We start from the raw sequence: 115,343 nt of genomic DNA on the forward strand, positions 1-115,343 counted from the left end.
GGGGGAGATGTTTTACGCGGATCCCTCACAGCACACCTTCGTGTCGTTTATTTCCAAATACTTGGGGCACACCGTGGGTCACTTTACCGGCTGGACGTACTGGATCGGGCTGGTCTTCGTCTGCATGGCGGAGTTAACGGCGATTGCGGGGTATGTTCAATATTGGTTTCCCAAGTTACCGGCTTGGATCATTGAACTCGGCTTTTTAGCCATCTTAATGGGCGTTAATTTAATCGCGGCGCGACTGTTTGGTGAAACCGAGTTCTGGTTTGCGATGATTAAAATTTTTGCGATTCTGGCGATGATTGCCACGGGGATCTTTATGGTGTTGGTTGATTTCAAAACGCCGTTGGGTCACGCTAGCTTTAATAATATTTTTCACAATTTCACCTTGGCGCCTAAGGGTGGGTACAACTTTATCTCGGCATTTCCGATGGATTTCTTCGCCTTTTTAGGGATTGAATTTATTAGCATTACCGTTGGGGAAGCCAAGAATCCGCGAACGATTATCAAGAAGGCCGTCAACGAGACCATTATGCGGATCCTGCTGTTTTACATTTGCTCACTGGGAATCATCATGTGCATCATTCCGTGGACGTCGTTGAGCGCCAGCAGCAGTCCCTTCGTTCAAGTGTTTGATCTAGCTGGGTTTCCAGCGGCGGCTTCGGTGATCAACTTTGTTGTGTTGACGTCAGCGGCTAGTTCGATCAATAGCGGGATCTTTTCTGCGGGTCGGCATTTTTACCAAATCGCAACCGAGGTTGACCCCGATAGTTTAATGGGGCGAACCTTTGGTAAGATTTCCGGTAATGGCGTGCCCGCCGCAGCCATCTTACTTTCAGCAGGCTGCATGTTGATCACGCCACTGTTGAGTTTAACGGCAACGTTGGCATCGGCATTTTCGTTTATCGTGAGTGTTTGTTGCGACATGTATCTGATTGTTTATAGTTTAGCGATGGTGGCACATCGGCGTTATCGGGTCTCAGATGACTTCTTACCGGATGGGTTTAAGATGCCGTTTTATAAAGTTACGAACACCGCTACAATTGCCTTTTTCGTCGTCATCTTTATCAGCCTATTCTTCATTCCGCAGGATGCGATTGCGGCAACGGGGGCAATCTGCTGGACGCTATTGTTTGGGGTCGTGAACTGGTGGCACGGCCGGAAAACGAGTCGGGCGCGGTCAGTTGAGTAAGATGTTACATTGAAAATAAATAAAGGCACTGCTGCCGTAGCACCTCAAAGTGAGGGTGACGGTTGCAGTGCCTTTATTGTGTGTCTAATTATCCTGTTCGGCTTGCAGATCATTAAGCCGATACACCTTTGCCGGACGTCCGGGACGTTTACTGCTGGAGGTGCCGACTAACGAAAAGACGTTGCGGTGGTTCTTCTTAAAGTTCGAGTTATCGATTTCGTCGACGCTGATTTGTTGAAAGTCGGCGAAGATGTGACGGGCTTCCTTTAACGTAAACGTGTCACCCAAAATCAAGAGAATGTTGGGTTGGTAATCCAGTTTATTGCGAATTCGGTCACAAGCCACTTTTAAGATCCAGTCATGGTCAAAGGCCAGAGTCAGTTTAGGCTTGGCTTTTCGCGTTGCTAATTGCTGGTAGTAGGCGGATTGTGAGTTGACGGTGGTTGCGGTAAAGTGGAATTTACCATTTTCAAAGTCATATTGATGGTCGGGGGTATGCAACGTAAACCAGCGGGCATCAACGGCCCCGTACCCCGCCGTTAGTGGTGGCATCTCAGGCAAGAAGGTCATGTAAGCTAGTGAGAGGGTGCGTTGTCCTGGGGTGCGATTCGGGTGGGTGAACGTGGCAAGCTGTTCAGTGTGAAAGCCAGCCAGTTTGAGACCAATCTTTTCTTGAACCAACCGTAATGCCGCAGCGTCGGCACTTTCCGTCTCCCGCATCGTGGTTTCGGGGAGTGCCCAAAAATCTTCGAATGGCGCATTTGCGCGTCGAACGAGCAGGAGATTGACGCATTGTAGGTCGCGGTCGAAGCTCCAAATTAAGTTAGTAATGGTAATTGCGGGTGACATTGACATGGCAAGGATCCTTTCTGGTACGCGTTGCTAGTGAAGCAACCTTCAAGTCTTAATTGTAAGGTATTTGACGGTAAAATGCAGTAAGATTGACGGTTAAAACCAGTTTTCATGAAAAAATATTTCGCTGCTATGAAAGCGGATTCACAAAATGTGATCAGGTGTGCTATCATAGACTTGTAACCAATTACACGAGCTGGCGCCGAAAAACTTGCGATGCCAATTGTTGGAGACGCAGGTCCGCCAGTCCTGAACTGAATGGAGGAAATCACTGATGACAAAGATTTTTGGAAGTCCATCAACTTATGTCCAAGGAAGTGGCGCGTTATTCGACAGCGCTGATGCTCTGAAAAAACTCGGTTCAAAGCCAGTCTTAATGGCTGACGCAACGGTTTACAAGATTATTGGGAAAGACTTTTTAGACTATCTCAAGCAACAGAAGTTTGACGTGCGCAAGGTGACCTTTAAGGGGGAAGCCTCGGAGGAAGAAATCAACCGAATTACCGAAATCGGTAAGGACTTTGGGACTGATTTCATTATTGGTCTTGGCGGTGGGAAGACGCTGGATTCAGCAAAAGCAATTGCTGATAACCTCGGCTTGCCAGTTGCCATTTTGCCAAGTTTGGCCTCAACTGATGCCCCTTGCTCACGGTTATCAGTGATTTATACCCCAAGTGGTGCGTTTTCAAAATACCGCTTCTACAGCAAGAACCCCGACCTCGTGTTGATCGATACCCAACTGGTTGCCAATGCGCCAGTTCGGCTGTTGGCTTCGGGGATCGCCGATGCTTTAGCAACCAACGTTGAAGCTCAGGCTGTTGCCAAGGGTGATGGTCAAACCATGTTAGGCGGCAAGCAAACCTTAGTTGGGAACGCAATTGCCGAAAAATGTGAAGAAACTGAATTTGACTACGCCTTACAAGCCATTGATGCGGCTCGCGTTCACGCCGTTACTCCAGCGTTGGAAAAAATTATTGAAGCCAACACCTTAATGAGTGGAGTTGGGTTTGAAAGTGGCGGTTTATCAGGCGCCCACGCCATTCATAATGGCTTGACGGCCTTGCCTGATGAAGCTCTTCACGAAAAGACCCACGGTGAAAAGGTAGCCTTTGGGACCTTGACCCAACTCTTCTTGGAAGGCCGCGACACCGATGAAATCAACGAATATCTGGAACTCTACTTGGCCTTGGATTTACCAACGACCTTTGCAGATTTAGGTATCGCTGACGTCACTGATGAAGCCCTTTTGACGGTTGGTGAAGTCGCTACGGCGGATGCCGACACGATGTCAGAAATGCCATTTGACGTCACCCCAGCTGACGTTGCTGCTGCCATGAAGGGTGCGGATGCTTACAGCCGTTCTTGTCAAGGGTTGGCATAAGCGCTTTGCTGGATTGAAATTAAATTGATTTTTGGGATGGTAACTGCGAAGTCGTGGTTGCCATTTTTTGCTGTCGTTTGGGTCCAGAGTAAGAGTTGGGTGTTGGCTGTTTGTCATCGCTTCGCTCGCCAAAGACGCATGAAAACTGGCGCCCTCAGGCTACAAAATTCGGCGCCGCTTAAACTGTTATTTCTAGGGTTCCTGAAGTTGTAAGAACCCGTCAACCATACGCTTTCTGGCTACCACGCCGAATAGTGCTGCGCGAGACTGAGAGCTGCATGCAAGGCAACATCGGTAAATCCGCCCGGGCGCCTTCACCGATGTTGCCTTGCACACCTCTCTCAACCCGTCTCGCTCCGCACACTACTTTAAGCGATTGTGCATGAAATCATCGCATTCACAAATAATATGCTAAAATAGGGAAAACTTGCAGTGCCAGTCTACCGGCATTGCATTGGGAGGGATTATCATTCAAAGTCGAAGTCGTGCCTTTCATATCAGTATTTTGGCACTTTTTTTTGCGATTGTAATTATTCAAAACGTCATTCCGTTGTTAGGGTACATTCCGGTTGGGCCATTTAGTATTGCGATTATTCAGATTACGGTCATTATTGCAGCAGTTATCCTCGGTCCCCGTGATGGGATGCTTGTGGGATTGACTTGGGGGCTGATCAATTGGATTCGGGCGTTTGCCTGGCCAACTAGTCCAATTGCGATTTACGTGTTGGTTAATCCACTAGTTTCGGTATTGCCACGGTTGTTAATTGGTTTGATCAGTGGTTGGTTGTTTTTGAAACTCGTTAAGGGGCGGCCAACTGACGCTAAGGTTTGGCAACTCTCGCTAACTGGCGTCGTTGGCGCGTTGGTCAATACGGTGTTGGTGCTTGGTTTTATGGCAATCCTTTACTACATGGGGATGTTGCCTTTGGATAAATTAAACGTTGATGCCATCATGCCGTATTTGTTAGGGATTATGGGAACTAATGGGATTCCAGAAGCCATTTTATCCGGGGTGTTAGTGCCATTAATTGCTAAACCACTGCTTCGATTTGTAAAATGATAATTTAATTAGACAAGTTGCAGACCGGTAGCCGGCATTTTTCATTCATGCTATACTGAAGGTTCTAAGAAAGAACGCGGAGGAAAACAATATGAAGATTGTGGTATTAGCGGGTGGACGCAGCACGGAACGTAACGTGTCCCTGTCTTCAAGCGCCAAGGTCGCTAACGCACTACGGCGAAAGGGTTACGAAGTTGCTTTAGTCGACTTGTTTTTAGGATTACCGGCGGCGGACGAACAGCAGTTAGCAGCGTTGTTTACCAGTGACGAACAGGCCATCGACCTCAACATTAGTGATGAGATCATGACGGATGACGTGATCAACGCGTTGCGGCCAGATGGTACAACGCAACTCTTTGGCCCAAACGTCTTGAAGATTGCGGCCATGGCCGACATCGTTTGGATCGGGTTACACGGTGGCGATGGCGAAAACGGTAAGGTTCAAGCAGTGTTGGACTTAAATAACATTGCTTACACGGGTAGCGGGCCATTGGCTTCCGGCCTTGCGATGGACAAGAGTCTGTCAAAGCAAGTGATGTTGTATAACGGCATCCAGACGGCGCGGTTTATCAACTTAACGAAGTCAACGGCGGCTGATTTTGAGTTGCCATTTGACTTCCCAGTGGTGGTTAAACCGGCCAATGGTGGTTCAAGCGTGGGCATGTACATTGCGCACGATGATGCCGAACTTCAAAAGGATTTACAAGCCAGCTTTGAATTTGACGATGATGTGGTCATTGAAGAGTACATCAAGGGTCGTGAATTCTCAATGGCGGTGGTCAACGGGACGGCGTTGCCAGCAATCGAGATCATCGTTAACGATGGTTGGTACGATTTCGAACACAAGTTTGTGACTGGGAACACCACGAAGTTCCAGACACCACCTGAGATTCCGGACGAGGTTCACGATGAGATGAAGCGCATCGCGATTCAAACCTTTAACGCCTTGGGTCTTCAGAACTACGGTCGAATCGACTTCTTCTGGAACACTGATGGCTTGTACGTGATTGAAGCGAACTCGTTGCCTGGGATGACCCCGTTGTCATTGATGCCGCAAGAGGCTGATGCTGCGGGTATCGCATACGATGATTTGTGTGATTCAATCGTGCAAGGACAATTAAAAAACTTAGGTCTGAAGTAAGTTAACTTAAAAAAAATCCCCTGAAGCCATATTGGCATTCAGGGGAATTTTTTAGGTTCAGGCAATCGTTTGGCCCTCAATCGTTACTCGGTTTCGACCGCGTTGTTTGGATAAATACAAATTTTTATCGGCCGCTTTATAGATGTCATGGTAGTGATAGTGTTCGTCACGGCTATTAGCAGCGCCAATCGAGGTCGTTACCGCTAAATCAAATTCGGTTAACTTCTGAGCAGCAAGCTGTTGACGAAAATGGGCTGCAATCCGCATCGCATAAGTCGGGTCCGTGCAGTCTTCGTTGACGATCACGCCGAATTCTTCGCCGCCCAAACGATAGGCGGTCGCGGTAAAGGGGGCGTTTGCCGTACAATCATGTAGCGTTTCAGCAACCGTCTGTAAAACGAGATTGCCGGTTGGGTGGCCGTAGGTATCGTTGACGTGCTTAAAGAGGTCTAAATCAAGCTCGTACACGGCATATGGGGTGTGATCAGTCTGGTAATTCGTGAAGGCGACTTGCAGGTCGTGATCAAACTGACTGAAATTCTTGAGTTTGGTGAGGCCGTCCGTAGTGGCTTTGCGAACAAGCTTGCGGTTAGTGGCCAATGATTGGTCAAGCGTCTGGTTATATTCGATTCCCGTGATGCTTAGGATAACGAGGGCCGTGATTTGGCGTAACCAAAAGTAAGCATCAGTATCAACAGTATCCATTGACGCGATTAAGCCAATCGTGACCGTTGCAAATAGCGTCAACGTGCTGTACAAGCGATAACGCCGTTGAAGCAGCCACTGGCGCCAAATGTTAGTCAGTAAAATAATGGCCGCAAAACCAGCGTAACTGAGCCAAAGAATCGGTGTGCTGTCAGCTGAGTAAAGGACGACGTAACACAACATCAGCCCAACTTCGATGACACCTTGCCAGCGGATACCCAAGCGAACGTTAAGCAGGAACATGACGATAATCAGCATGTTTAAGAACGTCCAGTGGAGACCGAAGCCGTTTGGCGCTAAATATGTATGGATCCACGATTCGCCGAAGAGGTAGGCTAAAAACGGCTTTAAGGATGGGCCGGATAGCAACGAGTTTGGCATTCCGTTGTTCATCTAGCCAAAAAAGAAATGAAATTGCGCCACCAAGGACGATCATGTTGGTCAACAGGGAAAGTCCGAATGATAGAAATATCTGTAATGGCGTCATGGTAGGGGAAAGGCCTCCTTTCTATGTCGGTCGATTAAATTGGAATCAACCTATCTTAACAAATATTCAAGTGGTTGACGATACTTATTTCAGGCTTTTCAGTGAATCTTGCGAGAATTTTGAAATGGGTCAACCATAAGGGGCACAACCGGTGGGTATCCGCATCGGTATCGGGAAAAGTGGTGGTTTAAATCGGATTTAGGGTTGAGTAGTGACATGGCAATCAATACGTCAGAATCAGAAAAAATGATCCCAACAATCCCCGTATCAGTAGACTTTTCCCTTGACAAATTGACTGAAATCAAGTAATGTACGTTAAGTTTAAGACCGGTCTTACTCTGTAAGATTGGGTCTGCTTTTGGCGATTTGACCAAAGGCGCGCATAATGATTGGGAGATGAAGTCATTGAAAATTGGCGATCAAGTTTCATTTAAATTAGAAGGACAAACGTTTGAAGGGTTTATTGATAAGGAATACCAAAACTCATTCATGATCACGTTTAAGAGTGACGATGCTGAGATCGTTGATAAGTATCACGATCGGGTGATCATCAACAAGAAGCAAGTGAAACTGATCAAGGCCGCTCCCGAAACGGAAACGACTGAAGACGATGAACAAGCCGATTAAGGGTTTGAATTAGGTTGAATAGTGGTTCTCTGAATGCCTGGGATTGGCGTTTGGGGGGCTTTTTTGTGGGGTTATTTATTTTTATTGGCGTTTATGGCGGGTGTGAGGCTTGTGCGTGGTTTGAGTGTTGGCTGTTTGTCGTCGTTTCGCTTGCCAAAGGTGCGTTGAAAAACGCTCATTCAGGCTACAAAATTCGGCGTCACTTAAACTGTTATTTCCAGGGTTCCTGAAGTTGTAAGAACTTGTCAACCACGCGCTTTCTGGCCACCACGCCGAATAGCCAGATAGGCTTCTGACTTCGTCGAGTCGTGCTGCGTGAGGCAAAAGGGTTGCCAGTTAGAGTGTGGTATTAGTCTGGGCAATTGGGTGAGTAGCGGGTGGCGGCGTTTGTTTCGGCTCGGTGTCAGCTGCTGCTTTCCGCAGTTATGTGATATTGAGAAGTTTGGCCGCAATTATTCGTTCTGGCGACCACGCCGAAACGTGTTTTGTGAGGCAAAAGGTTGCACCTAAGGGGCGATAAGCCAAACTACCCAAAACCGGTAGTTTAACTTATCGCCCCTTAGGCTCCACCTTCTGAACGCCTCACAAAACACCTAAAATGTAAGCCCTTTCTATTGAAATTTCATTTATCACCCGATATAATAAATCTGTAAGGTAATAGGAATTTTTCTAAACTAGGGATAGTGCTGGTTGGTCATCGATTAGTGACTGAGCAGTTTAATGTTGTGAGGGGGGATATCATGTTAAGTATCGGGATGTCGGTCTTGTCGCTCTCGCGGTTTCAGTTTGCGATGACGACCGTCTTTCACTTTTTCTTCGTGCCATTTTCAATTGGGTTAGCATTTATTGTGGCAGTGATGGAGACACTTTACGTTGTTAAACGTGACGAGACCTATCGGCGGATGAGTCAATTTTGGGGTAAGATTTTTCTGTATAGTTTTGCCGTTGGGGTCGTCACTGGGATCATTCAGGAATTTCAATTTGGGATGAACTGGTCGGAGTATTCCCGGTTTATGGGGGATATTTTCGGTGCGCCGCTGGCCATTGAAGCGCTGGCAGCGTTCTTCTTGGAATCCACGTTTATTGGTCTCTGGATGTTTACCTGGGACCGGTTTAAACCGGGGATCCACGCGCTGTTCATCTGGTTGGTCGCATTTGGGTCAACCTTGTCAGCCGTTTGGATTCTAGCGGCCAATAGTTTTATGCAAAATCCGGTGGGCTTCGCCATCAACACCAAGACGGGGCGGGTCGTTATGACCGATTTTGCTCAAGTTGTCACCAACCCGCAGTTGTGGTTGGAATTCCCACACGTGATTATGGGGGCGGGCGTTACCGCGTCCTTCGTGATTGCAGGAGCCTCGGCTTGGCGGTTATTGAAGAAAGATCACGAATCATTTTACCGAAAGTCGTTGAACGTGGCCTTGGTGATTGGCTTGATTGCCAGTTTAGGCTCAGTCGCAGCCGGGGACGTTCAAACCCGTTACCTGATTCAAAACCAGCCCATGAAGTTTGCGGCAATGGAAGGGCTGTACAAAAATTCCACGCAAAAAGGGGACTGGGCAGTTGTTTCAACGTTTGATACTCAGAATCATCAGACAAAATCAAGCATTGAAGTGCCCTACGTCCTTAATATTTTAAGCTATCATAAATTATCCGGAACGGTGAAGGGTCAAAATGCCGTTAATCGTGAATTACATGCGACTTACGATAAGAAGTTCGGGAAAGATATGAACTACTACGTGCCAACGAAGACCCTGTTTTGGAGTTTCCGGATCATGGCCGTTTCAGGTGGGCTGTTCATCCTGTTAGCACTTGTGGGGCTGTTCTTTAACCGGAAGAAGGCGGCAACCATTATGCGGCAACGCTGGTTCCTAGTCATTCTTGGATTAGCCATGTGGTTACCATTCATCGTGAACACGACGGGGTGGTTCGTCACTGAATTTGGGCGTTACCCGTGGGTTGTTTACGGCTTACTTACAATTGCGGATGCGGTCTCGCCAACATCAACGGTGGGTTCACTGCTGTTCACGAATATCGTGTACTTTGCGTTGTTCGCTGGCCTAGGACTTGTGATGATCATCTTGTCACACCGGGTGTTGAAAGCCGGACCGGATAACGTTGACGTTTCGGGTTATACCAGCGAGTCCCATGAGCCGCACGTGACGGATCCATTTGGAACGGAGGCGTTTAACCATGACTAATTTGCAGTTACTGTGGTTCTTGCTTATCGGGGTGCTGTTTAGCGGCTTCTTCTTCCTAGAAGGCTTCGATTTCGGCATCGGCATGGCCGTTCGCTTCTTCGGTCGAAATACCGCGGAACGCGACACGATCATTCAAACGATTGGCCCCCACTGGGATGGTAACGAAGTTTGGTTGATTACCGCGGGTGGTGCGATGTTTGCCTCATTTCCAATGTGGTATGCGTCCCTGTTTTCGGGCTACTACATCATCCTGTTCTTAATCTTAGTTGCCCTGATTTTTCGGGGCGTCTCGTTTGAATTTCGGGCGAACATGCAGACCAGTCGGTGGCGTCAGTTCTGGGAATGGGCGGCAACGCTTGGCAGCTTCTGTGCGGCCTTCTTGTTTGGCATGATGTTTACCAGCATGATTCAGGGCGTACCGATGGATGCCGATGGCAATATTTTCGGTAACTTCGGCACCTACGTGAACCTGTTTTCCATTGTTGGTGGCGTGGCGGTGAGCCTGATGTGTTTGATTCACGGCTTGAACTTTCTGCAATTGAAGACCAGCGGCTCACTACGAGATCGGGCGCAGAAGTGGAATAAAGTGCTCTACCCAGTTTTGATCGTAGGGGAAGTCGTGTTTGTTGGGTTGCTCTACATGACCACCGACTTCTTTGCGACAAAAGCCACTAGTACTTGGGCGATTCTAATCGTGTTGGTCATCTTGACGCTAGTTGCTTGGTGGGGTGTTTCGAAAGCTCATAACTGGACGGCTTTTCTCGCCAGTGGGTTATCGTTGATCAGCGTGGTTGTCCTGATTTTTAACGGCCTGTTTCCACGGGTCATGATTGCCACGAATAGTGCGCACTCGATTTTGATCAAGGATGCCTCCAGTTCACCTTACACGTTGCATCTCATGACCATTATTGCCTTTTCGATTTTACCAATCGTGTTGGTCTACTTCATCTGGAGTTACTGGGTCTTTTATAAACGGTTAAAATCACCGGAGATCGGTGAAATCTGAACGTACTGAGGCGTTTTGAACAAGCGGGCGCGGGGCCAAAGCGCGATGCCCCATGTCCGCTTGTTTTATTGATTGTTGAGAAAGTAGGGGTTGGAGATGTTTGATAAACGGTTATTTCAATTACCTGGCATCAAAAGTCGAATCGCGATCTTATTGGTTTTAATCGCATTTCAAGCCGTGATGATCGTTGGTCAGGCGCGGGCTTTAGCAATTGCGGTTGTTAACTTATGGCAGTTGCGGGCGTTAAATTCGATTGTGGTACCAACGCTGAGCTTTAGCGGTTGCTTCTTAGTTCGCCACTTACTCACGGTGGCTCAAAACCGAGTCTTTTTCCCGTTCGTTGAACAAACCAGCGGTGAACTCAGAACCCAATTAATGGCCCAAATTTTTCGGCTGGGTCCCAGCGTTGTTGCCAAAAGTGGGACTGGCAACATTGTGACGATGGCGTTAGAGGGCATCGACCAAGTTCAAACGTACCTCATGTTAGTCATTATTAAAGTGTTGGACCTTGGCATCACGCCCTGGGTTATTTTGGGCTACATTGCCTGGTTACAGTGGCAGCAGGCTGCTTTTTTACTGCTAATTTATCCGGTTATTATTTTATTCATGGTGATTCTCGGTCTGGCCGCCAAAAGTAAGGCCGACCGGCAGTATGCAGGCTATCAGCGGCTGTCAAATAACTTTGTGGATACTTTACGTGGCCTGGGCACCTTGAAACAGCTCGGGCTTTCCCGCAAGTACGCTGGCAACGTTTACCAAGTAAGTGAAGACTACCGAAAAGAAACGATGTCCACGTTGCGGGTTGCGATGACGTCAACGTTTGCGCTGGATTTTTTCACTACTCTGTCAGTGGCCGTGGTGGCGGTCTTCTTAGGTTTTGATTTGTTGGCTGGGCGAACGACGTTACTCCCGGCATTAACGATTTTAACGCTGGCCCCAGACTACTTTTTGCCGATTCGCAACTTCGCCAGTGATTACCACGCAACGCTGAATGGTAAAAATGCTTGGCAAGCGGTTAACGATGTTTTGGCGATGCCAACGGTAACGGATCAAGAGGTGCTCACGACTGGCCACATTCAGTCGAAGACTGAGTTGCGGTTTGAGCACGTGAATGCTACTTATCCGGGGACTTCAACGCCAACTTTGAAGGATCTTAACTTTGACATTCATGGGCCACAACGCATCGGCATTATTGGCACTTCCGGATCTGGAAAATCAACGTTGCTCAACGTCCTCGGTGGCTTTTTATCGCCAGATGAACCTGGCCACATCACGTTAAACGGGGAATCGTTGCCGCATTTAACGCAAACCAAGTGGCAGCAAAACTGCTATTACGTGCCACAGAAACCGTATCTATTTCGAGAAACCGTGGCGCAAAACGTGGCCTTTTACCAACCAACTGCTTCATTAGATGCCATCCAACGTGCCTGTGAGCAAGCAGGGTTGACCGATTGGTTAGCCACGTTACCAGATGGCCTGCAAACGGTGATCGGCGAAGGCGCGCGGGGGGTGAGTGGCGGACAGGCGCAACGAATCGCGTTGGCGCGGGCTTTGCTGGATGATCAGCGGCAGGTGCTGTTATTTGACGAACCCACGGCTCACCTCGATATTGAAACTGAAGCGGCGCTAAAACAGGATATGTTGCCGTTAATGGCCAACCGGTTAGTGTTCTTTGCGACCCACCGGCTACACTGGTTAAACCAGATGGACTGGGTACTGGTGTTGGAAAATGGCGAACTCAAGGAACAGGGCACCCCAGCTGAGCTTAGTCAGCGAGACGGGGCTTACAGTCGCTTAGTTGCAGAAATGAGGGATGACGATGTTCGGGTTTAAGGAAACTTTTGCACACGATACGTGGGTCACGCCGTATCTGCGCCGTTACAAATGGTTGTTGACGCTGGTTTTGTTCTTAGGATTGATGACGTTCCTGTCGGCGGGGGCGTTGATGTTTAACTCTGGGTTCTTGATCAGTTCAGCGGCCCGACAACCGTTCTCGGTGATCGTGATCTACGTGCCGGTGGTTTTGGCACGGGGATTCGGGATTGCCCGTCCCGTCTTCCGGTATGCCGAGCGTTTGACCAGTCATAACTGGGTGTTACGCATTGTTTCGGACTTTCGGCGGCGGTTGTACCAGGCTGTTGAACGGACTGCTGTGACGATCAAACAAACCCATCAGACGGGGGATTTACTCAGTTTATTGGCGGATGATATTGACCACATCGAAAATCTTTATTTGCGCACGGTATTCCCAATGGTGATTGGCTGGTTGCTTTACCTCGTGATCGTGATTGGCGTGGGCGTTTTCAGTTGGCCAGTGGCCTTATTATTAGCACTCCTACTGGGACTGATTGTGATCGTCATGCCGCTGATTTCGGTTGCGTTTAACGGCGCCCGGGAATTTCGGCAAAAACAGCTACAGGGACAGTTTTATACGCAGTTGACTGATGAAGTTTTAGGGTTGACTGATTGGGTGATTTCAGGGCGCTATACCGATTTTATGGCACATCAGCGCATGGCCATTGATGAGATTGCGCAGCTTCGACGCCGAGACCACTATTTTCAATGGTGGCGGGGGCTGGCCGTTCAAGTTATCTTTTTAGCTGCAGTGGTGACACTATTAGTTTGGTCCGGGACGGCATTTACCGCAACGAAAGCTTCGGCGAACTGGGTCGTGGCCTTTGCGTTGGCGTTGTTTCCAGTGATCGAACCGTTCCTTGAAATGAGTCAGGGGGCCAGTGAGTGGCCGGTTTACCGGCAATCCATTACGCGGGTGAATCAATTATCCGAGTCAGCGAGTCAATCTGAGACGGCGGCGCAACAGACGTTAACGGCCCCCGTTACGGCACTCCGCGTTGACCACGTACAATACACGTATCCAGGGGCAGAAACGCCGGTTTTAAAGGATATATCGCTGACGGTTAAGCGGGGTGAGAAATTGGCGCTGTTGGGGCCAAGTGGAACTGGGAAGAGCACTTTATTGAAACTGTTAGTCGGCGATGCGCAACCGACTCAGGGCACCATTACCCTAAACGGGGTCACCATGAGTCAGCTACAAACTCAACGCGCCAGCTTGTTTGGGGTGCTGGATCAGCAACCGTACTTGTTTGACACCACGGTGATGAATAACGTTCGGTTGGGCAACTTGCAAGCAACGGATGAGGAAGTCAAGGCGGCGATTGCGGCCGTGGGATTGGAACCGTTGATTACCTCGCTGCCGCAGGGTTATGACACGCTGGTTCAAGAAGCCGGGAATCGGTTTTCCGGCGGTGAGCGGCAACGGTTATCGCTGGCCCGGATTCTATTACAGGATGCGCCGATCATCATTTTAGATGAACCCACGGTGAGTTTGGATCCAATTACTGAAAAACACCTGTTGAATACAGTGTTTAGCGTGTTAGCAGATAAAACGATCATCTGGGTCACCCATCACTTGGCGGGTATCAAGCACGTTGACCAAGTCCGCTTTTTGGAAAATGGTCAGTTTGATATGCAAGGGACACCGGTTGAGCTTTACCGAACCGAAGCCCGGTTCCGCCGGTTATACGAGTTGGATCAGGGGTTGGATGTGACCTCAACGGACTAGGGGAACATTGCATTTTTAACGCCTAATCGTTACACTAAATAAGCAAACTTGGACCGTGTCAGGACTGCAAGCTGACACGGTCTTGTTAGATTTTTGATTGGAGGTTCGGCAATGTCGATTCAAGTGTTTTTAGAATTAGTGGAAGCAAAGGCGAAAATTGCGTCCGTGTTTCCCTTTTTTATGGGCCTGTACATTGCGAGTTACGTGTACGGCGTTGTAAACTGGCCGCTAGCGCTTACTTTTTTTGTGGCAATGCTCTTATTTAATATGGCGGTTGATGCGCACGATAATTATTCAGATTACCGCCACGCGACCAAGGAAGCGTCAACTTGGAAGCAACAGACTAACATCATCGGGGTCAATCACCTCTCAATGACGCTAATTCGCAATTTGATTATTTTATTGGCTGGTAGTGCTACGGTGCTAGGCCTGATTTTAGTGTTTGAAACCGGTTGGCCACTATTAGTGATGGGCGTGTTTTGTTTTGCAGTAGGGTATTTTTACGCGGCTGGGCCACGGCCAATTTCAACGACGCCGTTTGGGGAAGTCTTCTCAGGCCTCACGATGGGGTTCGTTATCACCTTGATTTCGGTCTACTTAAACATTCAGGCGGTGTTCACGATTGGCATCGGCGGTTTTTTACGGATCTTGTTGGCCTCTGGGATTGCGGTGTTTGCCATTAGTAACATTATGCTGGCGAACAATTTGTGCGATGCCGAAGAAGATAAACTCCTGAATCGTAAGACCATCGTCTACTACTTTGGCAAACCAGCGATGCTCAAGGTGCTGAGCGGGTGCTACGTTGCCGGTTACGTTTGCCTAGTGCTAAGCGTTTTTTGGCACAGTTTGCCTTACATGAGTCTCTTGGTGTTAGGCAGCATCCCACTGGTATTGAAAAACACCCGCCGATTCCAAGCTAAACAAGTCAAAAAAGAAACCTTTCGCTACATCGTGAAAAATGCCATTATTCTGGCGGTGTTTTGCATCGTCTTTATCGGGATCGGTACGCTACTAAACTGGTAGCTTGGTTAAAATTATCTCGATTTTAGCGATTCTTTTGGTTATACCCATTGAAAAGGCCGTTTTGTTTCGGGTACACTAAGGGTACAGTTAATCATCGGATGCTTGGACTTAATTAGGAGGAACTTATTCATGAAGTTACTAGAAGACCGGATCAAACGCGACGGAACCGTATTACCTGGTGAAGTGTTAAAAGTGGATAACTTTTTAAACCATCAAGTTGACCCACAATTGATGTACGAACTGGGTGGCGAGTTTAAGCGCCTCTTTGCGGATGAAGGCGTGACGCGGATCTTAACGGTGGAATCATCTGGGATCGCACCAGCGATGATGGCTGGTCTCCAGATGAACGTGCCCGTGGTATTTGCCCGGAAACACCGCTCATTAACGTTGACGGATAACCTTTATACCGCAACGGTTTACTCATACACCAAGCAAGTGAACAACGATATCAGTATCGACAAACGCTTCATTAAGCCAGACGATAAGGTTTTGATTATTGATGATTTCTTAGCAAACGGCCAAGCGGTTCAAGGCTTGTTGGAAATCGCTAAGGCAGCGAACGTCTCAGTTGCCGGGGTTGGGGTCGTTATCGAAAAACGGTTCCAAAAGGGCCACCAAATGGTCTTAGATCAAGGCATTCACCTGGAAGCATTAGCTAGTATCGCATCATTATCTGATGACGGCGTGACCTTCGCCAGCGACAACGATTAAAACGTGACGCTGACCCCGCTGTTGTCCTGAAATGGAGGGGGTACTGTGGGAACATTAGTGTTAATTTTTACCGTTAACTTTGTGTACATTACGTTAAATACGATTCGATTTATGCTGACGATGAAGGGCTATCGCAATCTGGCACCGTTGATCAGCATGGTCGAAATCACGATTTATGTGGTTGGCCTATCGCTGGTTTTAAACCGCCTAGATAATATCTGGAACATCATCGCCTATGCCTTAGGGTACGGTGTTGGCGTTCGAGTGGGCATCTGGGTTGAAGATAAGCTAGCGTTAGGGTATATTATGGCCACAGTCATCTTACCCAACACCGATAGTCCGTTACCGCAGATCCTGCGCAATAATGGTTTTGGGGTCACGCAATCTCGGGCGGAAGGCTTAGAAGGCGAGCGACTCGTCTTAGATATTTTGACGCCCCGTAATCAGGAGCGGCGACTTTATGCGTTAGTGAACGAGGCTGATGCGAAGGCGTTCGTGATTACGTACGAACCCAAATATATATCTGGCGGTTTTTGGGTCAAACGGGTCCGCAATCACCGCCAGAAGTGATTGAAATCCTAAGTTTTCGTAAAAGGCCTAGTGGTTTTCGGTAATATCGTTATAATCAAATTAGAGATAAAAACTGAATTAAGTAAGAAGGTAGTGAACGAATTTGGACAATCATGTTTTGTATCCAGGAGGCACCATCGGGGTTATTGGTAATAGCAGCAATGGCTCGATGATCGTCGCAGCTGCGCGGCAAGCAGGCTTTAACGTTGGTGCATACGGCGCAGACGAGACGAGTGAAATGCTACAATTAGCAGATTTTCGCATCGTTGGCGAACTGTCAGACCGCGAACGTTTAGAGGACTTTGCACAACGTTGTGATCTCGTCACTTACGATTCGGAACATCTTAGCCCGGCCGTTTTAGACGTTTTAGCTGACAAAACGGTGCTACCACAGGGATATGACTTACAAATGGTGATGCAAGATCGGTTGCTGGAACGCGCGTTTTATGAACAATTGAACGTTAACATCCCACCGTATGCCACCATCGTTAGCCTTGATGACATTTACCAATCGATTAACTCAATCGGCTACCCTGCCGTGTTGAAGCCGATTCAAAAGGATCTGCCCCACGGTGAAGAATTGCTGATCAAGACCCAAACGGACATTGCGCAGGCGGCTGGCTTGATGGACTGGGGGACTTACATCCTTGAATCAACGGTCAGCTACGCCCGGGAACTGGCGGTAACGGTCGCTCGGACACGTGATGGGGAAGCAACGCTATTTCCCGCCGTGCAGATCGAACGTCAAGATGGTCAGTTGAAGTGGGCTTACTTACCGGCTCAAATCGAACCCGATGTTCAAAGTGAATTGGATCGAATCTGTAACGAAATCGTGGCGAACGTGACCTACGTTGGCGTGTTTGAAGTTGACTTCATGCTGACGGCAAACAACGCGATCTACGTCAAGCAAATCGTACCAACCTTTGGCGAAGTCGGTCGGATCTTTGACCGAGCAACTTCGACCACGCAGTTTGAACAGCATTTACGCGCAATTGCCGGGTTGCCATTAAGTGACGTTGAGATCCTACGGCCAACCGTATTAGCAGCCTTCAAGAAGCGCCAACTCAATGCGATTCGGACGCAGTGGGTCATTAAGAAGAACTGGCATTTTTCTTATTACCAGCGGTATCAACAAACTACCAACGATGATGACCTTGTCGGCCACGTTTTGGTTCAGGGCGACGATGTTAACAAATTGCTCGAACAACTCGATGATACTGAAATCTGGTCAACACCGGCTTCAACGGATGAATCAGCTGAATAATTGACGCTTAGCTAGTGTTGTGAACGAAGCATCCATATTGTGGGTGCTTTTTTCGTTGTGGTCTGGGTTGGGTGCGATTTGGTTGTCGGCTGTTTGTCATCGCTTCGCTCGCCAAAGCCGCATAAAAGGCGGTACGCTCAGGCTACAAAATTCGGCGACACTTAAACTGATATTTCCAGGGTTCCTGAAGTTATAGAAACTTGTCAACCACGAGCTTTTTGGCTACCGCGCCGAATAGCCAGATAGGCTTCTGACTTCGTCGAGTCGTGCTGCGCGAGACTGAGAGCTGCATGCAAGGCAACATCGGTAAAACCGCCAGGCCCGGGCGCCTTCACCGATGTTGCCTTGCACACTGCTCTCAACCCGTCTCGCTCCGCACACTGTAATGATAATTTTTAGAAAAGCCCCAACAAAGTAGTTGATTTACACCCCAGAATAAGGGAAAATTTAAATGATGCGAAATAAGCGGATTAACGAATAGAGAGGATTGGATTAGGCGTGGCAGAACAGAGTTCACTATTAGCTAAATTAAATGATAAGCAACGAGAAGCCGTGGCGTACACGGAAGGGCCACTACTGATTATGGCGGGGGCCGGTAGTGGGAAGACCCGGGTACTGACTCACCGAATCGCCTACTTAATTGAAAAAGGCGTGATGCCTTGGCACGTGTTAGCCATCACCTTTACCAATAAGGCAGCTCGTGAGATGCGTGAACGGATCGTGAACTTACTGGGACCATCAGGTAACGATGTATGGGCATCGACTTTCCATGCGTTGTGTGTGCGGATCCTCCGGCGCTATGCTGATCGATTGGGGTATAACAAAGCCTTCACAATTGCTGATACCAGCGACCAACGGACGTTGATGAAGCGGGTACTTTCGGAATTGAACGTTGATCCGAAAAAGTTTGACCCACGCGCAATTTTATCGGCGATCTCAAACGCCAAAAACGAATTAAAAACGCCGGCACAACTGGCGCAAGAAGCTGGGTCGTTATTTGAAGAGATTACGGCGAAGGCCTATGCTGCCTACCAAAAGGCACTGCAACAAAACCAAGCCATGGACTTTGATGATCTCATCATGTTGACGATTCGGCTGTTTAAGGAAAATGCAGACGTCTTGGAAAACTATCAAGATAAGTTCCAGTACATTCACGTGGATGAATACCAAGATACCAACGATGCTCAGTATACGTTGGTCAACTTACTGGCTCAGAAGAACCAAAACCTGTGTGTTGTCGGGGATGCTGACCAAAGTATTTACGGTTGGCGTGGGGCCAATATGGAAAACATCATGAACTTTGAACGGGATTATCCGGATGCCCACGTCACGATGTTGGAACAAAATTACCGGTCAACCAAAACCATTTTGGATGCCGCTAACGAAGTCATTCAAAACAACGATAATCGGCGGGATAAGAACCTTTGGACCGATAATGGTCAGGGTGAGCCGATCAGTTACTACCGTGGCCAAAGTGAAAATGACGAATCCCGTTACGTGGTCTCATCAATTCAGCGATTAATGCGCGAAAAGCACTATACTTACGGCGACTTTGCAATTCTGTACCGAACCAACGCGCAGTCCCGGGTAATGGAAGAAACGCTGGTTAAAGCTAACGTGCCTTACACGATCGTTGGTGGTCACAAGTTCTACGACCGAAAAGAAATCAAGGACTTACTGGCCTACTTAACATTGGTGGCCAATTCGGCTGATGCCATTAGTTTGGAACGGGTGATCAACGAACCTAAGCGGGGGATTGGTTCCGGTAGTTTAGACAAATTACGCCAGTTTGCCAACGAGAATGGCTGGACCGAACTTGAAGCCGCGATGAACGTTGAATTGGCTGGGAACATTACTAGCCGCGCTCGAGGGGCCATCGGCGATTTTGGGATGACCATCAAACGGTTGCAGGAATACGCCAAGGACAGTACGGTGACGGATTTAACCAACCAAATTTTAGAAGTTTCTGGCTATAAAAAGGCGCTCCAAGTGAACCAAAGTTTGGAATCTGAAACTCGACTTGAAAACATTGAAGAATTCTTGTCCGTGACGAAGAAGTTTGACGATGGGTTTGATGAAGAAGCCAGTGAATCTGGTAGCCGAATCGTTGATTTCTTAGCGGATCTGGCGCTTGTGTCTGATCAAGATGACGTGGAAGAACAACCGGCTCAAGTCACGTTGATGACGTTGCATGCAGCGAAGGGGTTGGAATTCCCAGTGGTCTTCTTGATTGGTCTTGAAGAAGGGATTTTCCCACTTAGTCGGGCAGCGGCTGAAAACGATGAATTGGAAGAAGAACGGCGGTTAGCTTACGTGGGCATCACCCGGGCCAAGCAAAAGTTATTCTTGACCAACGCGTTCTCCCGGATGCTGTATGGTCGCACGCAACGCAACCCAGAATCGCGGTTTATTGATGAGATTCAACCAGAATTGTTGCACAGTGAAAATCGGGTTGATCCAGGTACGCAACGGTCATCAGTGCAAACGCCATTTGATCGGCGGACGGCTTCGGCCACGGCGACGACTTATCAACGACCAACTCGCGCAACTCGTTCAAGCAGTTCAGCAGTCAGTCAAGGGACTGGCGCAGACAAACAGGTTTGGCATTCTGGTGATAAAGTGACCCACAAGAAGTGGGGTGTCGGGACCGTGGTGAAGATTTCTGGCACCGGTGAGGACACTGAATTAGACATTGCGTTCCCACAAGAGGGCGTGAAGCGGTTATTAGCCGCCTTTGCGCCAATCACACGGGTCAACAAGTAACGGAGGTGAGCGTCAATCATGGCAGATTCAATTGAAACGTTAACGAAGGCTGAGGCTGAAGCGTTAGCTACCGAATTACGACCGAAACTCCGCCAATGGGGTGAGGCGTATTATACGAGCGACGCACCAACGGTTGAGGACTCGGTCTATGATCAGCAGTACGCACAGCTAGTAGCAATCGAAGAGAAGTATCCGGATTTGATCACCCCAGATTCACCAACCCAAAACGTTGGTGGGGCGATTTCGACTGACTTTTCAAAAGTGGCCCATGACATTCCGATGCTTTCTTTGGGGGACGTGTTCTCTAAAGAAGAGTTGATGGACTTTATTGACCACATTACCGAAAATGAAACTGGCGATTATAACTGTGAACTGAAAATCGATGGTCTAGCGATTTCGTTGCAGTATGAAGACGGCGTCCTGGTTCAGGGATCAACACGGGGGAACGGCCTAATTGGCGAAGATATTACCGCGAATTTGAAGACGATTCCATCGATTCCAACGAAACTGACACGACCATTGACGATCGAAGTTCGGGGCGAATGTTACATGCCTAAGCAGTCGTTTCTAGATTTAAATGCCAAACGAGAGGCTGAGGGAAAACCGGTATTTGCCAACCCTCGAAACGCCGCTGCTGGGAGCTTACGGCAGCTAGATACCCGAGTTACCGCCGAACGGAAATTAAGTACCTTTATGTATAACGTGGCGGATTATGAACCATTAACGTCACGGACCCAGAGCGGGATGCTTGACGAACTGGCTGAACTTGGGTTCACAACGAATCCAACGTATCGCGTGGTGAAAGATGAAGCTGACGTGGACGCGTTCATTGACTACTATACACAGCGACGTGATGATTTGGCTTACGGCATCGATGGTATCGTGGTCAAAGTCAATTCGTTACCGATTCAACGGCAAATGGGGGCCACGGTCAAGGTACCGCGCTGGGCAATTGCCTACAAGTTCCCGCCGGAAGAAGCGGCAACCATCGTCCGTGATATTGAATGGACGGTTGGCCGGACGGGGGTTGTGACCCCAACGGCCATCATGGATCCGGTGCAACTTGCTGGAACCACGGTTTCACGAGCCTCGCTGCACAACCCAGATTACTTGCAGGAAAAGGATATTCGGTTGGGTGACACCGTCATGTTGCATAAGGCTGGCGATATCATTCCAGAAATTTCGAACTATTTACCAGCTAAACGGCCAGCGGATAGCGTTGCGTATGTGATCCCAACGCATTGTCCATCTTGTGGGGCGGAACTGGTGCATTTAGATGACGAAGTTGCCCTGCGATGCATCAATCCGCGTTGTCCAGCACAATTGGCCGAACAGATGACCCACTTTGCGTCTCGAAACGCCATGAACATTGACGGTCTCGGACCACGGATCATTGGGCAGTTATTTGATAAAGCCTACGTGACCGATGTGGCCGACTTATACAAACTGACCTTCGACCAACTGGTGACGTTAGACAAGTTTGGTGAGAAATCCGCTAATAATTTATTAAATGCACTCGATAACAGTCGCAATAATTCGCTGGAACGCTTATTATTTGGATTAGGGATCCGGCATGTCGGCAATAAGGCTGCTAAGTTGATTGCGGCTCAGTTCAAGACGATGACAGCGATTATGGCAGCCCAGCAGGATGAGATTGCGGCAATTGACTCCGTTGGCGAGACGATTGCTGACAGTTTAGTCACGTATTTTGGCAACGTTGAGGTTCAGCAATTGATTCAAGAATTAGTTGATCAAGGCGTTAACATGACCTATACGTCTGCACCGGCCGAAGAAGTGCCAACGACAGGCTTCTTTGCGGGCAAGCGGGTCGTGTTAACGGGTAAATTGACCACGATGACCCGACCAGACGCTGCGGCTTGGTTAGAATCACAGGGCGCAACGGTGACGGGCAGTGTATCGAAGAAAACTGATTTGGTCATTGCAGGAACGGATGCGGGTAGTAAACTCACTAAGGCGGAATCATTAAACGTGCCAGTTTGGGATGAAGCCCAGTTCGCGGCCGAAATGGCGGATCCAAAAGCGTCAGAAAATGGAGGAAAGATTGGCAATGAGACGAGTTAAAGCACTAATTGCAGTGGCCGTGTGTGGCTTATTTTTGAGTGCTTGTGGTAACCTAGGGAGTTCTTCAGGTACCTCAACGAGTACAACTTCAGGCAAGGGTACCCAATTAACCGGGGAAGCCTCTTCGGGCGAGTATCAAGGGGTCATTAAAAACGGTAAGTACGTGACCAGTAAGTCACGGGGCGTTAACGTCTCCCAAAACGATAATCAGTACAACTTAAAGAGTTTTGAAAGTGGCTTATTGGACGTGTCCAAGAAGGTCTTTTCAACGAACAAATACGTCTTCCAAGAAGGCCAATACCTGTCAACCAACACGGTTCAAAACTGGTTGAACCGGAAGTCAAAGTCGAATCCAACCGGCTTGAACCCCGTCAACAACGGTAAGCTGGGTGCAACGACGCGGAATCCAATGTACTTGCAACAGATGGAAGAACAGGATTTCATGAAGGAAAGCGGTAAGAAATTGACTCTTTCTGGCGTCACGGTTGGGTTAGGGTTGAATTCGATTGACTACTACGAAAAGAAGAGTTACGGGGCAACTTACGAAACCCATATTAGTAACGCAACGATCAAGCGCGAAGGGGCTAAAATTGCCAACCAAGTGCTCGCACGGATGCGTAAGAAGCCAGCATTGAAGAACGTGCCGATCACCATTGCGCTATACAAACAAGCGGCTAATGATAGCTTGATTGGTGGGACATTCTTTGCCTACTCCGTCAACAAGGCGGGAACGACGAAGGTTAGCTCGTGGAAGTCCGTTAACCAGAAGAACTACGTTTACCCAACGACGTCATCGAGCGCCAAAACGGGTAACTCAAACGATGCCAGCGCCTTTGATAACTTCAAGACGCAAATCGAAAACTTCTTCCCGAACTTGAGTGGGGTCACCGCTCAAGCCCAATACACGGACAAGCAGTTATCAGGCATGAACGTCAGCATCACGACGCAGTTCTACAGCCAAACGGAAATTATCAGCTTCACGCAGTATCTCCAACAAGCAGCGCAAAAGTACCTCCCATCAGGCGCACCAATTGACATTACGGTGAAGTCGGCGGATGGTATTCAGAGCTTCTTGAGTCGGGATAGTGGGGCGAAGAAGTTTACGGCGCATGTGTTTAATTCGTATTAGAGCGTAAAACGAAGCGGTTAAAGCGCGGCGTATAAGGCGTCCCCTGCAATACCACCCGGTTTTGGGGTGGTATTGCAGGGGACGCCTTATACATAGCGCTTTGCTTCGGTTTACGCGTTTCGGCGCGGTGGCCAGAAAGTGAGCAGCTGACAAACTTCAGTCAGGTGACGAAACCCCAAGAAAAATTAGTCCATACTGAGCCGAAACAAACGTAGTAGCAATGAGCGTGGCCAGTTGCACTCAGAAAAAGTGCACAGCATGCCAGACACCTTACGAGCAACGCTTTGCTTCGGTTGACGCTTTGGGGCGTCGCCAATTGCACTCGAATAACCTGCGAGCAAGACCGAGCACCTAACGTGTAAGATATTGTCTCGAATCGTCACTTACGATTAAGCAACAGACAGTTAAAATGCGCCAATCAATCATTTCCAACCACCACCAAACCACCCAAACTGAAACCGCTCTTACCAAAAACACCAACAATTTATATTCTTCAATCTCCAGACTTGTGTTAAAATAATTTCTGTGTAGCGTTAAAATTAACGAATAACGCAGAAAACTTGTGAAAGAGGGAAACTTGATGGCTAGCCGAATTGATCAAGAACAAGTCCAACACGTAGCATCGTTGGCAAAGCTCGATTTAAACGCCGACCAGTTGGCGTATTTTACGACCCAATTGGATGACATTATCGGGTTATTTGAAACCTTAAGTGAAGTTGATACGGAAGGGGTCGAACCTACTTCTAGTGTGAGCGACCAAATTAACGTCATGCGTGAAGACGTTGCCGACAACTGGGGTCAACGTGACGCCTTGTTGGCAAACGCACCAGAAGCCGAAAACGGCTATATTAAAGTGCCTGCAATTATTGATGAAAGTGAGGGTGAGTAGACCCGATGAACTACTTTGGACAAGATTTGACGACGTTGCATGATGACCTCGTCAACAAGAAAATCACCGTCACTGACTTAGTGAAGGCCACTTTTGATAACATCGATGCAACTGACCCTGAAGTGAACGCCTTCTTGAACTTGAACCGAGAAGCTGCGTTAGCGAAAGCAGCTGAATTAGATGAAAAGGGAATCGATGCTGATAACGTCTTATCAGGGATTCCATTGGCAATTAAGGACAACATCGTCACTAAAGGCTTGACCACAACGGCCGCTTCCAAGATGTTGGAAAACTTTGTGCCAGTTTACGACGCAACGGTGATGCAACGCTTGAACGCCAAGGACGTCATCAACGTTGGGAAGACCAACATGGATGAATTTGCCATGGGTGGCTCAACTGAAAACTCAGCCTTTAAGATCACTAAGAACGCTTGGGATCACGAAGTCGTTCCTGGTGGGTCATCAGGTGGTTCTGCTGCGGCAGTTGCTGCTGGTGAAGTTGTGGCCGCTTTGGGTTCTGATACCGGTGGTTCGATTCGCCAACCCGCTTCATTTAACGGGATCGTTGGGATGAAGCCAACTTACGGCCGAATCTCACGTTGGGGCTTGATTGCCTTTGGTTCAAGTTTGGATGAAATTGGCCCAATGACTCGGACCGTTAAGGATAACGCCATTTTACTTTCAGCAATCGCAGGGCATGACGAACGTGATTTAACCACGTCAACTAAGGATGTGCCTGATTTTGCTGCGGAATTAAACGATCAAACCAGCGTTAAGGGCATGAAGATCGGTTTGCCAAAGGAATTCCTTGGCGAAGGGGTCGACCAAGACGTGAAGGATGCCATTTTGGCAGCCGCTGACAAATACCGCGAATTAGGCGCTACGGTGGACGAAGTTTCCTTGCCACATAACAAGTACGGTGTGGCAGCCTACTACATCATCGCCAGTTCCGAAGCCTCATCTAACCTCCAACGGTTCGATGGGATTCGTTACGGCCACCGGGCCCAAGACGTAAAGAACTTGGAAGACGTTTACGTGAAGTCACGGACTGAAGGTTTCGGCGATGAAGTTAAGCGTCGGATCATGTTGGGGACGTTCTCCCTTTCAGCTGGGTTCTACGATGCCTACTTCAAGAAGGCTGCCCAAGTACGGACGTTGATCATTAACGACTTCAAGGCCGTTTTGAAGGATCACGACTTCATCATGGGACCAGTTGCCCCAACGCCAGCCTACAAGATTGGCGAGGAAGTTTCTGATCCAATGACGATGTACATGAACGATATTTTAACCATCCCAGTTAACCTTGCCGGTTTACCAGGGATGTCAATTCCTGCTGGTTTCTCAAACGGGTTACCTGTTGGGATGCAATTGATCGGTCGGCCATTCGATGAAAGCACGCTTTACAAGGCGGGTTACGTCTTCGAACAAGCCACTGATTTTCATAACCAAACACCAAACCAAGGGGGCCAAAACTAATGAACTTTATCACAACCATTGGGCTTGAAGTCCACGTTGAATTAAAGACGAACTCTAAGATCTTTAGTCCATCCCCCGTTGAATTTGGGGACGATCCTAACGCTAACACCAACGTCATTGACTGGGGCTATCCTGGGGTCTTACCAGCAACCAACAAGGGCGTTGTTAAGAGCGGTATCATGGCTGCGTTAGCCTTACACGCCAGCGTTGAACCACACACGCACTTTGACCGGAAGAACTACTTCTACCCGGATAACCCAAAGGCGTACCAAATTTCACAATCCGACAAACCATTGGCACACGATGGCTGGATCGAAATTGACGTTGACGGCGAAAAGAAGAAGATTGGGATCGCTGAGATGCATATCGAAGAAGATGCCGGGAAGAACACCCACGAACGTGACTATTCCTACGTGGATTTGAACCGTCAAGGCACGCCATTGATCGAAATCGTGTCGAAGCCTGAAATCGCCTCACCAGACGAAGCCTACGCTTACCTAGAAGCTTTGCGTCAACGGATTCAATTTACTGGGATCTCCGACGTGAAGATGGAAGAAGGCTCGATGCGGGTCGACGTTAACATTTCGATCCGTCCAGCCGGCCAAAAGGAATACGGGACTAAGACTGAGTTGAAGAACTTGAACTCCTTCAACTACGTTCGTAAGGGCTTGGCCTTTGAAGAACAACGTCAACAACGCGTCTTGATGTCTGGCGGCGAGATTCAACAAGAAACCCGTCGTTTTGATGAAACGACCGGCCAAACGATCTTGATGCGGGTCAAGGAAGGCTCTGACGATTACCGTTACTTCCCAGAACCTGACTTGCCAGCCTTGAACATTTCTGATGACTGGATCAACGAAATTGGGAGCGAAATGCCAGAAATGCCTGGTGATCGTCGCAAGCGTTACATCAACGAGCTTGGCTTGAGTGATTACGATGCCATGGTCTTGACGCAAACCAAGGAAATGTCTGACTTCTTCGATGCTACTGTGAAGTTGGGTGCGGATGCCAAATCAGCCGCTAACTACTTGCAAGGGGACGTTAACGCGTTCTTGAACGACAAGCATGCTGACTTGCAAGACACTGACCTGACGCCTGAAAACTTGGCTGGCATGATCAACTTGATCACTGACGGCACGATTTCAAGCAAGATGGCCAAGAAAGTCTTCAAGGCAATCACTGAAGGTAAGGAACCAAAGGCCTTCGTTGAAGAAAAGGGCTTGGTTCAATTATCAGATCCCGCGCAATTACAACCAATCATCGATGACATCTTAGCCAACAACGCGCAATCTGTTGAAGACTTTAACAATGGGAAAGACCGGGCCGTTGGGTTCTTAGTGGGTCAGATCATGAAGCAAACCCACGGGAAAGCTAACCCGAAAGTCGTTAACCAATTGTTGATGGCTTCCCTTAAGAAGTAAAATTTTTCGGAACAAATACTGGAGGAAACGCTTATGCGTAAACGGGCGCGGGTGATTTATAATCCTTCTTCTGGCCGTGAAGCCTTAAAGAAGGATTTGATCGATATCTTAGGTGTCTATGAACAGGCTGGTTATGAAACAAGCGCGTACGCGACAACGCCAGCGCCTAACTCTGCACGTGACGAAGCGGAGCGTGTAGCCCGCGACGGTTTTGACCTCGTCGTTGCGGCGGGCGGCGATGGCACCATTAACGAAGTCGTTAACGGGTTAGCCGGGTTGAAGAGACGGCCGATGATGGCCATTATTCCGGCCGGCACCACTAACGACTACGCGCGAGCCTTGAAGATCCCACGTGAGGATCCCTTGGCAGCTGCCAAAGTCGTGCTCAAGCAACAAACGATCAAAATGGATATTGGGCAAGCCGGCAAAAACTACTTCGTCAACATTGCGGGTGGTGGTCGACTGACCGAATTGACGTATGAAGTGCCATCTCAGTTAAAAACGCTGTTTGGCTACTTAGCGTACTTGGTGAAGGGGGCCGAACTGTTACCCCGAATCCGGCCGTTTAAGATGGATCTGCGTTACGATGGTGAAACCTATAATGGTGAAGCCTCAATGTTCTTCTTGGCACTGACCAATTCGATCGGTGGCTTTGAACAAATCGTTCCGGATGCCTCGTTAAATGACGGCAAGTTTACCATGATCATCGTCAAGACCAGCAATTTAGCAGAAATTCTGCATTTGCTGACTCTGGTGTTGAACGGTGGTAAGCACATCAACGATCCTCGGATCATTTACCGCAAAGTGCGTAAAGTTGATGTGAAGCCGGTTGAAGATTCCCGCATCATGATCAATCTTGATGGGGAATACGGTGGTGATGCACCAATGACGTTCTTGAACTTGAAACAACACATCGAAATTGTGGCGAACCTTGATGACATTCCAGACGATGCAGTGGAAGCTGAAAGTCAGGAATTGATTGAAGCGGAGCGCAAGTTCGTTCAGGGTGTTTCGGAGTTACCAGAAGATCAAGAATCAACGAAAACTGAGTAGTTAACAGGAATCAGTATCAATTTGAAGGGTTTTGCTGTATGATGGTTCAGGCAGCAAAACCTTTCTTTAGTTAAGCAAATAGGAGAATTAAATGAAAATACAAGCACCAGTAAGTAAAAATGAAACCTACACCGGCGACGTTGTGGACGTCACGTACGAGGGCTTAGGGGTTGTCAAAGTTGATAACTACTCCCTGTTCGTCACCAACGCGTTACCTGGTGAAAAAGTGAAGTTCGTTGTGACCAAGGTTGGCAAGAGCTTTGGCTTTGCGCGGGTTCTTGAACACCTGACCAAGTCACCAGACCGGGTTGAGATTCCAGCCAAAGACCGGAAACTCGCTCAAGCTGGGATCGCGCCATTACAACACATGACCTACGACGCTCAATTGCGTTTCAAGCAACACCAGATTCAATCCTTGTTAAGCAAAGGCAAGTTAGACTTAACGGTTAACGAAACCATTGGCATGGAAACCCCATACCACTACCGCAACAAGGCTCAAATCCCGGTTCGGTTAGTTAACGGTGAGCTAGAAACTGGCTTCTTCCGCCAACACACCCATGATTTGGTGCCATTGGAAGACTTTTACATCCAAGATCCTCGGATCGATAAGGCCATCGTAATCGTTCGCGACATTTTACGCGGGCAAGGGTTGACCCCTTACGACGAACGGACTCACCGGGGCATCGTGCGAAATATCATGGTGCGTCAGAGTTACTACGAAGACGAAATGATGATTGGCTTGATCACCAACTCGCACACCTTGCCACACGCCAAGGAGATTGTCGCTGAAATCGTTGATGCTTTACCAAACATCACCAGCATCATTCAAAACGTTAACAGCCGCCCAACCAACGTTATCATGGGACCCATCACCAACGTGCTTTACGGCGAACCAGTGATCCATGATTCGTTGTTAGGAAACCGGTTTGAAATTTCGGCCCAATCGTTCTACCAAGTGAACCCAGTCCAAACGGAAAAATTGTATCAACTTGCAATTGACCGGGCTGGCTTAACAGGGAACGAAACCGTGATCGATGCCTACTGTGGTATCGGGACGATTTCCCTTGCGATGGCTCGCCACGCCAAGGAAGTTTACGGTGTCGAAGTCGTCTCAACCGCCGTTGAAGACGCTAAGAAGAACGCTAAGTTAAACGGTTTGACCAATACCCACTTTGAAACCAACAAGGCCGAATACCAAATGGCCGAATGGCAAAAGCAGGGCTTGAAGCCGGACGTCATCGTTGTGGATCCACCACGTAAGGGCTTGGACGCAACCTTGATCGAAAGTGCAGCCGCAATGGCGCCTAAGAAGATCGTTTACGTTAGCTGTAACCCATCGACCTTAGTTCGGGATATCCAACGTTTCGCTGAAGTTGGCTACCACGTAACCGAACCAATCCAGCCCGTTGATCAATTCCCACAAACGCCACATATTGAATCAGTGACGTTGTTGGAACGGGACTAATTAGTTTTGAATTAGCACTGACAGTTAATTGCTGTTGGTGCTTTTTTTGTTGTCGCTTGTGTCCAGCGTAAGTGTGTTTAGTTTGTGAAGTTCGGTGATTCTGGTCTTCTATATTGGGAGGATGCCGCGGGAGGCTACGGCGCTATGCGGGGACTGGAACGCAGTGGCCAGCCTACGAGCTAGGAATGGGCAAAAACCGCCCATGCCGGATCTCTCCGGACTGGCGTATGACTAAAGCACTCGCACCCCGAACCCCACGGGGCACGACTGCTTAAGTCATACCGACACTGCTGAGCCCCGCGCGCCTCCGCCTCCCGCTACATGGTGCGCTGTCGGAAACTTAACTGCTACCTACAACAATCTGCAGTTGACGGAACTGCGTAATGGCAACGTTAGACAATTACTTGACAACTGCAGACGCGTAACCGCAATGGACCAACGATCGTGTGAAACTAATCTGCCAGTTATGCGCTACGTTCACGTAACCTTACTACAATTGCGCTGATATTCAGCCATCGCAATATAAATCGCTGATTGCTGATCAATCTGGACGTTTGTCGAATCAACGTCAGTCGTTGTAATCCCGTGACCGAACGTACAGTTAAGCGCTTGAGATGATCTGCAATGGCGACCAATTGCGCAATATGAGATTCCGGTCAGCGGCTAGGTGGATGCTGTGTCGCGATGATTGGTGGTTGTTGGTGTCCTTCCGACAACCGCCAATCATCGGGGACAAATGTAAGACTCGTATGGATTTGGGCGAGGCTTACATTTGAGGTCTGAGACCGCCCTTTGGCTCAGACCGGCCCCACAGCAGGAACCTAGTCGCTGACCGGAATCGTAAATCCACGCAAATCATCGCACTTCATAAGCTAAACAGAAGAATGTTTACGCTGGACACAAACGTAACCTTATACTCCAATAGAACAGTTTTGTATCGTAATGCGGTATACTAAAACTAGTAAATGTTAAGGTCAAGAAAGGCGGTCATTTGACATGCAAGCATGGGTATTACAGAATCAATCAGATAAGCAATTAAGTGCGTTAAAGTGGCAGGCTGTCCCACAGCCGGTGCCAGCAGATGATGAGGTGTTGGTGAAGGTTCACGCGAACGGGTTAAATCCAGTGGATTACAAACTTGTTGAGGGTGGGGTTGCCAGTTGGACATATCCTCACGTGATTGGGTTAGATGTTGCTGGTGAAATTGCAGCAATTGGCTCGAGCGTGACTGATTTTCAGATTGGTGACCGGGTATTTTACCACGGCGATTTGGCACGACAGGGTGGCTTTGCGGAATACGTGACGACTAAGGCTGACGTTGTTGCACAGTTACCGGAAAAATTGTCGTACGAACAGGGCGCTGCATTACTGTGTGGTGCGATGACTGGGTATCAAGCATTTTATCGGAAGGCTAATTTAACTAATGTTCACACCGTGTTGGTTCACGCTGGTGCCGGTGGGGTTGGCGGCATTGTGATTCAACTTGCCAAGGCAGCTGGTAAGACGGTCTACACGACGGTTTCGAAGGGCAAGCAGGCGTTCGTTAAACAGTTTGGGCCAGATGAAATGATCGATTACCATGCCACTGATGTGACTGAGGCCATTAAGCAACTCACTGACGGGTTGGGCGTCGATTTAATTATTAACTCGATTGGTTCGGCTGAGGCAACCAAGGATTTGGAACGAGTGGCCTATAACGGGTGCGTGGTTACGATTGATGGTCAACCGGATATCAGTCAGACTGATGCGTTAGACCGTGGGGTTGGCATTTATAGCCTTAATCTTGGTGGCGCACATCGTAGTGGTAATCCGGTCCAACGACACGATTTAGCCGTAATGGCTGAAGCTTTGGGTCAGCTCACTGCGGCAGGTCAATTGGACCCGATGATCGAACGCATTTTACCAGTCTCGGCCGTTCCAGAGGGGCTACAGATGCTTAAGGATCATCAAGTTACGGGTAAGTTAGTTGTGAGTTGGGACGACGGTCAAACAGAAAGCAAATAATTCCTAAAATTGGGGAGTCTTGGGGTATCATTAGAATGCTAATATGGCTATAATGAGAACTAATTAAAACCACATTGGGGGAGCACGGATGTTAGAGAATCTATTGGCTGTCATTAAAGAAGAGGGCGTCACCGAGCAACTGTATCACGGGTTGGTAGGCGTCGAGATCGAAGAAAATCGAATTGATAAGCTGGGCCGATTAAGTCGTCGGCCACATCCAGAGGAGTTTGGTTTGCGGGTCTATCACCCGTACTTACAATCGGATTTTGCCGAGGCCCAAACTGAGATTATCACGGATCCCAATCCGACTATTGGCGGGGTTCTTGATCAACTCGATACATTGCAGACGGTCGTTTACCGGTCACTACAGGGCGATGATCGCATCTGGCCATTAAGTATGCCACCCATGGTGTCAACGGAAGACATCGACTTTATCAAGGCGCACTTTGAGCGACCAAAGTACCAAAAGTACCGAGACTATTTAACGGTCAAATACGGCGTGCAACCCAAAATCATCACCGGGGTACACCTGAATTACAGTATTCCAGACCCGGTGATCAACCGGTTGTACACCCACTATCAAGACCAGTTTGAGCGCGTCGTTGATTTTCGAAACGCGCTTTACTTCCGAATGGCGCAGAACTTTGTGCTGAATCGCTGGTTGACGACGTACCTATTTGGCGCCTCACCAGTTGCTGAAAAGGGCTTCTTTGATCAGATGCCAGCAGAACTGGCGCAACCAGTTCGAAGTATTCGTAATAGTCATTACGGCTATGCCAACAAAGTTTCCGATGGTGCAGACATGACAATCTACCAGTCGCTACCACACTTTGTTGACCGGTTGAGTCAGTTGATCGATGATGGCACGTTGTACGACCAAGCGGAATTTTATGGCCCGGTTCGGCTACGTGGCAATGCTAATTTAAAGGATGATTTGACCAAAGGGATTCGTTACCTTGAGTACCGATCGATTGATACGACGCCGTTTCAATCAAATGGTATTAGTCGGCATGCGCTGTATTTCATGAAACTATTAGCGTTGTATGCATTAGTGACCCCGGTCGATGATGACCAAATTGTGGCGCAGTTACAACAAGCTGAGTTAGATAATGAACGGGTTGCGCTGGAAAATCCACTAGAACCATCGTCTAAAGCCGAGGATGGTCACCAACTGTTTATTAATCTCCATGACTTGGCGGTTGAACTCAATGCCCATAGCGAGCAATTAGCGGCCATTGATGACTTTTCAGAAGTCATGAGTCACCCAGAATTGACCCCAGCGGCGAAATTAGTCGGTTACTTAGAGGATGGTAGTTTAATGCCGTTTGCCATTAAGCGTGCCGCGGAGTGGAAGGCGGCCCGAGTTGGTGCGGATGATTTGCTGCCAAGGTTGTCGTTGATGCCAGTTCGCGCACAGGAATTGGTCTTCCGGGCCATTCAACTGGGGATTCGTTACTATGCGGTTCGAGACGAACATGGCGAAATTATGTTGATGCTGACATTTGATGAGTTGACGCAGGTGGTGTCGACGGATCATATTCCGGATGAACCAGCGACTGAGTATTTGAAGCGCTTGTTCCCGGAGCTGGAGATTGAGAAACACTAGCGAGAGAAAATAGGTTTAGGGACATTAATAACCGTAGATTTCTATCTTAGAAGTCTGCGGTTATTTTAGTAGCCGATGCATCGGCCTGTGTCGGATTAGTTGAGTGAAAAATAACGTTGTTGAAATATAAAGACGTTATTTGATTTATGTTACTTTGTTAACAAAAGTAATATCATTAACTATATAGATAAAAGCGGGGTTATACATCAAATAGTGATTGACGATGGTGGTCGACCATTATAAAATGAATATGATTTAATTATAATTAGAATATAAATTGCTCAGCCCAACCCACTTTGAGCAGGTGAGTTGGTGACACGACCCGGACAGGAGAGAGACCTGTTGGGGTCGTTTTGCGTTTTTTAGGGAGATTTTGAGCGGAGGCATTCAGAATGCAGATTACGAAACGGCTGATGACCACCATCCTAGTATGCGATGCAGTGCTATTAGGGACGATGGTGAGCGCGCATCAAGCCAAAGCAGCAACAGCGGTCGATAGCGTTACGCAGGAATCGACTGTGGCAAATCAAGATACATCAGAAGCAACGTTGACGGCGAGTGGGGATTCGTCGTTGACACCCAAAGAAAACGCTAATCAAAATGATACAAGTGCGGAAACAGTGGGTAAGGAGCAACCAACCACCTCAGCTAAGACAGCAACGGGTAGTGAACCCGGCGCCAGTGATACGGCTAAAACCGTCACTGATCCGCAAAACGATGAGGATTCATCTGAAAATCAGCAAGATGCTGACAGTGATGCGAATCCAATCAAGTCCGTAGACGACCAAAACGACCAGCAGAAGTCGCAACTGAACGCGGATGCCCAAAAGGCAACGCAGCCAAACGTGACACTGACGGCAGTTAACAGTAGCGTGCAGGCCGGTGCTGACGCGAGTTTTACGTTAACGGTCAGTGTGCCGGGTGACATCACACCAGCCAAGGATCAACAGTTGGTGGTGCAATTACCAACCAACTTTGATTTGGATCCCGATACCGATTTAGCAATTGCTGATGTGACGCCAACTACCGATGATGTTAACCGAACCGTGACCTATGATTTTGGCAATACATTACCGGGTACTAGTTTGTCCAAACAGTTTTCGTTGACGACTGCCGGTCAACCGTTGGCCAACAACACTGAATTGACGCTGGGAACCCAATTGCTGTTTGACAAGCAGGTTGTGGCCGAAGCGACTCAGAGTGTGGTGGTGGTGACGAAGGCGGAGTTGGATGTTAGTAATACCCTAGTCGGTATTATTCAGTCCGATGCGGATGGCAATCCCGAGATTGATAGTGATGGTAATAAACTGATAAGGCCTGATCTTATCACGGGAACTCCAGATGACTATGCTATTTATCAAGCCACTATAACGGTTCCTAAAGTACTGGGACAGGCTTATTTGGCGCCTGGTTCAGTCATTGCACTCAACGTCTATCTACCAAGTGAGATGATGTGGACAACTTGGCAAAATGGGCCGACAGTTGCGCATCTCGTGGATGACGATAACCAGATTATTTCTAATGCGTTGCAATTTCAGTTTACCGCACCAAGTTATGAAGAGCAGGAAGCTAATGTAACTAAAAATGGTAGTTTGTTCTCGATGGACTATTTGTATATTACTCAGTTATCCCAGAATGTTGAACCGGGGACGCAATTAACTGTCGTCACTCAAGCTGGTGCGACGACGATGGATGGGGATACCGTTGCCTCTCAACAAATTGGAACCCAGATGACGGTGGCGGAAAAGTTAGCGGATCAGACAATCACAGAACGCGAAGGTGAATTTCACTATACTCAAACCTATGCCTCGCCCACGAAACAGATTACACCGGATGGGACGCTTCAATTTACCGCGAGAATTAGTGCGGGTTATGCCCTCTATTTTAATGATAGTAGGTATTCAGCGTTTACAGGACATGATGCCAGTGATGCTGCAATCAGCAAATTTATCATCAATTATATGGTAGATCCGCATTTAAATGCTGACCTGATGTTTCTCAGTGATCCGGTAGAGGATCATGGGAATGGCTTTAGCACGCTACAGACCTTACCGAAGTTCGATTTATACGTTAAGTATCAAGATGACGATCAATTTGAAGCAACTAGTTTGAAAGGCTATACTGCTGGGGCGGTTGATTTGAACCAGTATGTGGATAATAATCGTGGCGTTGAACAACTGCAATTGGTCTTTACAACAATTCCGAATGGTATGTCATACTACAATGGTGTTGGGTTTCAACTGTCACCTAAATCGGGATACTATGGTACCGTAACGAGTGATTGGACAGTCGAAGTTGGCGGACTGGTTTACGGTGGCTATTACGATATTCTTTACAGTAAGGACGGCGCAACGGTTTTACCGGGAAGCTATGACACTGGCGACACGGAGAAGGATGTTGGGAAAGACTATAATGAAATTCATTTAGCAGAAAGTGGTTGGTCTGGTGAAGAACTAGTAGACGAGGTTGCAACCAGAAAGTCGATCATGGCATCCCAAAGCGCCGAAATCGTCAGACCCGCCGAATCTGCCGCCATCATTAACGAAAATGCGACCTTTGCGAAGGCCGATAACGGTGTTGTGAACGAAGGCGACAATCAGCTTCAAATTAGCATTAGTAATGACGAAGTTGCCACCGACTACCTTACTGGCGTTACCACGTCAGTTGTCTTACCAAAAGGGGTCAGCTATAACGGTAACGTTGCCGGTGTTCAAGTGCTGGATTCCAACTATCAAGGGACTGGTCAAACGCTACTGGGCATTACTTGGGCCAATGACGCCATCACACCAGGCCGTGCGAACACGGTCAGTCTACCAGTAACGGTTGCCGCAGTCAGTGGCTTGAACCAACTCAGCATTGGCGTTTACAGCAACGTTGATGGCGATACCGCTACGGCACTCAACAGTGATCAATTGGATGCCACAGTACCGGTGATTGCCGGAAACTATGATTTCTTGGATGCCAATCGATTAGCCTTTGGGCGGATGATCACCTATGGGTCAACGTTAACTCAGGACGCCACCTTAGTTCGTCTGGTTGCCACGACCCTTAGCCAAATCGCTGCCGGACAAACTGGGACGGCGAACCTGCAATTTAGCAAGGATACGGCGGATGCGCTGAATCAACTCACCGTCACCGGTTCAGTGGTATCTGGAACGGGACTGACGCTTAACGGACCGGTAACGTTGCCAGATAATTGGCAAAATCAAGCTACGGTTACTTATACAACCGAAGCTGATCCAACCACAGCGACTAACTGGCAATCAGCTGATAGCGTGGCAGACTACAGTCAAGTTACCGGCTTTAAAATTCGCTATCAAAAGAGCGGCAGTTATTTAGCGGGTGGTGCGCAAACTATTGCGGTACCAGTAACGCTTGCTGAAACAACCAATTTGGGTCAGATGGTGGGACTAGTGTATACCGTTGCTGCGGATAATTTGCCAGCGATTGATGGTATTCAATCCGTGATTGATGTAACGGCACCTGTCCAAATCAAAACAACGGTAGGACCAGCAATTTCGGTAACCGCCGATGATTACTATGATTATACGCACCCAATCACCAAAACAGCAGTGGGACCAGCGGTTTCAGTTACGGCAGATCAATATTATGATCACACCACGCCAGACCCAACAACGACCACTAAGCCAGGGGACAACAGCAATCCACAACCGGGTGAAACTGATGAACCGCAAACTACAACACCGGTTCAAGGGAAATCACAACTAGATAAGCTTCAACAACCGGCTAAAAAGATTAGTTTAACGGGCATTCCGTTACACCTTCAACCGTTGACGATCAGCACCTCAACGGATGTTCAATTCGGGACAGCCGTCCTTGAATCGGGTGAACCAGCTGATAGTTCAACGACTGGGAACGATCAGCAAGCTACCGATAGAACAACTGCTGATGGCACTGATGACAGTACTAAATCATCAACGTCCAATTCTCAAGGTCGAACCGACAACGAGGCAACGACAAATGAAAGTCATAATTCAGCCGGTGTGGCATCGAACCGTACCGGAGTCCGTGGCATGTCGGCTACAACGGTTAATGGCCGGACCCAGAATAGTCAACTAGCAAATGGTCAAAATAGCGTACAGGCTGGCACAACCGCATCCAAACCGGATGAAAAAGGTCGCCTGCCGCAAACGGCAGAAAAAGCCTTGCTGTGGGCGGCGTTGCTAGGGCTCATTGGCTTGGCGACTGCCACTTGGTATAAACTTAAAAAGTTACGGAAAAACGAGTAATTGAAATTGGTTGAACGTCAGTAGCATTGACCAGAGAACTAAACTGATTCAGACAGTTTCACAAAAAATAAACGCAATCTTCAAAATGACGATGGTCATCACGAAGATTGCGTTTTTAATTCGTTTAAGCTTGTTGGTGCTTTTGATGGTACAAGTAGACGGGAATGCCAATCCCGGTCAGCACCAGACCAGTAATCGCAAGTAAGGTTTGCGTCCAAATTGTAGCAATCAGGATGAACAACCCACCGAGAATGGCAATGATTGGAATGACTGGGTACCCTGGCACCTTGTAGGGCCGTTTCAAGTCGGGTTCTCGCACTCGTAAAATAAATAGTGCGACGAACAGCATCACGTTAAAGATCCACATGACGAAGACTAACATATCAGTCAGGGTATCAAAAGAACCCATGAACATCATGATCAAGGCAATGCCAATTTCAACTAATCCCGCAAAGTAGGGCACGTAAGTTTTCCGAGATAGCTTGCGGAGATATTGACTAAATGGCAGGGCATCTTCTTCCGCCATCGCGAATGGCACCCGCATCCCGGTTAAGGTATAGCCGTTGATGGCGCCGTAAACGGAAATCAAGATCCCAATGGTTACTAACTTACCGCCCATTGGACCAAAAATAACTTGAGCTGCCTCGGAAGCGGTGTTTTGATTACCGGCAATTTCACTGATTGGCAACGTCTTTAAGAAGACAAAGTTGACCACGGCGTAAATCACCGTAATTAACACTAACCCAAGCACGATAGCGCGAGGCAGATCCTTTTCAGGGTGCTTCATTTCTCCCGCAATGTTTCCGATGTTGATCCAGCCGTCGTAGGCGAACATGGTGGCCAGTAAACCACCACTGAAGGCCGTCCCGAAACTCAGGTGTTGGCCAGCAACAACTGGAAATAGGCTGACGGGAACTTCACTTTTAGCTGCTAAGCCAAAGATGACGATGATAGCAATCGGAATCAGCTTAAAAATGAGCGTAGCGGACTGAAACAGGCCACCGACTCTAGCACCCAAGAAGTTGATGCCAGTGATGCTGAGACCGCAAAGAATGGCAATGGGCAGGTGCCAGGCCATTGGGAGGGCAAATAAGTTTAAAAATTGCGTCGAAAAAATAATCGAGAGTGCGGCAATGTTAGCCGGATAGTAGACCAGCATCAGCGCCCAACCCATTAAGAAGCCAGGGAGCTTGCCGTAAGTGTACTCGATGTATTTGATGGCGCCACCCGTTCGCGGGATGGCAGCCGCTAGTTCCGCAGCTGATAAACCAGCACATAGCGTCAGCAGACCACCAAGAACCCAAGCAGCCAGTGTCATACTGGTTGAGCGGGTTAAATCAACAACGCTGGCGACTTTGAAGAAGACGCCGCCACCGATGACGGTCCCCATCACCGTCGAGAGGGCGGTAAAGAGGCCGATTTCACGTTTTAAATGTGATTCTTCCATTTGATTTCGTTCCTTCCAAAATGCAATAGCCATTCATTATAACAAACAAAAACCCCGGCAACATGTGCCGGGGAAGGGTTTTGGGTTAGAAATCAATTAAAATTTATAATAAGTTATTTCTAGTGGAATGCAAGGTTCAGTAACATGACAATGATAATCCCGACGACCGAGATAACCGTTTCAAGCACCGTCCAAATCGAGAGCGTTTGCTTGATCGTCAAATCGAAGTATTCACGGAACATCCAGAAACCAGCATCGTTAACGTGAGATGCGGCAAGTGAACCGGCACCAATGGCAAGTACCATCAAAGCAGGATCAACACCGGCAGTTGCCATCAATGGGGCAACGATCCCGGCAGAAGTCAAGGCTGCAACAGTTGCAGAACCAAGGGCAACCCGGAGCACAACGGTGATCAACCAGCCAAGAATCAATGGTGAGATGCTTGAGTGAGCGAACATCTTAGCGACTTCGTTACCAACACCACCGTCGATCAAGACTTGTTTGAAACCGCCACCACCACCAATAACTAACAGCAGCATTGCGATGGACTTAACGGCACTTTCAAGAGTTGCCATAATGTCTTTAGTGACACGGCCACGAGCCCAGCCCATTGACCACATTGCGAACAAGAGTGAAATCAACATGGCAATCGCAGGATCACCAATCAAGTTAACGATTTGATCAAGCAGGGTCTTCGTCCCGGTACCAACGGTCATCTTGTAGATGGTCGTGATGGCCATCAAGATAACTGGGAAGAGGGAAGTTAACACTGACAAACCAAAGCCTGGTTCGTCATCTGGGTTCGTTTCCTTCATATCACCAAATGAGCTTAAGTTACCCTTACGTTCAAAGGCGCTAGGGGCAAACTTTTGAGCTAACTTAGTGAATAATGGACCAGCAACGTAGGCACTAGGAATGGCAACAACGATCCCAAAGAGCAGAACCTTACCATCGTTGGCGCCCAAGGCCTGCGCAATAGCAGTTGGTGCTGGGTGAGGTGGTAAGAACCCGTGGGTAACTGATAAAGCGGCAGCCATTGAAATCCCAAGGTACAAGATTGGCACATCGGCTTCAAGCGCAATGGCGAAGACGATAGGGATCAACAGAACCATCCCGACTTCGAAGAACAACGCCAAACCAATGATAAATGAAGCTAACATAATAGCTAATTGAAGGCGTTTCTTACCGAATTTGTCGATCAAGGTTGTGGCGATCCGGTGAGCACCACCGGCGTCGGCAACTAACCGGCCGAGCATGGCACCGAAACCAAAGACCAGTGACAGTTCCCCTAAAGAACCGCCAATCCCAGTTTCGATACTTGTTGCGATCTTAGATAAGTTCATCCCAAGTAAAATCGCAGTTAAAACAGAAGTCATGACCAACGAAACAAAGGTGTTGATTTTGAATTTGATGATCATCAATAACAGGAAGATAATCCCGATGACGAGCGCAAGTATTTCCATAATCTGTAAACCCTTTCATATAATGGCAATTAGAAACGCTCGTGCTATAGGCGTGACGAGCGTTTCTAAGGAACAACAACTGAAAACCCTTTTTTGTATTAAGATTAATACCAATAATTAAGTGAAACTAGTTTGATGCCTTTTTCTTAGCATCCTGGTGACGTTGGAAGTCAGCGATGGCCTTGTATTCGGTCTGTAACTGACGACTCAAACGAATGTAAATTGGGACAAGTGCCCGGTAAGCTTCGAAGGTTTCTGGGTTTGGATGGTGAACGTTGGTAGCACCAACGAACTTCTTCACTTCACTCAGATCATCGATCAAGCCTAAGCTGTACATACCGAGAACAGCGGCCCCTAAAGCAGTCCCTTCAACGGTTTCAGGAATCGTGACATCTTGTTCGAAGATATCAGCCAACATCTGACGCCAAAGGGCAGAGCGGGCGAAACCACCAGTTGCTTGGATGCTAACGGGCTTGCCAACAACTTCTTCCAGCGCAATCATGACGGTGTAGAGGTTGTAGACGATGCCTTCAAGTGCAGCCCGAACCATGTGAGCTCGAGTATGCGTCCGGGTTAACCCGAAGAAGGAACCACGCGCATTAGCATCCCAGATTGGGGCCCGTTCGCCACCTAAGAATGGGTGGAAGATCAAACCATCAGAACCTGCAGGAATCTTAGAAGCGATTTCAGTTAACAAATCGTAACTATCGATCTTCATTTGTTCCGCAGTGATCTTTTCTGGGGCAAACAGTTGGTCACGGACCCAACGGAAGACGATCCCACCGTTGTTAACTGGTCCACCAACGACCCACTTGTTAGGTGCGAGGTAGTAACAAAATACCCGGCCCTTAGGATCAATCTTTGGCTTGTCAGTGACAACCCGAACGGCACCAGAAGTCCCGATGGTAACAGCAGTCACACCAGGTTCGATGGCGTTGACCCCTAAGTTCGCTAATGGGCCATCTGAAGCACCCATGACGAATGGCGTTGCGGGATCGATTCCGATAACCCGTGCGTAATCTTCGTTCATGCCAGAAAGTTGATCAGTGGTGTCCACTAATTCTGGTAATTGGTCGCGGGTAACGCCGGCCAATTCAAGGGCTTGGTCATCCCAGTCCATGTTGAAGATGTTGAACATCCCAGTTGCGTTGGCAATGGAGTAGTCTTCCTTCAAAACACCGAACAGTTTGTAGATCACGTATTCTTTGATACCGACGAACCAACGCGCTTGCTTAAACAAGTCGGGTTGTTCGTTACGCAACCAAATCAGCTTTGTAAATGGCGTCATTGGGTGAATTGGAGTCCCGGTCTTCTCGTAAATTTGTTTGCCCACACCGTTCTCACGTAATTCATCGGCGTACTTAACGGCCCGGTTATCGGCCCAAGTGATCGCGCGTGTGAGTGGCTTATGGTTTTCATCTAACAGAATCAAACTGTGCATTGCGGCGGAGAAGGAAACACCCTTCAGTTCGCCAGGTTTGAGGTTGGCTTTACGTAACACCGTGGTTAAACCGTCCACGATAGCGGAGAAGATTTCTTCTGGATCTTCTTCAGCCATATCAGGAATATCTTGATAGAGCGGGTACAAATTGTTGGAATAACCCTGAACTTTTCCAGTGTTATCAAACAATACGGTTTTAACACTGGTGGTACCCATGTCAACACCAATCATATAATCCATTTTTTCGATGACTTCCTTTCTGACAAAAGCTACAATAAAGGCATGTGCATTGTACATGAAATTTAAACCGTTTTCAAATATATACATCGTACAAAGTGTTAACTGAGTAAAGAATCGCTAACTGACTTTTTGAGCTGTGTTTATTATATGAAAAAAATTTTCACAATTCAAGGGTTTTGTTGTAAAATGTTTACAAAAGATATGGGAGAGAATTAAATAAAGGGGGAACACCTATTTGGCACGTTCAGCAATTAGTAGTATTCGGTCGTACTATCCAAACCTCAGCCGATTACACCAAAAAATTGCCGACTTTATATTTGCACAACCGCAAATGGTAAGTGAACTGACGATCAGTGAGCTTGCCGACAAAGTGGGCGTTTCAACGGCTTCGATTTCGCGCTTTGCGAAGGCCGTCGGTTACAACAATTATCGAGAATTCAGTATGGATCTGGCCAATGTTCGGGCGGATATCAACCGGACGACCATGTTCAAGAAGATTCATCCTGATGATACCCCGAGTGTGATGGCGGAAAAAACCTTCCAGGCAATGATCGATGCCTTGATCTCCACGCAGTCGATTTTGCACGAAGATAAGCTTGAAGAAGCCGTGAACACCATTTTACATGCCAATCAACTGGCCTTCTTTGGGTTAGGGGGATCGTCCGTAGCTGCGTTAGACGGCTACCATAAATTTTTGCGAACCTCGATCAATAGTGAGTATTATCCGGACTTTGACGTTCAGTTAATGCAAGCGGCTAAGATGACGAGTCACGACTGCGCGATTATGATCTCACATTCGGGTGAAAATCAGCAGGCGTTAACGGTGCTGAAACAACTCCAGAATAACAAAGTGCCAGTCATCGCCATCACCAGTTATGGGCGCTCGTCACTGGCACAACGGGCGGACATTGTGTTGCTTTCGTTAGCTGATCAGGTGAATAAGAGTTCCGATGGGATGTATACCCTGATTGCCCAAATGGCCTTGATCGATAGTTTATTTACGATTGTGGCGGTTAAGCTCAGTAATAAAACCGAAGCCGTTATGGATCGGGTTCGGGAAGCCATTAACCGAACACGGACTTGAGACAATGATTGTTAGTGGTACACTTGATAAAAATCAGGTAACGGCTTGTTGACGTTGGCTGATTTTTTTAGTTTGCTGAAAAGGTAGCGAAGCCGATTCGAAAAGATTGATAAGAATTGATTCCAATTTGAGCGTTGATTGGTTGTCATGGTAGAATGAAACCTATAATGTAGGTTTTAAAACTTTTGGTGAGGTGTTGAGCATGAAGCAACGACAAATTAAACCAATCTATGCAAACACCTACCAGCAGTTACGGCATCAATATCACCGACGGCGGGCATGGCTGATCGTGCTCGTTTTGCTGGTGTTGATTGGTGGGTGGCTGACGTGGCGGCATTACCGACAAGCGCAATTGGATCGGTATCCAATTCGGGGAGTGGCAATTGATCAAGAAAACGGGTTCGTGGATTTTCAATTAGTCGAACAAGCTCACCAACAATTTGTTTACTTACACACAAGTTCTGGCGCCACCTATACCGATGATCAGTTCAAGAATAGTTATAACCGGGCATTAGGGTCCTCGTTATCAATTGGGGTTTACCACGTTTACAGTTTTTCAACGTCACCGAAAGCCCAATTAGCGAACTTCTCACAGGAGGTTGGACACAAAATTGGTAACTTGCCGATTGCGGTGCAAGTTGATTTTTACGATCAGTACAATGCTCACCGGTTGTCGACGCCCAAATCACGGCACCGCTTAAGTGAGTTTGTGCACTTAGTTCAACAACGGTATCATCGGCGGGTGATTGTTTGGAGTCCGAATCAAGTTTGGCAGACCCTTAAATCCGCCGCCATTGCGAAGCAACCACGGTGGGAGGTTTCAAACGGGGCGCGGAAATTAAGTCAGCAGGTTCTTTTCAATGAATTCGATAGTGATTGGTCGTTAAAACTTGGTCAACAAAAGCAGACGGTACCGGCAATTTACTTTAATGGTAGCCGTCATGAATGGAACCAACGTTATGTACGTTAGTCACTGGTTGACTGTTTTTAGAGCTGTGAAATAAAACTGCACAACTAATTAGTTATCATTTAAATAATGAGATGTATAACAAAATAGCGCTGTCGATCTCCAAATGGAAATCGACAGCGCTATTGTTATTAAAACACCTTAATAGGGGTGATATAATTCAGCGATTTTAAGTCGGATTAGGAAGAACGAAGTAGGCAACATCGTCTGCTTCGTCGAATAATTGCACGGGGACGTCGTGGTCCGCGGTGATCGTGATGTGGTAGCCATAGTGGTCGAGCAATACCAACGAATTATCGGTGAGTGACTCCACTTGAGCCGGAATGGTATGGTGATCGATGTTGACCGTTAAGTCAGGGCCAATCACTAACGAATGCGTTCGGGAGGTTTCAGAATGCTGAAGCTGCCACGAGCCAATAAAAATCATTGGCGAAACGGTGTGTTTTTCGCGGTTACGTCGATGACGATCAGCGGCGGGTTTGTGCACGAGGTCGCGGAGAAATGATGGGCTAAATTTGAACATATGTTTTGCACTCACACTACCGACCTCCTATTTATCCAGTTTAAAATAATATTAACATGTTTGTGAAATGATAACACTGGGTTTAACTTATTTTTAAAATAAAAAGCAGAAGTTGTTTATCATCTGCCGGTGAAACTGCTATCATGAAAGAAAAGCCTCAAGGGGGAACTAGTAAGATGATTAACTTTGGCATTATTGGGACCAATTGGATTACGCAACAATTTGTGGACGCAGCTCATGAATCGGGACTGTATCAATTAAGTAGTGTGTATTCTCGGCATCTTGATACCGCAAAAGAATTTGCCCAAAAGAATGGGGCAACGGAAACGTTTGATGATCTGACTGCATTTTTCGAACAGGGTCAGTTCTCAACGGTCTACATTGCCTCACCAAACAGCCTGCATTTTGAACAAGCCAAAATGGCGATCAAAGCGGGGAAACACATTATCGTGGAGAAACCGGCCTTCGAAAATTTGGGTGAAATGGCAAAAATCGAGGAATTACTAGAGCAACATCCTGAAGTGCTGTATTTTGAAGCTGCTCGAAATATTCATACGCCTAACTTTGCGGCGATTCAAGCGCAGGTTAAAAAGTTGCCAGTGATCCAAGGCGCAAACTTAACTTATATGAAATACTCATCCCGTTACGATAACGTGATGGCCGGTGAGGAACCCAACGTGTTCTCGCTGAACTATGGTGGTGGCGCCTTACAAGATTTGGGCGTTTACCCAGTTTACGTGGCCGTTACATTGTTTGGCATGCCCAACCAGGTCAACTACTTCCCATCATTGATTCAAACTGGCGTTGACGGCAAAGGGGTGGCAATTTTGCAGTACCCTGAATACAACGTGACGTTAAACTTCGGCAAAACCAGTAACTCAGTGATGCCATCCGAAATTTACGGTTTGAAGGATACCATCGTGATTGATGACGCCGGTGAGATCACTGATGTCAGTTACATTGATGCGAAGGGGGATCGTGAGACAATTAGTCAACCGGTGACCCAAAATCAGATGTTGCCGGAAGCCCGTGATTTTGCCCGGGTGATCAACCAACCCGATGCCCCGGCTAATCAAGAAGATTACCAACGTTGGTTTAATTTAAGCGTTCAGGTGAATAAAGTTCTGTTTAATCTACGTCAATCTGGTAAAATTGTATTTTACGATGAACGCGACAACTAATGAAGAAATGAGTGTGAGCAAATGCTACCACAATTTGAAACCCGTTTTAAAAAGTTAGGTTTTGACCAACTGTCACCAATTCAAGCAGCGGTCTACGAACCGTTGAAGGCCGGCGAAAGTGTTTTAGGACTGGCACCAACTGGTTCGGGTAAAACCCTTGGCTTTGTGATTCCAGTGCTGGAACGATTGACACCGGGGGCTGGCATTCAAGCGATGATCATTGCCCCTTCGCAAGAACTGGCCATGCAATTAACAAACGTGACCCGGAGTTTTGCAACATTGGCGGACTTGAAAGTGACGTCAATCACTGGTGGTGCGAACGTGAAGCGTCAACTTGAACAACTGAAAAAGCACCCGGATGTTGTGATCGGCACGCCAGGTCGAATTTTAAACTTATTGGAAGACCGTAAGTTAAAAGGCCATCAATTGAAGACCGTTATCATTGATGAAGCGGATGACTTGCTTGCCGGTGAAACCTTTGATGCAGTTCGGTCAATTTTGCAAGAAGCGCCGGCTGATGTGCAACTCGGGTTCTTCTCGGCCACTGAAACCGCCATTTTATCCGAATTGGAAAAGTGGTTTGGTCAACCCGTCACTCGGGTGGACGTTCGAGACATTGACGACACGCAGGGAGAAGTGCGCCACGGCGCTTTGGAAGTTTCTAATTTGAAGAAGGCAGCCATGCTTGGCAAGTTAGCGACCGTTAAGCAGTTTAAGGCGCTCGTGTTCTTTAACCACATTGGTGATCTCCAACAAACCAAGAGCTGGTTGATGCACAACCACGTTCCAGCAGCCGCTTTAACGGCTAACCAGCGTCAAACTGAACGGCAAAAAGCCTTAACTGATTTTCGGTTAGGGCGGGTTAAATACCTGTTGTCGACTGACGTTGCTGCGCGGGGGTTAGACATCGCCAAGTTACCAGCGGTGGTGAACTATAACCTACCAGCTAGTGAAATTACGTACACCCACCGAGTTGGTCGGACCGGTCGGATGGGTGAACCAGGTCAAGTTGTGAACTTCGGGAATGAACATGACTTACGTGATTTGAAGCGGTTATTACGCGAAACGGATTATGACTTGGTGCCAGTTTACTACCAAGACCATAAGCTAGTGACGCAGTTCAAAGAAAATCCGTCAAATCAGGCAAGTGCGTCAGCTGCACCACGACTCGTTCAACGTGGTCAAGCTGTTCCGGAAGGTGAACCCGAGTTAAAGGGTCAACCACGGTCAGTTGCACCGATGCAACCACGGATCCAACCCGTTGAAACCAAGAAGAAGCACAAGAAAAATAAGCATTCTAAGCGGAAAGGTATGCGACACAAGCGGACTGAAGAATAGGTTCGTTCCAAGCCGGTTCGCCGGGTTTCGTTTCAGTGTTGAATTTAAACCCAAACCGTGAGAAAATAGTTGATGGTCGTTATTGGCCCCATAGCACAACTGGATAGGGCACCCGCCTCCTAAGCGGATGATCCCGGTTCGAGTCCGGGTGGGGTCAGCAAGCGTATCAACGTAAAAGCGTCACTTCATTGTCAGAAACTTTCTGGCGGTGAGGTGACGTTTTTGTTGTCGTTTGTGTCCAGCGACAGTGTGCGGAGCGAGACGGGTTGAGAGCAGTGTGTAAGGTGAGTCCGGTAAAGGCGCCCGGATCTGGCGGGTTTACCGGACTCGCCTTACATGCAGCTCTCAGTCTCGCGCAGCACCATTCGGCGTGGTGGCCAGAAAGCGCGTGGTTGACAAATTTCCACAACTTCAGGAACTCTGGAAATGACAGTTTAAGTGGCGCCGAATTTTGTAGCCTGAACGAGCGCTTTTCAATGCGGCTTTGGCGAGCGAAGCGATGACAAACAGCCTTCACCCAAAATCCGCCCAACACTTACGCTGGACACAAGTGACAGCAAAAAAAAAGCGGATTACTAATCAACATAGCAATCCGCTTTAAAACTACAATTGTTCAGCAACATATTCACCAAATTCGCTAGTGCTTAAAATCGTTGCGCTATCAGTTGTGGCAAAGTCCATCGTGACGTGTTGACTAGTAATGGCTTTGGCAATTGCCTTGCGAATTTCAGTCGCAACTTCTGACCAGCCAAGGTAGTCGAACATCATTGCCCCAGACAAGATGATTGAGGTGGGATTCAGTTTATTTTGACCTGCGAATTGTGGCGCCGTCCCGTGAGTGGCTTCGAAGAGGGCATGGCCGGTTTGGTAGTTGATATTACCACCGGGCGCAATGCCAATCCCGCCAACTTGAGCGGCTAAGGCATCGGAGATATAGTCACCGTTAAGGTTCATTGTGGCAACGACTTCAAAGTTTTCTGGGTGTAACAGTGTTTGCTGGAAGAAGTTGTCGGTAATGACGTCGTTAACGATTAATTTACCGGCATCTTTAGCGGCCTTTAATGCCGCATCCGCAGCGTCGGCACCTTGGTCCGCCTTGAGTTGCGCGTACTGGTTCATCGTAAAGGCTTGTTCAGCGTAGTCGGTTTCAATCAGTTGATAGCCCCACTTTTTAAAGCTACCCTCAGTCTTTTTCATAATATTACCTTTATGAACGAGGGTCAGGGTGTGGCGGTTGTGCGCCAATGCGTGCTCAACGGCTGCACGGACAATTCGGGCTGAACCTTCACTTGAAATTGGCTTGATGCCAAAAGCTGCGGTTTCTGGGAAACGGACCTTTTCAAGTTGATTATAACGAGCCAATAGCTGTTTGAGGTCGGCTGCTTCATCCGTATTCACATCGGCTTCGATACCGGCATAGATGTCTTCGGTGTTTTCCCGGAAGACGTCGATATTCACGCGTTCTGGGTGCCGGACGGGTGATGGGGTACCATCGTAGTAAGTCACTGGACGGTAGCAGGCATATAGGTCCAATTTTTGTCGCAGCGTGACGTTGATTGACCGGTGTCCTTCACCAATTGGGGTTGTGAGTGGTCCTTTGATGCCGACTAAGTGAGTGCGAAGGGCGCTTAGTGTTTCGTCAGGGAGCCACTGACCGGTTTGTTGGTAGGCCGTTTCACCAGCAAGTAATGGTAGCCAGTTGACCTGACGTTTGCCAGCATAGGCTTTTTGAACTGCAGCATCGAAAACTTGACGAGCAGCAGCCCAGATTTCAGGGCCGATACCATCACCTTCGATAAACGGAATGGTGGGGTGATCAGGGGTTACTAATTGACCGGCTTGCATGTGAATGGTTTCAGTTGACATAATAGACATCCTTCTCTCTTATAGTAATTAGCTTAAGGCGACTAAAAATACAGCTAGCGTGACAAACGAACAAACAGTGCTCCAAAATTGAGTTGACGCCAGTTCGGATTCGTGAACGTTGAACTGAATGGCCAAGCTGGTTGGCATTGTTGCTGTTGGGATGGCCAGTGTCAAGACAACGATCCGTTGGAGTTCGGATCCGGCACCGGCGGCCATCATAATCAATAAGATGACGATTGGGAAAATCACGTTTTTGCCTAACACGGTTAACACGATTGGCACGTTGACGAGAATCTTTCGAGTGTATAAAACAATCCCAGTGGCGAAGATGGCTAGCCCACCAGCGCCCTTGCCGAGCAGTTCAAATGAGCCGGCAATCTGTTCGGGCATTTGCCACCCTAAGAGGGCTAAAATAAAGCCGAGGAGTGCAGCAACCACTAACGGTTTACGTAGGGTGTTGACAACGCGTGACCCCAGAGAACCGTCGCTGCTTAAAGCACCGAAAACGACGGGTAAGATAATGATGTTGATAATCAGGGTGCAGACCCCGATGGTGATGGCGCTTAGCGAATTCCCGAAAATGAGGGGGAGAATAGCTGAACCGATAAATGGTACTGACGGATCAGCCACGGACATGGCGCGCAGTGATGCAATATGTAGCTCGGTGTGAAGCACGTAACGGTAAACCAGTAATAGGAGGACGTAACAGCCAACCATGCTGACTAATAACCAGCCGGCGAGCGGAATATCTTGAATAATGATTTTCCGCGGCGTACTCCAGATGCCAGAAAAGACGCTGAGGGGTAACATGAAATTCATGACTAACCGAACGAATTTGCGGCTATCTTGATCATCAAAGTAGTCCCGAGCGGCGGCCCAGTACCCTAGCGCAATTGTGACGATGATGGGCAGTAATGCGAAAATTAACGTTTTGAGCAAACTATCATCCCTTTGTGTTATTAAAATTAGATTATAAACTATCTGATTTTATTTGCAATGGTATGATTAATTATTCATTAAATTCAATCATTTTTATTCAAAATGAATAAAGTGGTGAAAGGTTGATATGATGCGTGTTACGCTAAGTGGTTGCCTTATGGGATATTTAAAATATTCAAAGTTAATTGTTTTGTAAACGTTTATTAGTCAACTATTAAATTTTCAGTGTGATGAGATTGAATTTTATTCCAACTGAATTTTGTCGCAAGTTAAATTAAGATGAGAGTAATTGTTGACTTACAGTCATAAAAAACTAACGCCCAAATTCTAATTTTCAGAATTTGGGCGTTAACTTTGGATGATTCAGAAATAATTATTGGGCTTCCGCAACAACAAGGACGTTTGTTTGGGTGGTCCGAACGACACTGGCCGTGGTTGAACCAACGAGTAAGCGATCCATGGCATCCGTCCCAGATTTACCCATCACGATCAAATCAACCTTGTGGTCGTGGGGAAAGTCCTCCGCAATCACTTGCTTGGGATTACCGTGTAAAATTGCCGTTTCGGCAGTGATTCCTTGTTTAGCAGCGATTGCTTGCCCCTCTGCCAAAGCGTCTTTCGCATGGGTGGTCAGTTCTTCATAGTAACCGCCAGTATGGGCGATACCAGTACTGGTAACGGAATAGATCAGGCGTTTATCGTCAATGACGTTAACCAACGTCAGCTTTGCGTTGAAGGTTTTAACAAGTTTCAGCGCTTCGTTCAGCGCAAGTTGGGCGTTATGACTGCCATCAAGTGGTACTGCAATGTGTTGATACATTGTAATCAACTCACTTTCCGATGATTTAGTAACCACTTTCATTATACCGTGGTGACGTTGGTAACGTCCAGATGTGGCTCATCTGGGTTTGTGGTCGTGACCAATTAAATCAATTCAACTATCACGCTGAACCGTAGTGCCGGTGCGGGATTGCTGTATTTCAAGTTTAAAATATGGTATAGTTTTTGTGATAGAAAATGAGGGATATGCCGTGGAAAAATTAGACTTTTATAAACACCATATTGAAACGTCATTAATTGATATTATGAACACCCGGGCTCAGGATAATAATTTCGAGCGGCAGTGGATTCAGTTACACGTGCCGAACCGGGATCTTCAGTACGCGATTTCGCAACTCAACACGCTCAGTTTGAAGCTCCTGCGTCAGATCCAATTATTAGGACCAGTGAGTGAAGCCGACCTCGTTCAGGCCTTAGATTTAGGTCTGGGCGTGATCTCCAAAAACGTCAACAAGCTGGTTCGGTTAGGCTTCGCCAACAAAACGGGCGTGGTTAGCAGTCAGGCGGTCTACCAGCTGTCAAAAACGGGGAACCGAGTGGCGATGGTTCAAAAGCAACTCGATGACCTACTAGATAAGCAGCACGAGGAACTGGTGTCGCATTATACGCCCGAACAGTTGGAGTTGGTGGCGACTTTTTTGAAGGAGTTGCAGGAAGGGCATTAGCGTGCGGAACGAAGCGCTTAAAGAGTGGAGTACAAGGCGCCTCTAGTCATACTGCCCGGTTTTTGGGTAGTATGACTAGAGGCGCCTTGTATGCAACTCTTTGCTTCGTTCCGCACGTTTCGGCGTGGTGGCCTAAAGGCACTAATGACGACAAGCTACTGAACGAAAATAGAGCGACTAGTAGTTGAGCTTACGCTAAGCCGAAAAAAACGTCGCCGGATTAGTATACGTAACCGATACCGCATACAAACTCAATCGCAGTAAAAAACGGTCCAGCCTGATACTCACTATCAAGCTGGACCGTTTCATATTCATCAAGATTCAAGGCTTCTTAAAAATAAACCACTTCGAGAAAAAGTAATTCAACAAAATCACCACAACTTGATCAATAATCTTGACCAACAAAGCGTTACCCGACAGTAACGTGATCCCAATCCAAAGAATCAACATATCAATGACCAACGAAGCGAGTCGGAACCCGAAGAAGGAGAAGGTTTCCCACACAAAGGTTTTGAGTTCAAACGATTTTGAATGAAAGACCCAGAGCTTATTGGTAATGAACGCAAACAAAACGGACAGGAACCAGGCAATCGCGTTGGCAACCTGATAGTTCATGTGGTGATAAAGGGCGAAGAAGACCACCGTGTTGATGACAGTGGTTAAACCACCAAAGAAGAGGTAGCTGATCGCAGATTCGTAACGGTGGTAGAGGTTCATGATCGATTTCATTTTTTATAGTCCTAACTAAAGTGAATGACGCTATTTGCGTTCTTTAATGATGTACTTTGGGCGGTGCTTAGTTTCAAGGTAAATTTTATTGATGTACTCGCCGACGATTCCCAGACAAAAGAGTTGAATGCCCCCTAAAAGCAGGATGATGGAGACCATGGATGGCCAGCCGGCTACTGGATCGCCAACTAGGAGTGCGCGAACGACCACCACGATCAAACCGATAACGGCAAGAATAAAGGAGGCGCCCCCGACCCAGGTCGCAATTTTTAAAGGAACGTCGGAAAAATCAATGATCCCTTCGATGGCATAGTTAAATAATTGCATGAGTGACCAGTGGGTATCACCAGCCGCTCTGGGTTGACTCTCGTACGTCAGGTATTTAGTTCGAAAACCGACCCAAGAAAAAATGCCCTTGGAAAATCGGTTATATTCGGGTAGTGACGTGATCGCATCGACCATTTGGCGGGTCATCAAGCGGTAGTCACGAGCGTTGGGCTCAATATGTACCTCGGAGATGGCGTCGTTGATCTTGTAAAATTTAGTGGAGAGGTAGGCCCGAAACCGGCCCTGTCCCCGACGCTTCTTTTGAATGGTGCCCACACAATCGTACCCGTGATTTTCAATCAAGTCGATCATTTGCGGGAGTAGCTCTGGTGGGTCTTGTAAGTCAACGTCCATGACGGCGATCAAATCTCCGGTGGCGGCATCTAGTCCAGCTGCCAGTGCGGGTTCTTTGCCGAAGTTGCGTGAAAATGACAGGTAATGGACGGTTTCTGGATGCGCGGTTTGCAGTTGCTTGAGGATGGTCAACGTGTGATCACTGGAGCCGTCATCAATAAACGTATATTCAGGTTGATAACGTGGTTCGTCAGTGTTAATCGTGGCGAAAACCTTTGTGACCGCATCAAAAAAGAGCATGATGGACGGTTCCTCATTGTAGCAGGGAACAATCAGACTGACGGTGCGCATGGCAAATCTTCCTTTCGAACAGTTTAGGCTTTATTTTACGTCAAAAGGGGAGGGGGCGCAAATCTGTGGTATACAAGAAACTGAACGGTGTTTAACTGAATCAACTCGAAAGACGATGACTGACAATCGGTTGATATCATAGGGATTAGGCGGGTTAGATTCAAGTTATTTTGATGCGTTAGGTCGTTTGGTGAGGGTTGCGGCTGGTAATTCAGCGGGAAATCGTTGCTAAATCTTTACTTAATTTTTAGCTTAATTTCACGATCAAGCACGTTAAAGGTCGTGGTTGATAGCGGTTAATCAAAAAAATCTGCGAACCAGTTGGAATTTGGTATAATTGGGGGGACTATATTACAGACACGGAGGTTCACTATGGCACAACGAATCAAGGTAATGACGGTATTTGGTACCCGACCTGAAGCAATCAAGATGGCCCCAATTGTTTTAAAGATGGCGCAACAGCCAACGGTTTTTGAACCGGTTACTGTGGTAACGGCTCAGCACCGCGAGATGTTGGACCAAGTGTTAGCCATTTTTCACATTCAACCTGCGTATGATTTAAACATTATGCAACCTAACCAAACCTTGGCACAGATCACCAGCCGAGTATTAACTCAGTTGGATTCGATCATTGATACGGAAAAACCCGATATCATTTTAGTACACGGCGATACAACGACGACGTTTGCGGCCAGTGTGAGTGCGTTTTATCATCAAGTGCCACTTGGGCACGTTGAGGCTGGTCTCAGAACTTGGGATAAGTATTCACCATATCCAGAAGAAATGAACCGTCAGTTAACGGATGTGCTAAGTGACGTGTACTTTGCGCCAACAACGCTAAGTCAACAAAATTTGGAGAAGGAAAATCATCCCAAAGATGCGATTGTTGTGACGGGTAACACGGCAATTGATGCGCTTCAACAAACGGTTAGTGCTGATTATCATCATGCGGTTTTAAACGATATTGACCCCAACCAAAAGGTAATTCTATTAACCATGCACCGGCGTGAAAACCAAGGTGCACCAATGGAACGGGTTTTCAAAGCGATTCGCCAAGTTGTCGAGACGCATCCGGATACCGAACTCGTTTACCCAGTTCACCTGAGTCCCCGGGTTCAAAAGGTGGCACAACAAGAGCTAGCGGGCGTTGACCGGATTCACTTGATTGAACCGCTTGACGTGGTTGATTTTCATAATTTAGCGGCGCGGAGTTACCTGATCATGACGGACTCTGGCGGTGTTCAAGAAGAAGCCCCATCATTAGGTAAACCAGTCTTGGTGTTGCGAGATGAAACAGAACGGCCAGAAGGGGTGACTGCCGGCACGTTGAAGTTGGTCGGCACCGACCCGAAACGAGTAACGGAAGCGATGACGACCTTATTAACGGATGAGGCCGCTTATCAACGAATGGCTGAAGCGAAGAATCCGTATGGTGATGGCCATGCTTCCGAACGGATCTTGGATGCAATTCAGTCACGGTATGCGAAGTAATGGCTGCCAATGAGCCACAACCAACCAAGCATGATTGGTTGGCTTTTGTGAAGTTTTTCTGGCAACGGTATCTCCGTGCTAATATTGGTGATTCAGCAGCAGTGCTGTCCTATTACATGTTGCTGTCGGTATTTCCAATCATGCTGATTGCTGGGAACCTGATTGCCTACCTCAAGTTTGATACAACGCGAATTTTGAGCTATATCGAACCGCTGTTGCCAGAACCCGTCTTCCAGACCATGTCGCCCATTATCCGCTCGTTTTTGGAGCAGGGGAGTACCGAAACGTTCTCGTTAGGAATCTTGGTGACAATTTGGTCGGCTGGCCGAGCAGTATCGGCATTTCAGCGGAGTATTGATCAGGCGTATGGTATCAAAACGCCGAACGCGATTTTTAGCCGGTTTTTCTCGTTTCTGTTTATTTTGCTCATCATCATTGCGATTGTTCTGATTGGGTTGCTGTTTAGTTTGAGTGAGTGGCTGGGCGAAATTTTGAAACCATGGCTCTCCATTTCCAATCAGTTTACGGATCTGGTGGGCAGTGTCCGGTGGCCGATTTCGTTTGCGGGTATTTTACTGCTGAGTGCCGTTTTATACGCTGTGGTGCCATCGGCTAAGGTAAAGTTACGCTACGTGTGGCTTGGGGCACTGGTGACAACGGTGGGCTGGTTAGCGCTTGCTCAAGGCTTTTCGATTTATATTAGTTATTTTGCCCGGAATATCACGGGTTATAAAACCATTGGAACTTTCGTGGTGTTATTGATTTGGATGAACGTTTCTAGTCTGATTTTGTTGATTGGTGGCGTTGTGAACGCCACGATTCAAGAGTGGCGACAGGGGAAGATTGAAGCTTTGAATCTGTCAGAAACGCTTATGAATCAGGCCCGAACCCTGCATCGCAAACAACTGGCGGCTAAGAAACGGCGGCGGCCTAAGTCTAAAAAGGGTGCCGAACGGTCAGCTAAGCCGCGACGAAAGCAATAAAAAAATCCAGATGATTAAGTGCTAATCATCCGGATTTTTAATTTGGTAGTTAATTAAGCCGTTGCTTTTTCAACAAGTTGATGCGTAAAGGCATCGAGTTTTTCGATGTCGCTTTCGTCTGGTTCGAGGTCGATTTTAAGGTTATCAGCACCTTGGGTTGCGCCAGCCTTCTTTAAAGCTTCGCCAAAAGCGTCAACGGCAACACAGAAGTCATCCTCGTAGAAGACGTCGCCAGAACCGGCAACGCCGTAAACTTTGCCCGTTAAATCGATATCGGCGAGGTCATCGTAAAAGTCCATGCCTTCTTCTGGCAATTGACCTTCGTCGTAAGTGTAAGGACAAACAACGCAAATGTCAGCATCCTTAAAGTCATCGGCATCAGTTTGAGAAATCTCTGATTCGGTGACGTCGATCCCTAATTTTTCAAATTGTTCGCTGATAATATCAGCAATATCTTCATTATTACCCGTAATGGTTGCAAAAACAACGCGTGCAACAGTCATTGAACTCAGCTCCTATCAAGAAATCGTGTTAGCCTTAGTATAGCATAGTTCTCGTGGGAGAAAAGAGCCGCAATTTGGTGGAAAATACCGGGTGACTTACCTCAATCCCAATATGAAGCCCATTACACGATTGAAATCAAAATTAGAAAGGAATCCTCACTGCTTATGACGGATCATCATTTTAAACCAATTCGAATTACCGATGTCCCGGATCCTGATCAACCCGCTCGGCGACGTCAACCGGTCAAGCCACTGACAAGCAAACCGGAGCGTGCCAAACCAGCTAGACAGCGCGGTAGCATAGAAACGCGGCAACGTTCCAAGCAGCCCGTTAAGCAACGTGTTCAGTGGCTGAAAACTGCCGGTAGCGACCGAGTCGCTGAAATTGTGGCGCAACACCAGCAAGAAAAGCAGGGTGTCGTGACCAAAATTGAAGCCCAGAAGCGTCCCGGGCGTTATAACGTTTACGTTGACGATCGCTATGCATTTCCAATCAGCGAAGAAGTCATGTTGCGTTACCGGGTGTTTAAGGGCAGTGAAGTCACGGCTGAGTTGGCTAAAGAACTTGAATCAGCTGACAATGAGTCCAAGGCCTGGGATGCGGCGTTAACTTACCTGTCGTATCAGCAACGAACCGAAAAAGAAATTCGGGCGTATCTCGTTAAAAAGGAGGTCCCTGAAGCTTTTCACGACCGGGTCGTTGACCGGTTGAAGTCAGAACGGCTCCTAGATGATGCCCAATACGCTGTCAGCTATGTTCGGACGATGAAACGCACGAGTGATAAGGGTCCCAGCGTGATTCGGCGCCAACTTATTCAGCGTGGTGTTCAGGCGAACTTGATCGAAACGGCGCTGCAAAACGAATATTCGTCTAGTGAGCAACTTGATCAAGTCATGACGTTGATTGAAAAACTGAAACGCCAGTATCGCAAACAAACGCCATCGCTACAAAAACAAAAGGTCCATCAACGATTGATGGAAAAGGGGTTTTCTGGGGATGTCATCGCAAGCGGGTTGGCAGAAACCGAGTTTTCGATGGACCAAGACCTCGCTAATGAATTACTGGATGCGCAGGCGCAGAAACTTTGGCGGCGTTATGCTGGCAAGGCGCCCCGGGAACGACAGTTGAAGACTCGACAAGCGTTGTACCGGAAAGGGTTTGAGAGTGATGCGATTTCTGGGTGGTTGGCGGAGCGGGCGGATGAGTGAGCTGAGTTGGTTTAGCTGAAATCAGCCGGTTGGAATCTTGTCTGTGATATTGTGGAAATTGGCAACGATTTTCGGCTTGATGGTGACTGACAATTATTGAATTTAGTGACACGGTGGACGCGACTTCGGTTGATTTTTTGAGGCTGCCACGCCGAAACGTGCGGAACGAAGCAAAGAACTATGTGTAAAGGGACTCGGGTAAAACTGCCCAAAGGGCGTCCAGTTTTACCCGAGTCCCTTTACACGCCGTTCTTTAGGCGCTTCGTTCCGCACTCTGTCCTTTTCCCCCACCCTCACTTATGTTATAATGACAGATGAATTTTCATTAAATCATACCCGATGCTTGGAAAGTAGGGTTAATATGGCGCGCGAAGCTAGAGGACCTAAGGAAGGCGACTTCATTACGATCAAAAGCTATAAGCACGACGGAAGTTTGCATCGAACTTGGCGCGATACAATGGTACTCAAAACAAGCGAGAACGCCCTCATTGGGTGTAACGACCACACGTTAGTCATTGAAGATGATGGCCGACGTTGGGTTACTCGTGAACCGGCAATCGTTTATTTCCATAAACACTATTGGTTTAATGTCGTCGCAATGATTCGGGACAACGGGATTTCGTACTACTGTAACCTCGCGTCACCGTTCGTTTTAGACAAAGAAGCATTAAAGTATATTGATTATGACTTAGACGTTAAGGTTTTTCCTGACGGTGAAAAACGGCTACTCGATGTTGACGAGTACGAAGTTTTTAGCCGCCGCTGGAACTATCCGCCAGAAATTGACAAGATTTTGAAGGCAAACGTGCTGATCCTTGTGGATTGGATCAACAACCGCAAGGGGCCGTTTTCTAAAGAATACGTTGATTTATGGTATTCACGCTATCTCGAGCTTTCCCGCCGAAAGTAATGAGTTGTCGACTAAAACGAGGTCGGGCTGATGCCTGACCTCGTTTTAGTTTGAAATTAAGGAGGTGTGCGGATGCGAAACTGGTTGCAACAGTCAAAGCTCCTCTTCTGGACGCTAGAATTGCTAATTGGCGCAACGTTGATTTGGGTTTGTACCAAAATCGACTTTGTGTTTTCGCCAATTGGGACGTTTTTTCGGACAATTTTTATGCCCATTTTATTAGCTGGTATTTTGTTTTATCTATTAAATCCAATCGTAAAATTACTGCAACGCGTTAAGATTGGCCGTTTTCACTTTAATCGAACCGGTGCGGTAGCGGTGATTTTTCTGGCACTGGCAGGCATTCTAGTGGGTGGCATTGGTTGGCTGGTGCCACGGTTGATTCAACAGGTGGCCAACCTGATGAATCATATTCCAGCCATTGTTCGAATTATCCAACAGGGCCTAAACGACACCAATACTCATCTGAGTCACATCGAATGGCTCCAAAACGTTGATTTTCAACAGTACGCGGATCAGTTAGAAAAGGGGCTTTCGAATTACGCCCAGACCTTCATGAACGGCCTGACTAACGGCCTCGGAACCGTGATTGGTTTGGCCACCAGTGTGACGATTGTCGCTGTTACCGTGCCCGTCATGCTGTTTTACATGTTAAAGGATGGTCCCAAGTTAATGCCGGCGATTCGGCGGTTGTTGCCAGAAAAGCATGCGGACCAGACGATGACGTTACTGGTGAAGATGAGCCAAACTTTGTCCCGTTATATTGGTGGGCAAGTAATCGAATGCCTCTTCGTGGGCACGTTCACGTCAATTGGCTTTTCACTAATTGGTGAAAAATACGCACTATTGCTCGGCATCTTTGCCGGTATGTGCAACATCATCCCGTACGTTGGCCCCTATATTGGGGTGCTACCAGCGTTGATTGTTGGTCTTGAAAACGGCTTGATGCAGGTCGTTGCCGTGCTGATCGTAACGGTGATCGTGCAACAAGTTGATGGCAACTTCGTTTATCCCAACGTGATTGGCCGGAGTCTCAACATTCACCCCCTGACGATCATCGTGATCCTGTTAGTTGCCGGCAACATTGCGGGACTGATCGGGATGATTCTTGGCGTACCACTCTACGCCGTCGTCAAAGTGGTGGTGGGCTATATTTATCACATCTGGCGATTACCACAAGAAGCTGCCAGTCAAGATGGAAAGAACGTTAAAAATTCTTAAGGTTTGGTTAGGTCGATTAAGAATTCCCGTACCAGTTGTTTTGTTACGGGGTGTTTTATGCTATTATAGTCGAGTTAGGACTCAGCGAATTAATCCAATAATAGGTAAGCAGGAGATTTTTCATGAAAAAAGTAATTACGTACGGGACCTTTGATCTATTACACAAGGGCCATGTTAGACTATTGAAGCGCGCCAAGGCGTTAGGGGACCACTTGACGGTTTGCTTGTCATCTGATGAATTTAACGCCGTTAAGGGCAAGAAGGCTTATACGTCATACGAAGATCGGAAGTATATCCTTGAAGCGATCCGCTACGTTGATGAAGTGATTCCAGAAAAGAACTGGGATCAAAAAATCAAGGACGTTCAAGATAACGACATCGATATCTTTGTGATGGGCGATGACTGGAAGGGTAAGTTTGACTTCTTGAAGGATTACTGTGAAGTTATCTACTTGCCACGGACAGAAGGTATTTCAACCACCAAGATCAAAGAAGACCTTGGTTTGAAAGCTGAAGCGGACTGGAAAGAATAAGCAGCATCAATTAATGCTCGACACCAGAGTATAACTGCAATGGGCAAGGATTCTGGAGCTGAATCCTTGCCTTTTTCGTTAGGGTGTCGTTAATCAATAGGCAAAAAGTGAGGAAGCAGATGGAACAGGCATTCTTTTTGGTAACGTCACTTGCAGGGCTAAAAAAACTGACGTTCCAACAAAAAATTAAAGCGTTACTTGAAGAACACGTTCAAATTACGGCGTTGCTAGCAATTGTTCAATTTGATGAATATGAAATTGCTCGGCAAACGTTGCAAGCAATGATCAAACCAGAACAGGCTGCCCAGTTTGAGATTCGAACCATGGCAGAATTAGTGGCCAACACGCCAGGGGTTGCTTTGCGGGCAGAAGACCAATTTAATGATGATTTTGAAACCCTACCAAGCAAACAGTTTGCGACCCAAACAATCGCAAATGGCACGATTCACCGCTACATTGATGCGGGTGAGATCGTTGCTGAAACGGTAACGGATGCCACCCAAACGCCATTAATGAAGACCCGGTTAGTCGATAACCAACCCGTTCAAAGTGTCGTCTATGAAGATCAACGTCCTGCTGGGATGATGACTTATCAAGATGGTGTGATCGAACAAGCGATGTTACTGAACGCACAGGGCGAGCTCGTTTACCGGTTTATTCGGCACCAACATCCAGTGACCTATGCGTATAATATGGGCCGGACTTCTAAACTGGTGTTTACCAACCTGCTATCGGAAACTGACGATCAAAAGCACGTGGTTTATCAGGCAACTGAAGACCGCGCTGACTACGAGGTGATCGACCACGTCGGTTACCACCGGTTCAGTGATGCGTACGAATTTTACGCTCAGTTGTTGCAAACGACGGTTCCTGAGGGTGCGGAGATCTTTATTGACCTCAACGATAACCCCAAGCTAGTCGAGCACCTACCACAACAGTTGATTTTTAACTACTAATCAATCTTACAAGAAGGAGTCGTTCCGCGTGCGTGCGATATTATCAGGGCTACACCAAAAAAAGAAAAAACAAGAACTAGAATTTGAACTCATCGACGTTCCGGGATCCTTTGACCAATTGCGGGTCACGTTTCTTGAAACAACGAGTTTAGCGACCATTACGTTCCCAGTGACAAAGGTGATCGATAACAACCTTGTCCGGGTTCGCGTGGATCCAGAGCAACTTCAATTCAAAGCGTTTGATCAAAGTGAATTTACTTGGCAAATGTTTTTTGCCTTTGAAGCGAACTCAGAGCGGGTTATTCTGCAGGTTGAAAGTGAATATTTGAGTGATCGGCATCAGTTATCCTTGACGAGTTACTATCAATTTAACTCGGATTCTGAGGGCATGGCGACCTTTAACATTCACACGAAGCAGTCCGAAGATGAGTTTAGTATCAACTCGGTCAACTTGTTGAACGACCAGTTGCAGATTACCGGTTATAACCGGATCAACGGGCAACCAATCGTGGACCAAAAAGTGATTTTAAAGAGTCGTAATTCCGATGCTAACCTCTCTTACCCAACTGATAAGGGCAGTTTGCGGGGAATGTTTAACGTTTCGATTCCACTGTCTGATCTACCAACGGATTCCGTCGAAGATGTTTACATCCAGTACATGATCGGCACTCGTGAAATCAACCAACACTTGATTTTAGCGCGGTCGTTAGCAGGGCAAAATACCCAAGCAGTGTTACCCGGCGGTCGAATGGTGCTGATTGAAAAGAACTACCACAATGGCATCGTGATCAAAGAGTTCCCAGCACCATCATTTGGCGAAAAACTGGGTGCTGTACCCCAAAAGTTCCAGTCAGTATGGGGCTTGGGTAAAACCATCCAAGACAAGCTGAACCTGCAACGAATGCGGTGGTTATTCAAGTCTGGTCACCGACCATTTGAACAACCGACCATTGTGTTTGAAAGCTTTGGTGGTCGTCAGGTGAGTGATAGTCCGTACGCCATTTACCGGCTGTTTAGCGAACTATATCCTGGCTTTAACTTCGTTTGGTCAATTGATCGTAGCGTTAAAGGGTTCTGTAAAGCTAACAACATCCCTTACGTCATTCGGCGGACTTCCAAGTGGGTACGGACGTTAGAGAAATCCACCTACTGGATCAGTAACGCCCGCTTCCCAGCCTGGGTCAAGAAACCGAATTACGTGACTTACATTCAAACTTGGCACGGAACACCACTGAAGAAGTTGGGCTTAGACATTGAAAACGTGTCGATGCCGGGCACCACGACCAGCAAGTACCACGCGAACTTCGTTAAGGAAGCGAACCGTTGGGATGCACTGGTCTCACCAAATGATTATTCAACCCAAATCTTCCGGTCGGCCTTTGGGTTTAACAACCAGATTTTAAAGGTGGGGTATCCACGAAACGACGAACTCATTAATTCGTCGACAAGTGATATCGAAGAATTAAAGGTGAAGTTAGGCATTCCGTTAGATAAGAAGGTCGTTTTATACGCGCCAACTTATCGGGATAACCAATTCGCTGAAAAGGGTAAATACACCTTTGAATTGCCATTTAGCTTGGATGATTTCAAGCAACAGTTTGGTGAGGATACGGTTTTGATTTTACGGATGCACTACTTGATTGCTAACGCGTTAGACATTAGCGACTACACGGACTTCGTTTACGATTTCTCAAGTCATCCAGATATTTCAGACCTGTACCTCGTCTCAGATATGCTGATCACCGATTACTCATCCGTGTTCTTCGATTATGCCTACCTGAAGCGGCCAATTTTGTTCTATCCGTACGATTACCACTTGTACAAGGACGAATTGCGGGGCTTCTACCTGAACTACGAAAAGGACCTTCCAGGCGCCATTGCCAACAACGAGACCGAACTACTCGCTGGGGTGGCAGATTGCTTGAAGCAGCCTGATATGAGTAATGATAAGCAGTTTATGAAGTTCTACGACCGGTTCTGTGCGATCGATGATGGGCTAAGTTCCCTGAAGGTCGTCAACTACGTCGTGCACCAAATTGAAAAGAACGGTTAATGATACCGTAGTGAGATCCCAATGGTTAGTTGTTGATGACCAGTGGGATTTTTCGCTGTTACGTCGGTTAGTTTCTTACGGCGGTTAGCGACAAGCGATGGTTAATCGTGTTATACTAAAAAATAGCGTGATTTTGAACGATAGGTGAAAGGAACAACGATATGACATTATCCCAAGACGTCGCAACACGGCGCACATTTGCAATTATTTCTCACCCTGATGCTGGGAAAACCACCATTACCGAACAGTTATTGCTGTTTGGGGGCGTAGTTCGTCAAGCCGGAACGGTTAAGGCGAAGAAGAGTGGTAATTTTGCTAAATCCGATTGGATGGAAATTGAACAAAAACGTGGGATCTCGGTAACGAGTTCCGTGATGCAGTTTGACTACGAGGGGAAACGGATCAACATTCTGGACACCCCCGGACACGAAGATTTTTCTGAAGATACGTACCGGACGTTGATGGCCGTTGATTCAGCCGTCATGGTCATCGACTCTGCTAAGGGGATCGAACCCCAAACCAAAAAGCTGTTCCAAATCTGTAAGATGCGGGGCATTCCGATTTTTACCTTCATGAACAAGTTAGACCGTGATGGTCGCGATCCGTTGGACTTGATCGCCGAATTGGAAGAAGTTTTGGGCATCGAAGGTTACCCAATGAACTGGCCAATTGGGATGGGTAAGGAATTGAAGGGCTTGTACGACCGTTACCATAAACGGGTGGCCTTATTCCGGGCTGATTCTGATGAAACCACGTATTTGCCATTAGACGAAAATGGGGATATCAGCGATGATCAACCATTGAAGACCAACTCGTGGTACCAAGATGCGCGGGACAACATCGAGTTGATCGAAGACGCTGGAAACCAGTTTGACATGGATAAGATCGCCAGTGGGGATCAAACGCCAGTCTTCTTTGGGTCCGCTTTGGCGAACTTTGGGGTCAAGACGTTCTTGGAAACGTACCTCCAATTTGCGCCACAACCAGCAGCCCACCATACCCAAGAAGATGATGACGTTGAACCAACTGATGACCAGTTCTCAGGGTTTGTCTTCAAGATTCAAGCCAACATGGATCCGAAGCACCGTGACCGGATCGCCTTTGTGCGAATCTGTTCTGGGATGTTCAAACACGGGATGGATGTGACGTTGGGTCGGACGGGTAAAACCATGCGGCTATCCAACGTGACCCAGTTTATGGCGGACACCCGTGAAAACGTGGATACCGCCGTGGCAGGGGATATTATCGGCCTCTACGATACCGGTAACTACCAAATCGGTGATACGATCTACACTGGTAAGCACAAGCTTCAATTTGAAAAGTTACCACAATTTACGCCAGAACTGTTTGTGCGGGTCTCAGCGAAGAACGTGATGAAGCAAAAATCGTTCCACAAGGGAATCCAACAACTGGTTCAAGAAGGGGCCATTCAACTGTACACCTCTTATACGACCGGGGATTACATCCTTGGGGCCGTTGGGCAACTTCAATTTGAAGTGTTCCAGTTCCGGATGAAGAACGAATACAACTCGGACGTTGTCATGGAACCAATGGGCCACAAGATTGCTCGCTGGATCGATCCAGAACAACTGGACGAACGGATGTCATCAAGCCGAAACTTACTGGTCAAGGACTTGAACGAGGAACCACTGTTCTTGTTTGAAAACCAGTTTGCGGAACGTTGGTTTAAGGATAAGTATCCGGACGTGACGTTGACGGCGAAGTTGTAGTTTATCGATAGCTAATAGTTAAAAACGTGATCTGAAAGTCGATGATTGACTTTTAGATCACGTTTTTTGTTGTCGCTTGTGTCCAGCGTAAATGTGCGGAGCGAGACGGGTTGAGAGCGTAATGTAAGGGCACTCCGGTGAAAGCGCCCGGGTCTGGCGGTTTTATCGAAGTGCCCTTACATGCAGCTCTCAGTCTCGCGCAGCACCATTCGGCGTGGTGGCCAGAAAGCGCGTGGTTGACAAGTTTCTATAACTTCAGGAACCCTGGAAATAACAGTTTAAGTGGCGCCGAATTTTGTAGCCTCAACGAGCGCTTTTCAATGCGGCTTTGGTGAGCGAAGCGATGACAAACAGCCTACACCCAAATCGCACCCAAATCGCACCCAAATCGCACCCAAATCGCACCCAAATCGCACCCAAATCGCACCCAACACTTACGCTGGACATAAACGACAACAAAAAACGCAACAGGCATATGAACTAGCACTCGAAAATAAGCCGTCAGAGTTGAAAGTTATCAGCCTGTTACGTTTTTGTTGTTTATTGATAAATCACGCATTAGTGAAGCACTACTTGAGCGAAGGGCTATTCACCGAAATTGTGGCTTCAAGAACGTAGTGGCGAATGTGCTCATGCGCATAGGCCAAGGCATCATTGAAGTACTTGAACAGTTGATCAACCGTTCCGGTTAATTCAGTGGCGTAGTGCATGCTGGTGGGGTTGAGGCCTTGTTCTTTGGCAAGATCAACGATGGCGCCGATTTCGTTCATATAATCGTTATCACCAAAGGCGTAAAACGAGTATTTGCAATGAACGTTAAAGTTTTGAACTTGGCTTGCATCAACTAGGTCAACCACCTCAGCGTTCAAATAACGGTCAGCGTCGACGTCGCCGGGACACCCTTTGGAAAAGGTGAGTTCAAATACTTCGTGGACGTTTTCGCGATAAGAAAGCTGAGTCGCCGCTTTGACCACGTTGATCACGTTTTGTTGATTACCGCGGTATGTCGTACTGAATAGGTCAGTCTTGGACCAGACGGGTAGGGATTGCTGATTTAATTGATTAATTGCGGTTGTGATGATATCGACAAATTGGTCGCTCATCGGATAAATGCTAAGTTTGCAGCCGGTAATATCAATGGAACCGTCTAAATTACAAAGTGGTGCTGTCATTGGGAATACCTCCTAAACGTGTGCGCTAACTTGATCGACTTTGAGAACGTGAGCCCGCTTTAAAATGCGGTGAATCAATGTGACCAACCCAACTGAGAAAACAAGGTTGGAAACGAGGCGAGTTAAAAATAGAGCGGCCAACATTGGCAATGAGAACTTAATGTAGCCGTGAATAAAGAGTGCTGAAGCGAAGGTAATGATCGTCGAAAGAATGGCGGCAACGGTCAGTGATCGAACGTCAAAACGCCGGTATTTGAAACTTGCGAATCCCAGCTCGCTCCCCACACCTTGGAAAAAGCCTGCAACAAGGGCGATAATGCCGAATTGGCCGCCCGCAAAGCTTTCGACCAGAGCCCCAATCATTTCGCTTAACAGTGGTGCGCCTGGCAGTCGAACGATCATGTAGGCAAGTGGCCCACCCATGCACCATAGGCCAAAGAGAATTTCCCCAACAAACTGGCCCAAGCCAAGCGGGGTTAGGATGGCATAAACTAAGGTGTAGATCCAATCGGAAACCACAAACATGAGGCCGACAAAAATTGAAATAATTGCAACGGTGATGACATCTCGCAGATGCCAGTGAAATTGATGTTGAATCGTAATCATCTCCTTAAAGTTATCAGCGAACAAAAAAACAGCCCGCGATTAAAAATCGAGGCTGTTTGAGCAATTGAAACGGTTTCATCCATGATTAATCAACTAAAATAAGCTTATCGTTAGACGGTCGGTTTCAAGAGAACTCCCTTCGCTGGTATTAACCAGATCAGGTTCAGCGGGTGTAATCTCAGCACAACGGCACCCCGATTCTTGATTAAGTCTAGCGTACGAGGAAACCGGTTAAATGTCAAACAAAATTATGATTAATTCGATTAACGTCCGGTTATTTGGCCGATATAGTGAGGTTGATGGTTCAATAGTAAGGATAATCACGTCACTTGACGATAACTCAAAAACACCAGCATTCGCTGATTCCACGAATGCTGGTGTTTAGTCGTTCATTATAAATTCACATCCATATTAAACGTTAGCTTCGACAACGTTAAGCCTTGTTCGAATAACTGGTTGATCAATTGCGTCGTGCGTTCCTGAGTAGCGTCAGCAATCGCGCGATTTTGGGCTGTTAAATAAGCAGTCAATTCCGCGCCATCTAATTGCTTAGCTGCAGTATCCGTCGCCGCAACGTGAGCGGTGAAAGCCTGCTTTGAAGCGGTCAGAAAATCGATATCTGGTTGAATAAATTCAGCGTAGTGGGATTCAACCAAGACGGATAATTTCCGGTACAGCCAGTAGGCACTGACGTTATCGGCGTGCAGTGGCGTTGCGCTGTAGGTTGGGGCGGTGTCCGTTGCATTTGCAAAGAATGGAACAAACGGACTAAAGGCTGGAACGCCTAAACAAAGCCACATGATGGCCGACTGAGCAGCTGGCACGTCATTCCGGAGTTGAAGGACGTGGGAATTTTGGGTCCGGTTCATCGCAATTGGCCGGAACTTTGTTTTGAGCGCTTGTGGGCCGCGTCCCAGTGGATCATAGTCGGTTTCATTGTAGTGGGAGCCCAAGATAGCTGATACGTCATCAACGCTAATTTTACGGTTTGCATGGCAGATGAAGGGCAGGTCGGATGAATCGGGTTCCTGATGCACATCGGGAGTTAAATACCGTTGGCCGTACCAGACACGTGGGGTGTTGTAGTGGCGGTCCTTTTCGGTATCCGTTCCGAAAATTCGACGGAAGTTCCAAGTTGTTGGGTCCGGATTCAAGTGGTGCTCACTGACGAAGTCTTGAATGCCAGCTGACCACATAAATTGGTCAGGATCATCGAAATCTACGTTTTGAATGGCAACTTGATTGGCCGTCACAACGTAGGCATCGTCCGGAATGCGTTGGGCAACCCAGTGATGACCGGTAACGATTTCCATGTACCAAGCTTCATCGTGGTCGGCAAATAAAACGGCGTTGCCTTCAGGGGAACCGTATTGCTTGATCAAGTCACCAAGTACGCTAACGCCGTGGCGCGCAGATGTGATAACGGGAAGGACCATTGTTGGCATCGTGTCTTCAGCAAGACCATCCGGAACTAATGGATCAAAGGCCAGTGCTTTAGGGTTACCGTAAACACTTTCTGTGGCGCTCATAGCAACGTTATTAGCGTTAATGCCACTTTCTTCGTACAGGCCCTTTTCAGCGACTTCAACGTTGGGGGTTGCTTGGTAAGCCACACCGTTTTCAGGTAATGGGGCTTCAAAACCGTTTTGAGTCGATTTTAGAATTTCGTGTCGATCGTGAACCGCCTCATGCATGTAAAATCGTTGTGGCGTGAGGGGGTAAAAGGTATCGTCATTTCGGGCGATCATGACGGAACCATCGATACTAGCGGCTTTCCCAACTAGAATCGAGGTACAGGCTGAATGTGGTTGCATAACAAAACTTCCTTTATCGTTAAATTAACTCCTATGATAGCGTAGTTGCGTGAAAATTTGTGAAGAATTAGAAAAAATAAATCAGTGTTTGTCAGAAAAGCGCAAGCCAGTTACAAAGATTGCTTGCTCACTGAAAACTCGGTACACTTCAAGATTCTTGTGTCTCGAAGTAGTTATACCAATTGATTCAAACGCATTTACAACCGGGAAAAACTCGGGTAAAACAGTTTCACTTGTGAAAACGTTGACAAGTGATGATGGTTGTGTAAAATATAGTTGTGAACAAGTTAACGTTATAACCTGCACCCACATAGGAGGAATTTTTCATGAAAGTTGTTGTCATTGGTTGTACTCACGCTGGTACCTTTGCGACGAAACAAATTTTAGCGGAACATCCGGATGCGGACGTGACCGTTTACGAACGAAATGACGTGATTTCGTTCCTGTCTTGTGGCATCGCACTTTACCTTGGTGGTCAAGTGAAGGATCCACAGGGGCTGTTCTACTCGAGTCCGGAAGAGTTAGCTAAGTTAGGGGCCAACGTTCAGATGCAACATAACGTGAAGAACGTGGATAATGGCACGCACACCGTGACGGTTGAAGACTTGGCAACTGGTGAGACCAGTGTGCAACATTATGATAAATTAGTGATGACGACTGGCTCATGGCCAGTGGTACCACCAATTCCTGGAATCGACAGTGACCGGGTATTGCTGTGCAAGAATTGGGCGCACGCACAAGCATTATTCAAACAAGCCGCAAGTGCTAAACGAATTGCCGTGATTGGTGCCGGCTACATTGGGGCAGAATTAGCCGAAGCCTACTCGCTTGATGGTCATGAAGTGACCTTAATCGACGCGCAAGAACGGGTGATGCCCAAGTACTTCGATGCCAGTTTTACGGATAAAATTGAAGCCGATTACGAAGCGCACGGGGTTAAATTAGCGTTGAATCAAAAGGTGCAATCCTTTGAAACGAACGGTCAGGAAGTGACGATCAAGACCGATAAAGAAACGGTTACGGTTGACTTAGCAGTGCTTTGCATTGGCTTCCGGCCAAACACGGAACTCTTAAAGGGCAAGGTCACGATGGCCGAAAACGGGGCAATTATCACCAACGATTACATGCAAAGTTCAGATCCAGACATTTTTGCTGCGGGTGATAGTGCAGCAGTTCACTACAACCCAACGGGTAAAAATGCGTATATTCCATTGGCAACTAATGCCGTTCGACAAGGCATCTTGGTTGGCAAGAACTTAGTAAAACCGACGACCCGTTACATGGGTACGCAATCCTCATCTGGTTTGGCACTTTACGGCGTTTCAATTTGTTCAACTGGCTTAACCTATGAAGCCGCCCACGCTCAAGGCATTGAAGCTAAGCAGGTCATTATGGAAGATAATTATCGGCCAGAGTTTATGCCAACCACGTTACCCGTTCAAATGTCATTGGTTTATGATCCAGCAACCCGCCGAATCTTAGGGGGCGCACTGATGAGTAAGTACGATATTTCACAGTCAGCTAACTTATTGTCGGTTTGCATCCAAAACCATAACACGATCGATGACCTAGCAATGGTGGACATGCTGTTCCAACCAAACTTTGACCGACCATTTAATTACTTGAATATTTTAGCGCAAGCAGCACAAGCCCAAGAGGCTTAGTTGCTTAAAAGCCTTACCTGACAATTGCGTTAGGTAAGGTTTTTTGATTTTGGTCACAAAAAAATCATGAAAAATTCTAATGGTAATCATAATATTTAATGTAAAATACGATACACTAGTAGTAGAAATACAATCTCATTTCACTATCTGATGATTTTTAATAGTGAATTAGGAAAGGACTGCTCGAGATGACAATGACGACTGCAACCCAAAGCCGGCAACAACTTGCCGAACAGTTAAAGACGGATCTATCCCGCGGCCTGACCAAAGAAATGGTGATGCAGCGGCAACAACTTGGCCGAAATGAACTTCAGGAAGAAAAGCCGCCTTCGCTACTTCAAAAAATCTGGAGGCATGTGTCAGACGTCGCCTCGTTGGTTCTTTTGTTTGCAGTGGTGTTATCAACGTATCTCGCGATTGCGGTGAACGGTGGTTGGACGAAACCAATTGTGATTGGTGCCATTTTAGCATTGAACATTGTAATTGGAATGTTTCAAGAACACAGTGCCGAAAAATCACTCTCTGCGCTCAAAAAACTGAACGTTCATGAAGTTACGGTGATTCGTGATGGTCAGGCGCAAGTGATTAGCGCGACCGAACTCGTCGTTGGTGACCTTGTTCAACTCCGAGGTGGTAATCAAATTCCAGCGGATGGCCGATTAGTCGAAGCAGTTGCGCTTCAACTAGATGAAGCGATTCTAACCGGTGAAAGTGAACCCGTGAAGAAAACTGCGGACGCGTTACCGAAGCAGGCACCCGAGTTGGGCGATCGGCGAAATGAAGTCTTTTCTGGAACCGGGGTTGCCCAAGGAACTGGCTTAATGGTAGTGACCGCGATTGGGATGGCGACCGAACTTGGCGCCATTGCCGGTATGTTGAACCGAACGAAGAGCCGGATGACACCGTTACAAAAGCGACTCAATCAACTGTCCAGTCGGTTAACTGGGGTGGCAATCGTGGGTGGCATTGCCATCTTTATCTTGGGGGTCTTTTTCCAGGGTGAGCCACTGACGGACGCGTTGATGATTGGGGTCTCGTTGGCAGTTGCGGCGGTGCCAGAAACATTACCAATTATTGTCACGATTAGTCTGGCCCATGGGGTAACTGCGATGGCGAAACAACACGCAATTATGCGCCGGGTTGATGCGGTTGAAACGATCGGTGGCGTGAATGTGATTTGTTCGGATAAAACGGGAACGTTGACCCAAAACCAGATGACCGTTACGGATTACTGGTTAGCCGGTCAACCACAGGCGATTCAGGTGAAGAAGATGGCGTTAGCGGATGAGAATTTAGCCTTGATGCGCTTAATGGGATTGGCAACCAACGCCACTCGTGAAACTGTCGATGGCGAAGTTGTTGAAGTTGGTGACTCAACTGAATTAGCAATCGTTCGCTGGTTGGCTAAATTTGATCAATCCCGGGCGCAATTTGAGACTGACTATCCTCGAGTAGCCGAGGATCCGTTTAACTCAACCAAGAAAACGATGGCGACCCTTCATCGGATGCCAGATGGGCGGTATTTGTTAATCGTTAAAGGCGCAATTGATCATTTACCAGTTACGCAAACGGAGGCCCAACGGGCGGTAACCATGCGAATTCATGATCAGTTTGCGCAAAGGGCATTGCGCGTGTTGGCGGTGGGGTACCGAATCTTTGATGACCGACCGACTGAATCGATTGAAGCGTTACAAAGTGACCTTCAACTGAGCGGTTTGATTGGCATGATCGATCCGCCAAGGGATGCGGCGATCGTTGCGGTCCGGCAAGCTGCTGATGCCGGCATTCGTACGGTGATGATTACGGGTGACCATCTGGAAACCGCTAAGGCAATTGCGAAACAAATTGGCATTTTAAAACCAACGGATCAGGTGCTGACAGGGGCTTCTTTGCGAACATTAAGCGATGAAGAGTTAACGCAGCGAATCGCAGACGTCAGTGTTTATGCCCGGGTATCGCCGGAAGACAAGATTAGAATCGTGACCGCTTGGCAAAGTCAAGGCGCAACGGTCGCCATGACGGGGGACGGGGTGAACGATGCACCGGCGCTGAAGGCTGCGGATGTTGGTGTTGCCATGGGCATCACGGGTACCGAAGTTTCGAAAAATGCCAGTGACATGATCTTGACTGATGATAATTTCGAAACGATTGTTGCGGCGATTGCGACTGGCCGGGCCGTTTATCAAAATATCTTAAAAGCCGTTGAATTTTTAATCGGTGTTAACTTTGCCCAAATCTTCTTGATGATTACGGCAGTGATGATTGGGTGGGGCGCACCGTTGATTGCGGAACAGTTATTGGTGATCAACGTGCTCGCTGATGGGATTCCGGGATTCTATCTCAGTCGAGAACCCGCTGAAGCACAGACGATGCAACGACCACCAATTTCACGCCAAACGAGTATTTTTGCGGATGGGATGACACGTCGGGTGGCGGTTCGGACAACAACGTTTATTATTTTGACGTTGGGCATCTACGGCCTCGGCCGGTTCGGTTTAGCAAATAACGATCCAATGATTGGGTCGACGATGCTCTTCTTCACGTTAGCACTGGGATCAATGATCGATATTTATCCGATTAAGACTCGTCAACCGCTAACTTGGCAGTCGATTCGAGGAAATCATGCGTTGAACGTAGGGGTTTGCTTGGCCGCAGCCTTCGTCGTTGCAATCGCGATTATCCCTGGCTTACGCGAACTATTTTCAGTAACGACCATGCCGATGTTGAACTGGGTGATCGTTGGGGTGGCAATCTTTATTCCAAGTTGTGTCCTGGAGATTGCAAAACGTATTCGGTTAAAGCGACAAGATGTGCCACAGATGCTGATGTCGAGTGATTGATATTAGTTAGGTACTCTAAAAAGGTCCCATGGCTCCCAAAATTGGGAAGCCATGGGACCTTTTTCAATTGACGATGTTAATCAGCGGTGGTTGGTTGATGTTTTAGTCGAACGTAGTGAGCCGGAATGATCCAATCGTGAGTTAAGCGATACCACATAATGCCAGCGGGATCTTCTAGTTGACCGGTGATCGTTACGGGCGTGTTATGGGCTAGCTCGCCGATAATCAGACCATTTGGTGCATCGTAGTAGGAAACCGACTCGTTTGCAACGAAATCGATGCGTCCCTCAAAGTGAACGGCATCAAACTGTGGCTCAGCAGGAATGTCGTCATCATTATCGATTGGTGTTTGTGCTGGGCGGTCGGTGATTACGATTTTATCATTCAAAATCCATTGGGGACCACCGAGGTTGTACCAAACATCACCGTTCGTTAACGTCACCTTCATAAAAGCCCGCCAAACGGAATGGCTGGGAAATTCGTACGGATGGCGCTTGCCCGCAGGTGTGTAATAAATTGGCGTTGACTGATTCAACTCTAGGTAGTAGTTGACCCGCTGGACAGATTGCCAATTGGCCTGCCGAAGTAGGGCAATCAAAACTTGAGGTTGATCGGTAAAGTGACCGGTCAATGGTCGGCTAGCTTTAATCATCCGATACCCTTCAATTTTAGGTGTTTTGAAGAGAAAGGGGACGTTTAGTGGGCCGGAGAGTAGTTTTGGCACGGCAACGAGTCGCCCAGTATCGTAGTCGATGGGATAAAGAATCGCCGGATGGCCAAGCTTTTTAATAAAATGCAGGGTCATGATATGGTAGGGCGCGTCAAAAGTCGTGGTAAAGCCCTGAATATCTGCGAGCAAGTAATCATCAAATTGACGAAATTCTAAATGCAACGGTTCGCCCAGTTGGCCATTTAACCACTCCGGATCACTAAGGGCGGTGCCGGCCTCGTCAACGTAGCCAATCAAGACGACAGCGTTGGTCGTATTCACATTAGGGGTTGAAGGGGCAGCGTAGAATTCAGCTTGAGCTGGCACGTCGTTTTTAGTGGCTGGTTCCGCTTCCATTGGTGCGTTCGGTTGAGCGTCACTATCGTTACCAAATAGGCGCCGTAGCTGTTCTAAAAAAGTCATTCACACCCCTCCTCACTTAGTTTTAATTCTAGTATACCGCATGATGGCGAGAAATTAATAGCAGTTTGTGAGGTTTGTTTGGCATTTTTTCTTATGCGTGTTTGAACTGTCGTTTGTGTCCAGCGACAACATTCTTCTGTTTAGCTTGTGAAGTGCGGTGATTTGCGTGGACTTACGATTCCGGTAAGCGGCTAGGTTCCTGCTGTGGGGCCGGCCTGAGCCAAAGGGCGGTCTCAGACCTCAAATGTAAGCCTCGCCAAACCCCGTGCGAGTCTTACATTTGTCCCCGATAATTAGCGGTTGTTGGAAGACCGTCAACAACCACCAATTATCGCGACACAGCATCCACCTAGCCGCTTACCGAAATCTTACGTTGGCGCAATTCGGCACTATTGTAGACCATCTCAAGTGCTTAACTGGACATCTTGCGGCGATATCGTAATAACATTAACGTTGATTTGACAAACGCAGAATTGATCAGCGGTACCGTTCCATAATTGCGATGGATAAGCATCAATACCGCTTAATGCCAACGCAACGGTATTAAGTTCACGCAAACATGACGTACAACCGGCAGATTTAGCACTGCGCAATCGTTGATTCATTACGGTTACTGAACATTGACCACGATTATTTTCGCGTGTTGGGTTATCGTTCAACGTTGTCATCACGCAGTTTCGTCAGCTTCAGAATGTGACAATCAGATGTTCTGGTCAACTACAGCGCACCATGTAGCGGGAGGTGGAGGCGCGCGAGGCTCAGCAGTGTCGGTATGACTTAAGCAGTCGTAGTCCGTGGGGTTCGGACTGCGAGTACTTTAGTCATACGCGGGTCCGGAGAGATCCGGCACGGAAGTGGTCTTCTTCCGTTCCTAGCTCGTAGGCCCGCCACTGCGTTCCAGCCTCGCATAGCGCCGGAGCCTCCCGCGGCATCCTTCCACAATGTAATCCATGATTAACGCGCAAACGAAGCCAAATTTCACAAACTCCACAAACAAAAAGCACGTACCCGCAAAGCAGGCACGCGCTTTAATGATAAGCGTCTCACAGAACGCTAATTGTTAATCATTTTTAGGCTAATCATCGGAAGCAGTTGAAGCCGATTCTGGTGGTGCAGCCGGTGCTTCTTCTGCAAGGGTGATTTCGCCGTTTTCAATCTTAGCGACAAGGTTCTTAACGTCGGCATGATCAAGATAGTAGTCAGCGATTCGGTCTTCGATCTGTTCTTGGATGACCCGACGAAGTGGTCGAGCGCCCATGGCTGGATCGTAGCCTAAATCAACAAGTTTGTCTTCGACTGGTGCCGTCACGTGAACGTGCAACCCTTGGGTAGCTAACATAGCGTTCACATCATCGATCATCAAATCAACGATCTTCGTCAAGTTGGACTTGGTGAGGGCGTTAAATTCAACGATGTCATCAAACCGGTTTAAGAATTCTGGCTTGAAGTAGTTGGTTAATTGATCCAAAACAGAGTGGGTCTTGCCACTTGCTTCAGCACCGAACCCGACGTTGGCTTCAACATCACCAGTCCCAGCATTAGAGGTCATGATGATGATGGTATCCTTAAAGGAAACGGTTCGGCCTTGAGAATCGGTCAAACGACCATCGTCTAGAATTTGAAGGAACATGTGCATGACGTCTGGGTGCGCCTTTTCAACTTCGTCTAGTAGGACAAGGCTGTATGGATGACGCCGAACTTGTTCTGTCAATTGACCGGCTTCTTCGTAGCCAACGTAGCCAGGAGGTGACCCGATCAATTTTGCCACTGAATGTGGTTCCATATATTCGGACATGTCAAACCGAATCATGGCTTCCTTGGAGCCGAAGAGTTCACGCGCTAATTGCTTAGCGAGCTCGGTCTTACCAACCCCGGTAGGACCAACGAATAGGAACGAGCCGATTGGTCGACCAGTGCCGTTCAAACCAATTCGGTTCCGACGAATGGCACGAGAAACTTTATCAACCGCTTCGTCTTGACCAATGACGTGGGACTTCAATTGCCCACCAAGGTCGCGGAGCTGTTCTTGTTCTTTGTTTTGAAGTTCGCCAACTGGGATACCAGTTTTTTCTTCCACGATTTGTTGCATATCCGCTTCGGTGACCTTTGGTTGTTCGTCAGAAGACGATGCCGTTTGGGAACTCTTCGCGTTTTCAAGTTTCGTCACTTGATCACGGTAGTAGGCGGCTTTTTCGTAGTCTTCCTGCTTTAAGGCAGCTTGCTTTTGATCTTCAGCAGCTTTGATCTTATCATCGATGGTTTTAGGATCGACAACGTTGATCGTCAAATTCTTCTTTGAGCCAGCTTCGTCCAAAAGGTCGATAGCCTTGTCAGGTAAGAATCGGTCTTGAATGTAACGATCAGATAATTTGACCGCTGCTTCAATGGCGTCATCAGTATATTGAACGTGGTGGTAGTCTTCGTACTTCTTTTGAATGCCCTTCAAAATTTGAATGGCTTCTTCAGAGGAAGGTTCGTTAACCGTTACGGGTTGAAGACGACGGGCGAGGGCTTGATCCTTTTCAATATCACGGTATTCATTTAAAGTTGTTGCCCCAACGAGTTGGAATTCACCACGAGCAAGAGCTGGTTTCAAAACGTTACCAGCATCCATGCCACCTTCGGCATTACCAGCACCCACGATTTCGTGAATTTCGTCAATGAACAGGATAATGTTTGGGTTCTTTTGAACCTCTTCCATTAACTGTTGCATCCGTTGTTCAAATTGACCACGAATCCCAGTTCCTTGAACCAGAGAAACGACGTCAAAGCGGATAATCTTTTTATTGATCAGTTTTTGAGGAACGTCACCCGAAACGATCTTTTGGGCTAAGCCTTCGACAACGGCCGTTTTACCGACCCCAGCTTCACCGATTAAGACGGGATTGTTCTTCGTGCGTCGGTTCAAGATTTCGATGACCCGAGCGATTTCCTTATCACGACCGATCACGGGGTCGATTTTACCTTGGCTTGCAAGTTCAGTGAGATCGAGGCCATATTGACCGAGGAGTCCGCCGCCCTTGTTACCTTGGCCATTGTTGTTACCGCCCCTTGGGCCATTAGGCTGAGTAGGGGGAACTTGTTGTTGATAGCCCTGTTGACCATTGTTCAGATTACCATTTTGGATGGATCTGAAAATATCATCAAGGCTGTTAAAACCAAATGGGTCTTGTGCCATACGTGCACCTCCGTTTCCAGAATTAGGGTTGTTAGATTGCTGATTTTTCAGCAATTGATAGCAATTTTGACATAAATCAACTTGCTGTCGCTCTCCATTAACGTTTAGGTAGAGATGAATTGTCGCTTCGCGTTGATGACAGTTCTGACAGAGCATATTTTGACTCCTTTCTCATTAAAGTCGTCAGGTCAATTGGTGTTAATTGTTTGACCAATCTTGACCATTGACCATATTATACAATATTCAAGTCGGAACGCAAGCGGTTTGCTCACGTTTTCAAGATAAAATTAGCACGACACTTGTGCGAGTGCTAATTCAAGTAATGTTGTATCGCAATCAGCGTTTCAGTGCAAGGATTTTGATTCAATTCACAAGATTGATTGTTAAAATACGAAGTCATGGGCTACTCTTTCACTTACGATGGCGGTACAATTGATGCACTTCTTTTTGAAGTCACTACATAGAAAATGAGATGATGTTATTGAAGTGGAATGCACAACTATATGACCAGCAACACGATTTTGTGGCCGCTTACGGTAAGGGGTTGTTGACGTTTATTCCGCAACAACCGAACCAAGCGATTTTAGACCTTGGCTGCGGGACTGGCGGACTAACGGCACAGTTAACCCAATTAGGTCATCGGGTACTGGGAATCGACAGCTCAGCAAGTATGATTGCCGAAGCGAAACGGACGCACCCCAAGGCTGAGTATCAGGTCCAAAACGCGCTCAAGATGGCCTACCAAAACGAATGGGACGTGGTATTTTCAAATGCCGTCTTTCACTGGATCCCCAACCATCAGTTGCTCATGAATCAAATCGCGCGGGCGCTAAAACCAAATGGCGTACTCGTTTGTGAGTTTGGCGCTGCTGGCAATATTGCCACCATTGAACGTGGCTTTGATGCGGCGCTACAACGCGTTGGTGGTCGGTATCAGTCAAGGTTTAATTTTGCAACTGCTGAGGCGTTCGGCAATGAGGTTGAGCATGCTGGAATGACGATCGAACAGGTTGAAACCTATGATCGACCAACGCCATTGAAGGGTGGCGAAGCCGGATTAGCCAACTGGGCCCGGCAATTCTTTGCCAGTGATTTGGCACGCTATAATAACCAGCAACAAACTGAAATTTTAACGGCGATGGCGGATTACGTTCGACCAACACTCTGGGATGGCCAGCAGTGGGTCGCTGATTACCGGCGACTAAGGTGTGTCGCTCACCGATAACGGGATAAAAGTTGGGTGAACGGGCAACTTTTTGTTAAACTAGAACAGCAGACTAATGATGAAAGGGGGAGATGACGAGTGGCAACTGATTATACAGCACTAATGATGCAACTTAAAAATGGTGAAATCGAAACGTTCACCGTTGAGCCGACTGATTTTATGACGTTTCAAACCGCCTACATGGCTTTTGAATTCCGAAAACGCATCATTGGTAAGGCTGAAAAAAACGGGACCGTGATTTATCATTATGATCACGACCAAACACAATAAATTTAGTGATGTAAGCGGTTGATAAATGCTTACATTCGCTTGTATTTTAGTGCATTAATTGATATTCTTAGGATAAAGGTAACTTTCGTTGAATCTCGTGAAAACAATTTTCATGAAATCTAGCGATTGAGGCCTATAAAGACTATAGTTCGTCGAAGGAGATCGATATTTATGGAAAAACGTAACTTCAAAATCACCGCAGAAACAGGGATTCACGCACGTCCAGCAACTTTATTAGTTCAAGCTGCTAGTAAGTATAACGCTGACATCACTTTAGAATATGATGGCAAGTCAGTTAACTTGAAGTCAATCATGGGCGTTATGTCATTAGGCGTTGGCCAAAACACCAACGTCACGATTGCTGCCGATGGCGATGACGAAAAGGAAGCTATGGAAGAAGTCGCTAAGACGATGAAAGAAGAAGGCCTCTCTGAATAATGGCCCGTCAGGTACTGAAGGGAATTGCGGCCAGTGATGGCATTGCGATTGCCGAGTCATATCGACTAGTTGAACCTGACCTTTCCTATTCTAATGCGCCCATTACGGACGTTAACGCTCAGATTACTCGGTTATCAAGTGCCATTGTTGCGGCTAAGGCTGATGTTGCCCGGATTAAACAACGGGCGATTCAAACAATGGGGGCTGATGAAGCAGCTGTGTTTGATGCTCATCTTGAAATTTTGTCTGATCCTGAGTTGATTCGTCAGATCGTTAAACTGATTCGTGACCAACATTTTGGCGCAGAAGCTGCGTTAAAGCAGGTGACGGATCAGTACGTTGATTTGTTTGAGAACATGCAAGATAATCCCTATATGCAGGGACGAAGCAGCGATATTCGTGACGTTACCAAACGGGTGTTAGCACATCTGTTGGGAGTGACGTTACCCAATCCGGCAATGATCGATCATGAAGTCATTATCGTGGCGCATGATTTAACACCAAGCGATACCGCTCAGTTGGATCGGCGCTACGTGAAGGGGTTTATTACGGATGTCGGTGGTCGAACATCTCATTCGGCAATCATGGCACGGACCCTTGAGATTCCTGCAGTTGTGGGAACTCAAAGCGCAACGGCAATGATTGAAAATGGTCAAACGATTATGGTTGATGGGTTACATGGAACTGGGCTGGTTGAACCGACAGCTTCAGAGATGACAAAGTACCAGCAAGCGGAACAACAGTTTCGTCAGCAAAAGATTGAGTGGAAACGACTCAAAGATGCACCGAGTGAAACACAAGATGGTGTCACCCACCTCATTGCCGCTAATATTGGAACCCCGCAGGATCTACAAGCGGTGCTCGACAATGGCGGTGACGGGATCGGGTTGTTTCGGAGTGAGTTTTTATACATGGATGCCACTGATTGGCCCACAGAAGACGATCAGTTTGCTGCGTACCAATCAGTTGTGGCAAAAATGGCTGGGAAACTGGTTGTTGTACGAACGATGGATATCGGTGGCGATAAGAAACTGCCTTATCTCAAGTTACCGGATGAGATGAATCCCTTTATGGGGTTTCGGGCCATCCGAATTAGCTTACAACGAACTGAAGTTTTCCGGACCCAACTCCGAGCACTATTGCGCGCATCGGCATTTGGTAATTTGTGGATCATGTTTCCAATGATCGCCACCTTAGCGGAATTACGAGCGGCTAAGGCCGTCTATTACGAGGAACGTCAACGATTGATTGATGAAGGTCAATCAGTTGGTGAGGTTAAACTTGGCATGATGGTTGAGGTACCCGCAACCGCTGTGATGGCGGATCAGTTTGCCAAAGAAGTGGACTTTATGAGCATTGGCACGAACGACTTGATTGGTTATACCATGGCGGCCGATCGTACCAACGAACAAGTCTCTTACCTGTATCAACCCTATAATCCTGCGATTTTAAGGTTGATCAAACAGGTGATCGATGCTTGTCACCACGAAGGCAAAGTCGCTGCGATGTGTGGCGAAATGGCCGGAGATCAGATTGCGGTGCCGCTTTTAGTTGGCATGGGATTAGACGAGTTTTCAATGAGTGCAACGAGCATGCTCAAAACCCGAGCACTGTTTCGCCGACTTGATTCTCAGAAAATGGTGCGGTTAGTTGATCGTGCCATTCAGGCTCAGACCAATGAAGAAGTGGTCCAATTAGTGGATGATGTTGTGTTTTAGTTAACTAAATGAAGCACGTTAAATTTCAATTTATATTGAAGTTTGACGTGCTTTTTTTGCGTTCGTTTTGATTGTCATTTGTGTCCAGCGTAAGTGTGCGGAGCGAGGCGGTTAGAAGGTGGAGTGTAAGCATGACCCAGCGAAGCTACCGGGTTTGGGTAGGTTGGCTGGGTCATGCTTACATGCAACCTTCTGCCTCGCGCAGCACCATTCGGCGTGGTGGCCAGAAAGCGCGTGGTTGACAAGTTTCTACAACTTCAGGAACCCTAGAAATGACAGCTTAAGTGGCGCCGAATTTTGTAGCCTGAGAGCGCCGGTTTTCGTGCGGCTTTGGCGAGCGAAGCGATGACAAACAGCCGACACTCAAAACTGCACCCAACACTTACGCTGGACACAAGCGGCAGCAAAACCACGATAGGTAACGCATCATTATAGCAACTTTGTTCAACCATTAAGAAAGCTCTAAAATTGTTACGGCGAAAACGGATTCACACTCGATTTGTCGGAGTTGCCTTGACCCGTCAACTTGATTTCGTTAGACTATTCAAGATTGTGCTTTAAACGCTAGGTGGTGGCCTAGTCACCTAGAATTGAGGTTGAAAAGGAGCGTTACATGTTTATTTTTAGTGGTTTTGTCATTTTTTATCCGCTGATTGTGTCGGTGATTTGGATCGTGGGGGCCTTATTTTTCGGTCTCCAGCAACGATTGATCCAGAAGCCAGCACTTAGTGGTGAACAGCCGTTAGTGTCCGTCCTGATTCCTGGTCATAACGAGGCCGATACCTTGCATGAGGTCGTTGCATCGGTAGCAGGACTGACTTATCAGCATCTCGAATTAATTTTAATAGACGATGGTAGCACGGATGATACGTTGACCGTGATGCGCGACTTACAGGCGCAGTATCAAGGCCAATTTCCGATCCAAGTGGTTCCAATTCAACAAAATGCCGGAAAAGCGAACGCCTTAAACGTCGGGTTGGGCTACGCGAATGGTGAGCATTTATTGTGTTTGGATTCGGATTCTTATCTAGATGAACAGGCCTTGACGCACATGATGCAATCGATGCTAGCCGATCCCCAAAACGGGGCAGTGGCGGGTCGGCCGGTAGTTCGAAATCGCACGACGTTGTTGGGGCGGTTGCAATTATTAGAATACATTGGGATCATCGACATTATTAAACGGGGACAAGCCTTCATTACCGGGCATATCACCACTGTATCTGGGGTGATCGTGGTTTACCGAAAAGCTGCGGTTGAAGCAGTGTCTGGCTGGACGACGGAAGCATTGACCGAAGACATTGATATGACCTGGAAACTCTACCGTCAACATTGGCACGTGGTGTACTGCCCGCAAGCGGTATCCTGGATCTTGGTTCCGGAACACATTCGGGCACTGATCCGGCAACGGCGGCGATGGGCTCGTGGCGGTTTGGAAGTGTTGGTCCGCAATCGTCAGTTGATTTTTACTGGGCGGTTAGCGGAACAGTGGTTATTGCTAGATATGATTATTAGTAATGTTTGGGCGTTATGCTGTGCATTTAGTGTCCTGACTTACTTCTTAACGATGCTGTTTTCACAATCGTTGATTTTAGACGGTGGCATTTTATTCGTGTTGACGTTGATCAGTATTGTCCAGTTCATTATTGGTTTTACCAGTTCACAACGCCAAGGTTACGTGGATTGGCAGGATCTGCTGCTTTTACCGATGTACTTTATTTTCTACTGGGCGGTCAACCTCATTAGCTGCATCACGGCATTGGGGTCATTCTTTTTGGATCCGCAACGTAAAGGTGTCTGGTCCAGTCCTGATCGGGGGGTGTAGGTGTGGATAAACAACAATTGGTCATTCGTAAAAAGACATCATTGGGCGCTCGCTTGCGTCGACTGGTGCTACTAGTCGTGCTCTGGGCGATTGCTTTAGGTGTCCTGACCGTAAACGTTTGTTTTATGCTGGGAATCTACACTGATGCGTTAGTGGTCAACTATGCGTTGTTCAACCTGTCGTTTCGGATGTATAAAGTTTTAGGCCTGACGATCGTTTTGATTGGTGGGCTAGTTGCGGTTTACGGTGTGTGGCACCTTAGACGGTTAAAGCGAAAGGCGGTACAACATGACCAAAACTAACCGAAAATGGCTGTTAGGAATTTTTCTGGTGCTTTTTGTGAGTGTCTTATCGGTAAACGTGTACAAGAAAGTGACCTTTGAACGCGGCATTCACGAAAATTTTGCCTTGGCATCGGCGGATCAGCAAATCAAAAACGGAATTATGGTGCTGTGTTACCACCGAATTTTAAACGATACAGCGGCGGTTTCAACGATGGAGCACTTAACGCCAAATAACCAGTTACACGCCTATAATGTGAATTTATCTGAATTTAAGCAACAGATGACCTTTCTGCAACGGCACCATGTTCGGGTCATTTCAACGGCCCAAATGGTGACAATGCTTAAAAAGCACCGTACTGTTCACGGTAAATATGCAGTCATCACCTTTGACGACGTCGATCGTACCCTTACCGAAAATGCCGCCCCGGTGCTTAAGCGGCACGGGTATCCCTTCACGGCGTCAATCATCACCGGGACGACTGGTCGTTACATTGGTGGCGAACAGTTGGCGTCATGGCCCGAAGTGTTAAAAATGAAGCGTCAAGTTGGGGGCTTGCTAACGCTTGGCGTCCATACGAATAATATGCACTACTTAGTGAAAGGCACCCCAGTATTTAACTTGCGCAAACACTACTTAGCCTTTAAGCAAGATTATGCGACTAGTCAACGGGTGTTGAAGGCTAAAACTGGCCAAACGTCGCCAATTTTCACGTATCCGTATGGGAGTGGCACCTCACAGGTGGAAAATTTCTTGTTGACACAACGGCGGTTACAAGTTATTTATACCCTGAATAACGGGATCGTAACGTCACGGTCGAATTTGAAATTGACACCGCGGATGATCGTGAACCGGGATAGTTGGAAGAGTATTGCTAAATGGCTTGAATAGCACAACTCATATCAGTTAAGAAGTTTCTTAATCCGCGATTCATCAGGATTAAGAAACTTTTTTGAAATTAAATAAAACTTTACCTTATGCGAAGACGTCTTTAGCAATCGAGTCACAATAGGTATTTGAATAACAATATTATATGTGATATAGTATCGGAGAAGACCGAACAATGGGTCAAACTAAGAACTTTGGTTGCAACGACTGGTGGTTTGTTATATAGTTAGTTAGTCAAGTAGCTAACTTAAGCAAAACCATTAAATTTCAGTGCGATTTTTTCAATAATGGTTGGGTTAACTTATTAGTTAGCGTATGATGAATGCTGTAAAGCAAGCGGTTAGCGAGGGTGTCTCAGTGATGGGGCATCTGTTGCATTGCCAATTGGAAACCAATATAATGACTATAATTAAAATGAAGCAAACGGACGATAAATTGTTGGGGGGATTAACGTGAACATTGGGATATTTACGGACACATACTTCCCTCAGGTGAGTGGGGTTGCAACGTCGATCAAGACGCTTCGACAAGAGTTGGAGAAACAGGGGCATCAAGTTTACATCTTTACCACGACTGACCCACACATTGAGAAGGATGTTTACGAACGTAATATTTTTCGCTTTCCAAGCGTACCATTCGTATCGTTTACCGATCGGCGGGTTGCGTTTCGGGGCCTATTTCATGCCTATCAGATTGCCAAGGAACTTAATCTAGACATTGTCCACACGCAAACCGAATTTTCGATGGGGTGGATCGGTAAGTTTGTGGCGAAGAATTTGAAGATTCCGTGCATCCATACCTACCACACGATGTATGAGGACTACCTGCACTACGTGGCGAACGGTAAGATTTTAAAGCCCGTTCACGTTAAGCAGATGACGTTAGCGTTTTGTACCCACCTTTCTGGGGTGGTTGCGCCAAGTCAACGGGTCATCGATACACTGACGGGCTACGGGGTCAAGATTCCGATTCGGGTCATTCCGACCGGGGTCAACCTGGAACAATATCAAAACAGTAGTGAAATCGATGTGCGCGCTAAGTACGACTTAGCGCCAGATACACCATTGATGCTATCGTTAAGTCGGTTAGCGTATGAAAAAAACATTAAGGAACTGATTAATGGGATGCCAAAGGTTTTGGCTCAACTTCCCAACGCGGTCTTAATGATCGTAGGTGATGGCCCTGCCCGAGAGGACCTTGAAGAACAGGCCAAGTCGCTTGACCTTGGCCGTCACGTTATTTTCACTGGTGAGATCAACCATGATGAGGTTCAGGCTTACTATCAAGCAGCTGATTTATTTGTGTCGGCGTCTGATTCTGAATCACAGGGGTTAACGTACATTGAGGCGTTGGCTTCGGATGTTAAAATCGTGGTGAAGACCAGCCCGTATACGGATGCGTTACTCGCCAATCACGAATTGGGCACGACGTTTGAAACGTATGCTGAATTGGTGGATGATTTAATTTACTATCTACAACACGCAAAAATTGAGAACCAGCAAGTCTTAGCAGAAACGTTACACCGGGTTTCTGCGGCGTCGTTTGGTCAACGTATCGTTGAGTTTTACCAAGACGTTCAACTGACCTATGAAGAAGCACAGGATTCAGCCGGTATCAGTAACTAACTATTTAGGAGTCGAGTATGTTAACTATTACGATGTTTTCAGCAGCGGATAAGGTTGCAGGACAGGGTGTCGGTAGTGTGTATCTGGAACTTGTCCGACTGCTTCAAACGCGCTCGGCTGATACGCTGAACGTTCAGATCAATAAGTACGGTCGAGCCGATGTGAGTCATTATCACACCGTTAACTTTCCGTTTTATTTATCAACCTTCATGCCCAATCGAGGCCGTAAAGTTGGGTTTGTGCATTTTTTACCGGAAACCTTAGAGGGTAGTTTAAAACTGCCGAAGATTGCGAAGGCGGTTTTCTACCGTTACGTCATTGCCTTTTATAAGCGGATGGACCAACTCGTGGTTGTGAATCCGGCGTTTATTCCGAAATTAGAGGCTTACGGGATTCCCAAAGACCACATCACGTACATTCCGAATTTCGTCAGCACAGCCCTGTTTCACCCGGTAGACGTTGCTAAAAAGAAGCAATTGCAGCAAAAGTACCAGTATCCTGACCGGTTCACGGTTTTAGGATCGGGCCAAGTCCAGGTTCGAAAAGGGGTCTTTGACTTCATTGAACTGGCAAAACGGAATCCAGATGTGCAGTTTATCTGGACTGGTGGGTTTTCGTTCGGTCGCATCACCGATGGGTATGAACAGCTGAAGCAAGTCGTTGATAATCCACCAGCTAACTTGAGCTTCCCAGGTATCGTGCCTCGGGAGCACTTGGTTGATTATTACAATATGGCTGATTTATTCTTGCTGCCATCCTATAACGAACTGTTCCCAATGTCGGTATTGGAAGCCTTTAGCTCTGAGACGCCGGTGTTACTCCGGGACTTAGACCTGTATCAGGCGATCATCGATGGGGATTACGCGGCGGCGAAGGATGTTGATGAGATGAATGACTGGATTCAAAAGCTCAAACAACAACCCGAAGAACTCGCGACCTTGAAGGCCAAATCCCAGCGAGCAGCTGCCTACTATTCCGAAGACCGGTTGCTTAAAATCTGGCAAGATTTTTATGCTGAACAGGCACGGTTAGGTCGGTAGCGATGTCGAGAAGAAATAAAGTCGCGGTGTTTTTGATCGTCATATTGGGATTGGCGATTTTTGGCTATTCGTTACGCGACGTTAAACTTAATATTCTAATTCGCGATTTTGCATCGATCCACTTGGATTGGTTACTGATCGCGGTTTTATGTATGATCCTCTACTTTGGCCTTGAGGGCCTGGTCGTCAAGATCTTCGTTGATGAACGGATGGGGCATTATTCGTTTAAGAGTGCGATCCGAATTCCGTTAATTGAACAGTTATTTAACGGCATTACACCATTTTCATCCGGTGGGCAACCGGCGCAACTGATTGCGATGCTTCAAAGTGGCATCGATGGTGGTCGGGCAAGCTCAGTTTTGTTGATGAAATTCATTGTGTATCAGGCTATGATCGTGATCAACTTTATCATTGCGTTGGTTATTGGGTTCCATTATATGGTCAGCAAAATGAGCTACCTATCACTATTCGTGGTGTTTGGGTTCTTGATCCACTTCGGGGTGATTATCGGGTTACTGTTGGTCATGTTTTGGCCGCAATTTACCAAAAAAGCCGTGCGTGTGATTTTGAGTCCCATGCGGTGGTTTGGTAAAGCGGAACGGATGAACGACATGCTGACCCGCTTGGATACGAAGATCGACTTGTTTTATGAGGAGAGTGTCCAACTGCTGGGTCAGCGAAAGCTCTTGTTGAAAGTTGCTTTAGTGACATTCTTACAATTGATGGCGTACTACCTGGTACCGTATTTCATCATGTTGTCGTTAGGGTACACGCAGGCCAATATTGTGATGATTACCTGTTTACACGTGTTGATCGTGATGGTAATTTCAATCTTCCCAATTCCTGGGTGTGCCGGTGGGGCCGAGTATAGTTTCACGGTGCTGTTTGGCAGTTACATTACCAACTCCAGCAAGTTGGTGCTCGCCATGTTACTTTGGCGGATCTTAACTTATTACTTTGGTATCTTCGCTGGGATTGGTGCGTTGGCGATTAAGCCGGATCAGTTGAAGCCGCATAAGCCACTGCCGGAACATGATGATGACTGATTGAGTTGGGTTTTATAATTGAATTTTCGGCGTCCTCCTAGGAAATTAGGGGGGCGTTTTGTTTGTTGGTGGGTTGGGGTTTCTGAACCAGTGGTTGAGGTGAACAGTTATCGAATTAGTGGCTGAAGCGGCTGATTTTCGGCGCAAATTGGATTAGCCATCAGGGGTTCCTTTTACGAATAAGGGGATTACAGTTTGGTGTCTTACGGTTTCCGCGCCGAAACGCGTTTCCCGAAACTGAGGGTTGCATGTAAGGGGACTAGGGTAACGCCCCCAAGCCCAGGGGCATTACCCTAGTCCCCTTACATACCACCCTCAAAGCGTTTCGGGAAACGCTCTGTGATTTCGCCCCAATTCGTGGTACAATTTTTAGGCAAACATACGTTTAGAGAACTGGAGTGGCGACAGCATGTATCAGTATTTAGAAGGTAAAATCGTTGATATTCAACCGACCTACATCGTTGTGGACGTTCACGGCGTGGGCTATTTAGTTCGGGTTGGCAATCCGTTTCGGTTTGAGGTTGGCTCAGACGATGTTCGGGTATATGTCCACCAATCAATTAGCGATAGCGCCCAGATTTTGTATGGGTTTAACACGTTAAAGGAAAAACAGTTATTTGAAAAGTTACTGGCAGTTTCTGGCATCGGCGCCAAGAGTGCGTTGGCGATTTTGGCGAATGGCGATCAGCAAGCCATTGTGAACGCGATTAGCGGCAATGATGTCAGTTATCTGACGAAGTTTCCAGGAATCGGGAAGAAAACGGCCCAACAAATTGTGCTGGACCTGCGTGATAAACTGGAAGACTTTGCAGAAACGGATCTATTCCAGACGGCGACCGTTAACGGCGGTGATGGCGAGAATAAGGCGTTGAACGAAGCGATGGCAGCATTAGCCGCACTAGGTTATCGAGACCGCGACGTTAAAAAGGTTGAAAAAGTACTCGCTGAACAACCGGGGGAAACGACTGACGTTTACCTCAGTTCAGCGTTATCATTATTAACAAAGTAGAATGGAGGCTTGTTGATGGTAGATGATGAACGGTTAGTGACCGGTGAATCACAGGATGAAAACGAAGCCTCAATTGAACAATCGTTACGGCCATCTACGCTGAGTCAGTATATCGGACAACGGGCGCTCAAACAGGAGTTAACGGTGTATATTCAGGCTGCTAAACAACGTGAAGAAGCGTTAGACCACGTCTTGTTATACGGACCACCTGGCCTTGGGAAGACCACGTTAGCGATGATCATCGCGTCTGAGATGCAAGTGGGGTTGAAGACGACCAGTGGCCCGGCCATTGAAAAAACGGGTGATTTGGTGGCGTTGCTAAACGAGCTGAATCCCGGCGACGTTTTATTTATTGATGAAATTCACCGCTTACCCAAAGTGGTGGAAGAAATGCTTTATTCGGCGATGGAAGATTTTTACGTTGATATCGTGGTGGGGCAGGGACCAACTGCTCACCCGATTCATTTTCCGTTACCGCCATTTACCTTAATTGGCGCAACCACGCGAGCCGGACTGCTTTCGGCACCGTTGCGTGATCGGTTTGGCATCGTTGGTCATATGGCCTACTACGATGTTGACGAACTAGAACAAATTGTTGATCGCTCCGCTCGAATTTTACAGTCCGCAATCGATACGGAAGGCGCACACGAAATCGCGCGGCGTTCACGGGGAACGCCCCGAATTGCAAACCGGTTGCTGAAACGAATCCGGGATTTTGCACAGGTTTCACCAGAGCACGATGCAATTGATAAGACCATTGTGCAACACGCGCTAACGATGCTGCGCGTTGACGATGAGGGCCTTGATCAAACTGACGTGAAGCTATTGGAAACGATGATCAGATTCTATAACGGTGGGCCAGTTGGCTTGAGTACCCTAGCGGCCAACATCGGTGAAGAAACCGATACCGTTGCAGAAATGTATGAACCATTCTTGTTGCAAAAAGGGTTTATTAAACGAACTGCTCGTGGTCGAATGGTCACACCATTAGCGTATGAGCACCTCGGCCTAACACCTATGAATAACGGAAAGGATCCACACTAACATGACACTAACAACTGAAGATTTTGATTACGATTTACCACACGAGTTAATTGCCCAGACGCCAATTGAAAAACGAGATGCGTCTCGATTATTGGTCATGGATCATGAAACTGGCGAGCTGGAAGATCAACATTTTTATAACATCATTGATCACCTCAACCCCGGCGATGCCGTTGTAATGAACGACTCACGGGTCATGCCCGCTCGAATTTACGGCGTGAAGCCAGAGACCGGTGGCCACGTTGAAGTTTTATTACTTCATAACACGCAAGGTGATGAATGGGAAACCTTGATGAAACCTGCTAAGCGGATTCGCGTTGGCCAAACGGTTACCTTTGGTGACGACGGTGCGTTGACTGCAACGGTGACCAAGGAGCTAGAACATGGCGGTCGGATGATCGAATTCCACTATGACGGTATTTTTATGGAAATTTTGGAGAAGCTTGGTGAGACGCCATTACCACCATACATCAAGGAAAAGCTTGATGACCCAGAACGTTACCAAACCGTATACGCCAAACAGGCCGGTTCAGCAGCGGCGCCAACGGCTGGGTTGCACTGGACGAAGGAACTGCTTAAGAAGGTTGAAGATAAGGGCATCAAACTCGTTTATCTGACGTTGCACGTGGGTCTCGGAACTTTCCGGCCAGTTGACGAAGAAAACATTGAAGACCATAAGATGCACTCTGAGTTCTACCAATTATCGGAAGAATCCGCTAAAACGTTAAACGAAGTTCGGGCCAATGGCGGTCGAATCGTGGCCACCGGGACAACATCGATCCGGACGTTGGAAACGATTGGGACCAAGTTCCATGGTGAAATCAAGGCCGACTCCGGTTGGACCGATATTTTCATCAAACCTGGGTACCAGTGGCAGGTCGTAGATGCGTTTATCACGAACTTCCACTTACCAAAATCAACGTTGGTTATGTTGGTGGCGGCCTTTACGGGACGCGACAACATTTTGAACGCATACCAACACGCTATCGAGGAACGTTACCGCTTCTTTAGTTTCGGTGACGCTATGTTTATTAAATAACGGAGGCACGCAATTTATGGAACCAGCGATCAAATATCGCTTAATTAAGACGGAAAAGCACACGGGCGCGCGGTTAGGCGAACTCATTACGCCACACGGCACTTTTCCGACCCCAATGTTTATGCCGGTCGGCACGCAAGCAACGGTTAAAGCCATTGCCCCTGAAGAACTGGATGAGATGGGTGCTGGCGTGATTTTAGCCAATACCTACCATCTTTGGTTACAACCGGGAGAAGATTTAATCAAAGAGGCCGGTGGTCTACACAAGTTCATGAACTGGCAAAAGCCAATTTTGACGGACTCTGGAGGTTTCCAAGTCTTTTCGTTGGCAGAAAACCGAAACATTACCGAAGAAGGGGTTAAGTTTAAAAACCCCATTAACGGTGATCGACTCTTCCTGTCACCTGAAAAGGCAATGCAAATCGAAAACGATTTGGGTCCAGACATTATGATGAGTTTGGATGAATGTCCACCGTTTTTTGAAAGTTACGACTACATCAAGCACTCCGTTGAGCGAACTTCTCGTTGGGCAGAACGTGGGTTAAAAGCACACCAAAATCCCGACTGGCAAGCACTGTTTGGCATTGTCCAAGGTGCTGGCTACGAAGATCTTCGGCGTCAATCGGCTCAAGATCTCGTTAGCCTTGATTTTCCGGGTTATTCAATTGGTGGCTTATCCGTTGGCGAATCGAAGGCCGAAATGAACCGGGTACTGGACTTCACTACGCCAATGTTGCCAACCAATAAACCGCGCTATCTGATGGGCGTTGGCTCGCCGGATTCACTCATTGATGGTGTCATGCGGGGTGTTGACATGTTTGACTGCGTGTTGCCAACCCGAATTGCCCGAAATGGGACGTGCATGACGAGTCGTGGCCGGTTAGCCGTTAAAAATGCCAAGTTCGCCCGCGATTTTCGGCCACTTGATGAAAAGTGTGATTGTTATACTTGTCGGCATTATTCACGCGCTTACATTCGTCACCTGTTTAAGGCGGATGAAACGTTTGGCTTGCGCTTAACGAGTTATCACAACCTCTACTTCTTGTTAAACTTAATGCGCCAAATTCGTCAGGCGATCATGGATGATTCATTGTTAGACTTTAAGCAGGATTTCTTCGAAGAATACGGTTATAATCTACCAAATGCCAAAAATTTCTAAGAATTCTTGTCAGAGTCATGGACGGCGGGTCAAATATTTGTTAAATTATTAGTTAGACATAAAGGTGGGTGAATGTATTGGTAGTTTTAGCAAGTGCAGGTGCAGGCGGTTATTCTAGCATGCTCTTGATCGTTGTTATGATTGTTGCGATGTACTTTTTGATGATTCGTCCTCAAAGAAAGCAACAAAAGAAGCATCAAGACACGTTGAATCAACTGAAAAAGGGTGACCACGTTGTTACGATTGGCCGGTTACACGGGGTCATCGACGAAATCAACAAGGAAGCCAAAACGGTTACTTTGGATTGCGACGGGATCTACTTGGTCTTTGATATGAGCGCAATTGCCACCGTATCACAACGAGCCGCAGCTAGTGAAGTTGCAGCAACGTCAGCCAGCGAACCAGTTACTGACGACAAAGAAGCAACACCAGCTAAGGACGAAGCAGAAACTGACTCAGCAGATGCTGAACCAGCAGACGCAACGCCAGCTGATGATGCTGACAAAGATGCTTCGGAAACGAAGTAACTTGAGAATCCTCCATTTTTGGGGGATTTTTTTTGTTTGCTCCGCTCTGGTTACTGTTGTTTGTGTCCAGCGTAAGCATTCTTCTGTTTAGTTTGTGAAGTTTAATTTGCGTGAACTGTCGATTCCGGTCAGCGGCTAGGTTCCTGCTGTGGGGCCGGTCTGAGCCGAAGAGCGGTCTCAGTCCTCGAATTCAAGCCTCGCTAAAACCCGTGCGAGTCTTGAATTCGTCCCCGGTAATTGGTGGTTGTTGGGAAAAACACCAACAACCACCAATTATCGCGACACAGCATCCACCTAGCCGCTGACCGAAATCTCATATTACGCAATTTGGCATCACTGCAGACCATCTCAAGCGCTTAACTACGGGATTATAACGGCTGACGTTGATTCGACAAACGTTTAAATTGATCAGCGATCAGCGATTCACATTGCGGTGTCTGAATAGCGATGCATTCTGAATGTCAGCACAACTGCATTAAGTTCACGAAAACGTAGCACATAACTGGCAAATTTAGTTTCACGCAATCGTTGGTTTATTGCGGTTACTGAACATTGACCACAAGTGCCATTGTCACCAGCTAACTAATACCCCATAATTGCCCATGAACGTTTGTTCGGGTATAATGGAAAAAGCATGATTCAGACGGTGATTGGAGGTGATCAGCAATGGATAATCCGGTTCAAATTGACGCACACCGGCAAATTTTGCACGTGGATATGGACGCTTTTTATGCGTCAATTGAAGAACGAGATACACCGGCTTACCGGAAGGTGCCATTGGTGATCAGTAAAGATCCGCGGCGCACGGGTGGTCGAGGCGTTGTGACAACCGCGAATTACGTTGCTCGTCAGTATGGGGTGCATTCAGCGATGCCGTCTCAACAAGCGCTAAAGCTGTGTCCAAAGGCAACGTTTATTTCACCTAATTTTCCGCATTACCGAGAGATATCGGAACAGATTCACGAGATTTTTCACCACTACACGGACATTGCTGAATACGTCGCCTTTGATGAAGCCTACCTTGACGTGACGAAAAATAAGCCGGGAATTGCCGATCCGGTTGAGCTGGCAATTAAATTGCAAGCTGAAATCTGGGATCAAACTCACCTGACGAGTTCGATTGGGGTCTCCTACAGTAAGTTTTTGGCGAAGGAAGCGTCCGATTACCGTAAACCGGTGGGCATCACCATTATCCATGCGGCGGATGCCCATGACTTTTTAATGAAGTTGCCAATTGAGCGGTTTCGGGGCGTTGGTAAGAAGACCGTGCCGAAGATGCACGAGTTAGGCATCAACAACGGGGCCGACCTTTACCAGTGGGACGAACTAGACTTGATTCAAAAGTTTGGTCGCTTTGGTGAAGTGCTCTATCAACGGGTTCGGGGCGCCGATAATCGCCCAGTTGAGTATCAACGCGATCGCAAGTCGATTGGCAAGGAACGAACTTATTGGCCGTTTTTGACGACGCAAAGCGAAGCCGATACGCAACTCGATAAATTAGCTGAGATGGTGGCCAGAACGGTGACCAAGCAACAGATGCATGGCCGGACATTAGTGCTCAAAGTCCGATATGGTGACTTTAAGACTCAGACTAAGCGAATTACTGAAGCTGATTTTTTGGAGAATGATCCACAACTGTACGCGCGATTAGCAAAACAAATCATGGCCTCGTTGCCGGAAAATCAAGAAGGGATTCGGCTGTTGGGGATAACCTTGACCGGGTTAGCACCAATTGCATTTGAAAACGTAAAATTGGCGTTATTTGATGATTAGTCGAGATATAAACGCCCGTTGTTGTGCTATTGAATAACCGGGTCGAAAACGTTATACTGGAATGACGACTTACGAGACAGTTGGAAAGGTGACGCGATAGCGATGACATTAAAGGAAACGCAAACGGCAATTTTAGAAGCAATTAAACAACATCAAACGGTGATCATTCACCGACACCAACGACCTGATCCAGATGCAATCGGCTCTCAAATGGGCTTGGCGGCAATCTTAAAAGCCAGTTTTCCAGAAAAGAAGATTTATACAGTTGGAAAACAGTACCCCGGATTTGACTGGTTGGGTAAAACTGATGAGATTGCGGATGAGGTTTACAAGGACGCCCTAGTGATGGTCTTGGATACCGCTAACCAACCACGGGTGGATGATAGTCGTTATCTAACGGGTGATCAGCTGATCAAAATTGATCACCATCCTAATGACGATGCGTTCGGTGACCCAATGTGGGTGATGCCAGAAGCATCAAGTACGTCGGAGTTGATTTTTGATTTTTACACGGCGATGAAACCGGCACTGACTTGTACCGATGAGGCCGCGCGGGTGTTATATGCCGGCATCGTTGGTGATACGGGTCGGTTTATGTATCCGGCAACGTCATCGCATACGATGCAGGTCGCAGGTCAGTTGATGACCTTCAACTTTTCGGCAAGCGATATTAATCAAAAGGAAGATGAAATTTCGATTCCATTAGCCCGACTGTCAGCGTTTGTTTATGAAAATTTGACGATTTTACCAAGCGGTGCGGCTTATTTGAAGTTATCTGACGAAGTGTTGGAACCATTTGCGTTAGGTGACGAGAGCACAAGTGCCATTGTGCCATTGCCTGGTCGCCTGAAGGAAGTCGTTGCGTGGGCCATTTTTGTGGAATCTAAGGACCACACGTTCAGAATTCGGTTGCGGTCAAAAGGCCCATCGATCAACGAACTGGCTAAGAACCACGGCGGTGGCGGACACGCCCTTGCTAGTGGCGCCTTAGCACACGATGATGACGAGATCCAACAAGTCATCAAAGAACTCGATGCGTTATTACAAGAACAAGGAGAATAGAATGAGTCAATCCTTTACGGAGTTTGGGTTAAAGCCATTTTTACTAACGGCACTGACCGAACTCGATTTTAAAGAACCAACAGCGGTGCAAGCGAAGATGATTCCCGTAATTCGGGAAGGACGCAGCGTTATTGGCCAATCTCAAACGGGGAGTGGGAAAACCCACGCCTTCTTACTGCCAATTTTTGACGCATTAGAGGCGGATAACCATGAGGTTCAAGCCGTGATCACCACCCCTAGTCGGGAATTAGCGTACCAAATTTATGGTGATGCCAAGCAGCTCGCTAAGCACAGTCCAGAACCACTTAAGTTAGGCAACTACGTGGGTGGGACTGATAAGCAACGCCAAATTGAAAAACTCGAACGCGAACAACCCCAACTTGTCATCGGGACACCAGGTCGGATTCGGGATTTGATCAAGAGTGGCGCACTTGATGTGCATACTGCGCGTCAATTTGTTGTCGATGAAGCCGACATGACCTTTGATTTAGGGTTCTTGGAAGACGTCGACCAAATTGCTGCTCGGATGCCAGAAAAGCTCCAGATGATGGTCTTTTCGGCAACGATTCCAACTAAATTACGGCCATTTTTGAAAAAATACCTAGTTAACCCAGTTGTGGAAGAGATTCCAGTTCAGTCAGTGATCAGTCCAACCATTGATAACTGGCTGTTAGCCACCAAGGGCCATTCTAAGAATGCGTTGATCTACCAGTTATTAACGATGGGTGAACCATACTTAGCCTTAGTGTTTGCCAACACGAAGCAACGGGTCATTGAAATTGCAAACTACTTGAAGGATCAAAACCTCAAAGTTGCTGTGATTCACGGTGATGTGCCTGCTCGGCAACGTAAACGGGTGATGCGTGAAGTTCAAAACCTGGACTTCCAATTCGTTGTGGCCACTGACTTAGCCGCTCGCGGAATTGACATTGAAGGCGTTTCACACGTCATTAACGATGGTATCCCAGAAGACCTCGATTACTTCATTCACCGGGTTGGTCGGACTGGTCGGAAGGGCTTGCCAGGGACGGCAATCACTTTCTACTCACCCGATGAAGAAGAGCAAATCGAAGCGTTGGAAGCCATGGGCATTGAATTCAAGCCGAAGGAAATTAAAAACGGTGAGATCGTGGATTCATTTGACCGTAACCGGCGCCAAAAACGGGGGAAGAAGTCAGTTAAAATTTCTGGCGCCCTTGCTGGTCAGATTCACAAGAAGAAGAAAAAGGTCAAGCCTGGCTATAAACGTCAGATTCAAAAAGCCATTTCAAAAGAACAAATGTACGACCGCCGCATCAAGCAACGGCAAGATCGACGGACAGCGAAGAAACAAAAGAAGTCTGCTTCTCAACGTTATACAGAGAAATAGAAATTCATCAATGACGCACTCGTTTGTGGCCATTTTGGCTGAAACGAGTGCGTTTTGACTTTAGTGCGTCGACTTAGAGTTCAGCTTGACTAACCCCGGTCCGCCAAGTATACTAAGTATCGTGCAATCAGCGAGGACATGCCTTAGGGCTGGAGGTTCAGAAACGTTTTGGGTGCTGTGAAAAACGACTCTTAACTAAGGTGCTCCCTCGTCGACTAATAGAATAACCGTTGCTCAGCGTAATGAGCTTAAGAGGTAAACGATCAACATCGTTGCAAGTAAAGTGGTACCGCGTCTATGGCGTCTTTACTAGCAGCGGTGTTTTATTATTTTTAAAGGAGAATTGTCATGAAGGAACTAAGTAGTAGTCAGATTCGGCAGATGTACCTGGACTTTTTCAAGAGTAAGGGTCACACCATCATGCCAAGTGCATCGTTAGTGCCAGTAGATGACCCAACATTGCTTTGGATCAACTCTGGGGTTGCCACGATGAAGAATTATTTTAACGGGTCAGTTGTACCTAAGAACCCCCGGATGACCAGCTCTCAAAAGAGTATTCGGACGAACGATATTGAAAACGTTGGCCGGACTGCGCGCCACCACACGTTATTTGAAATGTTGGGGAACTTCTCCGTTGGGGATTACTTTAAGGATGAAGCAATCGCTTGGGCTTGGGAACTCTTAACGTCAGACGACTGGTTTGGCTGGGATCCAGAAAAACTCTACATGACGGTTTATCCTAAGGACGACGCTGCTAAAAAGCGTTGGCTAGAGGTTGGTGTTGCCCCAGATCACATTATTGAAGCCGAAGATAACTTCTGGGATATTGGTGAAGGCCCTTCAGGCCCCGATAGTGAAATCTTCTACGATCGTGGTCAGTCCTTTAACAACTTGGCCGATGATGATCCTGAAAACTATCCTGGTGGCGAAAATGAACGTTACCTTGAAGTTTGGAACATCGTGTTCTCACAATTCAACCACGAACCAGATGGCTCATATAAGCCATTACCACGGAAGAATATTGATACTGGGATGGGCCTTGAACGGGTCGTTTCCGTGTTCCAACACGCGAAAACCAACTTTGAAACCGACTTATTCTTACCAATGATCCACGCAACTGAAACTTACAGTGATGGTAAAAAATACGGTGAAGATGCCAAGGAAGACGTTTCCTTCAAAGTCATTGCTGACCACGCCCGCGCAATTACCTTTGCGATTGGTGACGGAGCATTGCCTTCAAATGAAGGTCGGGGCTACGTTATTCGTCGCTTGATTCGTCGGGCCGTTGTCAATGGCCAAAAATTAGGCGTTGACGGGGCGTTCTTGTACAAGTTAGTGCCCGTTGTCGGCGAAGCGATGAAGGCCTTTTACCCAGAAGTTTTGGAAAACAGCGACTACATTGCGAAGGTTGTGAAGTCTGAAGAAGACCGGTTCAACGAAACCTTAACGGATGGCTTAAACTTGTTGAACGCCTTGATTGCTGAAACCAAGAAAGCCGGCCAAAAAGAAATTGATGGTGCTGAAGCCTTCAAGCTTTACGATACGTATGGTTTCCCAGTTGAGTTAACGCGTGAATACGCCTTTGACGAAGGAATCGGCGTTGATGAAGACGGCTTTGAAGCTGAGATGCAACAACAACGTGACCGCGCTCGTAAGGCTCGGAATTCAGATAACTCGATGGGGGTTCAAACTGATCTATTGATCGGCATTAAGTCACCAAGCGAATACGTTGGTTACACCCAATTAGCCGTTGATGATGCTAAGATCAGCGACATTCTCGCTGATGGGGCGATCGTTGACGCTGCTGAAAGTGGTTTAGCTCAAGTCATCTTTGACAAGACGCCATTCTACGCTGAAATGGGTGGCCAAATTGCTGACCAAGGTGACGTATTAGATGCCGATGGTAACGTGATTGCCACCGTTGAAGATGTTCAACACGCACCAAACGGTCAAAATCTGCACACGTTGAAGTTGAACCGGGCCATCAAGGTTGGCGAAACGGTAACGTTAAAGGTTAACGAGCACTTCCACAGCAAGGTTGAAAAGAACCATACGGCAACCCATTTGCTTGACCAAGCACTTCGGAACGTCTTTGGTGAACACACGCAACAAGCTGGTTCATTGGTTGAACCAAATTACTTGCGATTTGACTTTACCCACTTTGGTCAAGTCACTGAAGCGGACCTGGCTAAGGTTGAAGCCATCGTTAACGAAAAGATTTTTGAAGAAATCCCAGTAACGACCGTTGAAACGGATCAGGAAACTGGTAAGAAGATGGGGGCCATTGCGCTCTTTAGTGATAAATACGGTGATAAGGTCCGCGTTGTTTCCATCGGTGACTTCTCAATCGAATTCTGTGGTGGGACTCATGTTAAGAACACCAACGAACTTGGACTGTTCAAAATCACTTCTGAAACCGGGATCGGTGCCGGTACTCGCCGGATCGAAGCCGTAACGGCTGGCGATGCATTTGCTTATCTGAACGACCATGATCAATTGTTGGAACAAGCTGCTGGTAGTTTGAAGGCGCAACAAGTGAGTGAAGTGCCTGGCAAGATCAGTCAATTACAAGACCAAATCAAAGCCTTGACCAACAAGGCTGATAGTCTTGAAGCGAAGTTAGCAAGTCAACAAGCTGGTCAAATCTTTGACAACGTTCAAACGGTTAATGGCAAGCAGTTGATTACGGGTGTCGTTCAGGTATCTTCAATGGATCAACTGCGTCAATTAGCTGATACTTGGCGTCAAAAGAACTTGTCAGACGTGCTGGTACTTGGGGCACAAGTTGGCGAAAAAGCCAATTTGATTGCTGCTGTCAGTGATGACTCGATCAAAGACGGTCTGAAGGCTGGTGACTTGATCAAAGCCATTTCACCAAAGATCAACGGTGGTGGCGGTGGTCGTCCTAACATGGCGCAAGCTGGTGGGAAGAACCCAGCTGGCCTACAAGATGCCATGACCGAAGCAACTAATTGGCTGGCAAATTTAGCATAACGTGTTAAACTAGTTGGAGGCCGATGGCTGATCGTTCATGATCAGTCGGTAACGGACCCCGCTGATTGGGGATTTCAGGACGAGTTTGAGATGACTAAGGTACTGTTTATCACGCGATTAATTGCAACTAAGAGTATTACGAATTAGTTACATCGTGGGTCATTCGTTGTCGTGACTGCCGTTATCCGGTAAAATGAAGTTAAATAACATCGGTGGAGGTGTGATCATGAGTACGTTAGATAAAACCATGTATTTTAATTTTGGTGACAAACAACCTAAGGACGTTCATGATACGCTGGTAACAGTGTATCAGGCGCTTGAAGAAAAAGGGTACAACCCGATCAACCAGATTGTTGGGTATCTACTGTCTGGCGATCCGGCGTACATTCCCCGTATCAATGATGCGCGGAACCTGATTCGCAAGCACGAACGTGATGAGATTATCGAAGAACTGGTCCGCTTCTACCTCAATGAGAATGGGACGTTGACAAAGTAATGCGATTAATGGGATTAGATGTCGGATCAAGAACCGTCGGGGTTGCCATGAGTGACCTGCTTGGCTGGACTGCGCAAGGCGTTGAGATCATCCGGATCAATGAGGATGAAGAACAATTTGGCATCGACCGAGTCAAGGAACTGGTGAGCCAGTATGAAGTGACTGGGTTTGTGCTAGGATTGCCTAAGAATATGAATAATAGCTTAGGTCCTCGCGCTGAAGCTGCACAGAATTATGGTGAGTTACTAAAAGCAACCTTTGATTTACCCGTTGATTTTGAAGATGAACGGCTAACCACTGTCGAGGCTGAACGGATGCTCGTTGAAGAAGCGGATACGTCGCGAAAGAAGCGTAAGCAAGTGATCGATAAACTTGCTGCTAGCTTGATTCTTCAAAATTACTTGGATCGCCAAGGCCCGTTAACTAAATAAAAAAGTGAGGCGTACAACTATGAGTGAAAACAACGAACAACAAATTACCATTGTCGATGAAGAAGGCAACGAAGAGCTATACAACGTTCTATTTACCTTCAAATCACCTGATTTTAACAAATCATACATTTTGCTTTACCCAGCTGGTAAGGCTGACGATGAGGAAGTTGACATTCAAGCTTACCAATTAGCTGATGGCGACGACCCTGCCGATCCTCAAGGCGGCGACTTGTTACCAATCGAATCTGACGAAGAATGGGACATGGTTGAATCCATGTTAAACACCTTCTTGAACGGCGGCGGCACTGATGCCTCTGATCAAGACTGGGGTGTCCCAGATCCTGAGTAAGTTATTACGATGCACGTCAGTCACTGACGTGTGAGTCCATTTAGCCGCTGGTCCGAATCGGGTCAGCGGCTAAATGAGGTTTAGGGTCCTTTTTAGGGCCAAAGTTTGGGGGAAATGGTTTTGCACGAAACGGATGATGAGGTTAACCCACAACGGCGGCGGTTTAAAGCCGTTGTTGACGGTCAGACCTATACCATCGTTGGTAGCCGCTCCGAAGCGCACATGCGGGCGGTGACGACGTTGATGAATCAACAATTGAACCAATTAAAGCAACTCGCACCGTCGATGACCAAGGAAGAAGCGGCGATTTTGCTTGCGTTTAACGCTATTTCAGATCAACTTGAAAAGGCAACGCAATTGGACCGACTTCAAAAGGCCCAAAAAACGCCTACCGAACGGCCAACCGATTAGACTGCTGGTACTTTTGTTGAAGTAATCGGCAAGCTAGGAGAGTACAGATTAAAATGAACGAGAAAATTTTTAAAACAATGGCGTTTGAGCAGATCAAACAACAACTACGCCAATATTTGGTATCGGCGGCCGGTAGCGCTGAACTTGCGCAACTGACGCCATCCGATGACTTAGCAACCGTCCAACAAGCGATTGACGATACTCGAGATGGGGCTGATATTTTACGGTTAGAGGGCGGTATTCCACTGCCTAAGTTAGCGGATATTACGCCACACATCAAACGTTTATCCATTGAGGGGACCCTGAGTGGGACCGAATTAGCACAAATCAGTCGGGTTTTAAAAACGGTTCAGCGGGTGGTTAGTTTCTTCGATGACCTCCAGCAAAAGCCCGTTGAATTACGACGGTTATACACGGTTGTCGCTGATTTGATCCATTTACCAGAGGTTAGCAAGCGGTTATCAGTTTCCTTAGAAGATGACGGCCGGTTAACCGATGAAGCCTCACCAGACCTGAAACGAATTCGCCGAAAGATCACAACGCTTGAGGGCACGATTCGTGAACAAATGGCGGGTTATACTCGGGGAAAGAATGCCAAATACCTGAGCGATACCTTAGTGACGATTCGTGACGACCGCTACGTGTTACCCGTTAAGGCCGAGTATAAGCAACGGTTTGGCGGCATTGTCCACGACCAAAGTGCCAGTGGGCAGACCCTCTATATCGAACCAGAAGGGGTGGTTGTGAAAAACAACCAACTCCGTGAGGCTCAAATCGAGGAACGGCAAGAAGAACGCCGGATTTTACTCGAACTATCAGAATTATTACGGCCATACCAAACAGAAATCTTAGAGAATGCAACCGTCTTGGGTCATCTGGACTTCATTAACGCCAAAGCGCATTATGCGCATGCAATTAAAGCGACGGAACCGATTTTGTCTGCCGATAATCAAATTGCGTTGCGGCAAGCCCGGCACCCGTTGATTGCGGCGGATAAAGTGGTTGCCAACGACATTGAACTTGGAACGACCTATAAAGCCATTATCGTGACCGGACCGAACACTGGTGGGAAAACCGTTACGCTGAAGACGGTTGGGTTAGCACAATTGATGGCTCAATCTGGGTTATTTATTGCGGCTAACGAGCATAGTCAAGTTGGGTTGTTTGATGAGATTTTTGCCGATATTGGTGATGAACAATCGATTGAACAAAACTTGAGTACGTTCTCGTCACATATGGAAAACATCGTTAATATTTTGAAAGATGCAACTGACCATAGCTTGATCCTTGTCGATGAATTAAGTGCCGGGACTGATCCGCAAGAAGGGGCAGCCCTCGCCATGGCGATTCTGGATGACATTGGTGCGATTGGTAGTGAAGTCATCGCGACCACCCACTATCCTGAACTTAAAGCTTATGGCTATAATCGTCCGGAAACGATTAACGCCAGCATGGAGTTTGACACGGAAACGTTGCAACCAACTTATCGATTATTGATTGGGATTCCTGGTCGAAGCAATGCGTTAGAAATTGCGGCTCGACTGGGCATCAAACAAACGATTATTGATGAAGCGCGGAGTTTAACGGATAGTGATAGTCAAGATCTGAACCAGATGATTGCTGATTTGACTGCTCAAAAGCGTCAGGCTGACCTAGACGCTGCAGCGGCTGCTAAAGAATTAGCGGATAGTCAGGCGTTACATGATGACTTAAAGGCGCAATTTGAACGTTATCAAAATCAAAAGGATCAGTTGACGGAATCGGCTAAGGACAAGGCCAATCAAATCGTTGAAAAGACGCGGGTTCGTGCGGATGAAATTATCCGTGATATCCGTAAGAAACAACTACAAGCCGGTAAGACGGTGATCAAAGAAAACCAGTTGATCGATGCCAAGGGGCAAATCAATGCCTTGCAGCAAGATCAACAGCTGAAAAAGAACCGGGTCTTGAACCGCGAAAAGCGCCGTCATGCATTTAAGAAGGGTGACGAAGTTCTGGTTAAGTCTTATGGGCAACGTGGCGTTATCATGGATAAATTGGATGCGCACCACTTTGAAGTGCAAATGGGCATTTTGAAGATGAAAATCGAAGACCTTGATCTCGAACGCGTCAGTGCTGAAGAAATCAAGAAAGAGCCACAACCTAAAGCAACGGTACGGCGAACACGCTCAAGTGGCGTATCGCCAACTCTTGATCTTCGGGGTCACCGTTACGAACAGGCCATGGCGGAAGTGGATCGGTTTATCGATTCAGCGTTACTGGCGGGTTATCCATCAGTGACGATCATCCATGGGAAAGGGACTGGGGCCCTGCGTCAAGGGGTTACGGAGTACCTGCAATCGAATCGCCGAGTGAAATCATTCGGCTTTTCACCTGCTAACGCTGGTGGCGATGGCTCAACTGTTGTAAACCTGTAAGTTGCCGATTTTAGAAGTGCATTTTGCTTGTACTTTTGGTAAAAGCTGGTAAACTTACTAATTGTAAATGAATAAGGGAGGGAACGTTTTATGGCTGTTTTAGAAACCACGGATTCAACTTTTGAAAAAGATACTGCAACCGGTGTTACGTTAACCGATTTTTGGGCAACTTGGTGTGGTCCTTGTCGGATGCAATCACCCGTTGTCGAACAATTATCTGAGGATATGGCGGATCAAGTGACGTTCAACAAGATGGACGTTGACGCTAACCCAAACACGCCACAACAATTTGGCATCATGAGTATCCCAACCCTCCTTGTTAAAAAGGATGGTCAAGTGGTTGACACCGTTGTTGGTTACCACACAAAAGATCAATTAAAGCAATTGCTGACCCAATACGTCGAAGCATAATTGCAACGTTTAAAAACGTCATCCGAGTGATTGGATGGCGTTTTTTGCTGTCGTTTGTGTCCAACGTAAGCGTTGGGTGTGATTTGGGTGTTGGCTGTTTGCCATCGCTTCGCTTGCCAAAGCCGCACGAAAACCGGCGCTCTCAGGTTACAAAATTCGGCGCCACTTAAACTGTTATTTCCAGGGTTCCTGAAGATGTAGGAACTTGTCAACCACGTGCTTTCTGGCCACCACGCCGAATGGTGCTGCGCGAGACTGAGAGCTGCATGCAAGGTAACATCGGTAAACCCGCCAGGCCCGGGCGCCTTCACCGATGTTACCTTGCACACTGCTCTCAACCCGTCTCGCTCCGCACACTTACGCTGGACACAAACGTAATAAAAAAACGCACGTCCCCATGAAATGGGTACATGCGAGTTTAATTAAATGATTAACCTTGAGGCGCACTCGGTGTGTCAGGGTGCGTGAGCGTCATTGGATTGAGCTCGTGAGGGTCGCTAGTGGCGTCTTTGGGGTCTAAGTGGACAATTAAGCTAACGGCGTCTGCATGGCGGTTTTTTTGCGGATCCTGAGCTTCGGTTTCAGCGACAACGCCAATCATTTGTTCGACGCTTTGGGCAAGAAAACCAGCTTCAAGCATAAACGGCGCTGCAGTTTCAGTGTAGCTTAGTCGAGCACTAACTGGTAAGCCGGTTAGGGTAAACCGCCATTCTTTAGCGGTTTGTTTATCAAGCGTTAGGTGTCCGAGTTGGGCTTGTTCAAAGAACAGTGCAATATCAGTGACGTTACCCAATTCAAAACGGCGGGCGAGTTGTTTTCCCTCCCAATAAGCGATGTTACCGGCGTCAGCACCCAAGATGTCAGTCAAAACGACGTCCCGAAGAAGGGCTTTACCAAACAATGGCGCGGTTGCTGGATCATTAAGGTAGTGTGCGTAAATCTGGTTATCCATAATTTTCTCCATCCTAAATAGCTATTACGTTTAGATTACAATGGAAAGCGTTCAAATTGCAAGTGGATTATCATAACTTAAGAAATGATTGCTTTGCTTGCAACCGCTGTTATTTTGGTGAATAATATAAGTTCAAGTAAGATAAAAGGCGAAGCGGGTGTTTGGCACTTATCGATCACTCGCAAGCGATGATTTTGAAGGATATCGAATAAATAAGTGACAAAATTTAAGTTAACACGGCATTTTTAAAGAGAAGGGAAACAAGCGCATGGTTTCTGGAGCAATTGGTTTTTTGGATTCAGGCGTTGGTGGGTTAACGGTCCTTAAGGCAGCGAAGGCGCAACTCCCAACCGAATCGATGATTTTTGTGGGCGATCAAGCTCGAGTGCCCTATGGTCCCCGGCCAAGCGAAGAGGTCGTTCGATTTTCGCGTGAAATCGCCGGTTTTTTGACGCAACAATCGGTCAAAGCACTGGTGATGGCTTGCAATACTGCAACGGCTGCCGCGTTACCTTTGTTGCAACAAGAGCTACCCATGCCAGTGATTGGCGTGATTCAGGCCGGCAGTCAACGTGCGGCTACCGTGACAACGCACCAACGAATCGGCGTGATTGCGACGGAAGGCACCTGTAAGAGTCATGCGTATCGGCAAGCAATTCAGGCGTTAATCCCGAATGCAACGGTGTATGAGGTGCCATGTCCTGAATTTGTTTTGCTGGTGGAGGCTGGCAATTACCGGTCGGCTGAAGCGACCACCATTGTTCAGCATCGGTTAGCGTTTTTCAAAGACCACCCGGTGGATACATTGGTGCTGGGCTGTACCCACTATCCGTTGCTATTACCTCAAATTACAGCGGCGATGGGATCGGAGGTTCAGCTGGTTGATTCGGGCGTTGAAACGGCGAAACAGCTTCGAAGCCAATTAACGACGGCACAGTTGTTAACGCCAACGGCTAAACCGACGTATCAGTTCTACACTACAGGGACCGTGGCGGGATTTAACCGAGTTGCAGCAGATTGGTTGGGTGACACACACCTTAACGTGACCCAGCTACCTGTGGCGCAACTTCAACAATTTGACCATAATGATAATTAAAGTGAGGCAACGACAAATGACACACAGTGAATTAATTATTGCGACTAGAAATGCGGGTAAGGCTCGTGAATTTCGAGAAATGCTGGCACCAAAAGGGATCACCATCAAGACGTTAGCTGATTTTCCAAATATTGGCGACATTGCCGAAACGGGTACGACCTTTGAAGAAAATGCCACAATTAAGGCCACCGCAATTGCGCAACAAACCAGTTTACCAGTTCTTGCAGATGACTCTGGCTTGCAGGTGGCAGCTTTAAATGGAGAACCTGGCATCTATTCTGCTCGGTACGCGGGTGACCATGATGATGCCGCCAACAACCAAAAACTGTTGACCAAGTTAGCGACCGTCCCGGCTGATCAGCGCCAAGCCGTATTTCATTCAACACTAGTTCTGGTTAAGCCGAGTGGGGCCAAACTCGTGGTTGATGGTGAAGTTAGTGGTGAAATTTTAACCGCACCTCGTGGGGATAATGGCTTTGGCTACGACCCATTATTTTACATTCCAGAGGCGCACAAGACGATGGCGGAAATGACCGATCATGAAAAAAATGCCGTTAGTCATCGGGGACGGGCAGCCGAGAAGATGATGCAACAGTTTGATTCATGGTGGGAGGCTTAAACGTGAAGTACTTAGTGATCAGTGATAATCACGGTGATCGTGAGATTTTAGCGACGCTGTTTGATCGGTATCGCAATCAAGTTGATGGCATCTTTCACTGTGGTGATTCAGAATTGAAGGCTGATGATGCGGTGTTCAAAGATGTTTCGGTGGTTGAAGGCAACAATGATCCTCGCGGTGAGTTTAGCGATGACATTGAACGTGATGACCACGGTGAACACGTATTCATGACGCATGGTGACCTTTATGGGGTTTCGATGGGGTTAACGCATCTGAGCTTGAAAGCCCAGTCGGTGAACGCTAGCTTGGTGTTTTACGGTCATACCCATCAATTAGCGGCCGAAATGGTAGATGATTGTTTGTATTTGAATCCCGGTAGTATTTCACTCCCTCGTGGTACCTATGCGCCGGTCGGTGGCACCTATGCACTTATCGATACAACGCCAGCGATCGTTACCGTCACGTTTTATGACCGGCAGCAACAACCGGTTCCAGGGCTTCAGTTCGAATTTACGCGTCAAACACAGAAAGGGCGATAAAAGTTTATGGTTGATCAACCCATTAAAGACCTCTTACTTGCGGATCATCAGACATTGATTATCCCGGCAAATATCGTTGCCAACGTGATGGTCAATAATGATTGTTACCATGCATTTTTGGTGTTAACTAAGATTGGTTATTCAAAGATTCCGGTGTTGGATCCAGAGCAACATCTATGTGGTTTAGTTTCATTATCAATGATTACCGAAAAAATGTTGGATGTTAATCACGTTGCCCCAGAAAATTTGCGCCGGTTAAAGGTTGCGGACGTGATGGAAACCGACTTTCGGTCAGTTGAAGATCCAACGGACTTGGATGAAATTTTACACCTCCTCGTCGATAATTCGTTTGTGCCGGTTGTTTCGGATGACCAGACATTTACGGGAATCATCACCCGACGTGAATTGTTAAAACGCGTCAATTATCTGGCCCACAATTTTTCAACCCATTTTGAAGTTCAACAAATTGCGGACTTAGTGGGGGACCGTTCGAATTAGCATTATGAGTGGCGTTATTTTGATAAATGCTACAATTAACCATGAGTAAACAGGCGTCTAAATTCCACCACTGGGAATTTAGACGCCTGTTTGATTATAGTTTAAAAATGATAAGTGTCGTTTAAGTGTACTTAGACGTTCGGCGTATCCGTTCGATAAATCGTCGGTAAGGTAATATCAGCGTCACTGATGGCCTTTAAATAAGCGGACAGCAGTTCATGCTGAACGGTTGATTGTTCACCAGGTTGGGTGAAGGTGACCACTTGAATCACCAATTTACCATCTGGCAGTGGTACGGTTCCAAGATTTGTTGGCGCTTGTGTGATGGCTGGAAACTTGGACGCAACCGTTTGGTTCACCGTTTCGATAATTGCGTTGATATCATCAATGGGTGAATCTGGCACGATTGGAATCTGAACCAGCGCCCGCATTTCATTTCGAGACTTGTTGCTGACAATCGTAATGTTTCGGTTCGGGATAAAGTTTAAGGTCCCATCGGCACTAACAACCTGAGTCGTCCGAATGCCAATTGCGGAAACGGTGCCTTCGATTGTTCCAATTTTGACGGCATCACCAACGTTGATTTGTTCTTCCATCAAAATAAACGCCCCGGTAACGATATCGGAAACAAATCCCTGAGCACCAAGACCAAGGGCTAAACTAAAGATCCCAGCACCGGCGACTAACGTGCCAACCGGAACGCCCATGAATGAGAGCAGCGCGTAGATCCAAAAGAAGAGGACGGTGTACTGAAAGATGTTCATGACCAGTGTAAAGATGGTGTCCACTCGGTTTGCCGTTCCAGGCGTGATTTTAGTTGCTTTGTAGCGTTTGAATAAGTGCCGAATAATTTTTTTGCCTAACCAGTTAACTAGCAATAAACCAACAGAAACCAGAATTAACTGAAAAATGGTGGTCGCCGCTTGCTCACCGATGCTTTGCCAGTCAAAGTGGTGAATGAATCGAACAAAATGCGTCAAGATAAAGGGCTCCTTTTGAGGTTGTTAGACAATTGCCATTGATTGACAATTGCAATGAGTTCTTATCTAGTTTAACAAAGTTAGGTGACGTTTTCCAAGGCATAGCCATTGGAATTTTCACAATGAGTTGCTAGCCATGAAGATTCGATAACAAACCAATAAAAGCGGGTGAAACCGCGTACTTTTCATTGCGCCCGGACCGGGTCAATGCTATTCTTAAATTAATCAAGGTAAAGTAAGGAGGGGTAGCGTGACAGGTGGACAAATTGCCGGTTTAATTGCCGCAATCGCGTTTTTAGTTTTGGTGGTCTTTATCGGTGTCTTTTTAACCAAGATGGTTCGGACGCTTGGTGAAGTGAACCAAAGCATTAAAACGATGACTGATGATATGGACGTCATTGCGAAACAAACGGAGGATATTTTGGCGAATGCCAATACGCTGTTAGATGATGTCAATCATAAGGTTGCCACGATTGATCCCGTATTCAAAGCGGCGGCTGATCTTGGAACCAGCGTTTCAGATTTGAACGAGGCAACTCGTGAATTAACTGGGAAGGTTTCATCGACAGCCAAAAAGTCGGTGACCTCTAACTTGGTGGCTCGCGCCGGGTCAGCGATGTTTAATGCTTATCGCGGCCGGAAATCAAAGGACTAAAAGTTGAAAGGAGTTTTTGCGTTATGGGAAAAAAGTTTGGCTTTTTATTAGGGCTCTTAGCGGGTGGTGCAGCAGCTCACGTTGCCTATCGTCGGTTAGATGATGCCCAAAAGGAACAACTTAAGGAAGACCTTCAAGATAAGGTCGATATCGCAAAAGACCGGGCAGTCGACTATGCATTTTACGCAAGCGATGCTTGGGCAGACTTCAAAGAGACGTTTGCTGAACAATCTGAATCAGTGAGTGATAAACTCAAGACGGCAACTGCCCAATTTGAAAACCAGCACTTCTCTAAAGCTGACAACGATGAAGCACCTAGCGAAGACTTACGTTCAGAGTTAGCGGATGTTGCTACGGCAGCGGATGACGACTCCGATGATATCGTACTTAATAGCGAAGACACTTTTGGCGGCGCTGATGTTTCGGATGTGACTGAAACTGAGGAAACGCCTGCTGAGGATGCTGATACAGCTGAATCAACTTCGGACAAACCAGAAGCATAATAATAATTTTGAAAGCCTGAGCATTCTGTTGGATGTTTGGGTTTTTTTATTGTCGTTTGTGTCCAGCGTAAGCATCATTGATGTGAGTTTGTGAAATGTGATTTGTGTGAACTGACGATTCCGGTCAACGACTAGGTTCCAGCTGTGGGGCCGGCCTGAGCCAAAGGACGGTCTCAGTCCTCAAATTGAAGCCTCGCCAAAAACCGTACGAGTCTCCAATTTGTCCCCGATAATTGGCGGTTGTCGGAAGTTCGTCAACAACCACCAATTATCGCGACACAGCTTCCACCTAGTCGCTGACCGGAATCTCACATTGCACAATTCGGCACTATCGCAAAACATCTCAAAACGCGTTGAACGGTAACGTCATCTTATCAAATCAATATAGACGTGACGGTCAACTGATGAAGCTCGGCATCACGCAACCGTTAGTCCATTGTGGTTACTGAACATTGACCACAATTGCTTCTGTAGTTGTCGAGTTATCGTCTAACGTTGCCGGTACACAGTTTAGTCAACTTCAATATGTGACAGTCAGCGGTTCTGGTTGACAACAGCGCACCATGTAGCGGGAGGCGGAGGCGCGCGAGGCTCAGCAGTGTCGGTATGACTTAAGCAGTCGTAGTCCGTGGGGTTCGGGCTACGAGTGCTTTAGTCATACGCGGGTCCGGAGAGATCCGGCATGGCGGTCCTCAGCCATTCCTAGCTCGTAGGCCCGCCACTGCGTTCCAGCCTCGCATAGCGCCGGAGCCTCCCGCGGCATTCTCCCGCTATAGAAAACCAGAATCACTTCACAAAATCCGCACACTTACGCTGGACACAAACGACAGCAAAAAAGCCAGCACAACTAATCATAGTTGTACTGGCTTGTAACGTTCATTAATACATAAAGTACCGATTAACCAACGTAAGTTAAATCCTTTGAAGTATGCGTAAATGGTTCGCAGCCCGTTTCAGTGATGGCGACACAGTCTTCGATTCGAACGCCAGCAACACCAGGGATGTAGATGCCGGGTTCAATTGAGAAGCACATGCCGGGTTTGAGGACCATGTCGTTGCCAGCCATGATGGATGGAAATTCGTGTTCACTCATGCCCATGCCGTGGCCGAGACGGTGGATGAAGTATTCACCGTAACCGGCCTTGTCAATAATGCCACGGGCAACTTGGTCAAGTTCGGCTGCGGTGATGCCGGGTTTAGCAGCATCTTGAGCAGTTAACTGAGCTTCAAGACAAACGTTATAGATGTCGAGTTGCTTGTCAGTCGGCTTGCCTAACGCAACAGTTCGAGAAGCGTCTGAAATGTAGCCATCCCAAATGGTCCCGAGGTCAAACAGAACGAGTTCGTTTTCTTTGAACTTAGTGGCGTTAGTGGCACCGTGTGGTTCAGCGGCGTGGGCGCCAGCTTGTACCAAGGTGTCAAAGCTCATTTGCATGATGCCTTCCTTCATTAAGGCGTACTGCAATTCGGCAACGACTTGTTGTTCGGTTCGGCCGGCCTTAACAGCGGCAAAGCCCTTTTCAAAAGCAAAGTCGGCCCATTTACCGGCAATGCGAAGTTTTTCGATTTCGTCTGGGGTTTTGATCACTCGTAAACTGTTAATGAAGTCGGTGATGTCGAGGTCAAATTTAGCAGTAGGGAAGACCGTTTGAAGGTTTTCAAGGCGGTCAACAGCTAATTGGCCCTTTTCTAAGGCGATTGACTTTGGCTGGTTGACGCGACTAAGGGCGTTAGTCGCAATCATCTTCCAAGGATTTTCATGATCTAAGTACCCATAGACCGGATAAGTAAAGCCGGTTTCCTTGATTGCTTCGACTTCTAAGGCCGGCGCAAACATAAATGGCTCTTGATCGGGAAATACAATGAGCGCTAGAACGCGTTCGATTGGATCGCTATAAAAGCCGGTTAAGTACTGAATCGTTCTTGGATCACTGATGTAAGCAAAGTCAGCGTGTTGTTGCGCGGTCCATTCCTGAACCTGTTGTAATTTTGACACTATAATCACCTCACTGTAAGATGCTTCAATTATAGCACAATCGCTTGATTTCCTTTGGGTCAGAAACGAGGATGAAACCGAGATGCGTTTTAACATTGAAAGGTCATGATAACTAAAAAAAGTTATGGTCGATAAAGTCGCTAGGAAAGTCGGAACGCTCAAAAGTGAGCGATAATCAAGAGGCTTGATATAACGGCTATCCTGTGATTTTTAAGGCTTAGCGAAACTATACCACTGGGCGTCTTGAAAATTGAAGTTGATTAGAGTATCATCAAGATGAAAACGTTTTCAAATTGATTTCTGAAAACTTATCTGATATATTTATCAAGTTGTTGAAAATCAGTGAAAACGAATTAAATCAATAAAGAAAGGGCTATCGCAATGGAAAAACAGACAGTAACAATCTATGATGTCGCCCGTGAAGCAGACGTTTCAATGGCGACCGTATCGCGAGTAGTGAATGGCAACCCAAACGTTAAACCTGCCACCCATAAAAAAGTGTTAGACGTAATTGAACGACTGGATTATCGTCCAAACGCCGTGGCAAGAGGGTTAGCAAGTAAGAAGACCACCACGGTTGGGGTAATCATCCCTGACGTCACCAACATTTATTTCTCATCATTAGCACGAGGAATCGATGATATTGCAATGATGTACAAATATAACATTATCCTGACCAATTCGGATGAAAATGGCCGTAAGGAAGTTCAAGTGCTCAACACCTTGATGGCAAAGCAAGTCGATGGCATTGTCTTTATGGGAAACGACGTCAGCGAAGAACTTCGCAAGGAATTTGACCGGGCGAAGACGCCAATCGTTTTGGCTGGCTGCGTCGATGAAAAGGGTCAGATGCCAAGTGTCAACATTGACTATGTAGCAGCGGTTGAAGAAGCCGTTAAGAACTTGATCGATCGTGGTAACCAACGGGTGGCATTTGTTTCTGGAAGCTTGGAACATCCAATTAACCGTGATTACCGGCTGAAGGGCTACAAGCAGGCCTTAAAGAAGGCTGGTATCCGTTACGATGATAAACTCGTCTTTGAAACGGATTACACTTACAAAGCAGGGCAATTATTGCAACCAGCCTTACAATCAGTTGGGGCAACGGCCGCAATCGTTGGTGACGACGAATTGGCTGCCGGTGTGATGAACGGGGTTTCTGATGCCGGTTTGAGCGTGCCGAATGATTTTGAAATCATTACGAGCAACGACACCAAGCTAACCGAAATGGTTCGGCCTAAGATGTCATCAATCACGCAACCACTGTACGATATTGGGGCAGTTGCAATGCGACTGTTAACCAAATTAATGAACAATGAACAAGTCGATGAAAAAACGATTCTGTTGCCATACGGCTTAATGAAGCGCGATTCGACGAATTAATAGTGTCAACTTGGAAGGTCAGGCTACCATGGGGGAGTGCTGACTTTTTTTGTGAACTGGTGATGTGGGTGATCAATATCAGCAAGTTCAAATGATGTATTTGGAGGAGATTAAATCATGAAACGACATCTTTGGGTCTTTGCCGTTGGCATGTTGGTGTTACCCATTGTGTTACTCACGATTATGACGGTCGTTAGCAACATCGTGGTGCACTTGTTGGGGTGGACGCCCGCTGATGGCAGCCTAGGTGCGAACTGGCAAATGGTGCTGACGGAAGCCTTGGTTTTGGTTAGTTGGCTTGGTATAAACCGGGGATACTTACAAGTCCCGATTGGGTGGCAGTTGCCCAAACGACTGGCTAGCTGGTGGTTCATCGCCCCAATCCTTGTGGTGCTTATCGGAGACGCAACCTTAAACCCATCGTTTTCGTTTGGTATCGGATACGTTGTGACGGCGATTGTAATGGGTCTGGGAGTTGGTATTACGGAGGAATACGTATTTCGAGGGTTGCTGGTTGGCTATTTGTACCGCCATTTTCGGTTAAGTGCGATGGTGACGGCGATTGTGAGTGGGATTATCTTTGGTGGTGTGCACCTTGTTAATGCCCTTCAGGGGAGTTTGAGTAATACGATTGCACAGGTGATTGCTGCAATCGCACTCGGATTTTTCTTCGCAGTTATCTACTTATTAACGAACAGCCTGTGGTTACCGATTATTGGCCATTCCGTGATTGATGCGTTTGATCAACTGGCATTTGGGACCCTCAGTAACCAAAGCGGGACTAGTTTGGTGACCGGCGTGATTTATGCGATTGTGTTTGCAGGACTAGGTTGGTGGTTGCTTAAGCGTCATCAAGCAATTGCAATCGGGCAGGAAATAGCGGGTCAAGCCCCCGGTAAGCAGCTCAACTTTAAGCAACCTTCTCGTACAGCAATGGCCATTGATCCCGTCAAAACTAGCATCGCCATCGCGATTCCGTTAGTTGAATTAGCGCTTGGTGCGTTAGTTACGTTGATTTGGCATGGTAAGTGGCCAAGGGTGATTGCGGTTGACTTAATTTTCTTCATCGGTTTTGCGGTCGCCATTTATTTGTATCGGGATGTTTTAGTAACCGATTGGCGACAGTTCAAGCAACACCTTGGTCGAGGCGTCTTAATTGCCATCGCTGGCTTTTTAGGGTCCTATCTGGTCCTGCTTTTAGTCCGGTTAGTGTTAAAGCCGTTTACGACGAGTGTTGCCGCGAGTGGGGTAGACGTTTTAAGCGTTCAATCAACCGGATTAGCATTGGTTGCGAGTTTGACGACTCTGATGGCGCCGTTTACGGAAGAAATCATTTTTCGACACGTCCTGTTTTATCAATGGCAAAAGCGAGGGGCAGTAACCTGGCTGATGTTGATTGTTTCCTCGGTCGCATTTGGCTTGGTGCACTGGAATAACTTTAACGGTGATGTGTTGGCGATGATCCCGTACATGTGCGTTGGCGCCTTTTACGGCCTGATCTATTACTTCTCGCGAAATATCTGGCAAAATATCCTCACCCATTTTCTATTCGATTTTGTTCAAATCCTTGCGGTAATGGCCTTGTTTATTGTGGCGCTAGTCCACTAAAAAGCCAGAATGCGAGATTCTGCACAACCTCACCGG

Annotated in this window: 93 protein-coding genes, 1 tRNA gene and 1 riboswitch; of the genes, 74 read left to right on the forward strand and 20 right to left on the reverse strand. The window is 47.2% G+C overall.

Annotation, left to right across the window (positions count from 1 at the left end):
• Positions 1 to 1,195, forward strand: a 1,195-nt coding sequence (locus ACYVR3_RS00205) for an amino acid permease (RefSeq protein ID WP_461242630.1), incomplete at its 5' end; no start/stop codon positions are given.
• 84 nt (positions 1,196 to 1,279) lie between these two features.
• Here ACYVR3_RS00205 and ACYVR3_RS00210 read toward each other — a convergent pair.
• On the reverse strand, positions 1,280 to 2,050 hold the full coding sequence (locus tag ACYVR3_RS00210; RefSeq protein WP_461242631.1) for an NUDIX domain-containing protein: 771 nt from the start codon (positions 2,048 to 2,050) through the stop codon (positions 1,280 to 1,282).
• Positions 2,051 to 2,321: 271 nt separating this feature from the next.
• On the opposite strand from ACYVR3_RS00210, the gene ACYVR3_RS00215 reads away from it, so the two are divergent.
• The 3 genes from ACYVR3_RS00215 (at position 2,322) to ACYVR3_RS00225 (ending at position 5,629) form a co-directional block, all read left to right on the forward strand.
• Entirely contained in the window at positions 2,322 to 3,428 is a 1,107-nt protein-coding gene (locus ACYVR3_RS00215; RefSeq protein WP_461242632.1) for a glycerol dehydrogenase, read from the forward strand.
• A gap of 469 nt (positions 3,429 to 3,897) precedes the next feature.
• The gene (locus ACYVR3_RS00220; RefSeq protein WP_461242715.1) at positions 3,898 to 4,488 is read left to right on the forward strand and encodes an ECF transporter S component; all 591 of its coding nucleotides are present in this window, start codon (positions 3,898 to 3,900) and stop codon (positions 4,486 to 4,488) included.
• 91 nt (positions 4,489 to 4,579) lie between these two features.
• Positions 4,580 to 5,629 carry a D-alanine--D-alanine ligase family protein gene (locus ACYVR3_RS00225; protein ID WP_461242633.1) on the forward strand — a complete coding sequence of 350 codons (1,050 nt, stop codon included), beginning with the start codon at positions 4,580 to 4,582 and terminating at the stop codon, positions 5,627 to 5,629.
• A gap of 57 nt (positions 5,630 to 5,686) precedes the next feature.
• Here ACYVR3_RS00225 and ACYVR3_RS00230 read toward each other — a convergent pair whose 3' ends face one another.
• Positions 5,687 to 6,715: a GGDEF domain-containing protein gene (locus tag ACYVR3_RS00230; RefSeq protein ID WP_461242634.1), complete on the reverse strand. Its 1,029-nt coding sequence runs from the start codon at positions 6,713 to 6,715 to the stop codon at positions 5,687 to 5,689.
• Positions 6,716 to 7,226: 511 nt separating this feature from the next.
• On the opposite strand from ACYVR3_RS00230, the gene ACYVR3_RS00235 reads away from it, so the two are divergent.
• The 20 genes from ACYVR3_RS00235 (at position 7,227) to ACYVR3_RS00330 (ending at position 37,943) form a co-directional block, all read left to right on the forward strand.
• A complete protein-coding gene (locus ACYVR3_RS00235) occupies positions 7,227 to 7,448 on the forward strand; it encodes a DUF2187 domain-containing protein (protein WP_461242635.1) in 222 nt (73 codons plus the stop codon).
• Between the two features lie 740 nt (positions 7,449 to 8,188).
• Positions 8,189 to 9,649, forward strand: coding sequence for a cytochrome ubiquinol oxidase subunit I (locus ACYVR3_RS00240; RefSeq protein ID WP_461242636.1), 1,461 nt, complete (start codon positions 8,189 to 8,191; stop codon positions 9,647 to 9,649).
• Positions 9,642 to 10,655: a cytochrome d ubiquinol oxidase subunit II gene (cydB, locus tag ACYVR3_RS00245; RefSeq protein WP_461242637.1), complete on the forward strand. Its 1,014-nt coding sequence runs from the start codon at positions 9,642 to 9,644 to the stop codon at positions 10,653 to 10,655. The genes ACYVR3_RS00240 and cydB overlap by 8 nt, the downstream gene beginning before the upstream one ends.
• A gap of 96 nt (positions 10,656 to 10,751) precedes the next feature.
• Positions 10,752 to 12,488 carry a thiol reductant ABC exporter subunit CydD gene (gene cydD, locus ACYVR3_RS00250; protein ID WP_461242638.1) on the forward strand — a complete coding sequence of 579 codons (1,737 nt, stop codon included), beginning with the start codon at positions 10,752 to 10,754 and terminating at the stop codon, positions 12,486 to 12,488.
• Positions 12,475 to 14,238 carry a thiol reductant ABC exporter subunit CydC gene (gene cydC / locus ACYVR3_RS00255; RefSeq protein WP_461242639.1) on the forward strand — a complete coding sequence of 588 codons (1,764 nt, stop codon included), beginning with the start codon at positions 12,475 to 12,477 and terminating at the stop codon, positions 14,236 to 14,238. The genes cydD and cydC overlap by 14 nt, the downstream gene beginning before the upstream one ends.
• 111 nt (positions 14,239 to 14,349) lie before the next feature.
• Positions 14,350 to 15,261 (forward strand): 1,4-dihydroxy-2-naphthoate polyprenyltransferase, encoded by a 912-nt coding sequence (locus ACYVR3_RS00260; protein ID WP_461242640.1) that lies wholly within the window; start codon positions 14,350 to 14,352, stop codon positions 15,259 to 15,261.
• 129 nt (positions 15,262 to 15,390) lie between these two features.
• Positions 15,391 to 15,972, forward strand: coding sequence for a xanthine phosphoribosyltransferase (locus tag ACYVR3_RS00265; protein WP_054736517.1), 582 nt, complete (start codon positions 15,391 to 15,393; stop codon positions 15,970 to 15,972).
• A 45-nt stretch (positions 15,973 to 16,017) separates the two neighbouring features.
• Positions 16,018 to 16,542, forward strand: a complete 525-nt coding sequence (locus ACYVR3_RS00270) for a DUF2179 domain-containing protein (RefSeq protein ID WP_461242641.1) — start codon at positions 16,018 to 16,020, stop codon at positions 16,540 to 16,542.
• Between the two features lie 103 nt (positions 16,543 to 16,645).
• Positions 16,646 to 17,806 (forward strand): ATP-grasp domain-containing protein, encoded by a 1,161-nt coding sequence (locus ACYVR3_RS00275; protein WP_461242642.1) that lies wholly within the window; start codon positions 16,646 to 16,648, stop codon positions 17,804 to 17,806.
• Positions 17,807 to 18,304: 498 nt separating this feature from the next.
• Complete coding sequence (pcrA, locus tag ACYVR3_RS00280) at positions 18,305 to 20,569, forward strand: DNA helicase PcrA (RefSeq protein ID WP_461242643.1); 2,265 nt, start codon at positions 18,305 to 18,307, stop codon at positions 20,567 to 20,569.
• 18 nt (positions 20,570 to 20,587) lie between these two features.
• Entirely contained in the window at positions 20,588 to 22,651 is a 2,064-nt protein-coding gene (ligA, locus tag ACYVR3_RS00285) for an NAD-dependent DNA ligase LigA (RefSeq protein WP_461242644.1), read from the forward strand.
• Positions 22,638 to 23,780 (forward strand): CamS family sex pheromone protein, encoded by a 1,143-nt coding sequence (locus ACYVR3_RS00290; protein ID WP_461242645.1) that lies wholly within the window; start codon positions 22,638 to 22,640, stop codon positions 23,778 to 23,780. Before ligA ends, ACYVR3_RS00290 begins: the two co-directional genes overlap by 14 nt.
• Before the next feature lie 580 nt (positions 23,781 to 24,360).
• Positions 24,361 to 24,669, forward strand: coding sequence for an Asp-tRNA(Asn)/Glu-tRNA(Gln) amidotransferase subunit GatC (gene gatC, locus ACYVR3_RS00295; RefSeq protein WP_054736523.1), 309 nt, complete (start codon positions 24,361 to 24,363; stop codon positions 24,667 to 24,669).
• A gap of 5 nt (positions 24,670 to 24,674) precedes the next feature.
• On the forward strand, positions 24,675 to 26,144 hold the full coding sequence (gene gatA / locus ACYVR3_RS00300) for an Asp-tRNA(Asn)/Glu-tRNA(Gln) amidotransferase subunit GatA (protein ID WP_461242646.1): 1,470 nt from the start codon (positions 24,675 to 24,677) through the stop codon (positions 26,142 to 26,144).
• Positions 26,144 to 27,565, forward strand: a complete 1,422-nt coding sequence (gene gatB, locus ACYVR3_RS00305) for an Asp-tRNA(Asn)/Glu-tRNA(Gln) amidotransferase subunit GatB (RefSeq protein WP_054736527.1) — start codon at positions 26,144 to 26,146, stop codon at positions 27,563 to 27,565. The genes gatA and gatB overlap by 1 nt, the downstream gene beginning before the upstream one ends.
• A 33-nt stretch (positions 27,566 to 27,598) precedes the next feature.
• Positions 27,599 to 28,618 carry a diacylglycerol kinase gene (locus ACYVR3_RS00310; RefSeq protein WP_057151941.1) on the forward strand — a complete coding sequence of 340 codons (1,020 nt, stop codon included), beginning with the start codon at positions 27,599 to 27,601 and terminating at the stop codon, positions 28,616 to 28,618.
• A 91-nt stretch (positions 28,619 to 28,709) separates the two neighbouring features.
• Positions 28,710 to 30,083 carry a 23S rRNA (uracil(1939)-C(5))-methyltransferase RlmD gene (gene rlmD, locus ACYVR3_RS00315; RefSeq protein ID WP_057151942.1) on the forward strand — a complete coding sequence of 458 codons (1,374 nt, stop codon included), beginning with the start codon at positions 28,710 to 28,712 and terminating at the stop codon, positions 30,081 to 30,083.
• A gap of 996 nt (positions 30,084 to 31,079) precedes the next feature.
• Entirely contained in the window at positions 31,080 to 32,087 is a 1,008-nt protein-coding gene (locus ACYVR3_RS00320; RefSeq protein ID WP_461242647.1) for an alcohol dehydrogenase catalytic domain-containing protein, read from the forward strand.
• 88 nt (positions 32,088 to 32,175) lie between these two features.
• Positions 32,176 to 33,693 carry a gamma-glutamylcysteine synthetase gene (locus ACYVR3_RS00325; RefSeq protein ID WP_461242648.1) on the forward strand — a complete coding sequence of 506 codons (1,518 nt, stop codon included), beginning with the start codon at positions 32,176 to 32,178 and terminating at the stop codon, positions 33,691 to 33,693.
• Positions 33,694 to 34,085: 392 nt separating this feature from the next.
• The gene (locus ACYVR3_RS00330) at positions 34,086 to 37,943 is read left to right on the forward strand and encodes a hypothetical protein (RefSeq protein WP_461242649.1); all 3,858 of its coding nucleotides are present in this window, start codon (positions 34,086 to 34,088) and stop codon (positions 37,941 to 37,943) included.
• Positions 37,944 to 38,067: 124 nt separating this feature from the next.
• Here the strand turns inward: ACYVR3_RS00330 and ACYVR3_RS00335 are convergent, their stop codons facing one another.
• The 3 genes from ACYVR3_RS00335 to gntK form a co-directional block, all read right to left on the reverse strand.
• Positions 38,068 to 39,390, reverse strand: coding sequence for an APC family permease (locus ACYVR3_RS00335; protein WP_057152258.1), 1,323 nt, complete (start codon positions 39,388 to 39,390; stop codon positions 38,068 to 38,070).
• Between the two features lie 119 nt (positions 39,391 to 39,509).
• Positions 39,510 to 40,853 carry a gluconate:H+ symporter gene (locus ACYVR3_RS00340; RefSeq protein WP_057152257.1) on the reverse strand — a complete coding sequence of 448 codons (1,344 nt, stop codon included), beginning with the start codon at positions 40,851 to 40,853 and terminating at the stop codon, positions 39,510 to 39,512.
• Positions 40,854 to 40,980: 127 nt separating this feature from the next.
• Entirely contained in the window at positions 40,981 to 42,534 is a 1,554-nt protein-coding gene (gntK, locus tag ACYVR3_RS00345) for a gluconokinase (RefSeq protein WP_461242650.1), read from the reverse strand.
• Between the two features lie 235 nt (positions 42,535 to 42,769).
• On the opposite strand from gntK, the gene ACYVR3_RS00350 reads away from it, so the two are divergent.
• A complete protein-coding gene (locus ACYVR3_RS00350; protein WP_054736938.1) occupies positions 42,770 to 43,618 on the forward strand; it encodes a MurR/RpiR family transcriptional regulator in 849 nt (282 codons plus the stop codon).
• 202 nt (positions 43,619 to 43,820) lie between these two features.
• Positions 43,821 to 44,588 (forward strand): GH25 family lysozyme, encoded by a 768-nt coding sequence (locus ACYVR3_RS00355; protein WP_461242651.1) that lies wholly within the window; start codon positions 43,821 to 43,823, stop codon positions 44,586 to 44,588.
• Positions 44,589 to 44,754: 166 nt separating this feature from the next.
• Here ACYVR3_RS00355 and ACYVR3_RS00360 read toward each other — a convergent pair whose 3' ends face one another.
• A complete protein-coding gene (locus tag ACYVR3_RS00360; RefSeq protein ID WP_082405117.1) occupies positions 44,755 to 45,123 on the reverse strand; it encodes a DUF4828 domain-containing protein in 369 nt (122 codons plus the stop codon).
• A gap of 161 nt (positions 45,124 to 45,284) precedes the next feature.
• Here ACYVR3_RS00360 and ACYVR3_RS00365 point away from each other — a divergent pair, with 161 nt between their 5' ends.
• From ACYVR3_RS00365 to ACYVR3_RS00375, 3 genes are all read left to right on the forward strand, one after another.
• The gene (locus tag ACYVR3_RS00365; RefSeq protein ID WP_461242652.1) at positions 45,285 to 46,289 is read left to right on the forward strand and encodes a Gfo/Idh/MocA family protein; all 1,005 of its coding nucleotides are present in this window, start codon (positions 45,285 to 45,287) and stop codon (positions 46,287 to 46,289) included.
• 21 nt (positions 46,290 to 46,310) lie between these two features.
• Complete coding sequence (locus tag ACYVR3_RS00370) at positions 46,311 to 47,627, forward strand: DEAD/DEAH box helicase (RefSeq protein WP_461242653.1); 1,317 nt, start codon at positions 46,311 to 46,313, stop codon at positions 47,625 to 47,627.
• Positions 47,628 to 47,711: 84 nt separating this feature from the next.
• Positions 47,712 to 47,784: transfer RNA gene (locus ACYVR3_RS00375), tRNA-Arg, on the forward strand.
• Between the two features lie 446 nt (positions 47,785 to 48,230).
• Here the strand turns inward: ACYVR3_RS00375 and icd are convergent.
• The 3 genes from icd to ACYVR3_RS00390 all read right to left on the reverse strand — a co-directional run bounded on the left by icd (position 48,231) and on the right by ACYVR3_RS00390 (position 51,252).
• Positions 48,231 to 49,493 carry an NADP-dependent isocitrate dehydrogenase gene (gene icd / locus ACYVR3_RS00380; RefSeq protein WP_461242654.1) on the reverse strand — a complete coding sequence of 421 codons (1,263 nt, stop codon included), beginning with the start codon at positions 49,491 to 49,493 and terminating at the stop codon, positions 48,231 to 48,233.
• Between the two features lie 27 nt (positions 49,494 to 49,520).
• On the reverse strand, positions 49,521 to 50,432 hold the full coding sequence (locus ACYVR3_RS00385) for an AEC family transporter (RefSeq protein WP_461242655.1): 912 nt from the start codon (positions 50,430 to 50,432) through the stop codon (positions 49,521 to 49,523).
• Positions 50,433 to 50,805: 373 nt separating this feature from the next.
• Positions 50,806 to 51,252: a universal stress protein gene (locus ACYVR3_RS00390; protein ID WP_461242656.1), complete on the reverse strand. Its 447-nt coding sequence runs from the start codon at positions 51,250 to 51,252 to the stop codon at positions 50,806 to 50,808.
• 211 nt (positions 51,253 to 51,463) lie between these two features.
• Between ACYVR3_RS00390 and ACYVR3_RS00395 the strand changes: the two genes are divergently transcribed.
• The gene (locus ACYVR3_RS00395) at positions 51,464 to 51,937 is read left to right on the forward strand and encodes a hypothetical protein (RefSeq protein ID WP_461242657.1); all 474 of its coding nucleotides are present in this window, start codon (positions 51,464 to 51,466) and stop codon (positions 51,935 to 51,937) included.
• Positions 51,938 to 52,258: 321 nt separating this feature from the next.
• On the opposite strand, the gene ACYVR3_RS00400 is transcribed toward ACYVR3_RS00395, so the two are convergent.
• Both ACYVR3_RS00400 and ACYVR3_RS00405 read right to left on the reverse strand, forming a co-directional pair.
• The gene (locus ACYVR3_RS00400; RefSeq protein ID WP_054735756.1) at positions 52,259 to 52,666 is read right to left on the reverse strand and encodes a GtrA family protein; all 408 of its coding nucleotides are present in this window, start codon (positions 52,664 to 52,666) and stop codon (positions 52,259 to 52,261) included.
• A 30-nt stretch (positions 52,667 to 52,696) separates the two neighbouring features.
• Complete coding sequence (locus tag ACYVR3_RS00405; protein WP_461242658.1) at positions 52,697 to 53,638, reverse strand: glycosyltransferase family 2 protein; 942 nt, start codon at positions 53,636 to 53,638, stop codon at positions 52,697 to 52,699.
• Positions 53,639 to 54,010: 372 nt separating this feature from the next.
• Here ACYVR3_RS00405 and wecB point away from each other — a divergent pair, with 372 nt between their 5' ends.
• Together wecB and ACYVR3_RS00415 are read left to right on the forward strand one after the other, a co-directional pair.
• Positions 54,011 to 55,129 carry a non-hydrolyzing UDP-N-acetylglucosamine 2-epimerase gene (wecB, locus tag ACYVR3_RS00410; RefSeq protein WP_461242659.1) on the forward strand — a complete coding sequence of 373 codons (1,119 nt, stop codon included), beginning with the start codon at positions 54,011 to 54,013 and terminating at the stop codon, positions 55,127 to 55,129.
• A complete protein-coding gene (locus ACYVR3_RS00415; RefSeq protein ID WP_461242660.1) occupies positions 55,129 to 56,112 on the forward strand; it encodes a YihY/virulence factor BrkB family protein in 984 nt (327 codons plus the stop codon). Before wecB ends, ACYVR3_RS00415 begins: the two co-directional genes overlap by 1 nt.
• 53 nt (positions 56,113 to 56,165) lie before the next feature.
• Here ACYVR3_RS00415 and ACYVR3_RS00420 read toward each other — a convergent pair whose 3' ends face one another.
• Entirely contained in the window at positions 56,166 to 56,615 is a 450-nt protein-coding gene (locus ACYVR3_RS00420; protein ID WP_461242661.1) for a flavodoxin, read from the reverse strand.
• Positions 56,616 to 56,780: 165 nt separating this feature from the next.
• Between ACYVR3_RS00420 and recX the strand changes: the two genes are divergently transcribed.
• The 7 genes from recX (at position 56,781) to ACYVR3_RS00455 (ending at position 65,227) form a co-directional block, all read left to right on the forward strand.
• Positions 56,781 to 57,824 carry a recombination regulator RecX gene (recX, locus tag ACYVR3_RS00425; protein WP_461242662.1) on the forward strand — a complete coding sequence of 348 codons (1,044 nt, stop codon included), beginning with the start codon at positions 56,781 to 56,783 and terminating at the stop codon, positions 57,822 to 57,824.
• 361 nt (positions 57,825 to 58,185) lie between these two features.
• Positions 58,186 to 58,734, forward strand: coding sequence for a nucleoside tri-diphosphate phosphatase (gene ntdP / locus ACYVR3_RS00430; RefSeq protein ID WP_054735775.1), 549 nt, complete (start codon positions 58,186 to 58,188; stop codon positions 58,732 to 58,734).
• A gap of 72 nt (positions 58,735 to 58,806) precedes the next feature.
• Complete coding sequence (locus tag ACYVR3_RS00435) at positions 58,807 to 59,955, forward strand: AI-2E family transporter (protein ID WP_461242663.1); 1,149 nt, start codon at positions 58,807 to 58,809, stop codon at positions 59,953 to 59,955.
• A 122-nt stretch (positions 59,956 to 60,077) separates the two neighbouring features.
• On the forward strand, positions 60,078 to 60,488 hold the full coding sequence (tagD, locus tag ACYVR3_RS00440; protein WP_057152250.1) for a glycerol-3-phosphate cytidylyltransferase: 411 nt from the start codon (positions 60,078 to 60,080) through the stop codon (positions 60,486 to 60,488).
• Positions 60,489 to 60,607: 119 nt separating this feature from the next.
• On the forward strand, positions 60,608 to 61,444 hold the full coding sequence (locus ACYVR3_RS00445; protein ID WP_461242664.1) for a hypothetical protein: 837 nt from the start codon (positions 60,608 to 60,610) through the stop codon (positions 61,442 to 61,444).
• Between the two features lie 28 nt (positions 61,445 to 61,472).
• On the forward strand, positions 61,473 to 63,497 hold the full coding sequence (locus ACYVR3_RS00450; protein WP_461242665.1) for a CDP-glycerol glycerophosphotransferase family protein: 2,025 nt from the start codon (positions 61,473 to 61,475) through the stop codon (positions 63,495 to 63,497).
• 161 nt (positions 63,498 to 63,658) lie between these two features.
• A complete protein-coding gene (locus ACYVR3_RS00455; RefSeq protein WP_057152248.1) occupies positions 63,659 to 65,227 on the forward strand; it encodes a peptide chain release factor 3 in 1,569 nt (522 codons plus the stop codon).
• 569 nt (positions 65,228 to 65,796) lie between these two features.
• Here the strand turns inward: ACYVR3_RS00455 and ACYVR3_RS00460 are convergent.
• The 3 genes from ACYVR3_RS00460 to ACYVR3_RS00470 all read right to left on the reverse strand — a co-directional run bounded on the left by ACYVR3_RS00460 (position 65,797) and on the right by ACYVR3_RS00470 (position 68,819).
• On the reverse strand, positions 65,797 to 66,399 hold the full coding sequence (locus ACYVR3_RS00460; protein ID WP_461242666.1) for a YkoF family thiamine/hydroxymethylpyrimidine-binding protein: 603 nt from the start codon (positions 66,397 to 66,399) through the stop codon (positions 65,797 to 65,799).
• A 12-nt stretch (positions 66,400 to 66,411) separates the two neighbouring features.
• Positions 66,412 to 67,029 (reverse strand): ECF transporter S component, encoded by a 618-nt coding sequence (locus ACYVR3_RS00465; RefSeq protein ID WP_461242667.1) that lies wholly within the window; start codon positions 67,027 to 67,029, stop codon positions 66,412 to 66,414.
• Positions 67,030 to 67,122: 93 nt separating this feature from the next.
• A riboswitch (TPP riboswitch) is annotated at positions 67,123 to 67,212 on the reverse strand.
• A 185-nt stretch (positions 67,213 to 67,397) separates the two neighbouring features.
• Positions 67,398 to 68,819 (reverse strand): C69 family dipeptidase, encoded by a 1,422-nt coding sequence (locus ACYVR3_RS00470; RefSeq protein ID WP_461242668.1) that lies wholly within the window; start codon positions 68,817 to 68,819, stop codon positions 67,398 to 67,400.
• Between the two features lie 326 nt (positions 68,820 to 69,145).
• On the opposite strand from ACYVR3_RS00470, the gene ACYVR3_RS00475 reads away from it, so the two are divergent.
• Both ACYVR3_RS00475 and ACYVR3_RS00480 read left to right on the forward strand, forming a co-directional pair.
• On the forward strand, positions 69,146 to 70,483 hold the full coding sequence (locus ACYVR3_RS00475) for an FAD-dependent oxidoreductase (RefSeq protein ID WP_461242669.1): 1,338 nt from the start codon (positions 69,146 to 69,148) through the stop codon (positions 70,481 to 70,483).
• A gap of 188 nt (positions 70,484 to 70,671) precedes the next feature.
• Positions 70,672 to 73,323, forward strand: coding sequence for a cation-translocating P-type ATPase (locus ACYVR3_RS00480; protein WP_461242670.1), 2,652 nt, complete (start codon positions 70,672 to 70,674; stop codon positions 73,321 to 73,323).
• Between the two features lie 76 nt (positions 73,324 to 73,399).
• On the opposite strand, the gene ACYVR3_RS00485 is transcribed toward ACYVR3_RS00480, so the two are convergent.
• Together ACYVR3_RS00485 and ACYVR3_RS00490 are read right to left on the reverse strand one after the other, a co-directional pair.
• Positions 73,400 to 74,455 carry a MucBP domain-containing protein gene (locus ACYVR3_RS00485; protein ID WP_461242671.1) on the reverse strand — a complete coding sequence of 352 codons (1,056 nt, stop codon included), beginning with the start codon at positions 74,453 to 74,455 and terminating at the stop codon, positions 73,400 to 73,402.
• Positions 74,456 to 75,530: 1,075 nt separating this feature from the next.
• The gene (locus ACYVR3_RS00490; RefSeq protein ID WP_461242672.1) at positions 75,531 to 77,789 is read right to left on the reverse strand and encodes an ATP-dependent Clp protease ATP-binding subunit; all 2,259 of its coding nucleotides are present in this window, start codon (positions 77,787 to 77,789) and stop codon (positions 75,531 to 75,533) included.
• A gap of 319 nt (positions 77,790 to 78,108) precedes the next feature.
• On the opposite strand from ACYVR3_RS00490, the gene ACYVR3_RS00495 reads away from it, so the two are divergent.
• From ACYVR3_RS00495 to trxA, 25 genes are all read left to right on the forward strand, one after another.
• Positions 78,109 to 78,858, forward strand: coding sequence for a class I SAM-dependent methyltransferase (locus ACYVR3_RS00495; protein WP_461242673.1), 750 nt, complete (start codon positions 78,109 to 78,111; stop codon positions 78,856 to 78,858).
• A gap of 78 nt (positions 78,859 to 78,936) precedes the next feature.
• The gene (locus ACYVR3_RS00500) at positions 78,937 to 79,128 is read left to right on the forward strand and encodes a hypothetical protein (RefSeq protein ID WP_461242674.1); all 192 of its coding nucleotides are present in this window, start codon (positions 78,937 to 78,939) and stop codon (positions 79,126 to 79,128) included.
• 171 nt (positions 79,129 to 79,299) lie between these two features.
• Complete coding sequence (locus ACYVR3_RS00505; RefSeq protein WP_461242675.1) at positions 79,300 to 79,566, forward strand: phosphocarrier protein HPr; 267 nt, start codon at positions 79,300 to 79,302, stop codon at positions 79,564 to 79,566.
• On the forward strand, positions 79,566 to 81,284 hold the full coding sequence (ptsP, locus tag ACYVR3_RS00510; protein ID WP_461242676.1) for a phosphoenolpyruvate--protein phosphotransferase: 1,719 nt from the start codon (positions 79,566 to 79,568) through the stop codon (positions 81,282 to 81,284). Before ACYVR3_RS00505 ends, ptsP begins: the two co-directional genes overlap by 1 nt.
• Before the next feature lie 613 nt (positions 81,285 to 81,897).
• Positions 81,898 to 83,106: a glycosyltransferase gene (locus ACYVR3_RS00515; RefSeq protein WP_461242677.1), complete on the forward strand. Its 1,209-nt coding sequence runs from the start codon at positions 81,898 to 81,900 to the stop codon at positions 83,104 to 83,106.
• A 2-nt stretch (positions 83,107 to 83,108) separates the two neighbouring features.
• A complete protein-coding gene (locus tag ACYVR3_RS00520) occupies positions 83,109 to 83,408 on the forward strand; it encodes a hypothetical protein (protein WP_461242678.1) in 300 nt (99 codons plus the stop codon).
• Positions 83,395 to 84,279 (forward strand): polysaccharide deacetylase family protein, encoded by an 885-nt coding sequence (locus tag ACYVR3_RS00525; RefSeq protein WP_461242679.1) that lies wholly within the window; start codon positions 83,395 to 83,397, stop codon positions 84,277 to 84,279. Before ACYVR3_RS00520 ends, ACYVR3_RS00525 begins: the two co-directional genes overlap by 14 nt.
• Before the next feature lie 449 nt (positions 84,280 to 84,728).
• A complete protein-coding gene (locus ACYVR3_RS00530; protein ID WP_461242680.1) occupies positions 84,729 to 85,901 on the forward strand; it encodes a glycosyltransferase family 4 protein in 1,173 nt (390 codons plus the stop codon).
• Between the two features lie 17 nt (positions 85,902 to 85,918).
• Positions 85,919 to 86,941: a glycosyltransferase family 4 protein gene (locus ACYVR3_RS00535; protein WP_461242681.1), complete on the forward strand. Its 1,023-nt coding sequence runs from the start codon at positions 85,919 to 85,921 to the stop codon at positions 86,939 to 86,941.
• A gap of 2 nt (positions 86,942 to 86,943) precedes the next feature.
• The gene (locus tag ACYVR3_RS00540) at positions 86,944 to 87,987 is read left to right on the forward strand and encodes a lysylphosphatidylglycerol synthase transmembrane domain-containing protein (RefSeq protein ID WP_461242682.1); all 1,044 of its coding nucleotides are present in this window, start codon (positions 86,944 to 86,946) and stop codon (positions 87,985 to 87,987) included.
• A 409-nt stretch (positions 87,988 to 88,396) separates the two neighbouring features.
• Positions 88,397 to 88,996, forward strand: coding sequence for a Holliday junction branch migration protein RuvA (ruvA, locus tag ACYVR3_RS00545; RefSeq protein ID WP_461242683.1), 600 nt, complete (start codon positions 88,397 to 88,399; stop codon positions 88,994 to 88,996).
• A gap of 15 nt (positions 88,997 to 89,011) precedes the next feature.
• Positions 89,012 to 90,040, forward strand: a complete 1,029-nt coding sequence (gene ruvB / locus ACYVR3_RS00550; RefSeq protein ID WP_461242684.1) for a Holliday junction branch migration DNA helicase RuvB — start codon at positions 89,012 to 89,014, stop codon at positions 90,038 to 90,040.
• A 1-nt stretch (position 90,041) separates the two neighbouring features.
• Positions 90,042 to 91,079: a tRNA preQ1(34) S-adenosylmethionine ribosyltransferase-isomerase QueA gene (gene queA / locus ACYVR3_RS00555; RefSeq protein WP_461242685.1), complete on the forward strand. Its 1,038-nt coding sequence runs from the start codon at positions 90,042 to 90,044 to the stop codon at positions 91,077 to 91,079.
• 16 nt (positions 91,080 to 91,095) lie between these two features.
• Positions 91,096 to 92,238: a tRNA guanosine(34) transglycosylase Tgt gene (tgt, locus tag ACYVR3_RS00560; protein WP_461242686.1), complete on the forward strand. Its 1,143-nt coding sequence runs from the start codon at positions 91,096 to 91,098 to the stop codon at positions 92,236 to 92,238.
• A 119-nt stretch (positions 92,239 to 92,357) separates the two neighbouring features.
• Entirely contained in the window at positions 92,358 to 92,765 is a 408-nt protein-coding gene (gene yajC, locus ACYVR3_RS00565; RefSeq protein ID WP_461242716.1) for a preprotein translocase subunit YajC, read from the forward strand.
• A 666-nt stretch (positions 92,766 to 93,431) separates the two neighbouring features.
• Positions 93,432 to 94,538, forward strand: a complete 1,107-nt coding sequence (gene dinB / locus ACYVR3_RS00570) for a DNA polymerase IV (protein WP_461242687.1) — start codon at positions 93,432 to 93,434, stop codon at positions 94,536 to 94,538.
• Positions 94,539 to 94,640: 102 nt separating this feature from the next.
• Complete coding sequence (locus tag ACYVR3_RS00575) at positions 94,641 to 95,600, forward strand: DHH family phosphoesterase (RefSeq protein ID WP_054736260.1); 960 nt, start codon at positions 94,641 to 94,643, stop codon at positions 95,598 to 95,600.
• Between the two features lies 1 nt (position 95,601).
• Entirely contained in the window at positions 95,602 to 96,969 is a 1,368-nt protein-coding gene (locus tag ACYVR3_RS00580) for a DEAD/DEAH box helicase (protein WP_461242688.1), read from the forward strand.
• 348 nt (positions 96,970 to 97,317) lie between these two features.
• Entirely contained in the window at positions 97,318 to 99,963 is a 2,646-nt protein-coding gene (gene alaS, locus ACYVR3_RS00585) for an alanine--tRNA ligase (protein WP_461242689.1), read from the forward strand.
• 226 nt (positions 99,964 to 100,189) lie between these two features.
• Complete coding sequence (locus ACYVR3_RS00590; protein ID WP_054736255.1) at positions 100,190 to 100,459, forward strand: IreB family regulatory phosphoprotein; 270 nt, start codon at positions 100,190 to 100,192, stop codon at positions 100,457 to 100,459.
• Entirely contained in the window at positions 100,459 to 100,890 is a 432-nt protein-coding gene (gene ruvX, locus ACYVR3_RS00595) for a Holliday junction resolvase RuvX (protein WP_054736254.1), read from the forward strand. The genes ACYVR3_RS00590 and ruvX overlap by 1 nt, the downstream gene beginning before the upstream one ends.
• A gap of 19 nt (positions 100,891 to 100,909) precedes the next feature.
• Positions 100,910 to 101,239 (forward strand): DUF1292 domain-containing protein, encoded by a 330-nt coding sequence (locus ACYVR3_RS00600; protein WP_054736252.1) that lies wholly within the window; start codon positions 100,910 to 100,912, stop codon positions 101,237 to 101,239.
• Positions 101,240 to 101,353: 114 nt separating this feature from the next.
• Entirely contained in the window at positions 101,354 to 101,650 is a 297-nt protein-coding gene (locus ACYVR3_RS00605) for a cell division protein ZapA (RefSeq protein ID WP_054736250.1), read from the forward strand.
• Positions 101,651 to 101,703: 53 nt separating this feature from the next.
• A complete protein-coding gene (locus ACYVR3_RS00610) occupies positions 101,704 to 104,067 on the forward strand; it encodes an endonuclease MutS2 (protein ID WP_461242690.1) in 2,364 nt (787 codons plus the stop codon).
• Between the two features lie 90 nt (positions 104,068 to 104,157).
• Positions 104,158 to 104,478 carry a thioredoxin gene (gene trxA / locus ACYVR3_RS00615; protein ID WP_054736248.1) on the forward strand — a complete coding sequence of 107 codons (321 nt, stop codon included), beginning with the start codon at positions 104,158 to 104,160 and terminating at the stop codon, positions 104,476 to 104,478.
• Between the two features lie 430 nt (positions 104,479 to 104,908).
• Here the strand turns inward: trxA and ACYVR3_RS00620 are convergent, their stop codons facing one another.
• Positions 104,909 to 105,430 carry a DUF2507 domain-containing protein gene (locus ACYVR3_RS00620; RefSeq protein WP_057152237.1) on the reverse strand — a complete coding sequence of 174 codons (522 nt, stop codon included), beginning with the start codon at positions 105,428 to 105,430 and terminating at the stop codon, positions 104,909 to 104,911.
• Positions 105,431 to 105,698: 268 nt separating this feature from the next.
• Between ACYVR3_RS00620 and murI the strand changes: the two genes are divergently transcribed.
• Genes murI through cbpB form a run of 4 tightly spaced genes read left to right on the forward strand, consistent with a single transcriptional unit; the run spans position 105,699 to position 108,182 of the window.
• Positions 105,699 to 106,526 carry a glutamate racemase gene (gene murI / locus ACYVR3_RS00625; protein WP_461242691.1) on the forward strand — a complete coding sequence of 276 codons (828 nt, stop codon included), beginning with the start codon at positions 105,699 to 105,701 and terminating at the stop codon, positions 106,524 to 106,526.
• A 16-nt stretch (positions 106,527 to 106,542) separates the two neighbouring features.
• Positions 106,543 to 107,145, forward strand: a complete 603-nt coding sequence (locus ACYVR3_RS00630; protein WP_461242692.1) for an XTP/dITP diphosphatase — start codon at positions 106,543 to 106,545, stop codon at positions 107,143 to 107,145.
• 2 nt (positions 107,146 to 107,147) lie between these two features.
• Positions 107,148 to 107,684, forward strand: a complete 537-nt coding sequence (locus tag ACYVR3_RS00635; RefSeq protein WP_461242693.1) for a metallophosphoesterase — start codon at positions 107,148 to 107,150, stop codon at positions 107,682 to 107,684.
• 6 nt (positions 107,685 to 107,690) lie between these two features.
• Positions 107,691 to 108,182 carry a cyclic-di-AMP-binding protein CbpB gene (gene cbpB, locus ACYVR3_RS00640; protein WP_461242694.1) on the forward strand — a complete coding sequence of 164 codons (492 nt, stop codon included), beginning with the start codon at positions 107,691 to 107,693 and terminating at the stop codon, positions 108,180 to 108,182.
• A 131-nt stretch (positions 108,183 to 108,313) separates the two neighbouring features.
• Here cbpB and ACYVR3_RS00645 read toward each other — a convergent pair whose 3' ends face one another.
• On the reverse strand, positions 108,314 to 109,162 hold the full coding sequence (locus ACYVR3_RS00645) for a mechanosensitive ion channel family protein (protein WP_461242695.1): 849 nt from the start codon (positions 109,160 to 109,162) through the stop codon (positions 108,314 to 108,316).
• 250 nt (positions 109,163 to 109,412) lie between these two features.
• Here ACYVR3_RS00645 and ACYVR3_RS00650 point away from each other — a divergent pair, with 250 nt between their 5' ends.
• Positions 109,413 to 109,817: a DUF948 domain-containing protein gene (locus ACYVR3_RS00650; RefSeq protein WP_054736238.1), complete on the forward strand. Its 405-nt coding sequence runs from the start codon at positions 109,413 to 109,415 to the stop codon at positions 109,815 to 109,817.
• 23 nt (positions 109,818 to 109,840) lie between these two features.
• Positions 109,841 to 110,320, forward strand: coding sequence for a hypothetical protein (locus tag ACYVR3_RS00655; RefSeq protein ID WP_461242696.1), 480 nt, complete (start codon positions 109,841 to 109,843; stop codon positions 110,318 to 110,320).
• Between the two features lie 898 nt (positions 110,321 to 111,218).
• On the opposite strand, the gene ACYVR3_RS00660 is transcribed toward ACYVR3_RS00655, so the two are convergent.
• Entirely contained in the window at positions 111,219 to 112,316 is a 1,098-nt protein-coding gene (locus tag ACYVR3_RS00660) for a M24 family metallopeptidase (protein ID WP_461242697.1), read from the reverse strand.
• 381 nt (positions 112,317 to 112,697) lie between these two features.
• Here ACYVR3_RS00660 and ccpA point away from each other — a divergent pair, with 381 nt between their 5' ends.
• Positions 112,698 to 113,699: a catabolite control protein A gene (ccpA, locus tag ACYVR3_RS00665; RefSeq protein ID WP_461242698.1), complete on the forward strand. Its 1,002-nt coding sequence runs from the start codon at positions 112,698 to 112,700 to the stop codon at positions 113,697 to 113,699.
• A 117-nt stretch (positions 113,700 to 113,816) separates the two neighbouring features.
• Positions 113,817 to 115,307: a lysostaphin resistance A-like protein gene (locus ACYVR3_RS00670; RefSeq protein ID WP_461242699.1), complete on the forward strand. Its 1,491-nt coding sequence runs from the start codon at positions 113,817 to 113,819 to the stop codon at positions 115,305 to 115,307.
• Positions 115,308 to 115,343: the final 36 nt, after the last annotated feature.

It is taken from the genome of Secundilactobacillus muriivasis, from assembly GCF_054785195.1.

Bases quoted from the DNA above. Each gene is read 5' to 3' on its own strand.
- ACYVR3_RS00575 (WP_054736260.1), top strand. From the start codon at position 94,641: ATGACATTAAAGGAAACGCAAACGGCAATTTTAGAAGCAATTAAACAA.
- ACYVR3_RS00495 (WP_461242673.1), top strand. From the start codon at position 78,109: ATGTTATTGAAGTGGAATGCACAACTATATGACCAGCAACACGATTTT.
- ACYVR3_RS00405 (WP_461242658.1), bottom strand. From the start codon at position 53,638: ATGCGCACCGTCAGTCTGATTGTTCCCTGCTACAATGAGGAACCGTCC.
- ACYVR3_RS00370 (WP_461242653.1), top strand. From the start codon at position 46,311: ATGCTACCACAATTTGAAACCCGTTTTAAAAAGTTAGGTTTTGACCAA.
- wecB (WP_461242659.1), top strand. From the start codon at position 54,011: ATGGCACAACGAATCAAGGTAATGACGGTATTTGGTACCCGACCTGAA.
- ACYVR3_RS00670 (WP_461242699.1), top strand. From the start codon at position 113,817: ATGAAACGACATCTTTGGGTCTTTGCCGTTGGCATGTTGGTGTTACCC.
- ACYVR3_RS00470 (WP_461242668.1), bottom strand. From the start codon at position 68,819: ATGCAACCACATTCAGCCTGTACCTCGATTCTAGTTGGGAAAGCCGCT.
- gntK (WP_461242650.1), bottom strand. From the start codon at position 42,534: ATGGATTATATGATTGGTGTTGACATGGGTACCACCAGTGTTAAAACC.
- gatB (WP_054736527.1), top strand. From the start codon at position 26,144: ATGAACTTTATCACAACCATTGGGCTTGAAGTCCACGTTGAATTAAAG.
- ruvB (WP_461242684.1), top strand. From the start codon at position 89,012: ATGGTAGATGATGAACGGTTAGTGACCGGTGAATCACAGGATGAAAAC.
- ACYVR3_RS00215 (WP_461242632.1), top strand. From the start codon at position 2,322: ATGACAAAGATTTTTGGAAGTCCATCAACTTATGTCCAAGGAAGTGGC.
- ACYVR3_RS00525 (WP_461242679.1), top strand. From the start codon at position 83,395: ATGACCAAAACTAACCGAAAATGGCTGTTAGGAATTTTTCTGGTGCTT.
- cydB (WP_461242637.1), top strand. From the start codon at position 9,642: ATGACTAATTTGCAGTTACTGTGGTTCTTGCTTATCGGGGTGCTGTTT.
- ACYVR3_RS00225 (WP_461242633.1), top strand. From the start codon at position 4,580: ATGAAGATTGTGGTATTAGCGGGTGGACGCAGCACGGAACGTAACGTG.
- ACYVR3_RS00605 (WP_054736250.1), top strand. From the start codon at position 101,354: ATGGTTTTGCACGAAACGGATGATGAGGTTAACCCACAACGGCGGCGG.
- ACYVR3_RS00435 (WP_461242663.1), top strand. From the start codon at position 58,807: ATGCGAAACTGGTTGCAACAGTCAAAGCTCCTCTTCTGGACGCTAGAA.
- ACYVR3_RS00610 (WP_461242690.1), top strand. From the start codon at position 101,704: ATGAACGAGAAAATTTTTAAAACAATGGCGTTTGAGCAGATCAAACAA.
- ACYVR3_RS00480 (WP_461242670.1), top strand. From the start codon at position 70,672: ATGACAATGACGACTGCAACCCAAAGCCGGCAACAACTTGCCGAACAG.
- rlmD (WP_057151942.1), top strand. From the start codon at position 28,710: ATGAAAATACAAGCACCAGTAAGTAAAAATGAAACCTACACCGGCGAC.
- cydD (WP_461242638.1), top strand. From the start codon at position 10,752: ATGTTTGATAAACGGTTATTTCAATTACCTGGCATCAAAAGTCGAATC.
- ACYVR3_RS00515 (WP_461242677.1), top strand. From the start codon at position 81,898: ATGTTTATTTTTAGTGGTTTTGTCATTTTTTATCCGCTGATTGTGTCG.
- cbpB (WP_461242694.1), top strand. From the start codon at position 107,691: ATGGTTGATCAACCCATTAAAGACCTCTTACTTGCGGATCATCAGACA.
- ACYVR3_RS00390 (WP_461242656.1), bottom strand. From the start codon at position 51,252: ATGTATCAACACATTGCAGTACCACTTGATGGCAGTCATAACGCCCAA.
- ACYVR3_RS00505 (WP_461242675.1), top strand. From the start codon at position 79,300: ATGGAAAAACGTAACTTCAAAATCACCGCAGAAACAGGGATTCACGCA.
- ACYVR3_RS00230 (WP_461242634.1), bottom strand. From the start codon at position 6,715: ATGCCAAACTCGTTGCTATCCGGCCCATCCTTAAAGCCGTTTTTAGCC.
- ACYVR3_RS00290 (WP_461242645.1), top strand. From the start codon at position 22,638: ATGAGACGAGTTAAAGCACTAATTGCAGTGGCCGTGTGTGGCTTATTT.
- ACYVR3_RS00210 (WP_461242631.1), bottom strand. From the start codon at position 2,050: ATGTCAATGTCACCCGCAATTACCATTACTAACTTAATTTGGAGCTTC.
- ACYVR3_RS00330 (WP_461242649.1), top strand. From the start codon at position 34,086: ATGCAGATTACGAAACGGCTGATGACCACCATCCTAGTATGCGATGCA.
- ccpA (WP_461242698.1), top strand. From the start codon at position 112,698: ATGGAAAAACAGACAGTAACAATCTATGATGTCGCCCGTGAAGCAGAC.
- ntdP (WP_054735775.1), top strand. From the start codon at position 58,186: ATGGCGCGCGAAGCTAGAGGACCTAAGGAAGGCGACTTCATTACGATC.
- ACYVR3_RS00265 (WP_054736517.1), top strand. From the start codon at position 15,391: ATGAAGTTACTAGAAGACCGGATCAAACGCGACGGAACCGTATTACCT.
- ACYVR3_RS00455 (WP_057152248.1), top strand. From the start codon at position 63,659: ATGACATTATCCCAAGACGTCGCAACACGGCGCACATTTGCAATTATT.
- ptsP (WP_461242676.1), top strand. From the start codon at position 79,566: ATGGCCCGTCAGGTACTGAAGGGAATTGCGGCCAGTGATGGCATTGCG.
- ACYVR3_RS00620 (WP_057152237.1), bottom strand. From the start codon at position 105,430: ATGGATAACCAGATTTACGCACACTACCTTAATGATCCAGCAACCGCG.
- tgt (WP_461242686.1), top strand. From the start codon at position 91,096: ATGGAACCAGCGATCAAATATCGCTTAATTAAGACGGAAAAGCACACG.
- ACYVR3_RS00485 (WP_461242671.1), bottom strand. From the start codon at position 74,455: ATGACTTTTTTAGAACAGCTACGGCGCCTATTTGGTAACGATAGTGAC.
- queA (WP_461242685.1), top strand. From the start codon at position 90,042: ATGACACTAACAACTGAAGATTTTGATTACGATTTACCACACGAGTTA.
- recX (WP_461242662.1), top strand. From the start codon at position 56,781: ATGACGGATCATCATTTTAAACCAATTCGAATTACCGATGTCCCGGAT.
- ACYVR3_RS00240 (WP_461242636.1), top strand. From the start codon at position 8,189: ATGTTAAGTATCGGGATGTCGGTCTTGTCGCTCTCGCGGTTTCAGTTT.
- ACYVR3_RS00600 (WP_054736252.1), top strand. From the start codon at position 100,910: ATGAGTGAAAACAACGAACAACAAATTACCATTGTCGATGAAGAAGGC.
- ACYVR3_RS00415 (WP_461242660.1), top strand. From the start codon at position 55,129: ATGGCTGCCAATGAGCCACAACCAACCAAGCATGATTGGTTGGCTTTT.
- murI (WP_461242691.1), top strand. From the start codon at position 105,699: ATGGTTTCTGGAGCAATTGGTTTTTTGGATTCAGGCGTTGGTGGGTTA.
- dinB (WP_461242687.1), top strand. From the start codon at position 93,432: ATGGATAATCCGGTTCAAATTGACGCACACCGGCAAATTTTGCACGTG.
- ACYVR3_RS00460 (WP_461242666.1), bottom strand. From the start codon at position 66,399: ATGACAGCACCACTTTGTAATTTAGACGGTTCCATTGATATTACCGGC.
- ACYVR3_RS00630 (WP_461242692.1), top strand. From the start codon at position 106,543: ATGACACACAGTGAATTAATTATTGCGACTAGAAATGCGGGTAAGGCT.
- ACYVR3_RS00490 (WP_461242672.1), bottom strand. From the start codon at position 77,789: ATGCTCTGTCAGAACTGTCATCAACGCGAAGCGACAATTCATCTCTAC.
- ACYVR3_RS00335 (WP_057152258.1), bottom strand. From the start codon at position 39,390: ATGGAAGAATCACATTTAAAACGTGAAATCGGCCTCTTTACCGCCCTC.
- ACYVR3_RS00475 (WP_461242669.1), top strand. From the start codon at position 69,146: ATGAAAGTTGTTGTCATTGGTTGTACTCACGCTGGTACCTTTGCGACG.
- ACYVR3_RS00580 (WP_461242688.1), top strand. From the start codon at position 95,602: ATGAGTCAATCCTTTACGGAGTTTGGGTTAAAGCCATTTTTACTAACG.
- ACYVR3_RS00590 (WP_054736255.1), top strand. From the start codon at position 100,190: ATGAGTACGTTAGATAAAACCATGTATTTTAATTTTGGTGACAAACAA.
- ACYVR3_RS00445 (WP_461242664.1), top strand. From the start codon at position 60,608: ATGGAACAGGCATTCTTTTTGGTAACGTCACTTGCAGGGCTAAAAAAA.
- ruvA (WP_461242683.1), top strand. From the start codon at position 88,397: ATGTATCAGTATTTAGAAGGTAAAATCGTTGATATTCAACCGACCTAC.
- ruvX (WP_054736254.1), top strand. From the start codon at position 100,459: ATGCGATTAATGGGATTAGATGTCGGATCAAGAACCGTCGGGGTTGCC.
- ACYVR3_RS00365 (WP_461242652.1), top strand. From the start codon at position 45,285: ATGATTAACTTTGGCATTATTGGGACCAATTGGATTACGCAACAATTT.
- ligA (WP_461242644.1), top strand. From the start codon at position 20,588: ATGGCAGATTCAATTGAAACGTTAACGAAGGCTGAGGCTGAAGCGTTA.
- ACYVR3_RS00340 (WP_057152257.1), bottom strand. From the start codon at position 40,853: ATGGAAATACTTGCGCTCGTCATCGGGATTATCTTCCTGTTATTGATG.
- alaS (WP_461242689.1), top strand. From the start codon at position 97,318: ATGAAGGAACTAAGTAGTAGTCAGATTCGGCAGATGTACCTGGACTTT.
- yajC (WP_461242716.1), top strand. From the start codon at position 92,358: ATGCTCTTGATCGTTGTTATGATTGTTGCGATGTACTTTTTGATGATT.
- ACYVR3_RS00320 (WP_461242647.1), top strand. From the start codon at position 31,080: ATGCAAGCATGGGTATTACAGAATCAATCAGATAAGCAATTAAGTGCG.
- ACYVR3_RS00540 (WP_461242682.1), top strand. From the start codon at position 86,944: ATGTCGAGAAGAAATAAAGTCGCGGTGTTTTTGATCGTCATATTGGGA.
- ACYVR3_RS00355 (WP_461242651.1), top strand. From the start codon at position 43,821: ATGAAGCAACGACAAATTAAACCAATCTATGCAAACACCTACCAGCAG.
- ACYVR3_RS00325 (WP_461242648.1), top strand. From the start codon at position 32,176: ATGTTAGAGAATCTATTGGCTGTCATTAAAGAAGAGGGCGTCACCGAG.
- icd (WP_461242654.1), bottom strand. From the start codon at position 49,493: ATGTCAACTGAAACCATTCACATGCAAGCCGGTCAATTAGTAACCCCT.
- ACYVR3_RS00310 (WP_057151941.1), top strand. From the start codon at position 27,599: ATGCGTAAACGGGCGCGGGTGATTTATAATCCTTCTTCTGGCCGTGAA.
- tagD (WP_057152250.1), top strand. From the start codon at position 60,078: ATGAAAAAAGTAATTACGTACGGGACCTTTGATCTATTACACAAGGGC.
- trxA (WP_054736248.1), top strand. From the start codon at position 104,158: ATGGCTGTTTTAGAAACCACGGATTCAACTTTTGAAAAAGATACTGCA.
- ACYVR3_RS00535 (WP_461242681.1), top strand. From the start codon at position 85,919: ATGTTAACTATTACGATGTTTTCAGCAGCGGATAAGGTTGCAGGACAG.
- ACYVR3_RS00400 (WP_054735756.1), bottom strand. From the start codon at position 52,666: ATGAAATCGATCATGAACCTCTACCACCGTTACGAATCTGCGATCAGC.
- gatA (WP_461242646.1), top strand. From the start codon at position 24,675: ATGAACTACTTTGGACAAGATTTGACGACGTTGCATGATGACCTCGTC.
- cydC (WP_461242639.1), top strand. From the start codon at position 12,475: ATGTTCGGGTTTAAGGAAACTTTTGCACACGATACGTGGGTCACGCCG.
- ACYVR3_RS00655 (WP_461242696.1), top strand. From the start codon at position 109,841: ATGGGAAAAAAGTTTGGCTTTTTATTAGGGCTCTTAGCGGGTGGTGCA.
- ACYVR3_RS00420 (WP_461242661.1), bottom strand. From the start codon at position 56,615: ATGACTGTTGCACGCGTTGTTTTTGCAACCATTACGGGTAATAATGAA.
- ACYVR3_RS00260 (WP_461242640.1), top strand. From the start codon at position 14,350: ATGTCGATTCAAGTGTTTTTAGAATTAGTGGAAGCAAAGGCGAAAATT.
- gatC (WP_054736523.1), top strand. From the start codon at position 24,361: ATGGCTAGCCGAATTGATCAAGAACAAGTCCAACACGTAGCATCGTTG.